Genomic DNA, 111,839 nt, shown 5'->3' on the forward strand with positions numbered 1-111,839 from the left:
CCATGACCATCGGGTGCTCGGTGCGGCGCGCCGCCGACGAGCGCAGCACGTCGCCGAGCACGACCGTCTCGCGGTCCGAGTTCGGGATCTCGATGCCGATGGCGGACTTGCCCGGGATGGGCGACAGGATCCGCACGTCCGCGCTGGCCACCGCGTACGCGATGTTGTTCGACAGCGACGTGATGCGCTCCACCTTGGTCTTCGCGCCGACCTCGACCTCGTACCGGGTGACCGTCGGCCCACGGGTGAAGCCCGTCACCTGCGCGTCGACGCCGAAGTCCTCGAAGACCTTCGTCAGCGACTCCACCACGCGGTCGTTCGCCGCGGACCGGGTCTTGTGCGGCGCGCCCTTGCCGAGCGACTCCTCGCTGGGCAGCAGGTAGACCGTGTCGCCGTCGAGCATGGGCTGCTCGGCCCGCCCCATCGGCGGCAGGTCGCTCGCGGGGGCCGGGGCGGGCTCGTCGGGAACGACGGCGGCGACGGCCTCGGTCGGCGCGGTCGCGGCAGCGCCGACCCGCTGGGTGGCCTTGCCACGCGGACCCTTCGCCGCAGCCTTGGCGGCCGCGTCCTGCTCGAGCGTGGCGGCCTTCTCGAACGCCTCGTCCCCGGCGTACTCGTCGAGCCCGTCGGCCTCGGCCGCCTCCGCGGCACGCTGCGCCTTCGTCTTGCGGGTGCGCTTCTTGCGCGGCGCCGGGTCGGTGCCGTCGTGCCGCGAGACGCCCTCGGCGAGCGCGAGCCCGTCGTCGTCCACGGCCTCGTCGGCCCGGTGGTTGCCGGTGAGGCGGTCGTACAGGCCGCGCAGCCGTTCGGGGATGCGGTGCACCGGCGTCGCCGTGACCACGAGGAGCCCGAAGAAGCCCAGGAGCAGGAACAGCGGGACGGCGACCCACTCCGTCAGCCCGGTCACGACCGGGGTCGCGGCGAGGTAGCCGATGATGCCGCCCGCGTCCTGGAGCGCCTCGAAGCCGTCGCTCGGCGCGGGTGTGCCCTCCGCGATCGCGACGAGCGCGCACACCGACACGACGACGAAGATCAGGCCGATGGCGACGCGGGAGTTCGCCTGCCCGCGCTCGGGATGCCGCATGACACGGAAGCCCAGCCACAGGAGCAGCACGGGGACGGCCACGCCGGCCAGACCCACGGTGCCGGCGACGACGGCGTGCACGACGGTGCCGAAGGTGCCGGAGATCCCCCACCACTCGCGCGCGGCCACGACCAGCGCGAGGGCGATGAGGAAGAAGGCGACGCCGTCTCGGCGGTGCTCGGGTTCCAGGTCTCTTGCTCCCTTGGTGATGCTGCGGGTCAGGCCGCCCAACCCGTGCGCGACGCCCAGGTACAGGCCGCGCACGGCCCGGACGGGCCATGACTGGCCCGACCGCGCCGGTCGCCGCGCGGGCGCCTTGCGGGCGCCGGACCCGCGGCCCGAGCCCTTGCCCGACGACCGGGTGGACGACGAGCGGCCGGACGACGAGCGGGCGGGCGCGCGCCGGGTCGGGGCGGCCACGGATGCGGTCCGCCCCGTTCGTGAGGTCCCGCGCGCGGTCCCGGTGACTCTGCGGGCGGGTGTCCGGGTCGCCATGATGCCCCCCACGGTACCCGCGCCACGGGTCACGACGCCGCAGGTCCCGGGCGCGTGTTGCCGCCCCCGCGCGGGCCCTCAGCCGGCTGTGAGGAGCCCCACGGCCAGCGTCACGACGCCCGCCGCGAGCACCACCCCTCCGACGGGCAGCAGCACGACGGCCCGGTTCGGTGCCGCACGCCCCTCCCCCACCGCCGAGAGGAAGAACCCGGCGGGCAGGAGGATCGCGGCGACCAGCACGCCGGTCGCGGCGAGCCAGCGCCAGCCGCCGGCAAGGTCCGTCGCCTCGGCGAGCACCACGCACAGCAGCCCCAGGATGACGAGGACCCCGGCGTGCGCGTGCCCCGCCCGGAAGAACGAGGTCTGGAACGGCGTGGCGGGGGCCTTCCCCGTGACCACCTTGACGAGGAACCAGCCGCCCGACTCGATGCCGACGACGGTCAGGAGGACGATGCCCGCCGTGATGCGGGCGGTGTCGGTGAGCTCGAGCACGGGGAACCTCCGGGGACGAAACGGCACGGTTTACGAACACTGTTATGAAACATCGTTCGCAAACGCGCGTCAAGAGGTCTACGCTCGCCGCATGGCCCGCCCCCGCCTGCACGACGACGCCCTGCGCACCCGCCTGCTGGAGGTCACCTCCGAGGCCCTGTCCACCGGCGGCGAGCCGGCTGTGACGGTGCGGTCCGTCGCCGCCGCGGCCGGGACCAGCGCGTCGGCGGTGTACGCGCTGTTCGGCTCGCGCGAGGAGCTGCTCGCCGCCGTCAGCGCCGAGGGCTTCCGCCGGTTCGCGGCCCACCTGGCCGCCGTCCCGCGCACCGACGACCCCCTCGCCGACCTGCGCGCCCTCGGGGTGGCGTACCGGCGCAGCGCGCTGGCCGACCCGCACTTCTACCGGACGATGTTCGACCGGGCCGTGCGCCCCGGCGCCGACGCCCCGCCCGCCGTCGAGCAGCCCACCTTCCGCGTGCTGCGGGACGCCGCCGCGCGCGTGCTCGGCGTCGCGCCCGGCGACGCCGAGCCTGTCGCCGTCGGCCTCTGGGGCCTCGTGCACGGCCTGGTGTCCCTCGAGCTGGCCGGGCTGCTGCCCGGGGACGAGGCAGCCCGGGCAGCCCGCTACGACGCCGCTGCGGGCGCCGTCGGCCCGGCCCTGCTCGCGCGCTGAGGGAGGGCGCCCGGCGTCGCCGCTCGGTCCCGCTCAGCCCGCCCGGCGCCACTCCTCGACGTCGGCCACGTGGCGCGCGGCCACCTCGGGCGCCAGGAAGGACCCGCCGAACGACGCGGCGGCGAGGTCGGCGCGCTGGTCCCGCGTGAGGTGGAACTGCGCGGTGACGGCGTCGTCGACCTCGTCGACGTAGCCGCCGAAGTACGACGGGTCGTCGGAGTTCAGGGAGACGTTCAGGCCCGCCGCGAGCATCGCCGGCAGCGGGTGCTCCGCGAGCGACGGCACGGCGCGCAGCCGCACGTTGGACAGCGGGCACACGGTGAGCGGCACCTGGTCGCGCACGAGCCGGGCGACGACGTCCGGGTCCTCGAGCGCGCGGATGCCGTGGTCGACCCGCTCCGCGCCGAGCTCGTCCAGCACCTCGGTGACGTGCCAGGCCGGGCCCTCCTCGGCGGCGTGCGCCGTGCGCCGCAGCCCGTGCGCGGCCGCCTTCGCGAACGCCGGGGCGAACGGCGCTGCCGAGAAGCCCACCTCGGTGGACGCGAGCCCCACGCCCGCGACCGGGGCGCCGAGGGCCAGGAGGTCGTCGAGCAGCGCCTCCGCCTCCGCCCCGGGCCGGTGCCGCAGGAAGGCCGCGATCAGCAGGCCGGAGACGCCGAGCTCCGTCTCGCCCTCCGCGAGGCCCTGCGTCACGCCCGCCACCACCTCCGCCAGGGGCACGCCCCGCGCGACGTGGGTCTGCAGGTCGACCATGAGCTCGGCGTGCCGCACCCCGCCCGCCGCGGCCCGCCGCAGGTACGCGAGGGTCAGGTCCGCGAAGTCCTCGGCCGTGCGGAGCACCTGCGACGTCGCGTGGTACAGGTCGAGGAAGGACTGCAGGTCCGTGAAGTCGTACGCGGCGCGCAGCGCGGCCGGGTCCGCGAACGGCAGGTCCACCCGGTTCCGCTCCGCGAGGGCGAACGCCAGGTCGGGCTCGAGGGTGCCCTCCAGGTGCAGGTGGAGCTCGGCGCGGGGCGGACGCTGCGGGGTCGCCGCGAGCGGCTGGGACGACGCCGGGGTCGAGGGGGTCGGGGTCATGCCAGGCAGCGTACGGGGCCGCGTGCGCCGGTCAGGCTGCCGGGGCGAGCCTGGCCCGCAGCCCCGCTGTGATCTCGCGCACCAGGCCGGTCCAGAGCACGGCGCCCGCCGCCACGGCCACCGTGGCGAGGCCCTCGAACACGGGGATCGTCTCCGGGTCGCGCGCGGCGAGGCCCAGGGACGAGAAGGCGGCCTGGTTCGAGGCCCACAGACCCACGAGCCAGCACGCCCACCACCAGCCGAGCCGGCTCGGCGCCCGGCCGCCCACCGCGGCGGCGCGCACGTCGCGCACCACCTGGAACGGGAACCAGAGCGAGACGACGGGGACCGCCCAGCCCAGCCAGACCCACACCGGCCCGCGCACCTGCCGGACCGTCGGGGACAGCGCCACCGCGGCGCGCCGGCACTGCTGGAGCCAGAGGCACGCGACGACGAACGTCGCGACCTGGAGCGGCAGGAGAAAGCTGCCGAGCTCGTCGTACGGCGTCGAGACGGACGACAGCGACCCGCCCGCCGCGAGCGCCGCCTCGTAGGGCTCGACCGCCTGGAAGGCGGCGGCGAGGAGCACCACCTGGATCGCGCACCAGGTCACGGCCAGGGCGACGGCCGCCGCCGCGAGGCCCGTCGGCGCGGCCGGCGCGAGAACCGGCGGGGCCCAGCCGGCCGGGGCCGAGGGTGCGCCGGCCGGCGGCGTGTACCCCGGCGGCGCGTACGCGCCGAACCGAGGCTGCGGCGGTGTCGCCGGTGCGGCCTCGGGCGGAGCCGCGGGCGGCGTGGCGCCGGACGGCGGGGCGAACGGGTCGGGCTGGGTCATGGAGACCTCCGGGACGGCGGCGGGGCCGCGCCAGCATAGTGGCGCGGCCCCGCCGCTCGTGCGCCCTGACCAGGGCGTCCGGCCCCTCAGGCCTCGACGACCACGGGCACGATCATCGGCCGGCGACGCAGGCGCCGGTTGACCCACTGCCCGATGACGCGGCGCATCACCTGCTGCAGCTGGTAGGTGTCGGTGGCGCCGCCCGCGATCGCGTTCTCGAGCGCCGCCACGACGTCGGGCTGGATCTCCTCGAAGACCGCGTTGTCCTCCGCCATGCCGCGGGCGAGGATCTGCGGGCCGGCGATCACCTTGCCGGTCGCGGTGTCGACGACCGCGAAGACGGAGACGAAGCCCTCCTCGGACAGCGTGCGGCGGTCCTTGAGCTCGTTCTCCGTGACCGCGCCCACGGTCGAGCCGTCGACGAAGACGTAGCCGCAGGGCACCGCGCCCACGACGGACGCCTTGCCGTCCACGAGGTCGACGACGACGCCGTCCTCGGCGAGGATCACGCGGTCGGCGGGCACGCCCGTGCGGACGGCGAGCGCGCCGTTCGCCACCAGGTGGCGGACCTCGCCGTGCACCGGCATGACGTTCTTCGGCTTGAGCACGTTGTAGCAGTACAGGAGCTCGCCGGCGCTCGCGTGGCCGGACACGTGCACCTTCGCGTTGCCGGAGTGCACCACGCGGGCGCCGAGGCGGGTGAGCCCGTTGATGACCCGGAACACGGAGTTCTCGTTGCCCGGGATGAGCGACGACGCGAGGATCACGGTGTCGCCGTGGCCGACCTGCACCTTGTGGTCGCCGTTCGCCATGCGGCTCAGGGCGGCCATCGGCTCGCCCTGCGACCCGGTCGACATGTAGACGATGCGGTCGTCGGGCAGGCTCGCGGCCTGCTTGAGCTCGACGAGGACGCCCGGGGGGACGTCGAGGTAGCCGAGCTCCGCGGCGATGCCCATGTTGCGCACCATCGAGCGGCCCACGAGCGCGACCTTGCGGCCGTGCGCGTGCGCGGCGTTGAGCACCTGCTGCACGCGGTGCACGTGCGAGGAGAACGACGCGACGACGATCCGCTTCTCCGCCTGGGCGAAGGCGGCGTCCAGCGCCGGGCCGATCTCGACCTCGTTGGTGACGAACCCGGGCACCTCGGCGTTGGTGGAGTCGACCATGAACAGGTCGACGCCCTTCTCACCCAGCCGGGCGAACGCGCGCAGGTCGGTGATGCGGCCGTCGAGCGGCAGCTGGTCCATCTTGAAGTCACCGGTGTGCAGCACCGTGCCCGCGCCGGTCGTGACGGCGACGGCGAGCGCGTCCGGGATCGAGTGGTTGACGGCGACGAACTCGCAGTCGAAGGGGCCGAACCGCTCGGTCTGGTCCTCCGCCACGACGCGCAGCACCGGCTTGATGCGGTGCTCCTTGAGCTTCGCCTCGACGAACGCGAGGGTGAGCCGCGAGCCGACGAGCGGGATGTCGCGGCGCAGCCGCAGCAGGTAGGGCACGGCGCCGATGTGGTCCTCGTGCCCGTGCGTGAGGACGATCGCCTCGATGTCGTCGAGACGGTCCTTGATGTAGTCGAAGTCCGGCAGGATCAGGTCCACGCCGGGCTGGTGGTCCTCGGGGAAGAGGACGCCGCAGTCGATGATCAGCAGGCGGCCCTCGTACTCGAGGACGGCCATGTTGCGGCCCACCTCGCCCAGGCCGCCGAGGGCCACGATGCGCAGCCCCTTCGACGGCAGGGCGGGGGGCAGGGGAAGTTCGGGGTGAGGGTGGCTCACGGGGCCTCCAGGCCGGTAGGTCTTACGGAAGTGTGGTGGCGCCCGCACGGACGCCGTCGTTCAGGTAGCCCGCCGTCGCGAGGGCGTCGCGCAGCCGCGCGACGTCGTCCTCGGAGGCGGCCACGTTGGGCAGGCGCAGCTCGCGGTTGTCGAGCACGCCGAGCGCCTCGAGCGCGGCCTTGGCCATCACGGCCTGCGCGCCGGCGCCGTTGAGCGCCTCGATGACAGGCACGGTGGGCAGGTAGGCCCGCAGGGCGCCGGCGGTGTCCCCGGCGTCCCAGCGGCGCACGACCTCGGCGAAGGCCCCGGCCACGACGTGCGCGGAGACGGACACGATGCCGGCGCCGCCCATGGACAGCGTCGGCAGCAGCAGGCTGTCGTCGCCCGAGTACCAGGCGAGGCCCGTCGCGGCCGCCAGCGGCGCGACGGACGACACGTCACCGGTGGCGTCCTTCGTCGCGACGACCTGCGGGTGCCGCGCGATGCGCTCGTAGGTCGACGCCGCGATCCGCACGCAGGTGCGCCCCGGGACGTCGTACAGCATCACGGGCAGCTCGGTGGCGTCGGCGACCGTCGCGAAGTGCCGGTACAGGCCCTCCTGCGACGGGCGCGAGTAGTAGGGCGAGACGACGAGCAGCCCGTGGGCGCCCGCCTCCGCCGCCTGCTCCGCCATGCGCACGGCGTGCACGGTGTCGTTGGAGCCGGCGCCCGCCAGGACGTAGGCCCGGTCGCCGACGGCGTCCACGACGGCGCGCACGAGGTCCGCCTTCTCCGGCGCGTGCGTCGTCGGCGACTCGCCGGTCGTGCCCGACAGGACGAGCCCGTCGTTACCGTCGTCCACCAGGCGCTTGGCCACCTTGACCGCCACATCCAGGTCCAGGTCGCCCGAGGGCGTCATGGGGGTCACCATCGCGGTGAGGACGGCGCCGAAAGGGCGCGCGGCGGCAGGGGCGAGCGTCATGGGGTCAACCGTACCGGGCGCGACGTCGCACCACGGACGGGACTCACCCGTCGAGCAGGCGCCCCAGCCGCGCCGCCAGGCCGTGGACGTCCGCCGTGCCGGCGTCGACCTCGACCGCGGCCGCCGTGCGGAGCACCTCGCGCAGGCCTGCCGCGTAGGCGTCCCGGGCGGCGTCGTCCAGGTCGGCGCGCTGCGCCGCACGTCCGGCAGCGCGGTCGGCCGCCACCCGACGCGCGAGCGTCGCCGGCGCGACCCGCAGGATCACGTGCACGAACCGCGCGCCGCCGTCCGCGGCGGCGAGTGCGAACCGCGCGACCTGGTCGGGCCGCGCCACGAGCTGCGGGACGACGACGTGGGCGCCGGCCCGCAGGTGCGAGCGCGCCATGTCGAGGGCGAGGCGACGGGCGGGCTCCGCCGCCAGGGCGGGGTCGCCGGAGATCAGCGTGCGCACCACGTCCACGTCGAGGACGAGCGTGCCGGGCCGGCCGGCCGCGAGCGCCCCGGCGACGGTCGACTTGCCGGCGCCCGGCAGCCCGTTGAGCAGCAGCAGCGTCACCACACCATCGCCCCGCCCGTCACCCATCCGCCGATCGTAGGGAACGTCGCGGCGAACCGGCCGCGGGCGAGGTCTGCCGTTCCCCGTGTCGAGCAGACCCTGCGCTGTGCATACTCGGGGCATGAGCTCGCTGTCCCCCGCGCTCGTCGCCCACCTGCCGACCGGCATGCTCGCCGACGGTCACTGGACCGCGGCCTCGGGCGGGCGGACGTTCGAGGTCACCGACCCCGCCACGGGCGAGGTGCTGTTCGACGTCGCCGACGCGTCCCCCGAGGACGGCCGGCGCGCGCTCGCCTCCGCCGCCGACGCGGCGGCGGCCTGGCGCGCCGTCGCGCCCCGGGAGCGGTCCGAGCTGCTGCGCGCGGTCTACGAGCGGCTCGTCGCGCGCAGCGACGCCGTCGCGTCCCTCATCACCGCCGAGTGCGGCAAGCCGCTGGCCGAGGCGCGGGCCGAGGTCGCGTACGGCGCCGACTTCCTGCGCTGGTACGCCGAGCAGGCGGTCCGGGCCGAGGGCCTGGCGCGCACCGCCCCCGCCGGCGCGAACCGGCAGCTCGTGCACCGGCGGCCGGTCGGCCCGGCGCTCCTCATCACGCCGTGGAACTTCCCCATCGCGATGGCGACGCGCAAGATCGGCCCGGCGCTCGCGGCCGGCTGCCCGGTCGTGATCAAGCCCGCCCACCAGACCCCGCTCACGACGATGCTGGTGGCGGAGGTGATCCGCTCCGAGGCGGCCGAGCGCGGGCTCCCTCCCGGCATCGTGAACGTGGTGCCGACGGCGAGCTCGGGGGACCTCGTGGCGCCGCTCCTCGCCGACGACCGCCTGCGCAAGCTGTCGTTCACCGGCTCCACCGCCGTCGGGCGCACGTTGCTGAAGCAGTCGGCCGACCAGGTGCTGCGCACGTCGATGGAGCTCGGCGGCAACGCGCCGTTCGTGGTCTTCGCCGACGCGGACCTCGACGCCGCCGTCGAGGGCGCGACGGTCGCGAAGCTCCGCAACGCCGGCCAGTCGTGCGTCGCGGCCAACCGCTTCCTCGTGCACGACTCCGTGGCCCGCGAGTTCGCGCGGCGCCTCGCCGACCGGTTCGCGGGCCTGCGCGTCGGTCGCGGCGACGTCGAGGGCGTCGACGTCGGCCCGCTCATCGACGCGAAGGCCGTGGCGAAGGTGGCCGAGCTCGTCGACGACGCCACGGGCCGCGGCGCTCAGGTGCTCACGGGCGGCGGGCGGCCCGACGGCCCCGGCACGTTCTTCGAGCCGACCGTGCTCGCCGGCGTCGACCGGGACGCCCGGGCGGTGCGTGAGGAGATCTTCGGCCCGGTGGCCCCGGTCGTCGCGTTCGGTGACGACGACGAGGCGTTCGCCCTCGCCAACGACACCGAGTACGGGCTGGCCGCGTACGCCTACACGACGTCCTTGGAGCGGGCCCTGCGCGTCGGGGCGGAGATCGACGCCGGGATGATCGGGATCAACCGCGGCATGGTCTCCGACGCGAGCGCCCCGTTCGGCGGCATGAAGCAGTCCGGCCTGGGCCGGGAGGGCGGGGAGGCCGGCCTCGAGGAGTTCCTCGAGACGGTGTACGTGGCGCTCTGAGCGTCGGGCGTTTTCCCGGCTCGGGGCGCGCCGTGATTTCCTACCGCCGTGACACGTGGACAGGGGCGCGACCCGGCGGTGCGGTCCGCCGTCCGGCAGGGGGCCAGCGTGGCCGTGGCCACCGGCCTGTACGGCATCTCGTTCGGGGCGCTGTCGGTCGTGGCCGGCGTCAGCGTGCCCCAGACCATGGCGCTGAGCCTGCTGCTCTTCTCGGGCGGGTCGCAGTTCGCCCTCATCGGGGTCGTCGCCGCGGGCGGCTCCCCCGTGGCCGCGATCGCCACGTCGACCCTGCTGGGCGTGCGCAACACGCTGTACGGCGCCGTCGTCGCGCCGCTGCTCGAGGTGCGCGGCTGGCGGCGCCTCGCTGCCGCGCAGCTCACGATCGACGAGTCGACGGCGGTGGCCGTGGGCCAACGGGAGCGCGCCGCGACGCGGGCCGGGTTCTGGGTGACCGGGATCGGCGTGTTCGTGCTGTGGAACGCGTTCACGCTGCTGGGCGCGCTCGCCGGCGACGCGCTGGGCGACCCGCGCGCCTGGGGGCTCGACGCCGCCGCCGGGGCCGCGTTCCTCGCCCTCGTGTGGCCGCGCCTCGCGGCCCGGCGCGCGCAGGTGGTCGCGGCGCTCGCCGTCGCCGTCACCGCCGCCCTGATCCCCGTCGTCCCCGCGGGCGTGCCCGTCCTGGCCGCCGCGGCCGTGGCGATCGTCGTGGGCGTGGTCGCGACGCCGGGCGCCCCGGACGGCCGTAAGGAGACCGCATGACCACCACCGTGCTGTGGGTGACCGTCCTCGCGGCCTCCCTGCTCAGCTTCGGGCTCAAGCTCGCCGGCCACCTCGTCCCCGAGCACTGGCTCGCGACCGAGCGCGTGCAGCGCACCTCGACCCTCGTCACGGTCGCGCTGCTGGTGTCGCTCGTCGTGGTGCAGACGTTCGCCGACGGGCAGGCCCTCGTCGTCGACGCCCGCGTCCCGGCGCTTGCCGTCGCCGCGATCGCCCTCGCGCTGCGGGCACCGTTCATCGTCGTGGTCCTGCTCGCCGCCGCCACCGCGGCGGGGCTGCGGGCCATCGGCTGGGGCTGACGTCCCCGGGCCGGGCGACCGGTCACTAGGGTGGCCCGATGGCACTCTTCCGCGAGACGGCCGACGTCTCGGTCCGCCCGGCGGTCCCCGGCGACGAGGACGCGGTCACGCGCGTCCAGGTGTCGGCGTGGCGCGCGACGCACGAGGTGGCGCTGGGCGACGGCGTCGTCGACGCGCTCGACACCGACACCATGCGCGAGCGGTGGGGGCGCGCGATCACCGCTCCCCCGGGCCCCGGCTTCGCCGTGCTCGTCGCCCTCGACGGGCCGGAGATCGTCGGCTTCGCGGCGGTGGGCCCCGGCCAGCTCGTGGCGCTCGAGGTGGAGCCGCGCCACCAGCGCGGCGGGCACGGCTCGCGGCTGCTGTCCGCCGCAGTCGACCGGCTCCGTACCGACGGCTCCGAGCAGGTCGTCACCTGGGTGCTCGACGACGACTCCGCGCGCGAGCGCTTCCTCTCCTCGGCCGGCCTGGGCCCGGACGGCACGTCCCGCACCCTCGCGACCGGCGTGCGCGACGTCGTCGAGCGGCGCTGGTCCGCCGCCATCTGAGGCCGACTCCCACTTTCCCTACCGTACGGTAGGTTTCTTGCTACGCTGCAGGGGTTGCCCGTCGTCGACCCCAGGAGCGCCCCCGTGACCCTCGACCAGACCGTGCCCGCCACCGTGCCCGCCACCGTGCCTACCGCGGCGGACGGTGCCCCCGAGCACCCTGCCCACCCGTTCGACGTCGAGCGCGTGCTCGCCGGGCTGACGCTCGAGGAGAAGGCCTCCCTGCTCTCCGGCGTCGACTTCTGGCACACGCAGCCGGTCGAGCGCGACGGACAGACCGTCGTCCCGTCGGTCATGGTCACCGACGGCCCGCACGGCCTGCGCAAGCAGGACGAGAACGCGGACCACCTCGGCCTCGGCAACAGCGTGCCCGCCACCTGCTTCCCCACCGCCGCCGCGCTCGGGTCCAGCTGGGACGCCGGCCTGCTGCGCCGGGTCGGCGAGGCACTCGGCCGGGAGACCCGTGCGAACGACGTCGCGGTCCTCCTCGGCCCGGGCGTGAACATCAAGCGGTCGCCGCTGTGCGGCCGCAACTTCGAGTACTTCTCCGAGGACCCGGTCGTGGCCGGCGACCTCGCGACGGCCCTGGTCCAGGGCATCCAGTCCCTCGGCGTCGGCACGTCGCTCAAGCACTTCGCCGCCAACAACCAGGAGGCCGACCGCATGCGCGTGTCGGCCGACGTCGACGAGCGCACGCTGCGGGAGATCTACCTGCCCGCCTTCGAGCGCGTCGTCACGAAGGCGCAGCCCTGGACCGTCATGTGCGCCTACAACAAGGTGAACGACGTCTACGCCTCGCAGCACGACTGGCTGCTCACCACGGTGCTGCGCGACGAGTGGGGCTTCGAGGGCCTCGTCGTGTCCGACTGGGGCGCCGTGCGCGACCGCGTCGCCGGGGTCGCCGCCGGCCTCGACCTGGAGATGCCGTCGTCCGGCGGGCGCACCGACGCCGAGGTCGTCGCCGCGGTGCGCGACGGCGAGCTCGACGAGGCCCAGGTCGACGCGGCCGCCCGCCGCGTCCTGCACCTCGTCGCCCGGTCGCTGCCGGCCGCCGGGGCGCCCGGGTCGTTCGACGTCGACGCCCATCACGCGCTCGCCCGCGAGGCCGCGGCCGCGGGCACCGTGCTGCTCAAGAACGCCCCGGTCGACGGCGCGCCCCTCCTCCCCCTGACGCCCGACGCCCTCGCGGGCGTCGCCGTCGTCGGCGAGCTCGCCCGGACCCCGCGCTACCAGGGCGCCGGGTCCTCGCAGGTCAACCCGACCCGCCTCGACGACGCGCTCACCGCGCTGGGGGCGGCCGCCGGCGCCGACCTCCCGTTCGCCCCCGGCTATTCCCTCGCCGAGGGCCCGGCCGACGACCGCTCCCCCGAGGCCCTGGTCGCCGAGGCCGTCGAGGCGGCGCGCGGGGCGCGCACCGTGCTCGTGTTCCTCGGCCTGCCCGCCGCGTACGAGTCGGAGGGCTACGACCGCGACCACCTCGACCTGCCCGCCGACCAGGTGGCGCTGCTGCGCGCCGTCGCGGCGGCGAACCCGCGGGTCGTCGTGGTGCTCGCCGGCGGCTCCGCGATCTCCGTGGCGCCGTGGCAGGACGCCGCCCCGGCGCTGCTCACCGGCTGGCTGGGCGGGCAGGCCGGCGGCTCCGCCGTCTCCGACGTGCTCACCGGCGCCGTCACGCCGTCCGGCAAGCTCACCGAGACCCTGCCGCTGCGCCTCGAGGACACCCCCGCCTTCGGGAACTTCCCGGGCGAGCTCGGGCACGTCCGCTACGGCGAGGGCGTGCTGGTGGGCTACCGCTGGTACGACGCCCGCAAGGTCGACGTCGCCTACCCGTTCGGGCACGGCCTGTCGTACACGACGTTCGCCTACGACGACGCGACGGCCGAGGCGACCGGTTCCGGCGCGGACTCCCGCGTGCGGGTCGCGGTGCGCGTCACCAACACCGGCGCCGTCGCCGGGTCCGAGGTCGTCCAGGTGTACGTCGGCGACCCGCAGGCCCAGGTGCAGCGCCCCGAGCGGGAGCTCAAGGCGTTCGCCAAGGTGCACCTCGAGCCGGGCGCGTCGCAGGTCGTGACGTTCGACCTCGACGCCCGCGACCTGTCCTACTGGCACCCCGTGCTGCGCCGCTGGGCGCTGGAGGGCGGCGAGTTCCGCATCGCCGTGGGCGCGTCGTCCCGCGACCTGCGCGCCGAGCTGGTGATCGACGTCGACGGCGAGGACGTCAGCCTCCCGCTGCACGAGCTGTCGACGCTCGGCGAGGCGCTCGAGCACCCGGTGGCCGGGCCCGTGGTGCGCGGCGCCCTCGACGGCGCGCCGGTCGACCCGGGCCTGCTGGCCATGGCCACGGACATGCCGCTCGCGGTCATCGCCGACTTCGGTCTGGCCGGCTTCGACCGCACGTCCCTCGCGCAGCTGGTCGCTTCCTCGAACCACCACTGAGACCGCGCCCGTCCCGCCGACGGTTCGGACCCCGTTCGTCATCACGTCGATAGCGAACGCGATCCGAACCGTCGCCGGTGCCGGGCGGTCAGGGGGCGGGGTCGACGACGATCAGGTCGAGGTAGGCGCGCAGGTCCGCGGCCATGTCGATCCGCTCGGCGCGGGGCCGCTCGAGCGAGTACAGCCACTGCACCTGCAGCCCGTCCATGAGCGCCACGACCGTGCGCGCGGCGACCGCCGGGTCGACGCCCTCGCGCAGCCGGCCCTCGTCCGCGTGCCGCGCGAGCTCGCCCCTGACCCGCTCGACCGTGTCCGCGTACCGCCGCGCAAAGTACTCGTGCGCCGGGTGATCGGTGGACGTGGCCTCCGCCGCCAGGCCGGAGAAGACCTCGACGACGGGCCGCCGCAGCCCGTTGCGCTGCACGAGGCGCACCAGCGCCTCGAACATCGTGCGTCCCTGCGCGACGTCGGTGTCGAAGTCCGCGAAGTCCACCGCGTCGCGGTGCTCCAGCACCGCCTCGAGCAGCGCCGCCTTGGTCGGGAAGTGGTGGAGCAGACCGGGGTGGGAGATGCCGACGCGCGCGGCGATCTCCCGCAGCGACGCCCCGTGGTACCCGACCTCCCCGAAGGCGACGATCGCCGCCTGCAGGATCTCCTCGCGCTTGGCCCGGCCCTTCGCGTACCCCCGGCGGGGCGTGGCCTCGTCCTCGATCGTCGTGTCGCTCACGTCGACCATTCTCCCCTCGATCTCCCCGCTCGTCCGACGGGGCGGTCCGCCCGCGCGTTCCCCACCAGGACTCTTGGCACCAATACCTACCATGCGGTAGCCTCACTTTCCGACCAAGCGGTAGGCATTGGTCGCCAGGCGGGTCCGACGGCGGGCCCGGCAGAGAATCAGGAGTCGTCCATGGCAGACGTTCAGGCCCCCGCACCGGCCGGCCATTCCCCCGCGTCCCCGACCCCCGTCCCGGAGGCCGGCCGCGCCGCCGCCGGCACGGGGACGGTCGTCGCCTACGTCCTCGCGTTCTTCGCGCTCTACATCGCGGTGCTCACCCCCGTGGTCAGCACGCTGGCGCTCAAGGTCGACGCCCTGTCCACGCCCGAGACCCGCGCCACCAACCTCGCGCTCGTCACCGGCGTCGGGGCGTTCTTCGCCTTCGTCGCCAACCCCGTCGCGGGCGCCCTGTCGGACCGCACGACGTCGCGGCTCGGCATGCGGCGGCCCTGGCTGCTGTGGGGCGTGCTGCTCGGCGCCGTCGGCCTCCTGCTCATCGCGTTCGCGCCGGCGATCTGGCTGGTCGTGATCGGCTGGGCGATCACGCAGGCCGCGATGAACGGCACCCAGGCCGCGCTCCAGGCGCTGCTGCCCGACCAGGTCGCCGAGCACCAGCGCGCCCGCGTCTCCAGCCTGCTCGGCATGGCGCAGCAGCTCGCGCCGCTGGTCGGCATCGCCCTCGCCTTCGGCTTCACCGCCGCCGGGGCGAACGAGATCTGGATCTTCCTCGTCCCCACGTTCCTGGCCGTCGTCGGCGTGCTCGCCCTCGTGGCCGTCCTCAAGGACCGCCACCTCGACCCGGCCGACGTCGCCCCGTTCCGCCTCGGCGCGTTCCTCAAGGGCTTCTGGGTGTCGCCGCGCCGGCACCCCGACTTCGCGTGGACCTTCCTCGGCCGCTTCCTCATGCTGTTCGGTTTCGCGCTCTACAACACCTACCAGCTGTACTTCCTCATCGACCGGTTCGGCTTCGACAACGCCACCGCGCTCAGCTGGCAGCTGCGGCTCATGGTCGTGCAGGCCGTGGTCATGGTGGTGGCCTCCCTCGTGGGCGGCGTGCTGTCCGACCGGACGGGCCGCCGCAAGGTCTTCGTCGTCGTCGCCACCCTGCTCGCCGGCGCCGGCCTGCTGACGTTCGCCCTGGTGCAGGGCCCGAGCATGCTCTACCTGGGCGCCTCGCTGTTCGGCGCCGGCCTCGGCGCCTACTTCGCCGTCGACCTCGCGCTCGTCACCGACGTGCTGCCGAACGCCGAGACCGAGGCCGCCAAGAACATGGGCGTGTTCAACATCGCCAACGCGCTGCCGCAGTCCGTGGCCCCGGCCCTCGCCCCGGCGTTCCTCGCCATCGGCGCCGGCGGCAGCAACTACACCGCCCTGTTCGCCGTCTCCGCGGTCATCGTCGCCCTCGGCGCCGTGGCCACCCTGTTCATCCGAGGAGCCCGCTGATGACCGCACGAACCGGCGCCGCCGACACGCCAGCCCCCGCCGACGCCCCGTACCGCGACGCGTCGCGCCCCGTCGCCGAGCGCGTCGACGACCTGCTCGGACGCATGACGCTCGAGGAGAAGGCCGGCCAGCTCTTCCAGACCATGATCGAGGTGGGCGAGGCCGGCGCGCTGTCCGAGGGCCCGTCCGCGATGGGCGTGCCCGCGACCACCGACATGGTCGTGAAGCGCCAGATGACGCACTTCAACGTGCTCATGGCCCCGCCGACGGCGCGCGAGTTCGCGCTCTGGCACAACCGGCTCCAGGAGCTCGCCGCGTCCACCCGCCTCGGCATCCCCGTGACGGTGTCCACCGACCCGCGGCACGCGTTCACCGACAACCCCGGCACCGCGCTGCTGTCCGGTCCGTTCTCCCAGTGGCCCGAGACCCTCGGCCTCGCCGCCACCCGCGACGAGCGCCTCGTCGAGGAGCACGCCGACGCCGCCCGTCGCGAGTACCTCGCCGTCGGCATCCGCACCGCGCTGCACCCGCAGGTCGACCTCGCCACCGAGCCCCGCTGGGCCCGCGCGAACGGCACCTTCGGCGAGGACGCCGAGCTCACCGGCCGCATGGGCGCCGCGTACGTGCGCGGCTTCCAGGCCACCGGGGACGTCGCCCGCGAGGCCGGCCTGCCCGGCACGTTCGGCGAGCGCTCCGTCTCGACGATGACCAAGCACTTCCCCGGCGGCGGCCCGCAGCAGGACGGCGAGGACCCACACTTCGCCTACGGCCGCGAGCAGGTGTACCCCGGCGGCCGGTTCGCCGAGCACCTGGAGCCCTTCAAGGCGCTGCTCTCGGCCGGCACGCGGCAGATGATGCCGTACTACGGCATGCCGGTGGACCTCGAGGCCGACCTCGGCGACGGGCCCGAGACGGTGGAGCCGGTCGGCTTCGGCTTCAACCGGCAGATCCTCACGCGCCTGCTGCGCGACGAGCTCGGCTTCGACGGGGTCGTCTGCACGGACTGGGGCCTGGTGTCCGACGCCGACATCATGGGCCAGACGTTCCCCGCCCGCGCCTGGGGCGTCGAGCACCTGGCGCCGGTCGACCGGCTCGAGAAGATCCTCGCCGCGGGCGCCGACCAGCTCGGCGGCGAGGCCTGCCCCGAGCTCGTCGTGGAGCTGGTGCGCGCGGGCCGCGTCACCGAGGCCCGGGTGGACGAGTCCGTCGCCCGCCTGCTGCGCGAGAAGTTCGAGCTCGGCCTGTTCGACGACGCCCGCTACGTCGACCCCGACGCCGCGGCGTCCGTCGTCGGGCACGCGGACCTCGTGGCCGCGGGGCGGCGCGCCCAGTCGCGGTCCGTGACCCCGCTCGCGTCCGCGGCCGACGGTGCGGCCCACCTCCCCCTGGCCCGCGGCCTGCGCGTGTTCGTGGAGGGCGCCGCCGACGTCGTCGACGGGCTCGAGGGCGCGACCCTCGTTGCCTCCCCCGGCGAGGCCGACGTCGCGCTGCTGCGCCTCAAGGCGCCGTACGAGGACCGCGGCCCCGGCTTCGAGGGCTTCTTCCACGCCGGCTCGCTGGACTTCCCCGCGGAGGTCGTCGCGCGCGTGGCGGAGGTCGCCGCCCAGGTGCCGACCGTCGTCGACGTCTACCTCGACCGGCCCGCGATCCTCGCGCCGGTGCTCGAGTCGCTGGGCGAGAGCGGGTCGCTGGTCGCGAACTTCGGGGCCTCCACGCCGGCGCTGCTCGACGCCCTCACCGGCGCCGTGCCCGCCGAGGGCCGCCTCCCGTTCGACCTGCCCCGCTCGACGGCCGCCGTCGAGGCGTCCCGCGAGGACGTGCCGTTCGACACCGCCGACCCGCTGTTCCGGTTCGGTCACGGGCTGACCCTCTGACGCGTGGCAACGGGACGCGCCGCTGGAACATCGCGGCGCGTCCCGTGCACGCATCACCAGGGCAGCACCGATGGGAGGATGAGGCAGTGACGTCTTCCTCGCCGGCCCCCGTCCGCACCGTCCGGGACGCCGCCGCAGGGATCGCCGTCCTCGGCGTCGCCAACTTCGTCGCCATCACCACCGAGGTGCTGCCGGTGGGCCTGCTGCCGCAGGCCGCGCGCGGCGTGGGCGTCACGGAGTCGACGGCGGGGCTGCTCGTCACGGTCTACGCGTTCGTCGTCGCCGCCTGCGCGGTGCCGCTCACGGTCGCGACCCGCACGCTCGCCCGCAAGCCCCTGCTCCTCGCCACGCTCGCGACCTACGCGGCGAGCAACCTGCTGGTCGCCGTCGCGCCCTCGCACGCCGTCGTGGCGGGCGCTCGGGTGCTGGGCGGGCTGGGGCACGCGGTGTTCTTCTCCGTGTCGATCGCCTACGCCGCGCGCCTGGTCAGCCCCCTGTACACCGGCCGTGCCCTCACGCTGGTCACCGCGGGCGGCACCCTCGGCTTCGTGCTCGGCGTCCCGCTGTCCACGTCCCTCGGGGCCGCCGTGGGCTGGCGCTGGTCGTTCGGGGTGCTGGCCATGGTCTGCGCCGTGACCGCCCTGCTCGTGGCCCGACTGCTCCCCTCGGTCGCGGTCGAGCCCGCCGCCCCGCGCGACGCCGCGGCAGCACGCAGGGGGCGCGCCCGGCTCGGGCTGGTCGTGGGCACCAACACGGTGCTCTTCGGCGGGCAGTACACCGTGTACACGTACATCTCGGTGCTGCTCCTGGCCGCCGGGCTGTCCGAGCCCGCCGTCGGGCCCGCGCTCCTGGTGTTCGGCGCGCTCGGCCTCGTCGGCCTGTGGGGCGCGGCCCGCTACCTCGACCGCAGCCCGCGCGCGCTGACGATCGTCGCGATGGGCGCGATCGCCCTCTCCCTGGTCGCCCTCGCCCTCGCGCTCCCGGGCACGGCCGGCGTGCTCGTGGCCGCGGGGGTCTGGCTCGCCGCCTTCGGCGCCATCCCGGCCACGTTCCAGGCCGCAGCCCTGCGCACCCAGGGCGCCACGCCCGACGTCGCCGGCGCGTTCGTCAACGCGACGTCGAACTTCGGCATCGGGCTCGGCGCGGCCGTGGGCGCGGCGGTGGTCGCCGGTCCGGGGCCGCGCGCCCTGGCGCTGACCGGGGCCGCGATCGTCGCCGTCGCGCTCGTCGCGGTGCTCGTCGCCCGCCAGGCGTTCCCCCGCGACGCGTCGTCGTAGGCGGCGCGCGTCGCCCGTTTCCGACGAGCCGTTCCCGAGCCGTCACGACGCCGTGACGCGCCCGTAGCAGCGCGGTGCGACCGTGGCGGCATGGGAATCCCCGGGGCCGCGCCGCTCGTGACCGACTACTTCGCGGCGCCCACCGACGCCGTCGCCGCCACGGTGGTGCACCAGGAGGCGGGCCCGTCCGTCCTGGCGCGGGGCTCGGGCCGGCCCCTCTTCGACACCGTGCGGCTGCCCGCGGTGGAGCCCTTCGTCATGCTGGGGCGCGTCGCGGAGGCGTTGTGCGCGCGGCCCTACGCGGAGGTCACGGCCCACCCGCGGCACGGCGCCCTCGTGGACGGTGCGGACGAGGGCCCCTGGGTGGTGGCCGTCTCGGACGAGCTCGCGGACGCCCTGGCCGCCGCGTCCCCGGACCGGCTGGCCGCCGTCGCGCGCTCGTGGCCGACGGTCACCGGCGCGGCGGTGCCCGCCGACCGGTTCGCGCCGGCCCTCGTCGCGCTCGGCGGTCTGGCCGACCGCGCCCGGCAGGTGCGCCACGGGCTCTACTGCTGGGCGCGGCTGACGCCGCTGGGCCCGCCGGCAGGCGGCCGCGTCAGGACGTCGCGGCCGGTCTGAACATCGAGGACGCCTTGCGCAGCGTCTCGCGGGCCCGACGGCGGTCGCCCGCCGCGTCGTAGGCGAACGCCAGGTGGTACCAGGCCTTCCAGTCGTCCGGGTCGCGCTCCACCGCCTCGCGGCGCTCCTCGAACGCGGCGTCGGCGGCCGCCCGGTCCACCCGGCCCCCGGGCGAGCGCGGCAGGTCGTCCACCGGCAGCTCGCCCGCGGCCGCGAGCACGTCGGCCATGTGCTGCACCCGCGTCGCCAGCCGGTACTCGCGCGCGATCAGCACGATGACGAGGAGCGGGATGACGAGCACGGCCAGGCCGATCGCGATCAGCACGGGCTCCCCGGTGCCGATCATCGAGACGCCGCGCCCGGCGATCTGCCAGATGTACAGCGCGAGCAGCGCGGTGACGGCGACCGCCCCCGCGAGCCCCCGCGGCAGCCGCCGGCGCGGCGCGTCGCTCACGACAGGTCCAGCACGTTCTCGAGGCCCACGGTCAGCCCGGGCCGGGAGACGACCTCGCGCACGGCGAGCAGCACACCGGGCATGAACGACACCCGGTCGAACGAGTCCTGCCGGATCACCAGCTGCTCGCCCACGTTGCCGAACAGGATCTCCTCGTGCGCCACGAGGCCGCGCAGCCGGACGGCGTGCACGCGCACCCCGTCGACGTCGGCCCCGCGCGCCTCGATGCCCGACTCGGTCGCGTCGGGCATCGCACCCAGGCCGGCCTCGGACCGCGCCCGCGCGACGGCCGCGGCCGTGTGCCGCGCCGTGCCCGAGGGGGCGTCCACCTTGTCGGGGTGGTGCAGCTCGATCACCTCGGCGGACTCGAAGTACCGCGCCGCCTTGGCCGCGAACGTCATCGCGAGCACGGCGGACAGCCCGAAGTTCGGCGCGATGAGCACGCCGAGCCCGTCCTCGCCCTCCCGGGCCGCGTTGACACGCTCGAGGTGCTCGACGACGCGCCCGCGCGAGGCGTCGTCCCACCCCGTGGTGCCGACGACGACGTGCGCACCCGCGTCCAGCACGGCGTGCACGTTCGCCTCCGTGGCCGCGGGCACGGTGAAGTCGATCGCGACGTCGGCGCCCGCCAGGGCGTCGGCGTCCACCGCGTCACCCGCGTCGAGGCGCGCGACGAGCTCGAGGTCCGCCGCCTCCTCGACCGCCCGGCACACGGTGGCGCCCATGCGCCCCGCCGCGCCGAGCACGGCCACCTTGAGGGTTCTGCTCATGGATCCGGTCTCCGATCTGGTAGTTCGTCAGTCGCCGAAGGGCCCCACGCGGACCACGGACCGCGGCCGCGCGGCGAGGTCGGCGGCGAGCTCGCGGACGTCCTCGGCGGTCACGGCGCGGACGCGCTCCAGCGACTCCTCGAGGCTCAGCAGCTCGCCGTACACCAGCTCGGCCTTGCCCAGCCGGCTCATCCGCGACCCGGAGTCCTCCAGGCCCAGGACGAGCCCGCCGGAGAGCTGGCCGATGCTGCGCTCCAGCTCGGCTGCGGTGATCGGCTCGCCGGCCATGCGCTCCAGCTCGGCGACGAGCAGCTCGGTGACCTGGTCGACCTTGGCGGGCGAGCAGCCCGCGTACAGGCCGAAGGTGCCGATCCCGCCGTGGCCGGAGGCGAACGAGTACGTGGTGTACGCCAGCCCGCGGCGCTCCCGCACCTCCTGGAAGAGGCGCGACGACATGCCGCCGCCCAGGACGGCGTTGAGCACGGACAGCGTGAAGCGGCGGTCGTCGGTGGCCGCGAGGCCCGTGGACCCGATGATGACGTTCGCCTGCTCCACCTGGCGTCGCACGGTGAGCTCGACGCCCTCGGTGGGGACGCCGACGGGGTCCGCGGCAGTGGGCCGCCGGTCGCGCGGGGTCGCCCCCGCGGCGAGGTCCCAGCCGCCTGTGGTCAGCGCGTCCGCGACCTGCCCGACGAGGGCGTCGTGGTCGACGCCGCCCGCGGCGGAGACCACCAGGGTCTCGGGCCGGTAGTGCCAGCGGTAGTGCTCCCAGACGGCGTCGCGCGGCACGGCGCGGATCGTGTCCGGGGTGCCGCCGATCGGCCGGCCGAGCGGGTGCGTGCCGAGCACGGCGGCGGAGAACTCCTCGTGCACGACGTCGCCGGGGTCGTCGTCGTTCATCGCGAGCTCTTCGAGGATCACGCCGCGCTCGGTCTCGAGCTCGCTCTCGTCGAGGCGCGCCGAGGTGACCATGTCGGCGATGACGTCGACCGCCATCGGCAGGTCCGCGTCGAGCACGCGCGCGTAGTAGCAGGTGTGCTCCTTGCCGGTGGCCGCGTTGGCCTCGCCGCCGACGGCGTCGAAGGCCTCGGCGATGTCCATCGCGGAGCGTCGCGGCGTGCCCTTGAACAACAGGTGCTCGAGGAAGTGCGTGGAGCCGAAGTGGCCGTCGGTCTCGTCGCGGGAGCCGACGCCGACCCAGGCGCCCACCGTGGCCGAGCGCAGGCCCGGCATCGACTCGGTGAGCACACGAACACCGCCGGGCAGGACGGTGCGACGGATCGTCGCACCGTCCTGCCCGGCGGTCAGGTCGGCACCGGGCTCGCCCGCGGGGACGAGCGGGAGGTGCCAGGACATCAGAGCGTCAGGCCTCCGCAGGGGCGTCGGCGGCGGGCTCGGCGGCCTCGTCGGCCTTCTCGTCCTCGGTCACGGCGACGAGCGAGAGCTTGCCGCGCGGGTCGATCTCACCGATCTCGACCTGGACCTTCTGGCCCACGGACAGCACGTCGTCGACGTTCTCGACGCGCTTGCCGCCCACGAGCTTGCGGATCTGGCTGATGTGCAGCAGACCGTCCTTGCCCGGCGAGAGGGAGATGAACGCGCCGAACGACGTCGTCTTGACGACGGTGCCGACGAAGCGCTCGCCCACCTCGGGGACGTGCGGGTTGGCGATCGCGTTGATCGCCGCGCGGGCGGCCTCGGCCGAGGGGCCGTCGGTGGCGCCGATGTAGACGGTGCCGTCGTCCTCGATGGAGATGTCCGCGCCCGTCTCCTCCTGGATCTGGTTGATCATCTTGCCCTTGGGCCCGATGACCTCGCCGATCTTGTCGACCGGCACCTTCACGGAGATGACGCGCGGGGCGTTCGGGGACATCTCGTCGGGCACGTCGATCGCCTCGGCGAGCACCTCGAGGATGGTCAGGCGCGCGTCGCGGGCCTGGGTCAGCGCGCCGGCCAGGACCGACGCCGGGATGCCGTCGAGCTTGGTGTCGAGCTGGATGGCCGTGACGAACTCGCTGGTGCCGGCGACCTTGAAGTCCATGTCGCCGAACGCGTCCTCCGCGCCCAGGATGTCGGTCAGGGCCGCGTAGCGGGTCTCACCGTCGACCGTGTCGGAGATGAGGCCCATCGCGATGCCCGCGACCGGCGCCTTCAGCGGCACGCCCGCGTTGAGCAGCGACAGCGTCGAGGCGCAGACGGAGCCCATCGACGTGGAGCCGTTCGACCCCAGCGCCTCGGAGACCTGGCGGATCGCGTAGGGGAACTCCTCGCGCGACGGCAGCACGGGCACGAGGGCCCGCTCGGCCAGCGCGCCGTGACCGATCTCGCGGCGCTTCGGGCTGCCGACGCGGCCCGTCTCGCCCGTGGAGAACGGCGGGAAGTTGTAGTTGTGCATGTAGCGCTTGCGCGTGACCGGCCCGAGCGAGTCGATCTGCTGCTCCATGCGCAGCATGTTCAGCGTGGTGACGCCCAGGATCTGGGTCTCGCCGCGCTCGAACAGGGCGGAGCCGTGCACGCGCGGGATGACCTCGACCTCGGCCGACAGGGTGCGGATGTCCGCGAGCCCACGACCGTCGATGCGCACACCGTCGGTGAGGACGCGCTGGCGGATGAGCTTCTTCTGCAGCGCGCGGTACGCGGCCGACAGCTCCTTCTCGCGGCCCTCGAAGCGCTCGCCGAGCGCACCGAGCAGGCCCTCCTTGAGCTCGTCGAGACGGTTCTCGCGGTCCTGCTTGTCCGCGATCGCGAGCGCGTCGCGCAGCGTCGTGGAGACCTCGTCCTCGACGGCGGCGAACGCGTCGTCCTGGTAGTCGAGGAAGACCGGGTAGTCCTTGACCTCCTTGGCCGCCTGGGCGGCGAGCGAGGCCTGCGCCTCGCAGAGGGCCTTGAGGAACGGCTTCGACGCCTCGATGCCCTGGGCGACGACCTCCTCGGTCGGCGCGGCGACACCCTCGGTCTTGATGAGCTTCCAGGCGTCGTCGGTCGCCTCGGCCTCGATCATCGCGATGGCGACGTCGTCGCCCACGATGCGGCCGGCCACGACCATGTTGAAGACGGCGCGCTCGAGGTCCGAGTACTTCGGGAACGCGACCCACTGGCCGTCGATCAGCGCGACGCGCACACCGGCGACCGGGCCGGAGAACGGCAGGCCGGAGATCTGCGTGGACGCCGACGCGGCGTTGATCGCCAGCACGTCGTAGGCGTCGTCGGGGTGGATGGCCAGGACGTCGATGACGACCTGGACCTCGTTGCGCAGGCCCTTGACGAACAGCGGGCGCAGCGGGCGGTCGATGAGGCGGCAGGCCAGGATCGCCTCGGTCGAGGGGCGACCCTCGCGGCGGAAGAACGAGCCGGGGATCTTGCCGGCGGCGTACTGCCGCTCCTCGACGTCCACCGTCAGCGGGAAGAAGTCGAACTGGTCCTTGGGGTGCTTGCCGGCCGTCGTGGCCGACAGCAGCATCGTCTCGCCGTCCAGGTACGCGGCCACCGAGCCGGCGGCCTGGCGGGCGAGGCGGCCCGTCTCGAAGCGGACGGTGCGGGTGCCGAAGCGGCCGTTGTCGATGACGGCCTCGGCGAACTGGATCTCGGGACCCTCCACGGGTGCCCTCCTTGATCTCGAGGGCGCCGCCGCGGCTCGGCGGTCTTCGATCGAGGCCCACGGAGCCGGGCCCGGCCGCGGGCCGGACGGTTCGGGAGGCCACTACCGAGGACCGGACGAGGATCCGGCGGCGCGATGGTGGTTATGACAGGGACATCACACCAGACCAGCCCGGCCCCCGCGAGGGTGACCGGGCTGGTCGGCAGAGTCAGCGGCGCAGGCCGAGGCGCTGGATCAGCGCGCGGTAGCGCTCGATGTCGACCTTCTGCAGGTAGGCCTGCAGGCGGCGGCGCTGGCCGACGAGGAGCAGCAGGCCACGACGCGAGTGGTGGTCGTGCTTGTGCTCCTTGAGGTGCTCGTTCAGGTCGTTGATGCGCTGCGTGAGGAGCGCGATCTGCACCTCGGGCGAGCCGGTGTCGCCCTCGTGAGTGGCGTACTCGGTGATGATGGACTGCTTGGTGGCAGCGTCGAGCGGCATGGCTCTCCTTCGGTGTCGTTGCGCGGTGCTCCGGGACTCGTTCACCGGGGCGCTCTGGATCCGCGGCCGTTCGTACGGCCCCACCATGCTACCAGCGCACGGCATCGCCCCCGCCCCGAGACCGGGCGGGGGCGACGTGCCGCTCGACACGTCCGTGCGCAGGTTTCGCGCGCGGGCGCTCAGGCGTCCCCGTCCTGGCCGGCGGGGCGGTCGGCCACCTGCCGGAAGGTGCCGTCGTCCATGGCGAGCACCCCCGCGAAGCGCAGCAGGTCGGAGATCGTCGTGATCATCTTCCCGCCGTCGACGCGCACGCCGTCCGCCGGCGTCCAGCCGTGGTTGACGTAGGAGTCCTCGTCCTTCTTCAGCAGGTAGACGAACGTCTCGCACAGGATCCGGCTCCCGACGTCGCCGAGGAAGTTCCCGTTGCCCTGGACCTCGGCCTCCTTGAGGACGTAGTACCACAGCGGCGTGCCGCCCAGCTCCGCGAGCGCGTCCTTGACGTCCTGGCCCGCGTCGCGCGTCAGCTGCTCGGCGCTCAGCGGCGTGGCGTGCAGCGCCCGGGCCACGGCCTCCCCCGTCGGCAGGGAGAGCCAGTAGCCCCGCAGCAGGTTGCGCTGCGCGAGCTGCTTGAGCAGCGCCTGGACGCCCGGGTCCAGGCCCGCGTCGTTGCCCTCCTTGAGCATGGTCGACAGGCCGTTCGCGAGGAACGGGTCGATCTTCGTCGCCGAACGCCTGCGGTCCGGGTCGCCCTTGTCGACGAACCGCGCCCAGTCGATCGGCCAGTTCGACGGCAGCGCGTCCCCGAAGCCGTCGGGGTTGATCGAGCCGCCGCCGGTGAACTCGAAGAGCTGGACCAGGCTCGCGAACGCCGCCTTCGGAGGTGTCGCCGGCTGGTCGCCGCGACCGAAGTTGAGGTTGAAGTCGTACCCGTTGCGCACCATCGAGTGCCCGAACCGGAATGCCGCCACCGCGAACTCGAGCGGCATCGCCACCGGCCGGCGCGGCCGGAACAGCAACGACGGCTCCACGAGCACCTCGTCGAGGACCCCGGGCTTGGTGAGCGTGCGCAGGTAGTCGTGGACGACGAGCCACTGGTAGTGCCAGCGCACCAGCTGCTGCGCACGGTCGAAGACGGCGCGGTCGTCCACCGTGAGCCACGGCTCGATCTCCCGGACCCGGTCGACGACGGCGTTGTGGAACCGGATGTGTCCCAGGTGGAACTGGGCGACGACGAGGTTCTCGTCGTTGCGGCCGTCCGGGATCTTGGCGGTCCCCGGCACCGGACGCTCCGCCGGGTCGGCCGTCAGCGCCTCGACCTCCTCGACGGTGAACCGCGGCAGGTCACGCTGCGCGTCGTCGCCCGGCGCGACCAGGTCGAACCCGGGGACCGGGTCGGTCGCCACGCGGCCGAGGGCCAGCTTCGCGGGGTCGCCGGTCGCGTACGCCGCCTCGCTGCGCGTCGTCCTGCGGCCCGGCTCGCCGGGGAACCGGGGGCCGCTGCCGTACAGGCTGTCGAGGTTGAGGAACGGGTGGCGCCCGTTGTGCAGGCTCGCGACGACGGTCTCCGGCGGGAACACCGTGAACGGGTCGCTCACGATGTCGCCCAGCACGAGGTCGCCGGCCCGCGGCGGGTCGTCGGCGGCGGGCGGGTTGTCGGGGCCGTTCGTGTTGAGCGTGATGTCGTGGTCGATGAACTGCCCCCAGTACGTGTAGACCGCAGGGATCGTCGAGTCCAGGTCCGGGTTCGGCGGACCACCGGGCTCGACCATGGCGGCGCCCAGCTTTTTCAGCGCCGCGACCATGGCCGTCACCCGCTCGTTCGAGACCGGGCCCTCGCCGGGGGCGGCGTCGTCCGCGATCGGCAGGTGCGCGGCGGGGAACCGGCCGCGCAGGTCGCGGAAGAGGTAGTCGAACGACGTCGTCGCGTTGAACCGGCCGTCGATGATGTCACGGAGCACCGCCAGCTCCGTGTCGTGCAGGAGCGGGGCCGGCGACGTCGGCGGGTGCGGGTCCGGCCGGGGGCGCGGCCTCGGCCGCACGCTCCCGCCGTGCCTGACGCTGCGCACGGTGCGGCCCACCGGCGTGGAGTTGAGATCCGGTTCCGGTGCGGGGGCTGCGTTCTCGGTGGTCTCCTGAGCCGTCATGGCTCCGCCTCTCTCGGCAGGTGCGGGCGCCGGCGCGACCGGCGCGGGGCGGGCCCCGGGCCGTCGTCGTGGAACAGGGAGGGCGGCGGCCCGGGACGGCGCGCTGCGACGCGACCACCGCCACGATCAGGGAGGACGATGGCGCGCCGCGACGGGTCCGCGGTACCACCGCGGCCCACGGACCGGGCGGCGCCCGGTCCGTCACGCCAGGAAGGAGGGTCCGCGCCCGTCCCTGTGACCGACCGCGCGCGGTTTCACCCGCTCCCGAGGTCCGGGCAGGTCAGCGCAGGAGCTCGCGCGCCTGGGCGACGTCGGCGTGCATCTGCTCGATCAGCGGCTCGATGCCGTCGAAGCGCAGCGTCGGGCGCAGGCGCTCGACCAGCTCCAGCACGACGGTCTCCCCGTACAGGTCGAGGTCGTCGCGGTCGAGCACGTACGCCTCGACGCGGCGCTCCACGCCGTCGAACGTCGGGTTGGTGCCCACGGAGATGGCGGCGGGCAGGTCGGCGTCGGGGTGGCCCGGCTCCGCCTGCGCGAGCCGGGGCCGCAGCAGGCGGCCGGCGTACACGCCGTCGGCGGGGACCATGCCCTCGGCGTGCCCGAGGTTCGCCGTCGGGAAGCCGAGCTCGCGCCCGCGCGCGTCCCCGTGCACCACGGTGCCGCGCACGCGGTGGGGCCGGCCGAGCACCTCGGCCGCCTGCGCCACGTCGCCCTCGGCGAGCAGGGCGCGCGCCGCCGACGACGACCAGCGCTCGCGCGCGCCGGCGCTGCCGGGGGCGCACTCGCCGACGTCGTCCACGGCCACGACCTCGAAGCCGTGCGTGCCGCCGAGCTCCACCATCGTGGCCAGCGTGCCGGCGTTGCCCTTGCCGAACCGGACGTCGTGCCCCACGACGACGGTGCGCGCACCGAGACCGTCGACCAGGTAGCGGGTGACGAACTCCTCCGGCGTCTGCGCGGCGAGGTCGAGCGTGTACGGGACGACGAGGACGGCGTCCAGGCCCGCACGTGCCATCAGGTCGAGCCGGTCGGAGAGCCCGGTCAGCAGCTCGGGCGCCGTCTCGGGGCGGTGCACCTGCGCGGGGTGCGGGTCGAACGTCAGCGCCACCGCGAGCCGGTCGTCGGCGTGGGCGAGCCCCACGAGGCGGGCCAGCACGGCCTGGTGGCCGCGGTGGACGCCGTCGAAGTTGCCGATCGTGACGACCGACGGGCCGAAGCCGCCGGGGACCTGGTCCAGGTCCGTGAACACCTGCACGCGTCGCGCTCCGTCTCGTCGAGGGTCGGCTGTCGGCGCCCGCACCGGGTGCCGACCGTCAAGGATAGACCGACGCCGCGACCCGATCCGCGCCCGGCGTGCTCAGGCGGGCAGCACGGCCGCAGCGGCGGCGAGGTACCGCTCGGGGTCGAAGTCGTCGAGCATCGCCCGCTGCATGAGGAACCCCTGCCCGAGGCCGAGCATCACGGGCAGCAGGAGCTCGGCGGCCGCGTCCGGGCCGTCGGGGGCGAGGTCGGGCCGCGTGGCGTACCAGGTGCGCAGCGCGCCGCGCAGGACGCCCCTGAGCGTCCCCACGACCTCCTGGACGACGTCGTGGATCACCTCGTCGACGGTGGACTCCGCCCACAGCTGCACGAGGAGGCGGCCGTCCTCGAGGTCCCGGGTCATGCCGCCCGTGAGAATGGTCAGCACCGTCAGCGGCGAGGGTGGCCCCCCGCCCGAGGCGTCCTCGATCTCCGCACCGCGCCGGGAGAGCACCTCCTCGGCGACGGCGGCGAAGAGGGCCTGCTTGCCGTCGTAGTGGCCGTAGATCGCCCCTGCCGACAGCCCCGACTCCGCGACGACGTCGGAGATGGACGTGCGCTGGTACCCCTTGGCCGTGAACGCGCGGAGCGCCGCCGCCCGGATCTGCGCGCGGCGCGCCTCGCGGTGCGCATCGGTCACTCGTGGCATCGGACCCCTTCCCGAGGGCGCTGGCGGACGGTTGACAAGTGTAGGGACCGGCGCGCACCCTTGTCATAAAGAACGAACATTCGTTTTTTTGAGATCCGCACCTCCGGGAGCCCCCATGTCGTCCACCTCGGACACCACCGCACCACCCGTCGAGCGTCCTGCGCCGCACACGCCGTGGGGCCGCGTCGTCGGCCTCGGCGTCGCGGTCGCCGCCGTCGTCGGCGTGCTCGTGCTCGCCTTCTCCTGGCCCGCCGTCACGGCCGAGCCGAAGGACCTCCCCGTGGCCGTCGCAGGCCCGTCCCAGGCCGTCGCCGGCGTGGAGGCAGCCCTCGACGAGGCGCAGCCCGGCGCCGTCGACCTCGTCCCGGTCGCCGACCGCGACGCCGCCGTCGCCGCGATCCAGGAGCGCGACGCCTACGGCGCGATCGTGCTCGGCGAGGCGCCCGAGGTGCTCACGGCCTCGGCGGCCAGCAGCGTCACGAACCAGCTCCTCACCGGGGTCGCGCCCCAGCTGCAGGCGGGTCTCGCGCAGCAGGCGGCCGCCGGCGGGGGCGACCCGGCGGCCGCGCCGACCGTCACCGTGACCGACGTCGTGGCCCTGTCCGCGGACGACCCGCGCGGCACCGGCCTGACCGCGGCGATGTTCCCCCTGCTGCTGGGCGGGATGCTCGGCGGCATCGCGATCTCCGTGCTGGTCGTGGGCGCCCTGCGCCGGGTGCTCGCCGTCGCCGTGTACGCCACGGCGGGCGGCGCCGTGCTCGTCGCCGTGCTGCAGTCGTGGTTCGGGGCGCTGCAGGGCGACTGGTGGACGAACGCGGGGGCCGCGGCGCTCGCGCTCGCGGCCGTGGCCGCGCCGATCACCGGGTTCGTGGCGCTGCTCGGCCGCGCCGGGATCGCGCTCGGCGCGGTGACGATGATGCTGGTCGCCAACCCGATCTCCGGCGCCACCATGCCGCCCGAGTTCCTGCCGTGGCACTGGGGCGACATCGGCCAGTGGTTCCCGCCCGGCGCGGGCGCCACCCTGCTGCGGGACCTGTCGTACTTCCCGTCGGCGGACGCCGCGCCCGCATGGCTCGCCCTCGGCCTCTGGGCCGCGGCGGGGGTGATCCTGTCGCTGGTCGGCCACCTGCGCACCGCGGGCGGCGTCGAGCCCGACGCCGAGGCCGCGCGCGACGAGGCGCTGGAGCGCGCCGCGCGCCACCGTGAGCCGGCGCTCCACGCCTGACGGACGCCCCCGACGGCACCGGACGGGGAGCGCTCAGCCGCCGGCCGGGGCGAGGACGAGGACGGGCTTCGCCAGCGCCTCGCCCCGGCGTCGGGTGTCCTCGAGCAGCGCGACGAGCGCGCCGTCCGGGCCCATCGCGGCGACCGTGCCGCGCTCCCCGCTCGCCGGCACCCACTGGCCGTAGCCGAGGGCGCGCGCCTCGTCGGCCGTGAGATCGCGCACCGGGAACGTCGCACGGGCCGCGTCGGCGAGCGGCAGCGTGGCGAGAACGCCGTCGGCGTCGGCCTGCGCCTCCAGCTCCTCGAGCGTCCGGGCCCCGGACAGCTCGTAGCCGCCCACCCGGGTGCGGCGCAGCGCGGTGAGGTGCCCGCCCGTCCCGAGCGCGACGCCCAGGTCGCGGGCGAGCGCCCGGACGTACGTCCCGGAGGACACGACGACCGACACGTCGACGTCGAGCACCGCCACGCCGTCGTCCGTCGCGGCGGGCCGTGCGGCGAGCACGTCGAAGCGGCTCACGGTGACCGGCCGGGCCTCGAGGACCACGTCCTCCCCCGCCCGGACGCGCGCGTAGGCGCGCTTGCCGTCCACCTTGATCGCGCTCACCGTGGTGGGCACCTGCCGGATCTCGCCCGTCAGGACCGCGACCTCGCGCGCCAGGGCGGCGTCGTCGACACCCGTGCCGACGCCGACGGCCTCGACGACCTCGCCCTCCGCGTCGTCCGTGGTCGTGGCGACGCCCAGCCGGATCGTCGCGTCATACGCCTTGTCGGCACCGACCACGTAGGTGAGCAGCTTCGTCGCCCGCCCGACGCCGACGACGAGCACGCCGGTCGCCATCGGGTCGAGCGTGCCCGCATGCCCGACCTTGCGCGTGCCCGCGAGGCGTCGGCAGCGCCCGACGACGTCGTGGCTGGTCCAGCCCGCCGGCTTGTCGACGACGAGGAAGCCGTCGGGTGCGGTCGGACGGCGGGCCGGGCGATCCCCCGTGCCGCTCACTCGCCCTCGTCGTCCTCGCGCGGCTTGCGGTACGGGTCCTCGCCCCCCGCGAACCCCTTGCCCTCGCGCAGCGCGGCGAGCTCGGCGTCCCGGCGCCGGGCCTCGAGGAGCGCGGCGTCCAGGTGCGCGGCGTTCTCCGGCATCGAGTCCAGGAAGAACTCGATGGTCGGCGTGAGCCGCACGCCCGTCTGCTTGCCGACCTCCGAGCGGATCATGCCCTTGGCGCTCTCCAGCGCCGCGGCGGTGCCCGCCCGCTCCTCGTCGGTGCCGAACACGGTGTAGAACACGGAGGCGTTCTGCAGGTCGCCGGTGACGCGCACGTCCGTCACCGTGACGAAGCCGAGGCGCGGGTCCTTGATCCGCGTGTCGAGCAGCTGCGCGACGATCTCCTTGATGCGGTCCGCGAGCTTGCGGGCACGCGGGTTCTCGGGCCTGTCGCCCTTGGGGCCGGGCATGTGTGTCTCCCTCTCTCGACGCCGACGGCGCCCCGCCCCGCCCTGCTCCTGTCGAAGCGGGGCGGGTCGGGACGCCGTCGGGCTGTACCTTGCGGCGCGACCGTCAGGCGCGCGGCTTCTCGCGCATCTCGAAGGTCTCGATGATGTCACCCTCGGTGACGTCGTTGAACGACCCCAGGCCGATACCGCACTCGAAGCCCTCGCGGACCTCGGTGACGTCGTCCTTCTCGCGACGCAGCGACTCGATCGTCAGGTCGTCCCCGACGATCTTGCCGCCCCGCAGGACGCGCGCCTTCGTGTTGCGGCGGATGGTGCCCGACCGGACGATCGAGCCCGCGATGTTGCCGAACTTCGAGGAGCGGAAGACCTGGCGGATCTCCGCCGTGCCCAGCTGGGCCTCCTCGTACTCCGGCTTGAGCATCCCCTTCAGGGCCGCCTCGACGTCGTCGATCGCCTGGTAGATGACCGAGTAGAACTTGACCTCGACGCCCTCGCGGTCCGCGAGGTCCTCGACGCGCTCGCCGAACTTCACGTTGAAGCCGATGATCACCGCGTTGTCGACCGTGGCCAGGTTGACGTCGTTCTGCGTGATGGCGCCGACGCCGCGGTGGATGACGCGGAGCTGCACCTCCTCGCCGACGTCGATCTTGAGCAGCGCGTCCTCCAAGGCCTCGACGGCACCGGAGACATCGCCCTTGAGGACCAGGTTGAGCGTCTCGACCTTGCCCTGCTCGACGGCCTTCGTGAAGTCCTCGAGGCTGATCCGCTTGCGACGCTTGGCCAGGAGCGCGGCACGCTCGGCGGCCTCGCGCTTCTCGGCGATCTGACGGGCGGTGCGCTCGTCCGGCGCCACCAGGAAAGTGTCGCCGGCGCTCGGCACCGACGCCAGACCGAGCACCAGGACCGGCCGGGCCGGGCCCGCCTCGGTCACGGCTTCGCCGTGCTCGTCGAACATGGCGCGCACGCGGCCGTGGGCCGTGCCCGCGACGATCGCGTCACCGACGTGCAGGGTGCCCGACTGGACGAGGACGGTCGCGACGGCGCCGCGGCCCTTGTCGAGGTTGGCCTCGATGGCCACGCCTCGGGCGTCCTTGTCCGGGTTCGCCCGCAGGTCCAGCGAGGCGTCCGCCGTGAGCAGCACGGCCTCGAGGAGCTGGTCGATGCCCTGGTTCTGCTTCGCGGAGACGTCGACGAACATGGTGTCGCCGCCGTACTCCTCGGCCACCAGGTTGTACTCGGTGAGCTGCTGGCGGATCTTGTCGGGGTTCGCCCCCTCCTTGTCCACCTTGTTCACCGCGACCACGATCGGCACGTTGGCCGCCTGGGCGTGGTTCAGCGCCTCCACCGTCTGCGGCATGACGCCGTCGTCGGCGGCGACCACGAGGATCGCGATGTCCGTCACCTGGGCACCACGGGCACGCATGGCGGTGAACGCCTCGTGACCCGGGGTGTCGATGAAGGTGATCGGGCGCTCGACGCCCTCGTGCTCACGACGCACCTGGTAGGCACCGATGTGCTGGGTGATGCCGCCGGCCTCGCCGGAGACGACGTCGGTCTGACGGATCGCGTCGAGAAGACGCGTCTTGCCGTGGTCGACGTGACCCATGACCGTGACGACGGGCGGACGCGGCATGAGCTCCTCGTCCGACTCGCCCTCGAGCTCTGCGTCGAGGTCGATGTCGAAGGCCCCGAGCAGCTCGCGGTCCTCCTCCTCGGCCGACACCATCTCGATGACGTAGCCGAGCTCGGAGGCCAGCGTGCCGAACGTGTCCTCGTCGAGCGACTGCGTCGCGGTCGCCATCTCACCGAGGTGGAACAGCACCGTGACCAGGCTGGCGGGGTTCGCGTCGATCTTGTCCGCGAAGTCGTTCAGCGACGAGCCGTGGCGCAGGCGGACGACGGTCGAGCCGTTGCCGCGGGGCACCTGCACGCCGCCGAGCGACGGCGCCTGCATCTGCTCGAACTCCTGCCGCTTCGCGCGCTTCGACTTGCGCCCGCGGACGGGACGCCCGCCGGCGCGACCGAACGCACCCTGCGTGGAGCCACGACCGGCGCCACCGCGACCGCCGGGGCGACCGCCGAAGCCGCCGCCACCGCCGGGACGGAAACCGCCGCCGCCACCGCCGCCGGGGCCGCCACCGCGGCCGCCGCCACGACCGCCGCCCGCAGGCGCCGGACGCTCGCCGGGACGCGGCATCGAGGTCTTGCCCGGCATCATGCCGGGGTTCGGGCGCGGGCCGCCGGGGCGGGGCGCCGCCGGACGCGGGCCGCCGGGGCGGGGACCGCCCGGACGGGGACCGCCCGGACGCTCGCCGGAACGCTCGGGCGCGGCCTCACCGCGGTCCGGGCGCTGGCCGGGGCGCGGCATGCCCTGGCTGGACGCGAACGGGTTGTTGCCCGGACGCGGGCCACCGGAGCCACCGGCGCCGCCGGGGCGCTGCCCCTGGCGCGGCATGCCCTGGCTGGACGCGAACGGGTTGTTGCCCGGACGCGGGGCACGACCGCCCTTGCCGCCGTCGCGGGAACCGTCACGACCGCCGTCGCGCGGCTCGCGCGCGGCGGGTGCGGGCTTCGGGGCCGCGGGACGCGGACCCGGGGTCGGTGCGCCGGGACGGCCGGCGGGCTTCGCCGGGGCCTCCGGCGCCGCCGCGGCGGGGGTCGCGGCCGCTGCCGGGGCGGCGGGCGCCTCGGCCTCGGGCGCGGGGGCCGGCTTCTGCGCGGCGGGCTTGGGGGCGGGCTTCGCGGGGGCGGGCTTCTGCTCGGCGCGCGGCGCCGCAGCCTTCGGCTCGGCGGCCTTGGCCGGCGCCCCGGAGGACGCGGGAGCCGCGTCCTTGTACTTGTCGCGCATCGCCCGCTCGACCGGTGCCTCGAGCGTCGAGGACGCCGAACGGACGAACTCGCCCGCCGACTTCAGGTCGGCGAGCAGGGTCTTGCTCTCCACCCCGAGCTGCTTGGCCAGCTCGTGAACGCGGATCTTCGCCACAACTCTCCTGTCTCGGCCCTCCTGCGAGACAGGGAGGACCGTCGTTAGTACCGAGTACTCATCGCACGGAACTCATCGGGTGCCCATCGGCTTCTGACCCGCTTCCTTGTCGACTTCAATGGGTGCGGCCGAGCGTGCTCGGTCGCGACGGTCCGGCCGCCGGATGGCGGTGCGGACCGGAGGGACTCAACGGTCTCGCTGCTCCAGATAGTCCCGGACGCCGGAGAGGTCGATCCGGTCCGTGACACGCAGGGCGCGCGGCACGGCCCGGCGACGCTCGGCGAGCGCCAGGCAGGCGGGCGTCGGATGGATCCAGGCGCCACGCCCCGGCAGGCACCCCCGCACGTCGACCGCGAGGACTCCCTCGCGTCCCGACGGCTCGAGCACCAGCCGCAGAAGAGCGGACCGCTGGTCACGCTCCCTGCACCCGACGCACGTCCGTACCGGGCCGGAGCCTTCCGGCGAGGTACGTGGGGAGGTCGAGAGCGGGGCGCGTGGCCCGGTCCCCGACAGTCTAGCGCGACGACCCACGTGCCGTGACCGGCCTCAGCCCTCGGCCCCGCGGCTGGCCGCGGCGCCACCTGCGTCGTCGCCCTCGGCGTCGCCCCCGGCGGGAGCCGCCTCGTCCGACCGGATGTCGATCCGCCACCCCGTCAGCTTCGCGGCGAGACGGGCGTTCTGCCCCTCCTTGCCGATCGCGAGCGACAGCTGGTAGTCCGGCACGACGGCCCGCGCGGCCTTCGCCTCGGCGTCGACCACCGTGACCGAGGTCACACGGGCCGGGGAGAGCGCGTTGGCCACGAAGCGGGCCGGGTCGTCGCTGTGGTCGACGATGTCGATCTTCTCCCCGTGCAGCTCCGCCATGACGGCGCGCACGCGCGCACCCATCGGGCCGATGCAGGCGCCCTTGGCGTTCAGGCCGGACACCTTGGAGCGGACGGCGACCTTGGAGCGGTGCCCCGCCTCGCGGGCGATCGCCGTGATCTCGACGGCGCCGTCCGCGATCTCCGGGACCTCGAGCTCGAAGAGCTTGCGCACGAGGCCCGGGTGCGTGCGGCTCAGCACCACCTGGGCGCCCTTCATGCCGCGGGACACCTCGACCACGTAGGCGCGCAGCCGCTCGCCGTGCACGTACTCCTCGGTGGGCACCTGCTCGTGCGGCGGCAGCACCGCCTCCGTGCCGCCGACGTCCACGAGGACGACGCGCGGGTCGCGGCCCTGCTGGATGACGCCGGCGAGGACCTCGCCCTCCTTGCCGCGGAACATGCCGAGCACCTGGTCGTCCTCGGCGTCGCGCAGCCGCTGCACGATGACCTGCCGAGCCGTCGCGGTGGCGATGCGGCCGAAGTCGGCCGGCGTGTCGTCGAACTCGGGCCCCAGCTCGATCGTGGGGCGAGCCTCCGGGTCCTCGGGGTCGGGGGTGCGGATCTCCTCGCGCGCCCAGACGGCGACGTGCCCCGACTTGCGGTCCACCTCGACGCGGGCCCGCGGGTAGGCGTCGGGCGTGCGGTGGTAGGCCGACAGCAGCGCCTGCTCGATCGCTTCCACGAGGACGTCGAGGCTGATGTCCCGCTCCCGCTCCAGCAGCCGAAGCGTGCTCATGTCGATGTCCATCGTCAGGCCTCCTCGTGACGGGCAGCGCCCGTGGTGTCGTCCCGGGCGGCGCCCGTGTCCGTGTCTGTCTCCGGGTCCGCCTCGTCCGGCGCCTCGTCCAGGCGCTTCAGCTCGACCTCGATCTTGCCCTGGCGCACGTCGGCGACCGGCACCCGCGTGCCGTCCTCCAGCACCAGCACGGCGTCGTCGCCGGTGTCGCTCGTCCGCCCCTCGACCTCCACCAGCCGGCCCGACGTCGTGCCGCCGGCACGGAGCCGGAGCACGACGAGCCGCCCGCGGGCGCGCCGGAAGTGGCGCGGCTCCGTCAGGGGCCGCGAGGTGCCGGGCGTCGAGATCTCGAGGGTGTACGCCCCGGGGACGACGTCGTCGGCATCCAGCGCCGCGGAGATCGCGCGCGAGACGTCGCCGAGGCGGTCGGAGTCGAGGCTTCCCCGCACGTCCTCGGGGAGGTCCACGGTGACGCGCACGACCGACTTCGCGCCGGCCTGCGTCACGACCACGTCCTCGAGGTACAGGCCCGCGGCGTCGACCGCCGGGGTGACGACCCGCCGCACCGCCTCGGCCTTCGCCCCGCCCGCCGTCGTGCGGCCGTGCTGCGCTGCCATCCCTGCCTCCCGTGGGTCACGTCGTGGACTGCCGTGTGCTCCCGCGCCGGGACGTCCCGCGGCCGGTGTGTCGTTGTGTGCAGCGACCAGCGTAACGAACGACGGGCCCGCCCCGCGCCGTGCGGCGCCTCCGCCGGGCGGAGGAACGTCACACGGACCGGGTCGCGCGCGTGGCATCATCGGCCTCGATGGAACCTCAGCCCGCCCCCGACCGGCCCGCCGACGACGCGACGGGCCGGACAGACGCGGCCCCGCCCGTCGGGCGGCGGCGGCGCCTGGTCGCCACCGCCGGGGCGCTGCTCGCCGTCGGGCTGCTGTCCGGCTGCGGGGTGCGGCTGGAGGCGCCGCCCGCGGGCGAGCCCGTGCCCGACAGCCTCGAGCTGGTCCGCCGCACCGCCGTCTCGGACGCCCTCCGGGTCGCCGACGGCGCCGAGGCCGCGCTCGAGGAGGTGCCCATTTCGCGCAAGCGCGTGGTCGCCGAGCTCACGCGCATCGTCGCGGACTCCCGCGAGCAGGCCGAGGCGCTGGGCGGCGAGTACGACTCCGGCCTCGCCACCGGCGCACCCACGGACACCCGGTCCTCCGCCTGGGACAAGGCGGCCCCGGCCGACGTCGTGCAGGCGCTCGACGACGCCGCCGCCCGGTCGCGGACCGCGGCCGGGACCACCGGCGACGGGCCGCTGGCCCGCCTGCTGGCGTCGATCGGCGCGGCGCAGACCGTCTCCGGCGGGCGCCTCGCGGCGCTGGTCGACGTCGCCGGGCCCGACGTCGTGCCGCCGCGCGTGCCGACGGTGACGACCGCCGAGCAGGACGGCGACGAGGACGGCGACGAGGACGAGCCCTCCCCCGACGCCCCGACGGAGGGCGCCACCGCCGGGCAGGACGACGCAGGGGACGACGCGGGGGACGACGCCGACGACCCGGACGGCTCGCAGGACGAGGGCACGGTGCCCGAGGGGCTCACGCCCGAGGACCTGAGCACGCTCGTCGTGTCGGAGGACGCGACCCGGTACGCGCTGCAGCTGCGCGCGGCGATCGGTTCCGGCGAGACGCGCGAGCGGCTGCTCGAGCGGGTCGGCGTGCACGGGCAGCGCGCGGACGGGTGGGCCGCGGTGGCGGGGACGCAGGCCACGGAGGACGACCCGCGCCGCGCCGCCTACACCGTGCCGCGGGTCGCGGACCAGGCGGACGAGGCGCTGGTGATCGACCTGGAGAACGACCTCGCCACCGACTACGCGACACTCGTGGGCACGACGGCGGCCGGCACGCGCGCGGTGCTCGTGGACCTGCTCGTCGACTCCGCCGTGGCCCTGGACGACTGGGGTGCCGAGCCCGAGCCGTTCCCCGGCCTGCCGGAGCAGGCCGAGGACGACGCGGCCGCCTGACCTCCCGGGCTCAGTCCGCCAGCAGGGCGGCCACGCGCTCGGTCACGACCCGCGCGGCGTCGGCCACCGGCACCTGCTCCGACGCGCCGGCGCGGGGGCGCACCTCCACCAGGCCGTCCGCCAGGCCGCGGCCGACGACGACGATCAGCGGCACGCCGAAGAGCTCCGCGTCGGCGAACTTCACGCCGGGCGACACCTTGGGGCGGTCGTCGTAGATCACCTCGACGCCCGCGTCGACGAGCTCGGTGGCGAGCTTCTCGGCGGCGTCGAACACCTCGGTGCCCTTGCCGGTCGCGACGACGTGCACGTGCGCGGGCGCGACGTGCGCCGGCCACGCGAGGCCCTTGTCGTCGTGGTTGACCTCCGCGAGCGCCGCGAGGGCCCGCGTCACACCGATGCCGTAGGAGCCCATCGTGACGGTGACGGCCTTGCCGTTGACGTCGAGCACCTTGAGGTCGAGCGCCTCGGCGTACTTGCGGCCGAGCTGGAAGATGTGGCCGATCTCGATGCCGCGCGCGAGCTCGAGGGGCCCGGAGCCGTCGGGAGCAGGGTCGCCGGCACGCACCTCGGCGGCCTCGATGGTGCCGTCCGCGGTGAAGTCGCGGCCCGCCACCAGGTCGAAGACGTGCCGGCCGGGGGCGTCTGCGCCGGTGATCCACCGGGTGCCGGGGACCACGCGCGGGTCGAGCAGGTAGCGGATCGCCGACGTCGTCGCACCGTTCTCGGCCTCGACCTGCGGTCCCTGCGGGCCCAGCGCGCCGGGGCCGATGTAGCCCTTGACGAGCTCGGGGTGCGCGGCGAAGTCCGCCTCGGTGGCCGGCTCGGCCTCGGCCGGGGTGAGCGACGCCTCGAGACGCTTGACGTCGACCTCGCGGTCGCCGGGGAGCCCCACGACGAGCAGCTCGCGCCGCCCGTCCGGGTGGGTGACGGCGAGCACGACGTTCTTCAGGGTGTCCGCGGCGGTCCAGGCGCGGTCGGGGCGCGGGTGCTTCTCGTTCGCGCACGCGACCAGCGACTCGATGGTCGGGGTGTCGGGGGTGTCCTCGACGTGCGCGGCGGGCGCGTCGTCGTACGGCAGCGCGTCGGGCACGGGCGTGACCACGGCCTCGACGTTGGCCGCGTAGCCACCCGCGGAACGCACGAAGGTGTCCTCGCCGATCGGCGACGGGGACAGGAACTCCTCGGAGCGGGAGCCGCCCATCGCGCCCGACGTCGCGGAGACGATGACGTAGTCGAGGCCGAGCCGGTCGAAGATGCGCTGGTAGGCGCCGCGCTGACGCTCGTACGCCGCGGCGAGGCCCTCGTCGTCGACGTCGAAGGAGTAGGCGTCCTTCATGATGAACTCGCGCCCGCGGATGAGGCCCGCGCGGGGGCGCGCCTCGTCGCGGTACTTCGTCTGGATCTGGTACAGCGCGAGGGGCAGGTCCTTGTACGACGAGTACAGGTCCTTCACCAGGAGGGTGAACATCTCCTCGTGCGTGGGCGCGAGGAGGTAGTCGGTCTCCTTACGGTCCTGCAGCCGGAAGAGGTTGGGGCCGTACTCGGTCCAGCGGCCGGTCGCCTCGTAGGGCTCCCGCGGCAGCAGGGCCGGGAAGTGCACCTCCTGGGCGCCGATGGCGTCCATCTCCTCGCGGACGACGGCCTCGATCTTCGCGAGCACGCGCAGGCCGAGCGGCAGCCAGGAGTAGATGCCGGGGGCCGCGCGGCGGATGTAGCCGGCGCGGACCAGCAGCCGGTGGCTCGCGACCTCGGCGTCGGCCGGGTCCTCGCGCAGGGTGCGGACGAAGAGCTGGGACAGGCGGAGCAGGTCGCCCTGGGGCGCGCGGGCGGACACGATCGACATGGGGGCCAGCCTAGCGGCGCCGCGCGCCTGTCCCCGCCGCTCTCCCCGCCGCTCTCCCGGCCGCTCCCCCGGCCGCACGGACCCCTGGCGGTCTCCCGCCTCCCCAGGCTCCTCCCCTGGTCCGCGTCGGCCCCGGCTGGCAGCATGGCGGCATGCCCGAGCTTCCCGAGGTGCAGGCGATGGCGGAGTTCCTCGACGCTCGTACGTCCGGCCACCGCGTCGCCGCCGCCGACGTCGCGGCCATCGCCGCGCTCAAGACGTTCGACCCGCCGGTGACGGCGCTCGTCGGGCAGGAGGTCCGCGGCGTCGAACGCCACGGCAAGTGGCTCGATCTCACGGCCGGCCCGGACGGCGAGGAGCTCCACCTGCTCTTCCACCTCTCCCGCGGCGGGTGGGTGCGCTGGTCGGACCAGGCCCCCACGACGCCCGTGCGCCCGCGGATGGGCGGCTCGTCGCGCGGGGCGGCGCTGGCCCTGCGGGTGCGGCTCGACGACGGCGCCGGGTTCGACCTCACCGAGGCGGGCACCCGCAAGCGCCTGGCGGTGCACGTGGTGCGCGACCCGCAGGAGGTGGAGCAGGTCGCGACTCTCGGCGTCGACCCGCTCTCGGACGAGTTCACGGCAGAGGCCCTCGGCGCGCTCATGCAGGAGAAGAACCAGCAGGTCAAGGGCCTGCTGCGCGACCAGCGCGCGATCGCCGGGATCGGCAACGCCTACTCCGACGAGATCCTGCACGTCGCGAAGGTCTCGCCTTTCAAGCTCACCCGGTCGTTCACCGCGGACGAGGTCGCGGCGCTGCACGACGCCGTCGTGACCACCCTGCACGACGCCGTCGCGGCGTCGTCGGGCAAGCCGGCCAAGGAGCTCAAGGACGCCAAGCGCGCCGGGATGCGCGTGCACGGCCGCACGGGCGAGGCGTGCCCCGTCTGCGGCGACGTGGTGCGCGAGGTGAGCTTCGCGGACCGCTCGCTGCAGTACTGCGCCACCTGCCAGACCGGCGGACAGGTGCTCGCCGACCGGCGGATGTCGAGGCTGCTGAAGTAGCCGGTCAGCCCGCCGCGACGGCGTCGCGCGAGGCGACGAAGGCGTCGACGCACGCGCGGACCTGTTCCGGCGTGTGGGCCGCGGAGAGCTGCACCCGGATGCGCGCCTCGCCGCGTGGCACGACCGGGAAGCTGAAGGCCGTGACGTACACGCCGCGCTCCCCCATCGCCGCCGCCACCTTCGCCGCGAGCACGGCGTCGCCGAACATCACCGGCACGATCGGGTGCTCGCCGGGCAGCAGGTCGAAGCCCGCCTCGGTCATGAGGCGGCGGAACTGGGCGGCATTCTCGGTCAGGCGGGCGCGCAGGTCCCCCGACCCCTCCACGAGGTCGAGCGCCGTGAGGGTGCCCGCCACGATCGTCGGCGCCAGCGTGTTCGAGAACAGGTACGGGCGGGCGCGCTGGCGCAGCAGGTCGACGATCTCCTGGTGCGCCGCGACGTAGCCGCCGGACGCCCCGCCGAGGGCCTTGCCGAACGTGCCGGTGAGGATGTCCACGCGGTCGGCGACGCCGAGCAGCTCGGGCGTGCCCCTCCCGTGGTCGCCCATGAAGCCCACGGCGTGCGAGTCGTCCACCAGGACGAGCGCGGAGTACCGGTCGGCGAGGTCGCAGATCTCGCGCAGCGGCGCGAGGTAGCCGTCCATCGAGAACACGCCGTCGGTGACGATCACGACGTGGCGGGCGCCGCCGTCGCGGGCGGCGCGGAGCTGGTCCTCCAGGTCGCCCATGTCCCGGTTGCGGTAGCGGAACCGGGACGCCTTCGACAGCCGGATGCCGTCGATGAGCGACGCGTGGTTGAGCGCGTCCGACACGATGGCGTCGTCCGCGCCGAACAGCGTCTCGAACACGCCGCCGTTGGCGTCGAAGCACGACGAGAACAGGATCGAGTCGTCGGTGCCGAGGAACCCCGCCAGCCGCTGCTCGAGGGTGCGGTGCTGGTCCTGCGTGCCGCAGATGAACCGCACGCTGGCCAGCCCGTAGCCCCACGTGTCGAGGGCGTCGTGGGCCGCCGCGACGAGGCGCGGGTCGTCGGCCAGCCCGAGGTAGTTGTTGGCGCAGAAGTTCAGCAGCTCGGCGCCGTCGGCGCGGATCCGCGCGCCCTGCGGGCCCGCGATGCCGCGCTCGTGCTTGGTGAGGCCGGCGCTCTCGATCGCCTCGAGCTCGCCCGCCAGGTGCTCCCGGAACGTCCCGTACATCGCTACGCCTTCCCCTCGTCGCCCTGTGCACCGTCCTGCGCGTCGGACCAGTCGGTCCAGTCGAGCACGACCTTGCCGCCGTGCGCCGACGCCGCGGCCTCGAAGCCCTCGCGCCACCGGCTCGCGGGGAGCCGGTCGGTGACGACCGACGCGATCGCCGCGCGCAGCGTCGCGCTGGTGCGCAGCATCGCGTCCATCGCCTGCCACGTCTCGAACATCTCCCGGCCGTAGATGCCCTTGAGGGTGAGCATGTGCGTCACGACCGTGCCCCAGTCGACGGCGATCGGCCCCGACGGCAGGCCGAGCATCGCGATCCGCCCGCCGTGGTTCATGTTCGCGATCATCTCGGGCAGCGCGCTCGGGGCGCCGCTCATCTCGAAGCCGATGTCGAAGCCCTCGCGCAGGCCGAGCTCGCGCTGCGCGTCGGCGACCCGTGCCGTGCGGACGTCGAGCGCGGCGTCCGCGCCCATGGTCCTCGCCATCTCGAGCCGCGCCGGGCTGACGTCGGTGCCCACGACCAGGTGGGCGCCGGCGTGCCGGGCGACGGCGATCGCCATGAGGCCGATGGGCCCGCAGCCCGAGACGAGCACGTCCTCCCCGATCACCGGGAACGCGAGCGCCGTGTGCACCGCGTTGCCGAGCGGGTCGAAGATCGCCGCGACGTCCAGGTCCACCTCGGCGTGGTGCACCCACACGTTAGTGGCGGGCAGCACGACGTACTCCGCGAACGCCCCGTCGCGGTGCAGGCCCAGGCCCTGGGTGCGGATGCACATCTGGCGCCGCCCGGCACGGCAGTTGCGGCACGTGCCGCACACGATGTGGCCCTCGCCCGACACGAGGTCGCCCACCGCGACGTCGTGCACCATCTCCCCGACCTCGACGACCTCGCCGACGAACTCGTGGCCCGGCACCAGCGGCGCCGCGATCGTCGAGGCGGCCCAGTCGTCCCAGCGGTCGATGTGCAGGTCGGTGCCGCAGATGCCGGTGCGCAGCACGCGGATCTTCACGTCCCCGGGGCCGGCCTCCGGCTCCGGTCGTTCCACCAGCTCCAGGCCCGGGCCGGGCCCCGGCTTGTACAGCGCCCTCATCGGGCGCCCGCCGGCGCTCCGGACATCCGTGCACCCCACGTCGCATGCGTCGTCACGCCGCGTACCATCTCACGATCCGGACGGATCCGGTAACCGTCGCGCACCTCGACCCGGCCCCGTCAGAACAGCACCGTCGTGAAGGTGCCGACCTGCTCGAAGCCCACCCGGCGGTAGGTGGCGAGCGCCGGGGCGTTGAACGCGTTGACGTACAGGGAGACCACGGGCGCGACCTCGCGGCGGGTCGTGACGACGACGGCGGCCATGCCGGGCGCCGCCAGGCCGCGGCCGCGGCGCAGCGGGTCCACCCAGACCCCCTGCACCTGCGCCACCCCGCCGGCCACCGCCCCCAGCTCGGCCTTGAAGGCGACGAGCGGCCCTTGCCCTGCGCTCCGGCCGGAGTCCGGCCCCGGCGGCTCCATGCGCACGAAGGACCGGCCCTCGGCCACGAGCGAGCGCACGCGCAGGGCGTACGCGCTGCCGGGCGACGCGGCCGGCGCGTACCCGACCTCCTCCGCGAACATGCGGACGCAGGCGGGCAGGACGGCGTCCACCTCGGCGAGGGTCGAGCGCCGCACCGCCGGGTCGGGCTCCACGTCCGGGTCGCGGGCGATCGCGAGGGACGGCTGGTCCGCACGCACCTCGCGGGCCGGGGGCCAGCGCGGCGCGAGGAGGTCCCACAGCGCGAGCGCGGCCACCCGGTCCCCCACGATCGACGAGGAGCGCCGGCCCTGGGCGCGGGCGGTCGCGGCGAACGCCGCGATCGCGTCGTCCGCGTCCCGGCCCGCGAGGTCCGGGGCCAGCACGGGCACCAGGTTGGCCCCGGACCAGCAGACCGCGACCAGCGGCCCGGTCGCGGGGAAGCCCCACGCCTGGCCGCCCGCGGCGGCGAAGCCCGCCGCCGCCGCGACGTCGAGCCGCGTCGCCGCGAGCACGGAGGTCACCGGGTCGCGGGCCAGCAGGGCGCGCGCCTCGGCGAGGTCCTCCTGACCGAGGACGCGGGCCCGGGGGCGGCGCGCGTCGAGGCCGCGCGCGTCACCGCGCGCCCGCACCGCCGGTCGCCAGCCGCCCATCACGCCCCCTTCGCCGTCGTGGGCCCCTCCCGCCATCGTCCCCGATGCCGCCCCTCGGTGCGGCCCTCAGGCCGAACCGTCAGCCGACCGTGACCTCCGGGGCCCCGGCCTGGGCCTCGTTCTCGGGGGCGGGCATCGTCTCGGCGATGCGCATCGCCTCCTCGATGAGGGTCTCGACGATCATCGCCTCCGGGACGGTCTTGATGACCTCGCCCTTGACGAAGATCTGGCCCTTGCCGTTGCCGGACGCGACGCCCAGGTCCGCCTCCCGGGCCTCGCCCGGACCGTTGACGACGCAGCCCATGACGGCGACGCGCAGCGGCACCGTCATGCCCTCCAGGCCCGCGGTGACCTTCTCCGCGAGCGTGTAGACGTCCACCTGGGCGCGGCCGCACGACGGGCACGAGACGATCTCGAGCTTGCGCGGGCGCAGGTTGAGCGCCTGCAGGATCTGCGTGCCGACCTTGACCTCCTCGACCGGCGGCGCGGACAGCGACACCCGGATCGTGTCGCCGATGCCCTGGCTCAGCAGCGCCCCGAACGCGGTGGCCGACTTGATCGTGCCCTGGAACGCCGGGCCCGCCTCGGTGACGCCGAGGTGCAGCGGCCAGTCGCCACGCTGCGCGAGGAGCTCGTAGGCGCGCACCATGACGACCGGGTCGTTGTGCTTGACGGAGATCTTGAAGTCGTGGAAGCCGTGCTCCTCGAACAGCGAGGCCTCCCACACGGCGGACTCCACGAGGGCCTCCGCGGTGGGCTTCCCGTACTTCTCCAGGAGCCGCTTGTCGAGCGAGCCGGCGTTGACGCCGATCCGCAGCGAGACCCCGGCGTCGGAGGCGGCCTTCGCGATCTCCTTGACCTGGTCGTCGAACTTCCGGATGTTGCCCGGGTTCACGCGCACGGCCGCGCAGCCGGCGTCGATCGCGGCGAACACGTACTTGGGCTGGAAGTGGATGTCCGCGATGACGGGGATCTGCGACTTCTTCGCGATGGCGGGCAGCGCGTCGGCGTCGTCGATGGTCGGCACGGCCACGCGCACGATGTCGCAGCCCGCGGCCGTCAGCTCGGCGATCTGCTGCAGCGTCGCGTTGATGTCGGTGGTCGGGGTCGTCGTCATCGACTGGATGCTGATCGGCGCGTCCCCGCCGACGGCCACCTTGCCCACCTGGATCTTGCGGGACTTGCGGCGCGGGGCGAGCGTGGGCGCGGGCGGGGCAGGCATGCCGAGATTGATCGCAGTCACGGTGCCAGTATCGCGCCTGCAGGCGGGTGCTACGCACGCGGGCACCGCACCGGCACGGAATCCCCGCGCGTCGTCACGCACGACCTTCACGCAGGGCGGACGACTCCGAGCCCCGGCTACCCGAAGAGCCGGACCGGGTCGACCACGTCGGCGACGATGAGCAGCGCACCCGTGCCCACCAGGACGACGAACATCACGTACGCGACCGGCATCATGCGCGCGACGTCTGCCGGCCGTGGTCGAGGCAGGCCCCGCACGCGCGCGACCGTGCGCTTACCGCCCTCGTAGAGCGCGTTCACCACGTGCCCCCCGTCCAGCGGGAGCAGCGGGATGAGGTTGAACATGAACAGCGCGACGTTCAGCGACGCCAGGATGCTCAGCACGATCGAGAGGGTCGACAGCAGCGGCCCGTCGAGGGCGATCGCGTCGACGATGACCCGGCTCACCCCGACCGGGCCCATCGGCCCGTCGGCGGCGCGCGGCTCGTCGGTGAACGTCTGGACGGCGACCTCGCCGACCCGCGCCGGGAGGGTGACGATCAGCTGGGCCGTGCCCGACACCTGCTGCCAGACCGCCTCCGGCACGGTGGACAGCGGCAGCGGCACGTACTCCTGCGTGGGGGTCACCCCGAGGAACCCGGCCGTCTCGGTCACCGGCTCGCCGTCGGCCCCGACCTCGGGCGCGCCGCTCTCGTCCGTGACGGGGACCTGGCGCTCCGAGGTCGTCACGGTGAGCGGCACCTGGGCCCCGTCGCGCACCACGACCACCGGGACCTCCTGGTCCGGGGAGTCGGCGATCGCGCCCGAGAGCTGCTCCCACGACGTCACGGCCGCGCCGTCCCACTCGACGATCTCGTCGCCGGGCTGCAGCCCGGCCTCGGCTGCGGGCGACGGCGCGGCGCCGTCGCCGCACACGGCCGCGCCGTCCGCCGTCGTCGAGGTGGGGGTGCACTCGCTCACGGCGCCGACGGTGGTCGTGATGGTCTGGGCACCGATGCCCACCAGCACGACGAACGTCAGCACCACCGCGATGAGCAGGTTCATCACGGGCCCGCCGAGCATCACCACCAGCTTCTTGGGCGTGGACAGCTCGTAGAACGCCCGGTGCTCCTCGCCGGGCCGGATCTCGCTCACCGAGGCGTCGCGCGCGTCCGCGACCACCTGCCCGAAGAAGCTCTCGCGGCGGCGCGTCCCGGCGGGGGCGGGCGGCAGCATGCCGACCATCCGCACGTAGCCGCCCAGCGGGATCGCCTTGACCCCGTACTCGGTCTCTCCCTTGGTGCGCGACCAGAGGGTGGGCCCGAAGCCCACCATGTACTGGCTGACGCGCACCCCGAACTTCTTGGCGGGCACCATGTGCCCCACCTCGTGCAGGCCGATGGAGACGGCGAGGCCCACGAGCATCACCGCGATGCCGATCACCCAGGCGAGTAGCTGGTCCACGGCACCGAGCCTAGGTCACGGCGGGCCGCCCGCCGGACGCCGATCGGCGACGCGCGTGGAGGGTTCGTCAGGAGCGCGCGAGGATCTCGTCGGCGCGCGCCCGCGCCCAGCGCTCGACACCCTCGACGGCGTCGAGGGTGACGTCGGCGGCGGCGACGCCGTCGTGCTCGGCCAGCACCCGCTCCACGGTCTCGACGATGTCGAGGAATCCGATGCGCCCGGCGAGGAAGGCCGCGACGCCCTGCTCGTTCGCGGCGTTGTAGACCGCGGGGTGCGTGGCGGACGCCGCGACGGCCGCGCGGGCCAGCCCGACGGCGGGGAACGTCGCCTCGTCGAGGGGCTCGAACGTCCACGACGCCACCCGGCTCCAGTCGCACGGCGGCGAGACGACGTCGAGGCGCTCGGGCCAGGACAGCCCGAGCGCGATGGGCAGCCGCATGTCGGGCGGGGAGGCCTGCGCGAGCGTGGAGCCGTCGTGGAACTCCACCATCGAGTGCACGACGGACTGCGGGTGCACCACCACGGTGATGTCCTCCGCCGGCACGTCGAACAGCAGGTGCGCCTCGATGAGCTCGAGGCCTTTGTTCATCAGCGAGGCGGAGTTCACCGTCACCACGGGCCCCATGGCCCAGGTGGGGTGGGCGAGCGCCTCGTCGACCGTGACCTTCTTGATGTCGTCGCGGCTGCGGCCGCGGAACGGCCCGCCGGAGGCGGTGAGGACCAGCCGTCGCACCTCGTCGCGCGCGCCCCCGCGCAGCGCCTGCGCGATCGCCGAGTGCTCGGAGTCCACCGGCACGATCTGCCCGGGCGCGGCCGCTGCCTTGACCAGCGAGCCACCCACCACGAGCGACTCCTTGTTGGCCAGCGCCAGCGTCGAGCCGCCCGCGAGCGCCGCGAGCGTGGGCCGCAGCCCGACCGACCCGGTGATGCCGTTGAGGACGACGTCGCTGCCGCGCCCCGCGAGCTCGGTCGCGGCCTCCGGGCCGGCCAGCACCTCGACGTCGGCCGCCCCGGCGCCCAGGCGGGCGGACAGCGCGGCGCGCAGGTCGTCCGCGCGGGCGGCGTCCGCGACGGCGACGGCGCGCGCCCCCACGGCTGCCGCCTGCTCGGCGAGCAGTCCGACGTCGGACCCGCCGGCGCTGAGCGCCTCGACCCGGAACCTCCCGGGGTGGGCGCGCACGACGTCGATCGCCTGCGTGCCGATCGAGCCGGTGGAGCCGAGGAGGGTGACGGTCCGGGTGCGCTGGTCGGGGGTGTGCTCGGGCATGGCGCTCATCATTCCAGGCGCGGACGGGGTCCCGCCGACACGTCGTCCGCGCCGCGGCCGATCCCGCGACACACCGCGGGACCACGCGGAATTCACCCGTTGCGGTGCTTGACTTCCGGGCAGCGCCTCCTCGCGCCCGGTCGCGGCCGGGTGTGACGCCGGTTACGTTCGCATACATGCGTACTTATCGCGTGATAGTCGGCAAGCGCGCCATGGGCATCGTCGCCGGGGTCGCCGCGCTGGTCACCGGGGCGGTCGTCGGGCTGGCGGCTCCCGCCGCCGCGGACGGCGACGGCGAGACGCACCGCATCTTCGCGACCCGCGAGGGGCTGGTGGGCAAGCACACCGCGAACGGGCACAAGATCGAGAAGCGGGACCACTTCGTGGCCCTTCCCTCGCGGCGCGCCCTGTCCGCGGACGGCGACGGCGCTTTCTCCGTCCGGGTCTGCCGCGCCGACAGCACCCGGTGCGAGTACGCGCCGGTGTGGGACGTCGGCCCGTGGAACACCACCGACGACTACTGGAGCGCCACCCGGCACGCCGCCCGCGACCTGCCGAGGGGCACCCCGCAGGCCTCCGCGGCCTACCGCCTCGGCCATCACGGCGGCAAGGACCTGTTCGGGCGCACGGTGACCAACCCCGCCGGCATCGACCTCGCCGACGGCACCTACTGGGACGGGCTGGGCCTGCGCTCCAACGCCTGGATCGACGTGACCTACCTGTGGCAGGGGTCCGCGCGCGCCGGGGTCGTCTCGGCTGACGGCGGCACCCTCAACGTCCGCACCGGCCCCGGTACCGGCTACCGGTGGACCGGCGCCGCCGCCCACGCCGCACGCGTGCCGCTGCTGTGCAGCGCGCGCGGGCAGACTGTCACGGGCACCCGCGGCACGACGAACCTCTGGTACCGCATCGGGCCGAGCAACTGGGTGTCGGACGCGTACCTCGACACGGGCAGCGGCCGAGCCCTCGCGCCCGCCTGCTGACCGGCGCTCGCGCCCAGGGCGGGCCTCGCGATCAGCCGGCGGCCGTCACGGTCGCCGCACGCGCCGGCGCCGGCGTCGACCAGGCGCGCGCCCCGGCACCGAGCGCGACGGCGGTGGTCGCGACCACCACGGCCGCGGGGACGGGGAGGGCGCCGACGCCGCCGCCCGCCACGACCCAGGAGGCCAGAGCCGCCCCGACCGCGATCCCTCCGTTGAACACGACCGGGATCAGCGCCGACGACGTCGCCCGCCGCTCAGGGCCGCCGAGGCGCAGGATCAACGTCTGCGCGAGGGGCGGCAGCGCTCCCGAGGACACGCCCCACAGGACGACGACGGCCACGCCGACGACGGGATGCACCTCGACGGCCGCGAGCCCGAGCAGGGCGAGGGCGGTCCCCCCGGCAGCGAGCGCGAGCACGGGCGCCGTCCGCGTCCCGTAGCGGCCGGCCAGCACCACGCCCAGGGCCGACGCCAGGCCGAACACCAGGAGCATCGTGCTCACCCCGCCCGGCAGCACGTCGGCCGGCACCTCGACGATCCGCGTGACGTACGTGTAGGCGCCGTAGTGCCCCACCAGCAGCACGCCGACGATCGCCGTGACCGCGATCATCGGCCCGGGCCCCGCGGCGGGCGCGGGGCCGGCGGCGTCGGTGCCCGCGCCATGGCCCTGCCGTGTCGCGGCGACGGCGGGCGCCCGTGCGACGACGAGCCGCACGAGCACCGCGACCACCAGCGCGAGCAGCGCCAGACCGGCGAACGCCGCCCGCCAGCCGACCGCCCTGGTGACGAGACTGGCGAGCGGGGTGCCGAGCACCATGCCGAGGGTGGCGCCGCCGAGCACCACGGCGATCGAGCGGGCGAGCAGCCGGTCGGGCACGAGGTCGGCGACGTGCGCGTTGGCCGACGCCCACAGGAGGCCCACGGCGGCCGCGCCGACGACCCGCGCCCCCACGGCGACGCCGTAGGTCGGCGCCAGGGCGGTGGCGAGGGAGGACGCGGCGAGCACGTCGAGCGCGACGGCGATCACGCTGCGCCGGTCCCTGCCGGCGACGAGGCGCACGAGCGGGAAGCTCGCCACGACCACGGCGGCGGCCCACACGGACACGAGCAGCCCCGTGCGCGACTCGTCCACCCCGAGCCCCGAGCTCATCTGGGGCAGCACGGCGGTCGGGAGCATCTCGGCGGTGACCATCGAGAACGTGGCCGTACCGAGGATCAGCAGGGAGGGCCACGGGAGTCGTCCGGACGGGGCGGAGGAAGATCCTGGTGTCGTCATGCGACCGACGCTAAAGTTTGACATTGATGTCAATGTCAAGTGTGACCCCTGTCACTCCCGTCACTTCTGGAGGTCCCGAGATGAAGATCGGCGAGCTCGCCCGGCGCGCGGGAGTGGCACCGCGCCTCGTGCGCTACTACGAGCAGCAGGGCCTGCTCGTGGCGGACCGCGCGGCGAACGGGTACCGCACCTACTCCGACGACGACGTCGAGCGCGTGTCCAGGGTCGCGGGCATGGTGCGCGCGGGGATCCCCACGCGACTGATCAAGGTGCTGCTCGACATGGAGACGACGAGCCGGTCCGAGGCCCCGACGTGCCCGCGCACCGTCGCGGAGATGCTCGCGGCCGAGCTCGTCGGGATCGAGGACAAGATCGCCTGCCTCAGCCGCAGCAGGGACACGATCCGCGACGTCCTGACCCGCACCGAGCAGGCCGCCCTGATATCGGAGGGCGCGGCCGCTCGCTGACGCGACGAGGGCCGCCGACGTGTCGTCGGCGGCCCTCGTCAGGTTCCGCGGGCGCGGGAGGCGGTCCGGGTCACTCGACCCCGAGCAGCACCTCGATGGCGCGGGCGAAGAAGCGGTCCACGGGACCCTCCGCGTAGCCGTCCGACCCCTTGGCCCGGCCGAACGTCGCCGAGCGGATCTCGCCGGAGGTCAGCGGCTCCTGCCGGTCGAAGTACGCGACGAGGCGGTCGCACAGCGCGTCGACGTCGTCGGGGTCGTAGCCCGTCTCGCCGCGCTCGGCCGGCGCGAACTTCTCGCCGTCGGGCCGCCCCAGGCGCCCGTACATCGTGCGGGCGCGGTCGGCGAGGGCGGCCATCCAGGCCTCCTGGCCGTGCGCCGCGACGTACTCGGCGCGCTGCCGCGCGATGAACGCCGCCTCGAGCCGGTCCAGCGCCGCGTCGACCTCGTGCGTGTCGTAGCCGCCGCGCACCAGGTCGAACGTCGACACCTGGATGTCGGCGTGCGACAGGGGCTCCGCGGTGCGGCCCTCGTACGCCTGCCGGGCGTGGTCGAAGAAGTCCTCGACCTCGTCCCGCTCGTACCCGGTGCGCATCGCGGACACCGTGCTGAACAGTGCGCTCACTCGTCCTCCTCGGCAGCCAGCTGCCCGCAGGCGCCGTCGATGTCGCTCCCGCGGGTGTCACGGATCGTGGTGGGGATGCCGTGCCCGCGCAAGCGTGCCACAAACTCGTCCTCGACGGCACGCTCGCTCGCGGTCCAGATCGAGCCGGGCGTGGGGTTGAGCGGGATGGGGTTGACGTGCACCCACCCGCGGCCCCGGGCGTTGAGCTTCTCGCCCAGGAGGTCGGCGCGCCAGCCGTGGTCGTTCATGTCCTTGATGAGCGCGTACTCGATCGACACGCGCCGGCCCGTCACCTCGAAGTAGCGCCGCGCGGCGTCGAGCGCCTCGTCCACGCTCCACCGGGTGTTGATCGGCACCAGCTCGCTGCGCAGGTCGTCGTCCGGCGCGTGCAGGCTGAGGGCGAGCGTCACCGGGATCTCGAGCTTGGTGAGCTTCTCGATCGCGGGCACGAGCCCCACGGTCGAGACGGTGATGTTGCGCGCCGACATCCCGAAGCCCTCGGGCTGCGGCGCGACCAGCGCGCGCACCGTCTCGAAGACGGCCTTCGGGTTCGCCAGCGGCTCGCCCATGCCCATGAACACGAGGTTGTTGAGCCGCGTGGGCCCGCCGGGGATCTCGCCCTCGGCGAGCGAGCGGTTCGCGGCGCGCACCTGCTCGAGGATCTCCGCCGTCGACAGGTTGCGCGTGAGGCCCAGCTGGCCCGTAGCGCAGAACGGGCACGCCATGCCGCAGCCGGCCTGCGACGACACGCACAGCGTGGTGCGGTGCGGGTAGCGCATGAGCACCGACTCGACCTTGGCGTCGTCGAAGAGGTGCCAGAGCGTCTTGACGGTGGTGCCGCCGTCGGCCTCGAGGCGCCGGGTGGGGCGGATGAGCTGCGGGAACATCGTCGTCGCGATGGCCTCGCGGGTCTTCGCCGGCAGGTCGGTCATCTGCTCGGGGTCGGACGTGTAGTGCTGGAAGTAGTGCGTCGCGAGCTGCTTGGCCCGGAACGGCTTCTCCCCCATCTCCTGCATCGACGCGACGCGCTCGGCCGGCGTCAGGTCCGCGAAGTGCTTCGGCGGCTTGCCCCGGCGGCGCGGCGCCATCTGCAGGGGCATCGGCGCGGTCTCGTCGCCCGGCCGGACCGCGGGGATCCCGAGGTCGGTGCCGGACGTCGCAGCGCGGGCGGAGGTGGGGGGCATGACGGTTCCTTACAGGGCGGTCGCCGGCGCCATCGTGAGCACGAGGTACACGAACGGGGCGGTGACGACCAGGGAGTCGAGTCGGTCCAGCACGCCCCCGTGACCGGGGAGCAGCGAACCCATGTCCTTCAATTCTAGGTCCCGCTTGATGAGCGACTCGGCGAGGTCGCCCACGGTGGCGGTGATCGCGGTGAGGACCCCGAGCACGATGCCGAGCACCGGGCTCGCGTCGAGGGCCAGGACCGCGCCCGCGACGCCCACGGCCGTGGCCAGGACGAGCGAGCCCGCCAGGCCCTCCCAGGTCTTCTTCGGGCTCACCGTGGGCGCCAGCGGGTGGCGGCCCATCGTCACGCCCGCGATGTACCCGCCCGTGTCGTTCGCCACGGCCAGGAGGATGAACAACGCCACGCGCAGCTCGCCGTCCGGCTGCGCGAGCAGCAGGAGGACGAAGCCGGCGAGGAACGGCACGTACGTGGCCGCGAACACCGCGGCCGCGCAGTCGCGCAGGGCCTGCGGCCCCGGGCCGTCCAGCACCCGCCAGACGACGACGGCGCCGACGGTCAGCACGTACGCGACGAGCAGCGCCTCCGGCCCGGCGGCGTACGCCGAGACCACCATGCCGGCGCCGCCCACGAGCAGCGGCAGCATCGGCAGGTGGATGTCGCGCCGCGCGAACGCCTGCCGCAGCTCCCAGAGCGCGGCGCCGACCGCGACCGCGGCCACGGCGACGAACGGCTCCGGCCGGAACCACAGGGACGCCGCGACGCCGACGAGCAGCAGGACGCCGACCGTGATGGCCACGGGCAGGTTGCGGCCGGCGCGTGACGACGTCGGGCCGGCCGCCCCGCCGGTGGCCGGATCGAGCGGGGACGCGTCCTCGCCCGGTTCGAGGGGATGGGTCACCATCAGACCTCGAGCAGCTCGCTCTCCTTGCCGGCGAGGAGCACGTCGATCGCGTCGACGTGCTTCTTCGTCAGCGACTCGAGCTCCTTCTCGGCCCGGGTGACCTCGTCCTCGCCGGCCTCGCCGTCCTTGACGATGCGGTCCAGCTCCTCCTTGGCCTTGCGCCGCACGTTGCGCACGGAGATGCGGGCGTCCTCCGCCTTCGTCTTGGCCATCTTCACGTAGTCGCGGCGACGCTCCTCCGTGAGGGCGGGCATGACGATACGGATCGCGTTGCCGTCGTTCGACGGGTTGACGCCCAGGTCGGACTCGCGCAGCGACTTCTCGATGGTCGTCATCGAGCCCTTGTCGAACGGGGTGATGAGCACCGTGCGCGCGTCCGGGATGTTGAACGACGCGAGCTGCTGCAGCGGCGTCGGGGCGCCGTAGTAGTCCACGGTGATCTTCGAGAACATGCCCGAGTTGGCGCGGCCCGTGCGGATGCCCGCGAACTCCTCCTTGGCGACCTCGATCGCCCTGTCCATCTTCTCCTCGGCCTCGAGGAGGGTGTCGTCGATCACCGGTGCTCCATTCTCGTCGGGTGCTGCGTGATGCTGCGTCGTGCTACGTGGTGGGGTCGTGCTGCTGGTGCACGTCAGTGGGTCGTGACCAGCGTGCCAATCTTCTCGCCCAGCAGCGCGCGGGTCACGTTACCCGGCTCCTCCAGGCCGAAGACACGCATCCGCACGTCGTTGTCCCGGCACAGGGACAGGGCCGTGGCATCCATCACGTTGAGGCCGCGCACCAGGGCGTCGGTGTAGGTCAGGTGCTCGAGCCGCTCGGCGTCCGGGTTCGTGCGCGGGTCGGCCGAGTACACCGCGTCGACGCCGTTCTTGCCCATGAGGACCTCGTCGCAGTGCGTCTCCAGCGCGCGCTGGACCGAGACCGTGTCGGTGGAGAAGTACGGCATGCCGGCGCCGGCGCCGAAGATCACGACACGCCCCTTCTCCAGGTGCCGGATGGCACGCAGCGGGATGTACGGCTCCGCGACCTGCCCCATGGTGATCGCGGTCTGCACGCGGGTCGTGACACCGTCCTGCTCCAGGAAGTCCTGCAGGGCGAGGCAGTTCATCACCGTGCCGAGCATGCCCATGTAGTCGGCGCGGGCCCGGTCCAGGCCGGCGCGGGAGAGCTCGGCGCCGCGGAAGAAGTTCCCGCCGCCCGAGACGATCGCGACCTGCACGCCCTGGCGGACGGCGTCGCCGATCTCCTGGGCGATGCGCCGCACGACGTCGGTCGCGAGGCCCACGCTGCCGCCGCCGAAGGTCTCGCCGGAGAGCTTGAGGAGAACCCGGCGTGCGGGCGCCGGCTCCTCGGCGGTGGGGGTCGGCTCGGTCTGGTTGGTCTCGGTCACGTGCGGTCACCGTCGCTCTCTGGTCTGTTCCGCATGCCCTCGGGGGCATGTTTCCGCGTCGCCCGGGTGTCGCGCGCGACGGGCCCGGGGTTTCGGGCGCCGCGCGCCCGGTGGTTCGGTGGTCGCCCTCCGCGCATCCTGGCACCGGACGGCGGCTCCCGCCGGGTCAGCGGGCCGGCGTGGGCGGGTACGCGAAGGCCCGACCGCACCGCGCACGGTGCGGCCGGGCCTGGGCGCAGGTGGACGTCAGCTGCCGACGCGGAAGCGGACGAAGCCCAGCAGGTTGCCACCGGTGGTGGCGACGTGCTTGGCGACCGTCGTCTTCGTGTCCTTGGCCAGCGGCTGGTCCACGAGCACGGCGTCCTTGAAGAACCCGTTGAGGCGACCCTCGACGATCTTCGGCAGCGCGGCCTCGGGCTTGCCCTCGGCGATCGAGACCTCGCGCGCGATCTCGCGCTCCTTCTCGACGACGTCCGTGGGGACGTCCTCGCGGGACAGGTACTTCGGGGCGAGCGCGGCGATGTGCTGCGCGACGTCCTTCGCGACCGGCTCGGCCGCGTCGTCGGTGGCGACGAGCACGCCGATCGACGGCGGCAGGTCCTTGGCCGTCTTGTGCAGGTACGTCGTCACCTTGGGGGCCTCGAGACGGGCCACGCGGCGCAGCACGACCTTCTCCCCCATCGTGGCGCCCTGGGCGGCGATGGTGTCGGCGACGGTGCCCTCGCCGGCCGGGGCGGCGAGGCCGGACTCGGCGTCGGTCGCACCCGCGGCGGAGACCGCCTCGAGGACCGTCTCGGCGAGCGCGATGAACTTCTCGTTCTTGACGACGAAGTCCGTCTCGGCGTCGAGCTCGATCATCGTGGCCACCTGGCCGGCGGCGGAGTCGGCGACCTTGACGGCCACGAGGCCCTCGGTGGTCGCGTTGCCCTCGCGCTTGGCGGCGCGGGCCAGGCCCTTCTTGCGGATGATCTCGATGGCCTGCTCGGCGTTGCCGTCGGCCTCGTCGAGCGCCTTCTTGACGTCGAGCATGCCGGCACCGGTGCGCTCGCGCAGCGCCTTGATGTCAGCGGCGGTGTAGTTCGCCATGGATGTCCTCCGTGCTGGTTCGAGGTCCGCCCGGCCCCGGTCGGGGCGCCGGGCGGAGTGGGACGTGCGGCGGTCCGCGGGCCGGTCACCCGAGGGTGACCGGCCCGCGAGGACTCACTCGGACTTCTCGGCGGCCTGCTCGCCCTCGGCGGCAGGCGTCTCCTCGGCGGCGGGGGCCTCCTCGGCAGCCGGGGCGGCCTCGGTCGCCTCGGCGGCCGGCGCCTCCTCGGCGGCGGGGGCCTCGGCCTGGGCGGCCTCGGCACCGGCCAGGAGCTCGCGCTCCCACTCGGCCAGCGGCTCGGCCTCGGCGGTCTGGTCGGCCTCGCCCTTCTTGCCGGAGTGGCGCTGCAGCAGGCCCTCGGCCGCCGCGTCGGCGATCACGCGGGTGAGCAGCGTGACGGAGCGGATCGCGTCGTCGTTGCCCGGGATGGCGTAGTCGACGTCGTCGGGGTCGCAGTTGGTGTCGAGGATGGCGACGACGGGGATGCCCAGCTTCTTCGCCTCGTTGACGGCCAGGTGCTCCTTGTTCGTGTCCACGATCCAGACCGCCGAGGGGGTCTTGGCCATGTCACGGATGCCGCCCAGGGTGCGCGCGAGCTTGTCCTTCTCGCGGCGCAGGACGAGGAGCTCCTTCTTCGTCAGCGCCGAGCCGGCGACGTCGTCGAAGTCGATCTCCTCGAGCTCCTTGAGGCGCTGGAGGCGCTTGTGCACGGTGGTGAAGTTGGTGAGCATGCCACCGAGCCAGCGGTGGTTCACGTACGGCATGCCGACGCGGGCGGCCTGCTCGGCCACGGGCTCCTGCGCCTGCTTCTTGGTGCCGACGAACAGGATGCTGCCGCCGTGGGCGACGGTCTCCTTGACGAACTCGTAGGCGCGGTCGATGTACGACAGCGACTGCTGGAGGTCGACGATGTAGATGCCGTTGCGCTCCGTGAAGATGAATCGCTTCATCTTCGGGTTCCAACGGCGGGTCTGGTGCCCGAAGTGGACACCGCTCTCGAGGAGCTGGCGCATGGTCACGACGGCCATGACACGTCCTTTCGCCGCGTGCGCCGGATCCTCCGGGCGGCACGCGCGTCAGGCGACCGGGCTGCTGGGAGCAGGTCTCCGGTCGCGGTACTCGGTTCGTCGGTGACGGGCATCTGGCCCGGCACCCCTGGCGTCACGCCGGGCCGGCACCGTTCCCGGGGACCCGGGCACGGACCGCTGCCGACGCGGCCGCGCCCTGCACCCGGCGGACCGGGACGCGGGGCGCGTACGTGACGCGCGATGTCGACCGGCTGTCTCCGCTCCCCCGGTCCGGTGGGCCCGCCGGACGTCGAGGACGGCCCACGGGTTCCACCAGGATGGTTCGGGGAGGCGAGGCGCAAGCCGATCGCGGCAGCAAGTCTACCCGACGGTTCCGGGCGCCTCCGCCCAGCGGCCGCCCGCTGCGCCGCGACGTTCCCGCGGTCTCGTCGGACGACGCCCCCGCGCGACGTCAGCGCCGCGAGCCTGCCCCCAGGAGGTGCCCGCCCAGAGGCCGTCCACAGGTGCCGCGACCGAGGACGATACGGCCCCGCGGCCCCGCCAGCCTGGTCCCGTGAACCTCCGCACCCCGACCCACCGGACGCCCGAACGACGCGGGCCGGGAGCCCTTCGCGCCCCCGCCGGTCATGCGCCCGCCCGACCCTCCGACGAGCCCGCCGACAGGTCGTCGGGCAGGTCTCCGGGCACGCCGTCCGGCGGCTCGTCAGGCCGGCCGACAGGCGGCTCGTCGGGCAGGCCGTCCGGCGAGTCATCAGGCTGGCCGGCCGGGTGCGCCCGTCTCGTCCCATGGTGGGGCGCGCGGCTCGTCGCATGGCTCGTCGTGACGGCCATCGTGGGACTGACCGGCGCCGCACCGCTCACGGGTGCGGCGGCGGTCCCGCCGCCCGAGGGCGACGGGTGGGTCCGTCCCGTACCCGGTGACGTCGTGCACCCGTTCGACCCACCCGTCGGGCAGTGGGGTGCGGGTCACCGCGGCGTGGACCTCGCCGCCGCGACCGGCGAGAAGGTGCGGGCACCGGCCGCAGGCGTGGTGTCGTTCTCCGGGCAGGTCGCGGGCAAGCCTGTCGTGGTCGTGGCGCACGCCGGCGGCCTGCGCTCCACGTTCGAGCCCGTCACCGCCGACGTCCGGCGTGGCGACGCGGTGGGCGCCGGCGACCCCGTGGGCGGCCTCGCCGCCGCACCGGGGCACTGCGCGCCTGCCGCGTGCCTGCACTGGGGCGTGCTGCGCGGCGACGTCTACCTCGACCCTCTCGCGATGCTCGGCCAGGCACCGCCGATCGTGCTGCTGCCCGGAGGCCCCTGACACGGCCGCTGCGAACCGGGCCCGACGGACGGGACGGCAGGGCCCGTGGCCCTCAGGCGCGCGGGAACGCCTGCACGAACACCTGGCGCAGCCGCTCGTCGTCCACGTGGGTGTACCGCTGCGTGGTGCCGAGGTCGGAGTGCCCGAGCACCTCCTGCACGGACCGCAGGTCGGAGCCGCCCTGCAGCAGGTGCGTCGCCGCGGAGTGTCGCAGGGCGTGCGGGGCGACGTCGTCCACGCCCGCACGCGCCGCGAGCTGGTGCACCGCGTCGCGGACCTGCCGCTGACCCCAGCGGCCGCCGCGTGCGCCCAGGAGGAGCGCGGCGCCGGAGGCCGGCTGGACCAGCGCGGGCCTGCCCAGCGCGAGCCACTCGGACACCGCGCGCGCCGCCGGGACCCCGAACGGCACCACGCGCTCCTTGCCACCCTTGCCGAGCACCCGCACGAGCCGCTCGGTGAGGTCGACGGCGGGCACGTCGACCTGCACCAGCTCGCCGACGCGGATACCGCTGCCGTACAGGAGCTCCGCGGCCGCCCAGGCGCGCAGCGCCGCGGGCCGATCGTCCGGCTCGGCGGTGTGCGCCACGTCGCGTGCGGTGTCGAGCAGCGCCGCGGCCGCGTCCGCGCTCAGCACCGTGGGCAGGGTCCGCGACACCTTCGGGCTCGCCAGCCGCGCGGTCGGGTCCGCCTGGACCAGGCCGACGCGGTACGCCCACCGCAGGAACGTCCGCGCGGCGGCGCCCCGGCGCGCGATGGTCGCCCGTGCCAGGCCTCGCTCGGACTGTGCGGCGAGCCACCCGCGCAGCACCCCCACGTCCACCCCCGGCAGACCGTCGACGCCGTGCCGCACCGCGTAGCGCAGCAGCGAGCCGACGTCGGCGCGGTACGCCCGTCGCGTGTGCGCCGAGTGCCCGCGCTGGACCTCGAGATGCTCGTCGAAACGCGCCAGCGCGTCGGCGAGCGGCGCCGGCAGCGGCGGCAGGTCCGGATCGGTGTCCATCCAGGTCAGTGTGCCCCTGGGCCGTCACCGGGCGGGTGAGGCGGCGCGCGTGTCGAGGTCGTTCACGGACCTCCGCCCTGCAAGGTCGTCCGAGCAAGGTCGCCCCAGCAAGGTCGCCCCAGCAAGGTCGCCCCAGCACGACCGGCCGTCGCCTCCTCCCTCCCGACACCCGCGAGCCCTCGGCCAGCAGGACGAGCACCGACTCGCTTCGCCTCCGGGCTCGTGCCACCCGCCGGGCACCGCCCCGCAGGACGAGCACCGCCCGGCCCGCCACCTCATCCGCCCGACGTCCCCCGGCTCGCACGCCCGGCGTCGCGACGGACCCGCCGCCACCGCCCGGCCTCCTGGGCGGCGAGGCCGTGCAGCTCCAGCGCGCCGAGCCCGGCGAGGAGCTCGCCCGGCGCGAGCCCTGCCGTGCGCGCCAGCGCGTCCAGGCCTGCGGACGCACGCGCGGGCAGCGCGTCCCACACCTGACGGGCACGGTCGCCGAGGGCCTCGACCTCCGCGGGGACCCCGCGCCGCGAGACCGCGCGTGCGGCGCGTCCCGGCGCCGGCACCTCGTGCGCGTCCCGCTCCGGCGGTTCGTCGGCGCCGTACGGACCGGCGAGCTCGGCCACCTCGGCGGCGTCCGTCACGCAGACCGCGGACCCGTCGCGCAGGAGCACGTGGCAACCCGTCGAGGTGCCCGCGGTCACCGGGCCGGGGACGGCTCCGAGCGGACGCAGCAGTCGTGCCGCGTGACGCGCGGTCGACAGTGCCCCGGAGCGCCACGCCGCCTCCACCACGACCGTCGCGCACGACATCGCGGCGATGATCCGGTTGCGGGCGAGGAAGCGCTGCTTGAACGGCGCGGACCCCGGCGGCACCTCGCTCACGACCGCCCCCGCGCCGTCGGCCAGGCGCCGCAGAAGGTCCTGGTTCCCCGGCGGGTAGAACCGGTCCACGCCCCCGGCGAGCACCGCCACCGTGGCCGCCCCGCCCGCCACGGCGCCGCGATGGGCGGCAGCGTCGATCCCGTACGCCCCGCCGGACACGACCGTGAAGCCGCGGTCCGCCACCCCCGCTGCGAGGTCCGTCGCCACGTGGTCCCCGTAGGCGCTGGACGCCCGCGCCCCGACGAGCGCCACCGACCGCTCTGCCAGCGCCGCGAGGTCCGGTTCGCCCCGCACCCACAGCGCGAACGGCTCCTCGACCCCGAGCGCGGCGAGCCCGGACGGCCAGCGCGGGTCCCCCGGCACCAGGAGGGTTCCGCCGAACCGCTCGAGGACCCGCAGCTCCCGTCGCGGGTCGAGGCGGTCGAGCCGCGGCGCCCACCGGGCCACCGCCTCCATCAGCCGGTCCGCAGCGACCGTGCTGCCCAGCGGCTCGACCGCCGACCCGCACAGGGCGCGGGCGGGGTCGCGGACGGCGTCGACGACCCACTCGAGGGCCTCCGCCGCGCCGAGGTGCGCGACGAGGGCGCCGGCCACCGCGTCGGCCGGCTCCGCCACCCTGCTCCAGGCGGCGCGGGCGAGCACCGGGTCGTCGACCGCGAAGGGAAGACCGCCGGCGCCCTCGGGGCGCACCGCACCCGCGTCCGGCACCACGACCGGCTCACGCATGGCTCCCCCTCGTGCGCATCGTCACGGCCGTGGAGACGTCCTCCGCCGTCGGCGCGGAGCGCCCCGCCAGGTCGGCGCGCGTCCACGCGATCCGCAGCACGCGGTCCGCGCCGCGCAGGCTCAGCACGCCACGGTCGACCATCTGCTCGATCGGGCGCAGCACGCCCGGGTCCTTCGACCGGTCCCGCAGCCACCGGCCGGGGACCTCCGCGTTCGTGGTCCAGGGCGTCCCCGCCAGCCGCTCGCGCGCCGCGGCGCGCGCCTGCGCGACGCGGGCCGCGACCGCCGCCGACGACTCCCCCTCCGCCCGGGCGGTCCGATCCGCCCGGGTCACCGGCAGGACCTCCACCTGCAGGTCGACCCGGTCGAGCAGCGGCCCCGACAGGCGGCCGAAGTACCGCCGCTTCGCCATGGGTGTGCAGGAGCAGTCCAGCCCCTTGTTCACCGACGCCATCCCGCACGGGCACGGGTTCGCCGCCAGGACCAGCTGGAACCGCGCCGGGTAGCGTGCCGCTCCCCCGGACCGGTGCAGCACCAGCTCCCCCTGCTCCAGCGGTTGCCGCAGCGTCTCCAGCACCCGGGACGGGAACTCGGGCGCCTCGTCGAGCAGCAGCACCCCCCGGTGGGCGCGGGAGACCGCCCCGGGCCGGGCCAGGCCGCTGCCCCCACCGACGATGGCGGCCGGGGTGGCCGTGTGGTGCGGGTCCTCGAACGGCGGCCGGGTCAGCAGGCCGTTCCCGGGGTCGAACGTCCCGGCCACCGAGTGCACGGAGGTCACCTCGACGGCCTCCGACGGCGTGAGGTCCGGCAGGATGCCCGGCAGGCGGGCGGCGAGCATGGTCTTGCCCGCGCCCGGCGGCCCGACCAGGAGCAGGTGGTGCCCGCCCGCGGCCGCCACCTCCAGCGCCATCCGGGCCTGCACCTGTCCCACCACGTCCGCGAGGTCCCCCGCCGACCGGCGCGACACGGGCTGCCGTGCCGCCCGGACCGGGTCCAGCACCGGAGGGTCCGCGAGCTCGCCGCCGTGGAGCAGCACCACCTCGGCGAGGCACGACGCGGCATGCACGCGCGCCCCGGGGACCAGGCGTGCCTCCGCCGCGTCGCCGGTCGCCACCACGACGTCGGGGCAGCCGGCCTCGACGGCCGCGGCAACCGCCGGCAGCACCCCGCGCACGGGCTGGAGGCGGCCGTCCAGACCGAGCTCGGCCAGGTGCACCACCCGGTCCAGGCCGGCCCGGGGCACGGCGCCGTCGCCCGCCAGCACCGCGACGGCGATCGCGACGTCGAACGAGGAGCCGGACTTGCGCAGCGAGGCGGGCGACAGGTTGACGGTGATCTTGCGGTGCGGCCACTTGATGCCGGTGGAGAGCACCGCGGCCCGCACCCGCTCGCGCGACTCGTTCAGGGCCGTGTCCGGCAGCCCCACCAGCGTGAACCCGGGTACCGACGCCGCGAGCTGCGCCTGCACCTCCACGACGTGCCCGGTCAGCCCGGTGAGGGCGACGGCCGCCGTCGTGCCGAGCCCCATCAGAGCACCCCCACGAGGTGCTCCACCTGCGCGGCGCCTGCCCGCGGGAGCACCACGGCCACGACGTCCACCCGGATCTCTCGGCAGCGCACGCCCCGGTGCTCCGCCAGCCACTGCCCCGTGAGGCGCCGCACGCGGGACAGCTTCGCGGGCGTCACCGCCTCCGCCGGGTGGCCGAACGCCGTACCGCGCCGGGTCTTCACCTCGATCGCGACGAGCACGTCGCCGTCCCGCGCGACGAGGTCGAGCTCGCCGCCCGTGCCGCGCCAGTTGCGCTCCAGGACCTCCAGGCCCTGCGCCTCGACGTGGCGTGCCGCCACCCGTTCCCCGTACCGCCCGACGGCGTCCTTCGCCCGCATCGAACCACCTCCGCGGGAAGCCTGACGGGCCCGCGGGGCGGCGACGCACGCACGGACCGTCGCCTGTGGACGGAGGCGTTGCGGGTGGCGCTGTGGACGACCTCCGCGGCTACGGGCGTCGTCACCCGTCCGGAGGATCGCTCCGGAGGGGATCGGGCGCTACAGCGCGAGCTCGGCCTTCGCGAGCTCCTCCACGTTGACGTCCTTGAACGTCACGACGCGCACGGACTTCACGAACCGCGCGGAGCGGTAGACGTCCCACACCCAGGCGTCGGCCAGGCGGAGCTCGAAGTAGACCTCGCCGGCGGCGGACCGCACCTGCAGGTCCACCTGGTTGGCGAGGTAGAACCGTCGTTCCGTCTCCACGACGTACGAGAACAGGCCCACCACGTCGCGGTACTCGCGGTACAGCGCGAGCTCCATCTCGGTCTCGTAGTTCTCGAGGTCTTCGGCGCTCACGGGGCCATCCTCCCATCGGGCGTCACGTCGGCGAGACGGACGTCGAGCGTCCCCACGGGCGTGCCCGCCGGCACGCCCTCCGCGCCGGCAGGGCCACCGCCGTCGTCGGCCAGAGCCCGGAGGTTCCACGACCGCCGGTGCTGCGGCGTCGGCCCGAGCCGGCGCAACGCGTCCAGGTGGGCGGGCGCCGAGTAGCCCTTGTTCTGGTCCCACGCGAACGCCGGGTACTGGCGCGCCAGCCGCACGAGCAGGCCGTCGCGCTCCACCTTGGCGAGCACGCTGGCAGCCGCGACCGAGGAGCACTGGAGGTCGGCCTTGACGAGCGTGCGCACCCCGGGCTCGGGGGCTCCCGGCCCGAGGGGGTCGAGCGCCGCGGCCTCGAAGAGGTCGACGTCGCCGCGGCTCAGCCAGTCGTGCGAGCCGTCGAGCAGCACCACGTCCACGTCACCGCAGGTCCGGCGGACCTGCGCGAGGGCCCGCCGTCCGGCGAGCCGCAGCGCGGCCACGATCCCGTGCGCGTCGATCTCTGCCGGTCCAGCGTGGCCCACGGCCCACGCGACTCCCCAGCGTTGCAGCTGCGGCACCATCGCGACGCGCGCCGCGGGGGTGAGGAGCTTCGAGTCGGTCAGCCCCTGCGGGGCCGTCCGCGTCGCGGCGTCCACGACGACGACGCCCACGCTCACGGGCCCGGCCAGCGCGCCTCGGCCCACCTCGTCCATCCCGGCGACCAGGCGCGCCCCACCCGTGAGCAGCGCGCGCTCCTGGCGCAGCGTCGGGCTCTTCCGCTTGCCCGCGCCGGACGACGTGCCGTTCGCGGCGCGGCGGCGTGGCGGCGTGGGCCGGCGCACCGTCTCCGTGCCCGGGGTCACCCGGACGGGCGGCTGCTCCGTCTCCCGCACCGCGTCCTGCCGGGTGTCCCCCACCGCGCCCGGCTCGACGCCCCGCTCGACGAGCGAGGTCACGGCTCCGGGACCTTCGCGAAGACGTCGCCCGGGTTGCGCAGGAGGGTCGCGTCGCCCAGCGGCCACACGGTGGCGAACGCCGACCCGACGACGTTGTCCATCGGCACGAACCCACCGCCGGGCTTGCCGGTGTTGTAGCGCGAGTCCTGCGAGTTCTGCCGGTTGTCGCCCATGACGAACAGCATGCCGTCGGGCACGACGGTGTCGAAGGGGTCCTGGCTCGGCACGGAGCCCGGCTTGATGTACGACTCCTCGTCGATCGGCTGGCCGTTGACGCTGACGCGACCCTGGTCGTCACAGCAGGTCACGTGGTCGCCCGGTGTCCCGATGACGCGCTTGATGAGGTGGTCCCCGGTCTCCTGCGGCAGCAGGCCCACGAACGTCAGCACGTTCGTCACCGCCTGCCCCGCGGGGGTCCGCTCCGGCGGCTCGTACGGCGGCAACCAGCCGCCCGGGTCCTTGAACACGACGATGTCGCCGCGGTTGACGTCGAACACGTCCGGCACCATGCGCGAGACCATGACGCGGTCGCCGATCTCGAGCGTGTCCTCCATCGACCCGCTGGGGATGTAGAACGCCTGCACCAGGAACGTCTTGATCAGCCAGGACAGCACCAGAGCGCTGACCACGATGATCGCGGTCTCGCGCAGGACCCCGAGCCCGCGGCTCGGCGCGCGCCCTTCGGCGGGGGCGGGACGGCCGGCCCCGACCACGGCGTCGAAGCCCTCGACCCCGCCGCCGCTGCCCGCGGGGTCGTCGGGTCGGGGCTCGCGCGCACTGGGCCGGTCTGTCACGGGATCGGAGTCTGCCACGCTCTCACTCTTTCACTCGCCACCGTCCACGGCGAAACCGCGACGGGCACCCAGTGGTCGGGCTCCGACGACGACCCGGGAACGACGACGGACGGGCGGCCCTGCCCACGGCAGGACCGCCCGTCCGGGGAGCGCGCGTCAGCGTGTCGCGACGCGGTCGATCACTTCGCCGGCGTCGTCTCGCGCTTCTCGCGGATCTTCGCCTTCTTGCCGCGCAGGTTGCGCAGGTAGTACAGCTTCGCCCGGCGGACGACGCCGCGGGAGACGACCTCGATCGAGTCGATGGTCGGGGCGTGCAGGGGGAACGTGCGCTCCACGCCGACGCCGAAGCTGATCTTGCGGACGGTGAACGTCTCACGGACGCCGCCGCCCTGGCGCGCGATGACGATGCCCTGGAACGCCTGGACGCGCGAGCGGTTGCCCTCGACGACCTTGACGTTGACCTTGACGGTGTCGCCGGCGCGGAAGTCCGGGACGTCGGAGCGCAGCGAGGCTGCGTCGACGGAGTCGAGCGTGTGCATGGTTGTCTCCCCGCCCTGCCACAGGTCAGGTGCAAGATCCTGGCGCGCCCGCAGGCGCGCGGTGTCTGACGTAACGGTGGTGCGTCGGCTCCTCGACCGGGCGGGCTGACCAGCAGCCGCCGTGACCTCCCCTGTGGCAGAGGCCGGGTCGGCGAACACACCAGCGACCTATTCTGCCATACGACCCGGCGGGTCCCCCGCCGCGGGCTCCCCCGCCGGGCGGAGGCGTCCGTCACGCACCTCCCAGCCCAGGCCGGCGAGGACGGCCCGGTCGGCCTTGTCGAGCGCGGCCGGGTCGAGCGCGGCCACCATGTCGGGGCGACGCTCGACGGTCCGCTCCAGCGCACGATCGCGGCGCCAGCGCTCGATCCGCGCATGGTGCCCGGACAGGAGCACCTCGGGCACCTCGTGGTCCTCCCACTCCGGCGGCTTCGTGTACACCGGGTACTCCAGCAGGCCGGCCGCGCCGTGCGACTCCTCCACCAGCGAGTGCGGGTTGCCCACGACGCCGGGCAGCAGCCGCCCGAACGCCTCGATCATGACGAGCGCGGCCACCTCGCCGCCGTTGAGGACGTAGTCGCCGATGGACAGCTCGCTGACCCGGTGGCCGGCGGCACGCGTGCGCTCGGCGACACGCGCGTCGATGCCCTCGTACCGCCCGCAGGCGATGACCACGTGCTCCTCGGCGGCCAGCGCCTCCGCGTGCCGCTGCGTGAAGACGTCGCCCGACGGCGTGGGCACGACCAGGTGCCCGCCGCCGCCCGCCGGCAGGACGTCGTCGAGCGCCCGCCCCCAGACGTCCGGGCGCATGACCATGCCCGCTCCCCCGCCGAACGGGGTGTCGTCGACCGTGCGGTGCCGGTCGGTGGTCCAGTCCCGCAGGTCGTGCACCCGCAGGTCGAGCAGGCCGGCCTTGCGCGCCTTGCCGACCAGCGACAGGTCCAGCGCGGCGAGGTAGTCGGGAAAGATCGAGACGACGTCGACGCGCACGTCAGCCCTCGCCCTGCGCGTCGTCCGCCCGGTCGACGACGGCGGACGCAGCGTCCCGGGCGAGCAGCCCGCCCGGCGGCGTCAGCACCACGCGCCCGCCGGCGACGTCGACCACCGGCACGATGGCGCGGACGAACGGGACGAGCGTCCGCTCGCCGCCGGGCTCCCGCACGACGAGCGCGTCGTGCGCGGGCAGGTGCTCGAGACCGGTCACCTCGCCGACCACGGTCCCGTCCTCCAGCTCGGCGCGCAGGCCCTGGAGCTCGTGCGGGTACCAGGCGTCCTCCTCGTCGGAGGCGTCGGCCTCGACGACGAGCTCGACGCCGCGCAGCGCCTCGGCCGCGGTACGGTCGGCCACCTCCGCGAAGGACACGAGCCAGCGGCCCTGGTGCACCCGCGCGGCCGTCACCGTCAGCGGCCCGGCCTCGGCCGGCTCGGTCGTGAGGGTGATCCCCACCGCGAGCCGGTCCTCGGGGGTGTCGGTGCGCAGGTCGAGCCCGACCTCGCCCTTGAGCCCGTGCGCCCGCCCGACGCGCGCCACCACCAGCTGCATGACCACTCCTGTCTCGAACTGTCTCGTGGGCTGTCTCGCGGGTCCCGCGACCGCCCGGTCCCAGCATGCACCGCCGCAGACGACGAGGCCCGGCCCCACGGTGTGGGACCGGGCCTCGTCAGAGCTGTGGCAGCGGGTGCGGCTCGCTCAGCGCCGGTCGACGTCCACGACGTCGACCCGCACGGGGCCGTCCGTCGCGAGCGCGCCGACCACCGTGCGCAGCGCCTTCGCCGTCCGTCCGCCCCGGCCGATCACGCGGCCGAGGTCGTCGGGGTGCACCCGCACCTCGAGCAGGTCGCCCCGGCGCTGCGTCCGCGCGGCCACCCGGACGTCGTCCGGGTTGTCCACGATGCCGCGCACCAGGTGCTCGAGGGCCTCGGCGAGCATCAGGCCTCGGCCTCAGCCTCGGTGGCCTCGGCCGCCGGCTCCTCGGCCTTCTTCTCGGCAGCCTTCGCCTTGGCCTTCTCGGCCTCGGCGGCGACGGCCTCGACCGCGGCGGCGCTGTCGGCCTTCGCGGCCTTGGTCTTGAGGGTGCCCTCGGCGCCCGGAAGACCCTTGAACTTCTGCCAGTCACCGGTGATCTTGAGCAGCGCGGCGACCTGCTCGGTCGGCTGCGCGCCGACGCCGAGCCAGTACTGCGCCCGCTCGGACTTGATCTCGATGAACGACGGCTCCTCGGTCGGGTGGTACTTCCCGATCTCCTCGATGACGCGCCCGTCGCGCTTGGAGCGCGAGTCGGCCACGACGACGCGGTAGTACGGGGCCCGGATCTTGCCGAGGCGCTTCAGACGAATCTTGACGGCCACTGTGGTGGTGTCTCCTGGTTCTGGTGGGGCGACCTCACGCGCCGCCGGGTGGGGTCCTGGCGATGTCCGGAGGTCAGGAACGCGACCTGCGCAGGAGAGAGGGGCCTGGGCACGCCGAGTACCCGGACATTGTGCCAGACCGAGTGGGCCCGCTCCAACCTCGGGTGACGCACCTCTCGCCCGCGCGGCCCGGCGCGTCGGCCCGCTTCAGCCCCGGACGACCTGCCCGCGCAGCACGACGGCGGTCGGGTGCCGCAGCACCTCGATGTCCTCGCGCGGGTCGGCGGGATACACCACCAGGTCGGCGCTCGATCCCTCGACGAGCGCGCCGAAGCCCAGCAGCTCGCGCGCCCGCCAGGTGGCCATCGCCACGACGTCGGCGGCGGGGATGCCGGCCGCGACCAGCTCGGCGCACTCGTCAACGACCCGCCCGTGCCCGAGGGTGCCCCCGGCGTCCGTGCCGACGAGCAGCCGGACGCCCGCCTCGTGCAGCGCGCGCACGTGCTCGTACCGGCGGGCGTGCATGCGCCGCATCCGCGCCGCGTGCACGGGGTACTTGTCCTCCGCCTGCCGGGCGATCTCCTCGAAGCGGGCCACCTGGAGCAGCGTGGGCGTCACGGGGATGCCGCGCGCCGCGACCTCGTCCACGAGCGCCCCCACGACGCCGGTGCCGTGCTCGATGCCGTCCACGCCCGCGGCGAGCAGGTCCGGCACGACCTCCTCGGAGAAGGCGTGCACCGTGACGCGCGCCGCCTCCGCGTGCGCGGCGCCGACCGCCTCGGTGAGCACGTCGCGCGGCCACAGCGGGCCGAGGTCGCCCGCCTCGCGGTCGATCCAGTCCCCGACGAGCTTGACCCAGCCGTCGGCGGCGCGCGCCTGGGTGCGCACGGCGTCGGGGAGCGCTCCCACGTCGTCGAGCTCGAGGCCGAAGTTCCGCAGGTACCGCTTGGGGCGGGCCAGGTGCCGGCCGGCCCGCACGAGGCGGGGCAGGTCCGGACGCTCCTGCACCCACGAGGTGTCGACCGGCGAGCCCGCGTCGCGCACGAGCAGGACGCCGGAGTCACGGTCGGTGATCGCCTGCGCCTCCGCCGTCTCCTGGTCGACGGCGCCGTCGGGGCCGAGGCCCACGTGGCAGTGCACGTCCACCAGGCCGGGCAGCACCCAGCCCTCGAGCTCGCGGGTGGCGCTGCCCTGCGGCGACGGACGGGTGAGGCTCACCCGACCGTCGCGCACCCACATCTCGCCGACGTCGCGATCGTGGCCCAGCAGGACGTGGCCGGTGAGGTGCAGCGGGACGTGCGGGGCAGACATGGTCGAAGGTTACCGATTCGGCGGTCCGAGCCGCGGACGCCGGTCCGTGCGACTCAGCGTCCGCCGAGCAGCTTGTCGAATCCGTCCGGGAGCTGGAGCTTCGAGAGGTCCTGCTCGGACGGCTCCCCGCCGCCCACCCCGAACGCGGAACCCGGCGCCGACGGCTTCGCGGCGGGGCCGCCGAGGGCGCGCTGCATGGCCTCGCGCTCCTGCTGCGCCCGCTTTGCCGGGTTGCCCGACTTGCCCTTGACCTTCTTCGACGGCGCCTGCTTGCCGCGCGCCTTCTTGCCCCCGCCGGGCATCCCCGGCATCCCGGGGACCCCCGGCATGCCAGGCATCCCGCCGCCCTTGCTCATCTGGCGCATCATCTTCTGCGCCTGACCGAACCGTTCGAGCAGCTGGTTGACGGCGGTCGTCGTCTGGCCGGAGCCGCGGGCGATGCGGGCGCGGCGCGAGCCGTTGATGATCTTGGGGTTGTCGCGCTCGGCGGGCGTCATCGACTGGATGAGGGCCTGGACGCGGTCGACCTCGCGCTCGTCGAAGTTCTCGAGCTGCTCGCGCATCTGTCCCATGCCCGGCATCATCCCGAGCATCTTCTTCATGGAGCCGAGCTTCTTCATCTGCTGCATCTGCACCAGGAAGTCGGACAGCGTGAAGTCCTCGCCCTTCTCCACCTTGGCCGCCATCTTGGCGGCCTCCTCCGCGTCGAAGGCCTTCTCGGCCTGCTCGATGAGGGTGAGCACGTCGCCCATGTCGAGGATGCGCGACGCCATGCGGTCGGGGTGGAAGACCTCGAAGTCGGTGAGCTTCTCACCGGTCGAGGCGAACATGATCGGACGGCCCGTGACCGTGGCCACCGAGAGGGCGGCGCCGCCGCGCGCGTCGCCGTCGAGCTTGGACAGGACGACGCCGGTGAAGTCGACGCCCTCCTCGAAGGCCTTCGCCGTGGCGACGGCGTCCTGGCCGATCATCGCGTCGATGACGAACAGGACCTCGTCGGGCGACGTGGCGTCGCGGATGTCGGAGGCCTGCTGCATGAGCACCTGGTCGACGCCCAGGCGGCCCGCGGTGTCGACGATGACGACGTCGTGCTGCTTGGCCTTCGCCTCGGCGACACCGTCGCGGGCCACGCCCACCGGGTCACCGATGACGACGTCGGTCTCGGCGCCCTGGTTGCCCGGGTGCGGCGCGTAGACCGGCACGCCGGCGCGCTCGGCGACGACGGACAGCTGGGTCACCGCGTTGGGGCGCTGGAGGTCGGCGGCGACCAGCAGCGGGGTGTGGCCCTGCTCCTTGAGCGCCAGCGCGAGCTTGCCGGCCAGCGTGGTCTTGCCGGCACCCTGGAGGCCGGCGAGCATGATGACGGTCGGCGGCGTCTTGGAGAGCTGCAGCGGGCGGGTCTGGCCGCCGAGGATCGCCACGAGCTCGTCGTTGACGATCTTCACGACCTGCTGCGCCGGGTTCAGCGCACCCGAGACCTCGGCCGACAGCGCGCGCTCGCGCACCGCGGCCGTGAACTCGCGCACCACGGGCACCGCGACGTCGGCGTCGAGGAGCGCCCGGCGGATCTCGCGCACGGTCGCGTCGATGTCCGCCTCGGAGAGCCGGCCCCGCCCGCGCAGGTTCTTGAACGTCGCGGTGAGCCGGTCCGACAGGGAGTTGAACACCAGGCAGGTCCTTAGGAGAGGTCGTCGTGGGGTGCGGCCACCTAGCCTACCGTCCGACGGCGAGCGCCCGGCGGGCCCGCCCGGTGAGGTCGTCCACGAGGCTCGCACGCCACGCCGTCCACCCCGCCGGGCCCAGCGACGACGCGTCCGCCTCCGTCACCACCCGCACGGTCTCGAGCAGGTCGCCGCGGTGCTCGAGCGCGTCGAGGAGCTCCGCCACGGTGGCCGGGTCCTCCAGGTCCGCGGTCGTCGCCAGCCGCGCCAGGGTGAGGTGGTGGCGCACGACGACGCCGACGTCGCGCGCGACGTCGTCGCCGAACCCCGTCCGGCGCACGATGTCCGGGGCGATCCGCGCGCCCTCCACGGAGTGGTCGGCGTCGACGGCGCCGCGCCGCTTGCCGATGTCGTGCAGCAGGGCGCCGAGCAGGAGCTGCTCGGCCGGCGCGGCCGGGACGCCCGCGCCGGCGGCGACCTGGCGGCGCACCCGGGCGGCGCGGGCCGCCGTCTCCACCAGGTGCCGGTCCACGGTGTGCCGGTGCACCGCGGCCCGCTGCGGGCGGTTGCGCACGGCGGCCCACTCGGGGATCCACGTCGTGACGACGCCCGCCAGGTCGAGCGCCTCCCAGACGGGCACCTGGGCCGGCCCGGCACCCAGCAGGGTGAGCAGGGCGGTGCGTGCCGCCGGCGGCCACGGCGCGGGCGGTGGCGGCGACTCCGCGAGGGACTGGACGGTCACGGGCGAGAGCACGAGGCCGGTGCGGGCCGCCGTGGCCGCCGCGCGCAACGGCAGCAGCGGGTCGTCGGCGGGCTGCGCGCCCACGGCCAGCACCAGCTCGCCGTCGTGCTCCACGAGGCCGTCGCCGACCGACCGCAGCCGCGGGGCGGACCGGCGCCCCCGGACCATGACGGGTCTGCGCACGGCCGGCCGCTGCAGGGCCTGCCGGGCGCGGCGCACCGTGGAGTCCAGGGCGTAGGAGATCTCGCGGCCCGCCTCCGCCAGGCTGGCCAGCAGCTCGTCGGGGTCGTCGTGCCCGCAGCGTGCGGCCACCTCGTCCAGGTCGGCGAGCAGGAGCTTCGTGGAACGCCGCCGCGTCACGACGTGCACCGCGTCGCGCACGTCCAGCAGGTGCGCGTACGCCCGGTCCACCCGTCCGTGCGGGCGGTCGGTGAGCCACGTGGCCGCGAGCGCCGAGAGCAGGACGGCGTCGCGGATGCCGCCCCGCGACTCCTTGAGGTCGGGCTCGATCAGGTAGGCCAGCTCGCCCGCGCGCTCGGCCCGCTCGCGCGCGCTGTGCAGCAGCTCGGGCAGCCGGCGGCGCGACGCCGAGCGCCAGTCGGTGAGGATCGCGGACGCCGCACGGTGCACGACGACGGCGTCCCCCGCCACGGGCCGCACGTCCAGCCAGCCGACCGCAGCAGGAAGGTCGGTGGAGGCGAGGCGCCGGGTCTGGCTCAGCGAGCGCACCGCGTGGTCGACGTCGACGCCGGAGTCCCACAGCGGGTACCAGAGCGCGTCGGCGACGCGGGCGAGCTCGTCGGGCTTGTGCGTGCGGCCGTCGTGCACGAGGACGAGGTCGAGGTCGGACAGCGGGCCGAGCTCCCCGCGCCCCAGGCTGCCGACGGCGGCGAGCGCGATGCCCGCCGGGTCCACGTCCGCCGTGGCGGCCTCGAACAGGGGGGTGAGCCGGTCGGTGACGAGCTGCTGCAGCGTCGTGCGGCGCGCGATCCCCGACCGGCCGGGACCGGTGAGGCCGTCGGCGGCGGCGAGCAGGTCGGCGCGCAGCGCGCCGACGCCGCCGGTCGTGCCGCCGGCGACCGCGGGGCTGGGCGCAGAGGGGCTTGGCGCAGAGGAGCTTGGCGCGGCGGGGCGGGGCTCGGTGGGGCCGGTGTCGAGGCGCGAGCCCCGCACCCCGGCGTCCGGGGTGCGGGGCTCGGTCGCGCCCGGCTGGTCGTCCGGGAGCACGGTCAGCGCCTCCTAGAGGGCCGCGTCGCCGTGCTCGCCGGTGCGCACGCGCACCACGTCGTCGAGCGTCGTGGTCCACACCTTGCCGTCCCCGATCCGTCCCGTCTGGGCGGCCTTGACGACGACGTCCACGACGGTGGGCGCGTCCTCGTCCGCGACGAGGACCTCCACGCGGACCTTGGGGACCAGGTCGACCGTGTACTCGGCGCCGCGGTAGACCTCGGTGTGGCCCTTCTGGCGGCCGTAGCCGCTGGCCTCGCTGACCGTCATGCCGCGGATGCCCGCGGCCTCGAGGGCCGACTTGACGTCGTCCAGGCGGTGGGGCTGGACGACTCCGGTGACGAGCTTCATGCGCGAATCTCCTTAGCGACGGAACCCTGCTGGATCGTCTCGTACGCGGTCTCGCTGTGCACCGCCAGGTCGATGCCCGCGACCTCGGCCTCCTCGGAGACCCGCCAGCCCATGACCGCCTTCAGCGCGATCGCGATGAGGTACGTGATGATGCCGGAGAAGGCGATCGCGACGACGGCGATGATCGCCTGGACCGCGAGCTGGTTCAGGCCGCCGCCGTAGAACAGGCCCGTCTCGGTGGCGAGGAAGCCGATGGAGACCGTGCCCCAGAGGCCGGAGACGAGGTGCACGCCGACGACGTCGAGCGAGTCGTCGTAGCCGAGCTTGTACTTGAGCCCCACCGCGTAGGCGGACAGGACGCCGGCGATCGCGCCGACGGCGATCGAGCCCACGGGGCTCACCGACCCGGCGGCGGGGGTGATCGCGACGAGACCCGCCACGACGCCCGACGCGGCGCCGAGCGACGTCGCCGAGCCGTCGCGCAACTTCTCCACCACGAGCCAGCCGATCACCGCGGCCGAGGTCGCGACCGTGGTGTTCACCCAGGCGAGGCCGGCGAAGCCGTCGGCCGTGAAGGCCGAGCCGCCGTTGAAGCCGAACCAGCCGAACCACAGCAGCGCGGCGCCCAGCATGACGAGCGGCAGGTTGTGCGGCCGCATCGGCTCGGAGCCGAAGCCCTTGCGCTTGCCGACCACGAGGGCGAGGACCAGCGCGGCCACACCGGCGTTGATGTGCACCACGGTGCCGCCGGCGAAGTCGATCGGGGCCGCGATCCCGCCGAACGGGCCGTCCGCGGACAGCAGGCCGCCGCCCCAGACCATGTGCGCCATCGGGAAGTAGCAGAGCGTCACCCACACGGCCACGAAGACCATCCAGGTGCCGAACTTGGCACGGTCGGCGATCGCGCCGGAGATCAGGGCGACGGTGATGATCGCGAACGTGGCCTGGAAGCCGACGCCCACGATGCCCGGGACGCCGAAGTCGTCGATGAGGAACTCACCGTTCGCGTCATAGATCGCGCCGGAGAGCCCGAACTGGTCGAACGGGTTGCCGACGATCCCGCCGAGGTCCGCGCCGTAGGACATCGACCAGCCCCACAGCACGTAGACGACGCCGACGACGGCGATCGCGCCGAACGACATCATCATCATGTTCAGCACGGACTTGCCGCGCACCATCCCGCCGTAGAAGAGCGCGAGTCCAGGGGTCATCAGGAGCACGAGAGATGCCGACATCAGCATCCACGCGGTTGCTCCGGTGTCCAGCTCCATGAGTTGTTCCTCCCTCACCAGCCGGGCGGCCGGGTCGGGCACTACCGTGGTCGGGCGGAGTTTCGCCTGGAGTGTTCTGGTGTTTCGTGGGTGTGACAAGGCCCCGTCACGCGTGAACTTTGCGTGACGGGGCCTGTCTGCGGGCTCGTCGACCGGTCAGCCGAGCAGGCCGTCCACGAACTGCTCCGGGTCGAAGGGCGCCAGGTCGTCGGGGCCCTCGCCCAGCCCGACGAGCTTGACCGGCACGCCGAGCTCGCGCTGGACGGCGACGACGATGCCGCCGCGCGCGGTGCCGTCGAGCTTGGTGAGCACGATGCCGGTGACGCCCGCGACCTCGCCGAACACGCGGGCCTGGTTGAGGCCGTTCTGCCCGGTCGTGGCGTCGAGCACGAGCAGCACCTCGGCCAGCGGGGCCTCGCGGGTGATGACGCGGGTGATCTTGCCCAGCTCGTCCATCAGCCCGGCCTTGTTCTGCAGCCGGCCGGCGGTGTCGACGAGGACGACGTCCGTGCCCTCGGCCTTGCCGCGCCGCACCGCGTCGAACGCGACGGCGGCGGGGTCGGCGCCGTCGCGGTCCGAGCGCACCGTCTCCACGCCCACGCGGGCGCCCCAGGTCTGCAGCTGGTCGGCGGCCGCCGCGCGGAACGTGTCGGCCGCGCCGAGCACCACCGACCGGTCCTCGGCGACCAGGACGCGGGCGAGCTTGCCGACCGTCGTCGTCTTGCCCGTGCCGTTGACCCCCACGACCAGCACCACGGCGGGCAGGCGTGCGCCGTCGTCGCCGACCGGACCCGTCGTGGCGACCTCGCGGTCGAGCGACGGGTCGACGACCTTGAGCAGCTCCTCGCGCAGCAGGTCGCGCACGGTCTTCGGGTCGCGCACGCCGAGCACGCGCACGCGGGTGCGCAGGGCGTCGAGCAGCTCCTCGGCCGGGCCGGCGCCGATGTCGGCGAGCAGCAGCGTCTCCTCGAGCTCGTCCCAGTCGTCCTCGGTGAGGTGGTCGCGGGACAGCACGCTCAGCAGGCGCGCGCCCAACGGCGACCCGGACCGGGCCAGGCGGTCGCGCAGGCGGATGAGGCGGCCGGCCACCGGCTCCGGCGTCTCGAGTGCGGGGGGCGCCGGTTCGACAGCGGTCTCGGGCGGCGCGACGGTCGTCGTGCCCGCGCCCTGCTCGACGTCCTGCTCGACGTCCTGCTCGATGTCCTGGTCGACGTGCTCGTCGACGAGGTGGTCGGTGCGACGACGGCGCGTCCGCGGGACGAGCAGTGCGGCGCCGCCGCCGACCACGACGACGACACCGAGGAGGATCCAGAGCCAGAGCTGATCAGTCACGCGCACAGTCTCCCAGAACGGGGCGACGGCGCCGCTCGCGGGAGCCCCGGCGGGGCGGGGTCACTCCGGCTTGCGGACGCTCCCCACGTGCCACGAGCTGCGGGCCTGCAGGCGGGCCCGGTGCAGCGCCTCGGTGAGCTCCTCCGGGTCGACGTACCCCGGGGCGTCCTCGATAGTCGCGGCGAAGAACTCGTCCATGCCGGTCTCGACCGGGGCAGGGGGCGCGACGCGCTTGCGGCGCAGCCCGGACCGGAAGTCGCGGAGGAATCGACCGAGACCGGGGGCCTCGTCGTCCTGACCCTCACGACGCTCCATGACGTTGGCCACGAGGAACACCACCGCGGCGAGCACGAGGGACCCGAGGACCCAGAGGACGAACGTGAGCATGGCGCTATTCTCCCCGCGCATCGACGGTCTCGCGCATCCGCTGGGAGATGACGGTGGTCACACCGTCGCCGCGCATGGTCACGCCGTACAGCGCGTCCGCGACCTCCATCGTGCGCTTCTGGTGGGTGATGACGATGAGCTGGGAGTCCTCCTGCAGCTCGCGGAAGATCTCGAGCAGGCGGCCGAGGTTCACGTCGTCGAGCGCGGCCTCGACCTCGTCCATCACGTAGAACGGGCTGGGGCGCGCCTTGAAGATCGACACGAGGAACGCGACAGCCGTGAGCGACCGCTCCCCGCCGGACAGCAGCGACAGCCGCTTGACCTTCTTGCCCGCCGGGCGCGCCTCGACCTCGATGCCCGTGGTGAGAAGATCACCCGGGTCGGTGAGCACCAGACGCCCCTCGCCGCCCGGGAAGAGGCGGCCGAAGACCCGCTCGAACTGCTCCGCGGTGTCGCGGAACGCCTCCGCGAAGACCTGCTGCACCCGCTCGTCGATCTCCTCGACGATGTGCAGCAGGTCCTGGCGCGACTTCTTGAGGTCCGCCAGCTGCTCCGTGAGGAACTGGTGCCGTTCCTCCAGGGCTGCGAACTCCTCCAGCGCGAGCGGGTTGACCGCGCCGATACGCGCGAGCGCGCGCTCCGCCGTCGCGAGCCGCTTCTCCTGCTCCGCGCGCACGTACGGCACCGGTTCGGGGTCGGGGTCCTCCTCGGTGGCGTCCGCGGGGCGCGCCACGGGCACGTCGCGGTGCGGGCCGAACTCCTCGACCAGGACGTCGGGGTCGCTGCCCAGCTCGTCCACCGCCCGGGCCTGCAGCTGCTCGAGCCGCGCCACCTGCTGGGCGCGCGCCACCTCGTCGCGGTGCGCGACGTCGGTGAGGTCGCGCAGCTCGCCCGCGAGCCGGTCCGCGTCGGTGCGGACGGTCTCGAGCTCCTGCTGCCGCGCGGCGCGCTCCTCGTCGGCGGCCGCGCGCTCGGCCTGTGCGCGCTCGATCGAGCGGGCGAGGGCGGCGAGGGCCGTGCCGGCGTCGTCGCGCACCGCGGCCGCCGTCCGCGCCTCGGCCGCGCGCTGCACGGCCCGCCGCTCCGCCTTCTCCCGCGCGGCGCGCTCCTGCGCCGCGGCCCGCGCGAGGCCCTGCGCGCGGCCGGCGACGGCTCGCGCCCGCTCCTCGCTGGTGCGCAGCTCCAGGCGCGCCTCGGTCTCCGCCGCGCGCGCCGCGGTGGCGGCCTCCTGCGCCGCCTCGCGCGCGGTCTGCGCCTCGGCCACCTGCTCCTGGGACTGCGTCGGCTCGGCCTCCGCGACCTCCAGGCGCCGGGTCAGCTCCGTGAGCTCCGCCGCGTCGGCCTCCCGCCGCTCGGCCGCCTGCGTCAGCGTCTTGCGGTGCCGCTCGGCCTCCGCGAGCGCGGAGCGGTGCGCCGCGCCCAGCGTGCCGAGCTGCTCCGCCACGGCGGCGAGCGCCGCGTCCGACTCGTGCAGCTGCGCGAGGGTGTCGTCGTGGGCGGCCTGCGCCGCCTCCAGCCGTTCGCGCGCCCCGACCAGCTCGAAGCGGCAGCGCTCGCCGCGCGCGGCGGCGTCGCCCAGCCCCTCCTTGGCCTCGTCGAGCGCGGACGTCAGGTGCAGCACGCTCGGCGCGGCCGCGGAGCCGCCCCAGGCCCGCCCCGCACCCAGCAGGTCGCCGGCCCGCGTCACGGCGACGACCCCGGGCGCCTTCTGGACCAGTGCGCGCGCCTGGGCCAGGTCGTCCACCACGACGACGTCGCGCAGCAGCGTGCGCAGCGGGGCGGCCGCGGGTCCCGCCACGGTGACGACGTCGGGCGCCCGGCGCGCGCCGTCGGGCAGATCTGCGGGGACCGGGGACTCCCCCGACGCGCCGTCGGCGGTGCGGCCGTCCGTGCCACCCACGACGAGGCCGGCGCGGCCGGCGTCGTCGTCGCGCAGGCGACGCAGCGCGTCGACGGCCGCGTCGAGATCGCGCACGGCGACGGCGTCGGCGACCGGGCCGAGCGCCGCCGTCACCGCGTCCTCGTAGCCGGGCTCGACGCCGAGCAGTGCGGCGACCGAGCCGAGCACGCCGGGCGCGGCGTCCGCGAGCAGGGCTCCCGCGCCGTCCTTGCGGTCGAGGCTGAGCTCGAGCGCCTCGACGCGCGCGCTCCACGTGGCGCGGTCGCGCTCGGCCTCGGCCGCCCGGGCCTCGAGGTCCTGCACCGCCGCCTGCGCCTCGGCGAGCGTCGTCGTCGCCTCCTCGTGCCGGGCGTCCAGGTCCTCCTCGCCCTCCTCGGCGCCCACGACCTGCACCTCGAGCGCCCCGAACTCGCGCGCGGCCTCCTCGGCGCGCCGCTCCGCCTCGGCCACGACCTCGCGCACGCGCTCGAGCTCCGCGTCACCCGCCTCGACGCGGCTGCGCCGCGCGGCCACCTGCCCGGAGAGCCGGGCGAGCCCCTCGCGGCGGTCGGCCGCGCCGCGGTGCAGGGTCGCGAGCTCGCGCTCCGCGGCGTCCGCGGCCTTCTCCGCGTCCGTGCGCGCGGCGACCGCGGACTCGAGCGCGGCGCGCGTGAGCTCGACCTCGCGGGTCAGCTCCGCCTCGGTGGCACGCGCCCGCTCGGCCTGGGCCTCCAGGTCGGCGGGGTCCTGGCCGCGGTGCTCCGGCTCTGCCGCCCCCAGCAGGCGCACGCGCTCGTCGGCCAGGGTCGCGAGGCCGCGCAGCCGCTCGCGCAGCGCGCCGAGGGCGTGGAAGGCGTCGGCCGCGCGCCCGGCGTCCGCGACGGCGGCGGAGGCCGCGACCTCCAGGCGCGCCAGGTGCTCGCGGGCCCGCTCCAAGCCCTGCTCCGTCTCGTGCTGACGCTCGCGCAGCGCCGCCTCGTCCGCCCGCTCCTGGGCCATCTGGGCGGTGAGCTGGGCCAGGTCGTCGGCGAGGAGGCGCGCCTTCGCGTCACGCAGGTCCGCCTGGACGGTGCGAGCCTTGCGCGCCGCCTCGGCCTGCCGTCCGAGCGGTCCGAGCTGGCGGCGCAGCTCCGCGGTCAGGTCCGTGAGGCGGGCGAGGTTGCCCTGCATGGCCTCCAGCTTGCGGAGCGCCTTCTCCTTGCGCTTGCGGTGCTTGAGGACGCCCGCGGCCTCCTCGATGAAGCCGCGCCGGTCGTCGGGGGTGGCCCGCAGCACGGCGTCGAGCTGCCCCTGCCCCACCACGACGTGCATCTCGCGGCCGATGCCGGAGTCGCTCAGCAGCTCCTGGATGTCCAGCAGGCGGCAGGAGCTGCCGTTGATCGCATACTCCGACCCGCCGCTGCGGAACAGCGTGCGGGTGATCGTCACCTCGGTGTAGTCGATCGGCAGCGCGCCGTCGGTGTTGTCGATCGTGAGGGACACCTCGGCGCGGCCGAGCGGCGGGCGGCCGGCGGTGCCGGCGGTGCCGGCGAAGATGACGTCCTCCATCTTGCCGCCGCGCAGCGACTTGGCGCCCTGCTCCCCCATCACCCACGACAGCGCGTCGACCACGTTCGACTTGCCCGAGCCGTTCGGCCCGACGACGCACGTGATGCCCGGCTCGAGGCTCAGCGTCGTCGCCGAGGCGAACGACTTGAAGCCGCGGAGCGTGAGCGTCTTGAGGTGCACCCGGCGAGCCTAACCGCCGGATCCCGCCGATCCGCGGAACTACGCCGGTCCCGCCCGTCCCGCGCGGCCCTGGAACCGATCGAGCGTGCTGACTTGATCCTCAAACCCGAGGTTTGAGGATCAAGTCAGCACGCTCGATGCTCCCGGCGGGTGCCGGTGGTGTCAGAGGCCCGGGAACCAGAGGCCGATCTCGCGGGCCGCGGACTCGGGCGAGTCGGAGCCGTGCACCAGGTTCTGCTGGACCTTGAGGCCCCAGTCGCGGCCCAGGTCGCCGCGGATGGTGCCGGGGGCGGCCTCGGTGGGGTTGGTCGCGCCCGCCAGCGAGCGGAACCCCGGGATGACGCCCTGGCCCTCGGCGACGACGGCGAGCGTCGGGCCGGAGAGCATGAAGTCGACGAGCGGCTGGTAGAACGGCTTGCCCTCGTGCTCCGCGTAGTGCGCGGCGAGGAGCTCGGTCGTGGCCTGCTTCAGCTCGACGGCGACGAGCGTGTAGCCCTTCGCCTCGATGCGCCGCAGCACCTCGCCGGACAGGCCGCGGCGGACCCCGTCGGGCTTGACGAGCACCAGGGTGCGCTCGATGGCGGGCTCGGCGGGCAGGGTCGTGTCTGCGACGTCGGTCATGGCGGAAAGCCTATCGGCGACGTGGACTCCTTCGACCAAGGGATCCGTACTGCCACGGCGTGAATGACGACACAGGTCCCGTGCTCGAAGGCTCCGACGCTGCCCCCAGTCGTCACGCGTCCACAGGGAGGCGACCCGCGCACGAGGAGGTCGCCGCGTCGTGGTCGAGTGCGGCCATGCGCCCGCTCTCCCCTCCACCGCCCCGAGTCCTCGACGTCGCGCACGAGCAGGACGGTCTGATCACGACGGCCCAGTGCGAGGCGAGCGGAATGACCCGGAACCGCATGTCACGCCTGGCCCTGCAGGGTCGCTGGATCCGGGTGGCGCCGGGCGTCTACGACACGGACCCGGTGCCGGTCGACGACCGTGAGCGCCCCGACCTCTTCGACCATCGGCGGCGCTGGTTCGCGTGGCGGGCCCTCCTCGCCCTCGGACCGAACGCGATGCCCGTCGGCCAGGCGGCGCTCGTCTTCCACGGGGTCCGAGGCCTGCCCGTGCGGATCACGCCCGAGGCAAGCCTTCCTGGCGGGGCACGTCTCCCGTCCGACGTCGCCGTGGTGAGGCAGTACGACCCGACGACACCGACCGTGGCGATCTCGGGGCGACGCGTCCCCACCCTGCTCCATGCCCTCGCGCAGGCCATCCCCACCCTCGATCGACGGCATGCCGTGGCGGTGCTCGACGACGTCGTGCACCGAGGCCTCATCACGCGGGCACAGGTGGAAACGGCCCACGACCTCGCCCGCGGACGCCGCGGCGTGGAGCGGACGCACGGCTGGTGGCGGCTGGTCGACGGCCGCGCCGAGTCACCGCTCGAGACCGCGGTGCGCCTTGAGTGCACCGACGCCGGCGTTCCTCCGGACGACCTGCAGCGCGTGCTGGTCGACCGGCGGGGCACGTTCCTCGGGCGCGGCGACATGGTGTGGCACCTACCGGACGGACGGTGGTTCTGGCTCGAGGCCGACGGGGCGGAGGTGCACGCCGCGCCCGCAGCGCTGTACGACGACCGCCGTCGGCAGAACACCCTCGTGGCCGAGGGTGGCGTCGTGATGCAGCGGGTCACGGGCAGGGACCTGCGTGTCCCCGGCGATCTCGGGCGGCAGGTCGCGGCACAGCTGCACCGCCTCGGCTGGATACCGGGCCAGCGGCTCCCATCGACGACCAAGAGCCCCCTTCGACCACGGGATCCGTCCCGCCAAGACGGTGCTTAGCGGTACGGATTCCGTGCTCGAAGGGGGCTTAGGTCGACGTGGGGTCAGGTCAGAGGTTCGGTGCCGTCTCCGGGTGCTCGGCGTCGTACTGGGCACGCTCGCGGTCGATGCGGCCGCCCAGACGCAGCGAGACGACCCACATCGCGACGAACACCACGCCGACGACGAACATCATCGGCAGCAGCAGGCCCATCGCCAGCACCGGCACCTGCACGACCGTCCCCGCGTAGTACCCCATCGGCGTCCCGACCATGCGGGACATCACCAGGAGCACCACGAACAGCACGCCGATCACGAGCCACAGGGCGAGCGGCGAGTCGATCACCAGGGGGCCGCGCTCGTAGCCGGTGTTCCGCAGCCCGTAGAGGGCGACGCCGGCGAACAGCACCACGAACGCCTCCAGCTGCAGCATCATCGACGTGAACTGCACCTTGGCTGGCTTGCGGGGCTTGATGCGGTCCCCCGGGCGGGGACGGTCGTCCTTCTTGCTCACGACCCCACGATATCCGCGCGCTCGCGGGTGCCGGGACCGTCGTCGGACACGACGTCGGACGCGACGGCGTCCACCGGCACCTCGTCGAGCGCCCCGGCCTTGGCCGGGTCCGAGACCGCCTCGCCGCGCGCCACCATGCCGGCGACGTCGGACAGCTTGATCACGGGCAGGAAGAACGCCAGCACGAGGCCGACGAGCACCAGCGGTACGAGGTACCAGAACGACGGCGCGAGGGCATCGGCGTAGGCGTCGATGATGCCCGACTTGAGCGGCTCGGGCAGCGACTGGACCACGCCCGGCGTGAGGCTCGCCTCCCCCGCCCCGCCGGCGCCGGCGGGCGCCCCCGCGAAGACCTCGGTGAGATTGTCGGTGAGGCGGGTGGTGAAGATCGTCGTGAACAGGGCGGAGCCCACGGCCGCGCCGATCTCGCGGAAGAAGTTGTTCGAGCTCGTGGCCGTGCCCAGCTCGTGCGGGTCGACGGCGTTCTGCACCGCCAGCACGACGGTCTGCATCACGAGGCCCATGCCGGCGCCGAGCGTGAAGATCATCGCGCCGAAGGTCCACATCGACATGTCGCCGGTGAGGCCGGTCAGCCAGACCATCGCCAGGGCGACCACGATCAGGCCGGCCACCGGGTAGGCCTTGTACTTCCCCGTCTTGGAGATCGCGATACCGGAGACGATGGAGGTGAGCATCATGCCGGCCATCATCGGGAGCATCAGCCAGCCCGACTCGGTGACGCCGGCGCCCGTGGACATCTGCAGGAACGTCGGGATCATCGCCATCGCGGAGAACATGCCCATGCCCAGCACGAGCCCGATCATCGTCGTGATGGTGAACGTGCGGTTCTTGAACAGCCGCAGCGGGATCAGCGGCTCGGCCACGCGCGTCTCGACGAGGATGAACGCGGCCACCGCCGCGAGCGTCAGCACGAGGAGGCCGGACAGGCGCCAGTCGGTCCAGTCGTAGCCGGACGACGACAGGGACTCCCAGCTGGTGACGAGCACGATGCCGGTGGTCGCGACCGCCATCGTGACGATGCCGCCCCAGTCGACGGGACGCGACGAGCGGTGCGAGGGCAGCTTGAGCGCGAACCAGGCGACGACGAACGCCGCGACGCCGACGGGCAGGTTGATCCAGAAGGTCCAGCGCCAGCCGGGGCCCTCGGTGAGCCAGCCGCCCAGGAGCGGGCCGAGGACGGCCGAGATGCCGAAGAGGGCGCCGAGCGGGCCCATGTACTTGCCGCGCTCGGAGGCGGGCACGATGTCGGCGATGATCGACTGCGACAGGATCATCAGCCCGCCGCCGCCGAGGCCCTGGAGGGCGCGCCACAGGACGAGCTCGATCATGTTCTGCGACAGCGCGGCGCCCACGGACGCGAGCGTGAACAGCCCGATCGCGACGAGGAACGGCCAGCGCCGGCCCATCAGGTCGCCGAACTTGCCGTACAGGGGCATGCCGATGGCGACGGCCAGGATGTAGGCCGTGACGACCCATCCCTGGTGCTCGACACCGTTGAGCTCGCCGACGATCGTGGGCATCGCGGTGCCGACGATCGTCTGGTCGAGGGAGGACAGGAACATCGACGCCATCAGGGCGCCGAAGATCAGCCAGACGGTGCGCTGCGTCAGGACGACGACGGGCTTGTCCGGCGCGGCAGCAGGGGCACTGCTCATGGGACACCTCGGATCGGTGGCGCGCAGGGGCGCCGGGGTAGTGACGGGGGCTGGGATGCTCGGAGGAGGGCGTGCGGGCGGAGTGCCCGACGCTCAGGAGGTGAGGACGGCGGCGAGCTGGCCGACGACGTGCGGCACGTGGTCGCCGACGTCGCCCTCGTGGCCGGTGCGTGCCCAGTCGTCCATCGCCGCCCGCGTGACGACGAAGACGACCATGGCGCACATCTCGGGGTCGGCCGGCAGGGGTGCCGCCTCGTGCCGCCGCTCGAACAGCGCGACGACCTGGGTCTTGTGCCGCTCGAACCACGCGAAGTGCCGCCCGAGCAGGCGGGGTTCGAGCTGCAGGATCTCCATCACCTGCTCGCCCTGGTGCTTGCCGGGGCCGGCGAACGCGGCGAGCAACGACCGGACGAGCACCTCGAGGTCCGCCACCAGACGCCCGGTGGGGCCCCCGGCCGCGAACGCCTCACGGGTCTCGGCGCTCAGCTCGAACGAGCCCTGACCGAGCACCGCGTCGTCCTTCGACTCGAAGTAGTTGAAGAACGTGCGGGGCGAGATCTGGGCCGCCTCGGCGATCTCCTCCACGGTCACGGCGTCCAGGCCGCGCTCGAGCACGAGGCGCTGGGCGGCGTCGACGATCGCGTCCGTGCGTGCGCGCTTCTTGCGCTCACGCAGTCCGAGGTCGCCGGCGGGAGGAGTCACCGGACAATCATGCACCCACTGCAATATTGCACCAGGTGCAATTTCCTGTGAGCGTGGTCACACCTCGCCGAACCCGCCCTCGATCAGCCCGACGACGGTGGCCACGGCGTCGCGCGCGTCCGCCCCGTGCGCGGACACCTCGACCTCGGTGCCCGCGGCGGTGCCGAGCGCCATGAGCTGCAGCACGCTCGTCGCGTCCACGCCCTGCAGGGTGACCGGCCCGCCGAACGCCGCCGCGGCCCGCGCCACCACCGCCGCCGGGCGGGCGTGCAGGCCCAGCGGGTTGCGGACCACGACCCGCGCCGAGACCGTCTCGCCGCCCGCGGCCCCGGCGGCCGCCGGTGCCGCGCCGGGAGCCGGAGCAGCGGGTGCGCCCGCCGCCTCGGCGGCGACGAGGACCGCATCCAGGCCGGCGCCCTGCTGCGCCGCCACCGCCGCGGCGACCGCGCCCTCGACGAACGGCGCGTCGGCGAGACGCACCCGGCCGGCCAGATCGTCGTCGAGCTCGAGCGCCGTCTCGACCGTCAGCACGGCGGACCCCAGGTCGGCCAGCACGACGACGCCGTCGACGCGCGGCAGCGCGCGCCCGAGGGCGTCCTGCACGACCTCCAGCGACGTGCCCAGACCGCCCTCGCCGTCGCCCGCCCCGCTCTCCAGGACGACGTCCGGCGCCATCTCGCGGGCCAGCTCGACCGCCCCCTCGGCGAGCCGCGCCGAGTGGGAGACCAGCAGCAGCCCGACGCTCACTCCCCGACCGCCTCCGCCTCGCCGGCCGTGGCATCGGCCGTGGCATCGGCCGTGGCATCGGTCGTGGCATTGAGCGCCGCGTCGAGCGCCGCACGCAGCACCAGCGCCGTCGAACGGGCGCCCGGGTCCTCGTGGCCGGCGCTCCGCTCCCCCAGGTAGGACGCGCGGCCCTTGGTCGCCACGAGCGGGATGGTGCCTGTCGCGCCGGCGTCGGCCGCGTCGGCGGCCGCCCGCAGCACCTCGACCGGCTCCTGGCCGGCGTCCGCGGCGGCGGTGGCCGCGTCGACGGCGGGGGCGAGGGCGTCGACCATCGTCTTCTCCCCCACCTGCGCCTTGCCCCGCGACGTCACGCCCTCGAGCGCGGCGTCGAGCAGGACGACGACGCCGGACCCGTCGACGCTGGGGCGGGCCGACCGTTTCGCCGCCCGCAGGAACGCCGTCCCGTACAGCGGGCCGGAGGCGCCGCCGACCTTCGACATCAGGGTGGTCGCGACGAGCATCAGCACGTCGCCCACCTCCGCGCGCTCCGCCGCGCCCGGATCGTCCAGCTTGGCGAGCACGGCCTGGAACCCGCGGTGCAGGTTCTCCCCGTGGTCGCCGTCCCCGATCTGCCGGTCGAGCTCCGTGAGCTCGTCCTTCGACCCCGCCACGACGTCGGCGGTGCGCCGCACCCAACGCTCCGCCCATGCCACGTCGAGCCCCATGACCGCACGCCTCCTCGCCTCGGGGCGCCCCGCGGCGCCCGTCACCAGTGCAACGCCGCCGTGCGCACCGGCGCGTCCCACAGCTCCCGCAGCTCGTCGTCCAGCCGCAGCACCGTGATCGACGCGCCCTGCATCTCCAGCGACGTCACGTAGTTGCCCACGAGCGACCGGGAGACGGTGACACCGCGCTCCTCGAGCAGCCCGCGCGCTCGACCATAGACGACGTAGAGCTCGGACAGCGGGGTGCCGCCCATGCCGTTGACGAACAGCAGCACGTCGTCGCCGTCGGCCAGGCGGAGGTCGTCGGCGACCGGGTCGAGGAGGCTGCGCGTGATCTCGGTGGCGCCCGCGAAGGGGATGCGGTGCCGGCCGGGTTCGCCGTGGATGCCGATGCCGATCTCGACCTCGTCGTCGGGCAGGTCGAAGGACGGCTTGCCGACGTGCGGCACCGTGCACGCCGTGAGCGCGACGCCCATGCTGCGCACGTTCGCCACCACCCGTCCGGCGATCTCGGTGACGGCGCCCAGGTCGTCGCCGCGCGCCGCGGCCGCGCCCGCGATCTTCTCCACGCAGACCGTGCCCGCGACGCCGCGGCGGCCCGCGGTGTACAGGGAGTCCTCGACGGCGACGTCGTCGTTGACGAGGATCGTCGCCACCTGCGACCCCTCCGCCTCGACGAGCTCCACGGCGGTCTCGAAGTTGAGCACGTCGCCCGTGTAGTTCTTCACGATCGCGACGACGCCGGCGCCCGTGTCCGCGCCCAGGATCGCCGGGACGATCTGGTCCGGTGTGGGCGACGTGAACACCGCGCCCGGCACGGCGGCGTCGAGCATCCCGTCGCCGACGAACCCGGCGTGCAGCGGCTCGTGCCCGGAGCCGCCGCCGCTGACCAGTCCGACCTTGCCGGGGACGGGCCCGCCGGCACGGGAGACGTACACGGGCTCGTCGTGCACGTCGACCAGGTCGGCGTGGGCGAGCCCGAATCCCGCGAGCGAGTCGGTCACCGCGTCCGCGGGGTCGTCGAGCAGCTTCTTCATGTCGTGCCTCCTCGCCTGGCACCGCCGTGCACCGCGGCGGCCTGCCTCCCCATCCAACACCCGGGTCGCACGCCACGCAGCACCCCCAGGGGGTGTCGAGCGGGTGATCGTGCGCGCGCCCTCCCGACGTCCCGGAGGGCCCGTCAGCCGCGGCCGAGCAGGATCCGGGCGTCGGCGACCGTGATGACCGAGCCGGTGACGAGCACGCCGCGGCCGGTGCCGACGCCCACCTGGTCGCCGCTCTCGGCGAGGTCGGCCGCCACCTGCAGCGCCTCGTCGAGGCGCGCGGTGGTGCGCACCCGGTCCTCGCCGAAGATCTCCTGCGCCACCTCCAGCAGGTCCTCGGGGTCGGCGGAGCGCGCCGAGGAGTTCTTGGTGAGCACCACCTCGGTGAGCGCCGGCTCGAGGGTCGCGAGCAGCCCCTCGGCGTCCTTGTCGGCCATCACCGCGACGACGCCGACCAGGCGGGGCAGGTCGAACTCCTCGTCGAGCGCGTCCACGAGCGCCTGCGCGCCGTGCGGGTTGTGCGCCGCGTCCACCAGCACGGTCGGGCTGGAGCGCACCACCTCGAGCCGTCCCGGCACGACGACGTCGGCGAACGCCGTCTCCACCACCCCGCCGTCGAGCGCCCGGCCGCCGAGCAGCGCCTCCACGGCGGCGAGCGCGAGGAGCGCGTTGTGCGCCTGGTACGCGCCGTGCAACGGCACCAGCACCTCGGTGTAGAGGCCGGCGGGGGTGCGCAGGTCGACGAGCTGCCCGCCGACGGCGACGCGGCGGCCGGCGACCTCGAGCTCCACGCCCTCGCGCAGCAGGTGCGCCGACACCTCCGCGGCGCGCTCGCGCAGGATCTCGTCGACCACGACCTCCTGCTCCGCGCTGACGACGGTCGCGCGCTCCTTGACGATCCCCGACTTCTCGGTCGCGATCTCCGCGAGCGTGGAGCCCAGCCAGCGCTCGTGGTCGATGCCGACCGGGGTCAGCACGGCGACCTCGCCGTCGATCACGTTGGTCGAGTCCCAGCGGCCGCCCATGCCGACCTCCACCACCGCGACGTCCACCGGGGCGTCCGCGAAGGCGGCGATCGCCATCACCGTAAGGACCTCGAAGAAGCTGAGGCGGGGGCCGCCCGCCTCCTGCGACTCGCGATCGACCACGCCGATGTACGGCGCGACGTCCTCGAACACCTCGACGAACCGGGCGGCGCTCAGCGGCTCACCGTCCACCTGGATGCGCTCGGTGACGCTCGTGAGGTGGGGCGAGGTGAACAGGCCGGTGCGCAGCCCGTGCTCGCGCACCAGGCGCTCCGTCATCCGCGCCGTCGACGACTTGCCGTTGGTCCCGGTGAGGTGGATCGCGCGGAACGCGTGCTGCGGGTCTCCGAGGAGCTCGAGGACGCGCCGCACGCGGTCGAGCGTGGGGTCGATGTCGTGCTCCGGCGCCCGCGACATGATCTCCGCGTAGACCTCGCGCAGCGACTCCTGTGCCACGGCGTCCTCCGCCGCCGCGCGGGCGGCCTGGCGCTCGGCGGCACGGGCCTTGCGCACGGCGGACGAGGACTTCTTGTCAGGCTCGGCGTTCACGTGCCGAGGTTACGCGACGGGGTCCGGCCGGACACCACGCGGTAGTGCCTCCCGCGGCGCGAGCACCACGACAGGGGTCTCGCCGGCCCGGTGCGCGGCGAACCGGTCGATCTCGCCCCAGCCCTGGTGCCTGCCGACGAGCGCCCACAGCCGGTCGCGCTCGGCCCCCTCCGCCGCCGCCCCGTGGACCGCCCGCAGGCCGTCGACGGTGTCCACGACGGCGTCCGGGTGCGCGCGCAGGTTGAGCCACCACGCCGGCGGCGGGTCGCCCCAGCCGTTCATCGCCAGGGTCACGTACCGGCCGTCGTCCTCGACGTACCCGAGGATGACGGCGCGCTCCTCGCCGCTGCGACGCCCGACGACGCGCAGCCGCAGCATGCCGAACTTGCCGCCCGGGGTGGGGCGGCGCAGGGGCCACCGGCCGCCGCTGATGCGGTAGCCGGCGCGCTGGACCGCCCACGCCGAGCGGACGAACCAGCGCGGCGGGACGAAGGGGCGCTTCTCGGGGGCGGGTGTCGCGGCCATGCGAACTCCTCGCAGGGGTCGGCGCCGACGCGCCGGGGAGCACCAGGGTAGTCGGCCGCACGGGGGCCGCCCAGGCCCGAGCGTCTCTGTCGGTCAGGATTCCGGGGGTGAATCCTGACCGACAGAGACGCTCGGCTGGCGGGGTCAGCGCTTCGCGACCCGGACGACGCGCTCGCCGTCGCCCGCCGTCACGGCGAGGTCGACCGCGAGGGTCTCGCGGGCGATGAGCTCGCGGTGCGCCTCCACCGCGGCGACGTGCTCGGCGGGGACGTCGAGCTCCAGCGCGATGCGGTCGCTCACCTCCAGGCCGGCGGCCTTGCGCGCGTCCTGCACGTCGCGGACGACGTCGCGGGCGTAGCCCTCGGCGCGCAGCGCGTCGTCCAGCGCGAGGTCCAGGACGACGAACCCGCCGCCGGGCAGCACGGACGCGGCGACGTGCTCGCCGGCCGCGTCGCCCACCACGGTCGTGAGCTCGTACTCGGGCGCCAGCAGCGGCTCGTCCCCGGCGTCCGTCGTGACGACGACGGTGCCGTCGTCCTCCCGGCGCCAGGCGCCCGCCTTCGCCGCCTTGATGACCGCCTGCACGCCGCGCCCCAGGCGCGGGCCGGCGGCCCGGGCGTTGACCGCGAGCCGCTCGGTGATGCCGAACCGCTCGGACGCGTCGGCGTCCGCCTCGACGAGGTCGACCGCCTTGACGTTGAGCTCCGACGTCAGCAGTCCCACGTAGTCCGCGAGCGCGGCCGGGTCCGGCACGGCGACCGTGAGACGGGCCAGCGGCTGGCGCACGCGCAGCTGGTTCGCCTTGCGCAGCGCGAGCGCGCTGGACACGACGGCGCGCACCTCGTCCATCGCGGCGACGAGCTCGTCGTCGCGCACGAGGGCGGGGTCCACGACGACGTCCCCGCCGTCGGCCACCGCCGGCCAGTCCGTGAGGTGCACGGAGCGGCCGCCGGTGAGCCCACGCCAGACCTCCTCGGAGAGCAGCGGCGCCAGCGGCGCCATGACGCGGGTCAGCGTCTCGAGCGCCGTGTACAGCGTGTCGAAGGCGTCGTCGTCCTCGGCCCAGAACCGGTCGCGCTGGGTGCGCACGTACCAGTTGGTCAGGACGTCGAGGTGCTCGCGCACGGACTCGCAGGCGCCGGAGATGTCGTAGGCGTCGAGCTGCGAGGTGACCTTCGCGACGAGGTCGTGGGTGCGCGCCAGCAGGTACCGGTCGAGGGCGGGCAGGCCGGGGACGCGCTCTGCGGTGACGAGCTTGGCGGTGTACCCCTGCCCGTCCGCCGCGCTGTTCGCGTACAGGGTGAAGAAGTAGTACGTGCTCCACAGCGGCAGCAGCACCTGCCGCACCGCGTCGCGGATGCCCTCCTCCGTGACGACGAGGTTGCCGCCGCGCAGGATCGGGCTGGCCATGAGGAACCAGCGCATCGCGTCGGAGCCGTCACGGTCGAAGACCTCGGAGACGTCCGGGTAGTTGCGCAGCGACTTGCTCATCTTGCGCCCGTCGGAGCCCAGCACGATGCCGTGCGAGACGGCGGTGCGGAACGCCGGCCGGTCGAACAGCGCCGTGGCGAGCACGTGCAGCAGGTAGAACCAGCCGCGGGTCTGGCCGATGTACTCGACGATGAAGTCGCCCGGGTAGTGGTGCTCGAACCAGTCCGCGTTCTCGAACGGGTAGTGCACCTGCGCGTACGGCATGGAGCCGGAGTCCATCCACACGTCCATGACGTCCTCGACGCGGCGCATCGTGGACTTCCCCGTCGGGTCGTCGGGGTTGGGGCGGGTCAGCTCGTCGACGAACGGGCGGTGCAGGTCCGGCTCGCCGTCGGGGCCGAGCGGCAGGCGGCCGAAGTCGCGCTCGATCTCCGCCAGCGAGCCGTACACGTCGAGGCGCGGGTACGCGGGGTCGTCGCTCTTCCACACCGGCACCGGGGAGCCCCAGAAGCGGTTGCGGCTCAGGGACCAGTCGCGGGCGTTCGCGAGCCACTTGCCGAACTGGCCGTCCTTGATGTGCTCCGGCGTCCAGGAGATCTCCTGGTTGAGCTCCACCATCCGGTCCTTGAACTTCGTCACCTCGACGAACCACGACGAGACGCCCATGTACATCAGCGGCTGCCGGCAGCGCCAGCAGTGCGGGTAGGAGTGGGCGTACGACTCGCGGCGCAGCAGCACCGTGCCGGCGGTGACGGACCCGGCGTCGACCTCCCCGCGGGTGCGTGCCTTGAGGTGGTCGATGATCGGCAGGTTCGCGTCGAAGACCTGCAGCCCGGCGTACTCGTCGACCGGGTGCGTGAACTTGCCGTCCGCGCCCACGGGCATGACGGAGGCGACGCCCTCGCGGTCGCAGACGACCTTGTCGTCCTCGCCGAACGCGCCGGCGCTGTGCACCAGGCCGGTGCCGTCCGTCGTCGTGACGAAGTCCGCCTCGACCACGCGGTGCGCGCGCTCACGGCCCTCGTAGTAGGAGAACGGCGGCACGTAGGAGGTCTGCAGCAGCTCGCGGCCGGTGAGGCGCCCGACGACGCGCGGGGCGTCCTCGCCCTCGTCCGTGAGCTCGCGGGCGTACGCGTCCACGCGGGCCGCGGCGAGCACGTACCGCTGCGGCGTGCCCGTGAACGACGACTCGACGACGGCGTAGTCGATGTCCTCGCCGACCATGACGAGCAGGTTGGAGGGCAGCGTCCACGGCGTGGTGGTCCAGACGAGGAGCTTGTCCCCGGGGCGCACGACGTCCTGCCCGGCCGGCACGGTCGCGACGTCGAAGCCGACGGTCACGGCCGGGTCCTGGCGCGTCTGGTAGACGTCGTCGTCCATGCGCAGCTCGTGGTTGGACAGCGGCGTCTGGTCGTTCCAGCAGTACGGCAGCACGCGGAAGTCCTCGTACACGAGGCCCGCGTCGTAGAGCTTCTTGAAGCCCCACAGCACCGACTCCATGTAGGTGACGTTGAGCGTCTTGTAGTCGTGGTCGAAGTCGACCCAGCGCGCCTGGCGGGTGACGTAGTCGCGCCACTCGGACGTGTACTTCAGCACCGACGAGCGGCAGGCGGCGTTGAACTTCTCGATGCCGAGCTCGAGGATCTCGTCCTTGGTCTTGATGCCGAGCTGGCTCATCGCCTCGAGCTCGGCGGGCAGGCCGTGCGTGTCCCAGCCGAACCGGCGCTCCACGTGCTTGCCGCGCATCGTCTGGTAGCGCGGGACGACGTCCTTGGCGTACCCGGTGAGCAGGTGGCCGTAGTGGGGCAGGCCGTTGGCGAACGGCGGACCGTCGTAGAAGACGAACTCGTTGCTGCCGTTCTCCCCGGCCGGGTTCTTCGCGACGGACGCGCGGAACGTGTCGTCGGCGGCCCAGAAGTCCAGGACCTCGCGCTCGATCGCCGGCAGGTCCGGGGACGCCGGGACGCCGGCGATGCCGAAGGCGGCGCCCTGCTGGGGCTGGTCGGACGAACGGTGCTGCGGATAGGCCATGGGTGGGCTCCTGTGCGAACGAGCTGGTTGGTGGTACGGGTCGACGTCGCTGCTGCCGTGCGAGGACGACGCCCCCGCCCCGAAGGACGCGGGTACCGCGGTACCACCCCGCTTGCGGACGCCGATCGCGCTGGCGCCCGCCGCTCGTTCACGGCTGTGACGGGCCTACCCGTCCGGTTCTACTAAGAGTGGGACCACTCGGTTCTTCCGGAGGCTCACCGGTGATGGCCGGGTCGATGCCTGTACGTCCATGGTATCCAGCCGCGCAAGCCCGAGCGTCATTACGGTGAGGGTGTCCCCGGCCCTGACAGAAGCGGGAGCAAGCAGACCCATGACGACGGCAGCCGATCACGACAGCTACATCGCCGCAGCGCCTGAGCCCTTTCAGCCCTCGCTGAAGCATCTGCGCGCGCTCCTGGCGAGCGCCCTTCCCGACGCGGAGGAGATAGTGGCCTACGACATGCCGGGCTTCAGGATCGGCGGCTCGGTCGTCGCGAGCTATGCCGCCTTCAGCAGGCAGTGCGGTCTCTACCTCCTTCCCCGCGCCGTCGCCGCGCACGCCGGCGAGATCGCGGCCGTGGGCCTCAAGGCGACCAAGACCGGCATCACCTTCACGCCGCGCAAGCCGATCCCGGACGACCTCGTCGAGCGGCTGGCGCTGGCGTCACGAGCGGAAGCACGGCCCTGACGCCGCGAGCCGCATCCGGTGCGGTGCTCTGACCCGTCACGGCCCACGGCGAAAATCCCGGGCGGCGTCGCTGCAGTTCCGGGCAGGCTGGCCGGTATGGACGAGGTGGAGGTCGTCGTAGCCCACAGCCAGCGCGCGACGCTGCGCGTGGGCGACGTGTTCCTGAAGGTCGACGGCGACCCAGGGCACGCCGAGCGCGAGGCGCGGGCGATGGCCCTGGCGCCGGTCCCGACCCCGGAGGTCCTGTGGCGCGAGCCGCCCGTCCTCGCGCTCGCCGCCGTGCCGGGCGAGGCCCTCGGCGTCCTGGGCGAGCCGTCACCCCGGTCGCCGGCGGCGTGGGCGGCGGCAGGTGCGGCCGTCCGGCGGCTGCACGACGCGCCGCTGCCGCCGTGGCCGGGACGCAGCCTCGACGACGTGGCGGCCGAGCTCGACCGCGAGTGCGCGTGGCTGCTCGCCCACGACGTCGTGCCCGCCGAGGTGGTCCGGAAGAACCGTGCGATCGCCGAGGCCGCGCTACGGCCGTGGACGGCGGCGTTCGTCCACGGCGACCTGCAGCTCACGCACGTCTTCGTGGACGGCGACAAGGTCACCGGCGTCATCGACTGGTCCGAGGCCGCCCCCGGCGACGCCATGTTCGACCTGGCCATCCTGACGCTCGGGCACGAGGAGCACCTGGACGACGTGCTCGCCGGCTATGGCCCGGGCGCCGACCGGGCCGTCATCCGCGCGTGGTGGTCGCTGCGCAGCCTGACGGCGTCGCGCTGGCTGATCGAGCACGGCTTCGACCCGGACGCACCGGGAGCCGAGCTCGACGTGCTCCGAGCCAGGATGCGGGAGTCTTAGCAGCATGGACGTCGAACGCCCCCAGGTGGTGTGCCTGTGCGGCTCGCTGCGATTCCGCGACCTGTTCGAGGCGGAGCGACGTCGGCTGACGGCCCAGGGGGTGATCGTGCTCGGCCCCGAGGCGATCGACGACGAGCTGACGCCCATCAGGCGCGAGGCTCTGGGCGAGCTGCACCTCCGTCGGATCGACCTGGCGGACGAGGTCCGGGTGGTGAGCGTCGGCGGCTACGTCGGCACCTCGACGCGCCGCGAGATCGGGTACGCCCGGGCGCGGGGCACGGCCATCAGCTCGGTGGAGCCGATCCTCGGGCTGTGACCCCGCCTCACGCGGGGGCGTCGGCCGCCATCGCCTCGAGCGCGGCGAAGGGCGCGGGGCTCGCGAACGGTCCGCGCAGGGACGGCTCGTACGCGGCGAGCGGCCGCGCCTGGAAGAACCCCGCCAGCGCGGGGTCGTCCGGCTCGACGCCCAGCTCGGGAGCAGGCACGAACCCGAAACGGGAGTAGTAGGCCGGGTCGCCGACGAGCACCACGAGCGGCTCCCCCCACGCATCGGCGGCGCCGAGCACCGTGTGCACCAGCGCGGACCCGACGCCGCTGCCCTGGTGCTCGGGATGCACGCTCAGCGGCCCGAGCACGAGCGCGGGCGCGTCGCCCACGCGGGCCCGCGTGCACACCACGTGCCCGACGACGTCGTCCCCCGTGCCGTCCCCCGCGCAGGCCACGAACGCGAGCTCCGGGATCCAGCACGGGTCCGCCCGCAGGAGGCCGACGAGCGTCGCCTCGCCGGGCGCGCCGTCCGGTTCGACGGGCGGCGCCGAGTACGGCGCGCCCGCGAAGGCGGCGGCGGTGACGGCCCGGACTGCGGCGACGTCGGACGGGAGCTCTCGCCGGATCAGCATGCGCCGATGGTGGCACCGGCCCGCCGTCGCCGTCTCCGGTTTTCCCGCGTCCGCCGCGGCGGACGTCACGGTCTACAGTCCCTCGCATGCGCCGCGGACCGATCGTCGCCCTCGCCGGGGCCTCCGTGCTCGCCGCCGCGCTGGCCTGGAGCGAGTGGCTGAACCGGCGCTGGTCGCGCTCCCTCGTGGCCGACGCCGCCGGCCCGACGCAGGCCGTCGTCGTCCTGGGGTTCCGCAACCCCGGTGCTGCGGCGAACGTCGTCAACCGCTGGCGGGTGCGCGCGGCGCTGCGGTCGATCGACCCGTCGGCACGCGCGCGGCTCGTGCTCAGCGGGGGCGTGACGACGACGTCCGGCAGATCCGAGGCCCGGGTCCTGGCCGACCACGCCGTCGGCGTGCTGGGCTACGACGGTCCGGTCGTGCTCGAGGAGGAGAGCCGGACGACGTGGGAGAACGTCGCCCGGGTGCTCCCGCTGGTCGAGGACGCCGACCGCATCACGTTCGTGTCCCAGCCGGCGCACGCGCTGAAGGCGCGCGTGTACGTCGCGCGCCAGCGCCCCGACCTGGTCGGTCGCCTGACGCGCGGCGCCGACCACCGCTGGGGCGAGTGGCTGCCGCTCAAGCCGGCCCTCGCCGCGTACGGGCTGTGGACGCTGCGGGGCGTCCGCCGCGACCTGCGCCGGCGGTGACGCCGCGCCGTCCGGCTCGTATCGTGACGCCGTGACCGTCCTCCAGGCGCTGCTCGCCTTCGCGCTCGTCGCGGGCCTCCTGACCCTTGTCCCCGGCCTCGACACGGCGCTCGTGCTGCGCAGCACCGTGACCCGCTCGCGCTCGCACGGCTTCGCCGCGCTGGGCGGCATCCAGGTCGGCACCCTCGTGTGGGGCGCCGCCGCCGCGGGCGGCGCGGCGGCGCTGCTCGCCGCCAGCCAGACCGCGTACCGCGTGCTCACCCTGGCGGGCGCGGCGTACATGGTGTGGATGGGGGCGTCGATGCTCTGGCGCTCCTTCCGCGAGCCGCGCGACGGCGCCGCCGAGGTGGACGCGCCGCTGCCGACGGGCGGCCGCTGGCGCGACTTCGGCCTGGGGCTCAGCACCAACCTCATGAACCCGAAGGTCGGCGTCTTCTACGTCGCGGCCATCCCCCAGTTCGTGCCCGACGGCGTCAACCCGCTGCTCATGGGGCTGCTGCTCGCCCTGGTGCACTGCGTGCTCGGGACGGCCTGGCTGTCGCTCGTCGTCCTCGGGGCGGGCTGGTTCGGGCCCTGGCTGCGCCGCTCCGGCGCCGTGCGGTGGGTCGACCGTGTCACCGGCGGGGTGCTCATGCTGTTCGGCGCGCGCCTTGCGGCGACCGCGCGGGTCTGAGGAACCCCGGCCGTCAGGTGATCGTCAGCTCGATGGTGTGCCAGCCGGTGGCGCCGTCGGGCGCGGGCGGCGCCTCCGCCTCGACCTGGAGGTTCCCGTCGGCGTCCGTCGCGCGCACGGCGACGAGGTGGTCGCCCGGCGTCGCGTCCCAGTCCAGGCGCCACTGGCGCCACGTGTCCGGACCGACGGTGTCGGCGAGGTCGGCCTCGACCCAGTCGCCGTCGTCCACCCGTACCTGGACGCGCTCGATGCCGGTGTGCTGCGCCCACGCGACGCCCGCGAGCGTCACCGCGCCGGCGGGCAGGTCGTCCCCCGGGCGCGGGACGTCGATGCGCGAGGACAGCTTGATCGGCCCCAGCGCCGACCAGCCGCGCGGCGTCCAGTAGCCCTGCTCGTCGGCGAACCGGGTGACCTTGAGCTCGGTGACCCACTTGGTGGCCGACACGTACCCGTACAGCCCGGGCACCACGAGGCGGGCGGGGAAGCCGTGCTCGGTGGGCAGCGGCTCGCCGTTCATCCCGACGGCGACGAGACAGTCGCGATCCTCCTCCTGCAGCACCTCCAGCGGCGTGCCCGCGGTGAAGCCGTCGGTGCTGCGGGAGAGCACCATGTCCGCGCCGCCCTGCGGCCTGGCCCGCTTCAGCAGCTCGCGCACGGGATAGCCGAGCCACAGCGCGTTGCCGATCAGGTCGCCGCCCACCTCGTTGGAGACGCACGCCAGGGTGACGTGATGCTCCTCGAGCGGGAGGGCGAGCAGGTCGTCCCAGGTGATCGTGAACGGCTCGTCCACGAGGCCGGTCACGGTGAGCGACCAGTCGTCGGGGTCCACCTGCGGCACGACCAGGGCCGTGTCGATGCGGTAGAACTCCGGGTTCGGCGTGACGTAGGGGGCGGCGCCCTCGACGCCGAGATCCGCGCCCGCGGGCACCGCGGGCGCGGTCGTCGCGGCCCGCGGCAGGCGGACCGCCTCGCGCGCCGCCGTCACCGCGCGGCCTCCGGCGGAGACCAGCCGCGAGACGCCGAGCACGACGACGGCGCCCGCCGCGGTGACGCCGGTCCACTGCAGGAAGCGGCGCCGGTCGATCGCGTACCGCCAGTCGGCGCCGGGCCGCTCGTCCTCGGCGAACCACTCCTCCACGCGGCGCAGCAACGCACTGAGCAGGGCGATCGCGGCCACCACCCCGAGCAGGCTCGGCAGCGCACACGCGAGGTTCGCCCCGGGGCGACCCGCGGCCACGACGGCCGCCACCACGCCCACGGCGCCGAGCAGGACGGCGCCCCACGGTGGGCGCCGTCGCTCGAGGAGGCCCGCGAGCGCCGCGCCCGCGAGGGAGACCACGCCCATCGTCGCGAGCAGCACGGCCTTGTCCGCCGTGCCGAACCACGACACCGCGAGGTCCTTCAGCCAGCCCGGGACGCCGTCGACCACCGCGCCGCCGACCGCCACGACCGGGCTCGACGCCGGGTCGACGAACGCCGCGACCAGCTCCGCCACGGCCAGCCCGGCCGCCGTCGCGACCACCCCGGCGAGCGCCGACCACCACCCGTCCCGCGGCCTCGGCTCGGGCGGGACCACCGACTCGAGGTCCCGCCCGACGGGGTCCGACGGGTCCCGCCCCGTCGGCGATGCGCTGCTCATGCCCTCAGCGTCCCACTCGACGGCCCCGCGCCGGCGGGAGGTGACGAGACCGTAAGGAACCTGGCGACCCGACCGGTCCCCGGGCCCGCCCGTGTCGCTCGAGACTCACGGGCGTGCCACGCCGTCCGGCGGCACGGGCGGGCCGGGGTCGGGCCATCCGCCCAGGTGCCCGAGCCACGCGACCGCGAGCCACGACCCCTCGACGCGGAGCTCCGTCCCGGGCCCCTCGAGCACGGCGGTGCAGCGCGTCTCGAGCGTCCACGGCCCATCCTCGTCCGGCGCGGCGTTCAGCGACCGGAGCGCCAGGGGCGAGCGGTCCAGCTCGACGTCGGCCGCCTCGCCGGGCAGCTCGACCCACGTCCGCGACCGCGCGGCCCACAGGCGCGCGCCCTCCGTGCCGGCGGGGAGCCAGGCGGCGGTCCCGCCGACGACGACGCACGGCAGCTCGGCGACGGGCTCGGCGGGGTCGCGCGGCACCCGCGGCGGCTCGTCGCCGAGGCTCGACACGTCGCCCGCCGGCGCGTTCCCGTTCGCGATCGACAGCGCGAGGTCGACGGCGGCCCGCACGAGGCCGGTCGCCGCGCCGGCGCTCTCCCGCACCCCGCGGCGCTGCCGTTTCGGCCGCCGCCACGAGATGGCGTCCTGGACCCGGGGAGTCGTCATGCCGTCGAAGGCTAGCGCCACCGACCGCCGTCACGCCCCCGCGGGAGCAGGCTCCGGCCGGGGCACGTGCGCGAACACCGACTGACCGAGCCAGCGCGGCACCCGGCGCCGCGCGCCCTCGGGCCCCTCGAGCACGACGTCGCGGGTGCGCAGCGCGCTCGCCCAGGTCACGTCGCCCCGCCAGAGCCGGGTGAGGGTGCGCAGCGGAGTCGTCACCACCACCGCCGTGTCGAAGCCGGGGTCGTCGTCGCACGCCTCGACCTGCCCGTCGCGTACGACGATCCACCACCGGGACACCCGCGGGGCCACGTCGGTGAGCACGATCGCCAGGACGGTGCGCTCGCGGGGCCAGGCGTCGACGTCGATCGTGCGGCGCATGTCCCACAGCAGCAGGTGCGGGTCGAGGTCGGCCTCCCCGAGCCCGCCGACCCAGCGCGTGCCCCAGGCCCCGAGCGCCTCGACGAGCGGCCGCAGCTCCTCGCCCGCGGGGGTGAGGAGGTAGCGGACGTGCCCCTCGGCGCCGGCACGTCGCACGATCCCCGCGCGCTCCAGCGTCCGCAGCCGCTTGGACAGCAGCGTGGGCGACATCTTCGGGTTGCCGCGCCGCAGCTCGTTGAACCGGGTGCTGCCGAGCAGCAGCTCCCGCACGACGAGCAGCGTCCACCGCTCGTCGAGCACCTCCATCGCCTTCGCGACGGGGCAGAACTGGCCGTAGCCCGCCATCCCCCCAGTGAACGCCCGCCGGGCGGCACGCCGCCAGTACAGATCCAGGACTTCGCCCGGTCCAGATCCGGCACTGGACCGGCGCCGGCGCTCGGCGGAACGTGAAGGGGTCAGCAGATCCCGCAGGAACGAAGGAGTTCTCATGAGCGTCACCGATCCCCGGACCGTCCCCGTCGAGCTGCTCGAGACGGTCCGGACCAAGCACCGCGCCGTCTGGGAGTCGGGCGACTACCCCGCGGTCGCGGACCAGGTCATCCCCTCGCTGGGGGCCGTCCTCGTGGAGGCGTGCGACGTCGGGCCCGGCGACCGGGTGCTGGACGTCGCGGCCGGCTCCGGCAACGCGTCGATCCCCGCCGCGCTGGCGGGCGCCGACGTCGTCGCCTCCGACCTCTCCCCCGAGCTGCTCGAGGCGGGACGCCGGCGCGCCGCGGACCAGGGCGCCACGCTGCGGTGGGAGCCGGCCGACGCGCACGCGCTCCCGTTCGAGGACGGGGCGTTCGACGTGACCCTGTCGTGCGTGGGGGTGATGTTCGCGCCGTTCCACCAGCTCGCGGCGAGCGAGCTGGCCCGCGTGACCCGGACCGGGGGCACGATCGGGAACGTCGCCTGGACGCCGACCGGGTTCATCGGCGAGATGTTCGCGACCCTCAAGCCGTACGCGCCCCCGCCCCCGCCCGGCGCGCTCCCGCCGCCGCTGTGGGGCACCGAGGAGCACGTGCTCGCGCTCCTCGGCGACCGCGTCACCGACGTCCGGGCGGAGGTGCGCGGGCTCGTCGTCGACCGGTTCGCCGACGGCGCCGCGTTCCGCGACTTCTTCAAGGCCACGTACGGCCCGACGATCGCGACCTATCGGCACCTCGGGGACGACGACGCGCGCGCCGCGGAGCTCGACGACGCCCTCGCCGCGCTCGGCGACCGGCACCTGCGCGACGACGGCACGATGGTCTGGGACTACCTGCTGGTGCGCGCGACGCGGGCGTGAGCCCGCGCCCTGAGGAGGTGGTGACGGACGCGGTCGAGCTCCGCGGCCGTCACGCCGTGCGCGCGCGGGTAGCCTGCCGGCTCCTCTGTGGTCCGGTGATGCCGCGTCACGGACGGAGGCAACCACACGTCGTCGGCGGTGCGTACTAGGCTCGACGGCGGATCACGGGCACGACTCTGGCCCGTCGGCGCGACCCGGGCTGTGGGCCGCGGTTCCACCGGCGCGAGATGGCGCGCCGTCGGACGACATCACCGACGACGACCCCTGGAGCTTTCGCGTGCCCCGCCTCCCTCGTACCGCCGCGCCCGGCGTTGCCCTGCTCGCCCTGTCCCTCGTCGCCCTCGCGGGCTGCGCGCAGGACCCCGCCGACGCCGCGTCCTCGGCCGCCCCGACGGGCGGTGACGCCGGGGGCACCGCCTACCCCCTGACGATCGACAACTGCGGCGTCGAGACCACGGTCGACGCCGCGCCGCAGCGCGTCGTGACCATCAAGTCGAGCACCACGGAGATGCTGCTCGCGCTCGGCCTCGGCGACCGCATCGTCGGCTCCGCGTTCCTCGACGGCCCCGTGCCGGACTCGCTGGCCGACGCCGCCGCGGACGTGCCGGCCGTCGCCGAGCCCCTGGCCGAGCAGGTGCCGGGTGCGGAAGCCGTGCTCGGCCTGGAGCCCGACCTCGTCTACGCCGGCTGGGAGTCCAACCTCACCGCCGACGGCGCGGGCGACCGCGCCACGCTGGCGAAGCTCGGCGTCGCGACCTACGTCTCCCCCGCCGCCTGCAAGGCCCCGGAGTACATGCCCGACCCGCTGACCTTCGACGACGTCTTCGCCGAGATCGAAGAGGTCGGCGAGGTCTTCGACGCCGCCGACGCCGCCGACGACCTGGTCGCGACGCAGAAGGACGCGCTCGCGTCCGTCACCCCTGACGACCGGGGCCTCACCGCGCTCTGGTACTCCTCGGGCGACGACATCCCCTACGTCGGGGCCGGCATCGGGGCGCCGCAGATGATCATGGACGCCGTCGGGCTGGAGAATGTCGCGGCCGACGTGCACGACACCTGGACGTCGTTCTCGTGGGAGCAGGCGATCGAGGCGGACCCGGACGTCATCGTGCTCGTCGACGCGACCTGGAACAGCGCGGAGCAGAAGATCGAGCGGCTCGAGTCGAACCCTGCCACCGCGCGCATGACCGCCGTGCGGGAGGGCCGCTACCTCACCGTGCCGTTCCCCGCGTCGGAGGCCGGCGTGCGCAACGTCGACGCCGTCGTCGACCTGTCCGCGCAGCTCGACGGGCTGGACGGGCTCGCGCCGTGACGACGACGGTCGGGAGACGGGCACCGTCGGTCGAGCACCCCGCGACGACCGCAGCGACGACAGGTCGCCGCGGCGCCGCCTGGTGGCTGCCGGCGTCCGTGGTGGTGCTGGTCGCGACCGTCCTGGTGACGGTGACGGTCGGGCCGGCCGACCTGTCGGTCGCGGACGTGTGGCGCTCGATCGCGACGCACGTGGGGCTCGGCGGCGCTCTGGGTCTCGAGCCGCTCGACGCGCTGCCCGACGGCATGGTCTGGGAGCTGCGGCTGCCGCGCGTGCTCACCGCCGCGGCGGTCGGGGCCGGGCTCGCGGTGTGCGGTGTCGTCATGCAGTCGCTCACGCGGAACCCGCTCGCGGACCCCTACCTGCTCGGGCTGTCGTCCGGCGCGTCGCTGGGCGCGGTGCTGGTGCTCGTCGCCGGCCTGACCGTGCTGCTGCCGGTCGCGGCGTTCGGCGGGGCGGTCGCGGCGCTCGCCGCCGCCCTCGGGCTCGCCGGGGCGATCGGCACGATCACGCCGACCCGCACGGTGCTGGCCGGGCTGGCGGTGAGCCAGCTCGCCGCGGCCGCGACGAGCTTCGTCATCTTCTGGTCGGCGACCGGTGACTCCTACCGCGAGATCCTGTCGTGGCTCATGGGGTCGGTGGCGGGGGCGACGTGGACATCGGTCGCGATCACGGGCGTCGCCGTGCTGGTGCTGGGCACCCTGCTCGCCTCGACCGGCTCGATCCTCGACGCGTTCACCTTCGGGGACACGGCCGCCGCCACGCTCGGCGTGCCCGTCGCGCGGGTGCGGTGGCTGCTGCTGGTGGGCGTCGCGCTGCTCACCGGCGCGCTGGTCTCCCAGAGCGGGTCGATCGGGTTCGTCGGGCTGATCCTGCCGCACGCCGTGCGGCTGCTGACCGGCGCGCGGCACCGGCTGCTGCTGCCGCTGTCCGCGCTGTGCGGGGCGTCGTTCCTGGTGTGGGCGGACACCCTGGCGCGCACCGTCTTCGCCCCGCACGAGGTGCCTGTCGGCATCGTCACCGCCGCGATCGGCGCGCCGGTGTTCGCCCTGCTGCTGTGGCGCGGACGGAGGATCGCATGACCACCGAGACCCGCGCCGAGGCGCGCACCGACGCCCCCGCCAGGGGCGCCTCGAGGCGGGCCGCCGACGGCCTCGACGCCGCCCGCGTCTCCTGGTCGACGGGCGGTCGGCTGATCCTCGACGGCGTGGACGTCACCGCCCCCGCGGGCGCGGTGACCGGGCTGCTCGGCCCCAACGGGTCGGGCAAGTCGACGCTGCTGCGCGTTCTCGCCGGGGTGCAGGCGCCCTCGGAGGGCGGAACGGACTCCCGTGCCCGCGTCGTCTTCGCGGGCGCCGACCTGCTCGCACTGCCGCGGCGCCGTCGCGCTCGGACGCTCGCGCTCGTCGAGCAGGAGGCGTCCACCGACCTGCCCGTCACCGTGCTCGACGCCGTCCTGCTCGGCCGCATCCCGCACCGCTCCCTGCTGGCCGGGGACTCCGCCGACGACCGCGCCGCCGCCCGCCGCGCCCTCGACGCCGTCGGGGCGCTGCTCCTCGCGGACCGCGAGGTCACGACCCTCTCCGGCGGCGAGCGCCAGCGCGTGCACATGGCGCGCGCCCTCGCCCAGGGGCCCGCGCTCATCCTGCTGGACGAGCCGACCAACCACCTCGACATCGCCGCCCAGCTCGACGCGCTGCGCGTCCTGCGGGAGCTCGCCGACCACGGCGTCACCGTGCTCGCAGCCCTGCACGACCTGCAGCTCGCCGCCCAGCACTGCGACCACCTGGTGCTGCTGTCCGGCGGCCGCGTCGTGGCGGCCGGCGACGTGCGCGACGTGCTCGTGCCCGACGTCCTCGACCCCGTCTACGGCGTGCGCACCGAGGTGCTCACCCACCCGCGCACCGGTCGCCCGGTGCTGACGTTCGCCCCGGCCGGCTGATCCACTGGGTCAACCCCGCGGCCGCCGCCCCAGCTCGATGGCCGGGCAGCGGTCCATCACCATGTCGAGGCCGGCGGCGCGCACGCGGGCGGCGGCATCCTCGTCGATGACGTCGAGCTGGAACCAGACCGCCTTGGCACCGACGGCGATCGCCTCGTCGGCGACGGCCCCGGCGAGCTCGGAGCGGACGAAGACGTCCACGACGTCGACCGGGAACGGGATGTCCGCGAGGCTCGCGTAGCCCTGCTCGCCGTGCACGGTCTCGGCGCTCGGGTGCACGGGCACGATCCGCTTGCCCGTGCGCTGCAGCACTCGGGCGACGCCGTACGCGGCGCGGTCGGTGTTCGTGGACAGGCCGACGACGGCCCAGGTGGTGGTCTCGTCGAGGACGCGGTCGATGGTGGCCTCGACGTCGGCGGTGGTCTCGGTGGCCTCTGGCGTGCTCATGCCTCGTGCAACCGGCACCTCGATCGGCCTGTTCCAGTCCCGCGGGTCCCTGATCCTCATGCGAGTACCTCCTGTCGGTACGGTCGTCCGAGCGGTCACCTCGCGGTCATGCCTGCGCCAGCGCCACGCCCGCGAGCGCGCACGACGCGGCGCACGCGACGGTCCGGACGTGGTTGAGCCGGCTCCAGGGCCGGTCGAACGCGGCCCACCCGGCGGCGTCGCGGTGCGCCATGATCGCGTTGTTCAGCGGCACGTTGCCCGCCGCCGTCACCCCGAGCATGCCCACGACCACCAGCACGGTGCTCGCCAGGACCAGCCACGCGCCGTCGTACCCGCCGACGAGGCCGACCACCGCCGAGCCCGCCGGCACGACCACGGCCGCGCCGAACAGGGTCATGAACGGGGGCCGGACGGCGTCCTCGTTGATCGCTGCGATCGCGGCGGCCGCGGCCGCCGGGTCGAGCCTGCGCAGCCCCGGCATGACGAAGGTCGAGAACGCCGCGAACACCCCGCCCGCGAGGCCGGTGACCAGCACGGTCAGCACGAGGAGCACGTCCCAGAGGTCCATGGGCCCATCCAACCAGCGGAACCTCCGCTCGCGCAGCAGGATGGACCGCATGCCCGCACCGCCCGCCGTCGTCGCGGCCACCAAGCGATTCAACCCGTACGCCCTCAAGGTCAGCTCGCGGGTCCCGCCGTGGGTCACCCTGCACCACGTGGGCCGCAAGAGCGGCCGCGAGTACCACACGCCCGTGGTCGCGTTCGCCGCCCGGGCTCCCATCGACACCCGGGTCGCGCAACCCGGTGACCCGGTCGAGATCGGCGAGTACCGCGACATCCTCGTGCTCACGCCGCTGCCCTGGGGCGCGGACGTCGACTGGTGCCGCAACGTGCGCGCCGCGGGCTCGTACCGCCTCACCCGCAAGGGGATCGACTACCGCGCGGACCGGCTGCGCGTCGTCGACGCTGACGACGCCCGCGGGATGCTGGGTGGCTTCGTCGGCGCGGCGTCGGGCCTGATCGGCATCGAGTCCTTCCTCGTCGGGCGGCTGAGCCGCTGGCCGGTCAGCGCGCCAGGGCGCGGCTGAAGAACTCGACGGCGTCGGCCGCCATCTCGGCCTGCAGCGCGGGGTCGCCGCCGTCGATGAAGGAATAGTGCTCCGCGTCGGCGCCCAGTTCCCTCGCGTCCACACCGCGGATCCCCGCCGCGTACACCTTCGCGTCCGTCTCGAAGGGCACGGACCGGTCGGCGCCGCCCCAGCGGACCGCGGCCGGGCGGGTCACCGCGGCGAGGCTGCCGGGGTCGATGAAGGCGCCCAGCGGGCACAGCAGGTAGCCCGCCGCGACCCGGTCGTCGCGGAACGAGCCCGCGGCCGTCTCAGCCCAGGCGGCGCGCTCCGCGTCGGAGTGCCTCGCCCACAGCTGCTCGGCGACGTCCGGCAGCTCGGGCACCGGCGGCGCCGGGACCTGGCCGGACACCAGGGCCGCGTAGGACGGCCCGTCGAGGCGCGCGCCGAGCAGCGCCCCGACGGTGTACCCCCCGATCGAGAACCCGGCGGCGCCGACAGGCCCGCGGGGCTCGAGGACGTCGAGCACCCGGGACAGGTCGAGGGCACGGTCCCACCAGCGGACGAATGCCGCCGCGACGTAGGGCTCGACGAAGGTGTTGCCGTGATGGTCGACGGCGGCCACGGAGCACCCGGCGGCCACCAGGGCGTCGATGAGGACCTGGAGGTTCTCCGCCGCCCCGCCCGTGCCGTGGGAGACGAGCACGAGGGGTGCCGACGGGTCGTCGGCGCGCCACAGGTGGGTGCGGACCGGTCGCGGGCCGTCCCCGCCGTACGCGGGGCGGGTGGGGTCGGCGAGCTCGAGGACCTCGGCGTGCACGGGACTCCTTCGTTCGCGCGGGGCGTGGGCACAGTGTGCCACCCCCTGTCCGTGCTGGTCAGGCGTCTGTGACGCCGAGCGCTCCCGTCAGGACCCGGGGCAGCAGGCGCCCCAGCAGGTCCTGGTCGCCCGACGCGGGGGTCGACGTCGTGATCGCGCGCGCGAGGTGGGGGTGCTCCCCCGCCACGACCACCGACCGGAGGTACTCCTCCTGCGCCGACCGCCACTCCTCGGTGGAGCGGCCTGCTGCGAGCTCGGTCCTGGCCACCGTCGCGACGAGCCCGATCGTCAACGCCACGGCCTCGAGCTTGACCTGGCCGGGCGCGTCCACCGGTTCCAGCGCGGCGAGCGCCCGCTCGAGGAGCACCACGCCGTGCGGCGACATGGGCGGCTGCCCCTGCAGCACGTCCACCGTCCAGGGATGCTCCCGGCAGACGGCGTCCAGCGCGCGGGCGAGCGCGAGGACGTCGGCCCGCCAGGCGCCGGTGAGGAGCGGGTACCGGAGGTCGGCGAGCACCGCGTCGAGCATGAGCTGGACGAGCTCGTCGCGGCTGTCGACGTAGCGGTACAGCGCGGTGGCACCGGCGCCGATCACGCCCGCGACCTTGCGCATCGAGACCGCCTCGAGCCCCCCGGCGTCGGCCAGCCCGACCGCGGCCGCCGCGATCCCGGCACGGTCGTGTCCCGGCGCCGGTCCGCGCCCCGCCCGTTCGCTCCGCAACCAGATGCTGCGGGGCCGCTCGCTCTCTGCGTACATCGCTCGCAGTATAGTGATCGCCCTACCGCGAACACCGTTCACAGAGGACTCGAGGACCCCGATGGCTCCCACGACCCGCTTCACCTCCCACGACGACGTCACGATCGCGTACGAGACGTTCGGCGATCTCGCCACCGGCGAGCCGCTGCTGCTGGTCCAGGGACTGGACTTCCAGATGGTGTGGTGGCCCGACGCGCTCTGCGAGCTGTTGGTCGACTCGGGGTTCGCCGTCGTCCGGTTCGACCACCGCGACGCCGGCCTCTCCACGCACTTCGCCTCGTCCCGGCGGCAGAGCCCGTGGCGCGCCCTGCTCGGCAGGACGGCCCCCGCCTACACGGGCGACGACATGCTCGACGACATCGAGGCCGTGCTCGATGCGGCCGGCTGGCCGTCGGCCCATGTGCTCGGGATCTCCATGGGCGCCGGCCTGGCCCAGGCGACGGCGCTGCTGCGCCCGGCACGGGTCCGCTCGCTGACCAGCTGCGCGGGCCTGCCGGTCACCACCCCCGCGTGGCGCAGGCTGACCTACGTCCGGTTCGGCGTCTTCCGCCGCATGGCCCGGCTCGGCGATCCGACGACGCGCGACGAGGCGATCGCCGTCCTGGTGGAGATCTGGCGGGCGCTCTCGTCCCCCGCACACCCCTTCCCCGAGAAGTGGGCCCGCGAGGTCGCGGCGGTGAGCCACGACCGCGCGGCGCGCGATCCACGCACCGCCCCGCGGCAGCTCGCGGCGACCGCCAGGCTGGCGCTGCCGCCGCTGTCGTCGATCCGCGTCCCGACCCTCGTCGTCGCCGGCGAGGACGATCCGCTGATCAAGGCGTCCGGCGCACGCGACACCGCGCGGCAGATCCCTGGCGCCACGCTCCGCACCTACCCGGAGATGGGCCACACGCTCCCGGAGCACGTCTGGCCGGCGGTCGTCGGGGAGCTGCGGGAGCTGGCGGACCGGGCGAGGGCTTCGGCGTAGGGGAACCCCCCGGGCGGCAGCGACACGGCCAGGGTCGCTTTCAGGGGCCTCCCCGTTCTGTGACGGTCGTCACCCCTCGTACGTTCGACGGCATGATCGAGGCACAGGGTCTGTCCAAGAGCTTCGGGAACACGACCGCCGTCGACCGCGTCACCTTCTCGGTGCGCCCCGGCGTCGTCACCGGCTTCCTCGGCCCCAACGGGGCGGGCAAGTCCACCACCATGCGCATGATCATGGGACTCGACCGGCCTTCCGCGGGCTCCGTCACCGTCAACGGCCGCCCCTACGCGCGGCTCCGCTCGCCCCTCACCGAGGTCGGCGCGCTGCTCGAGGCGCGCGCCGTCCACCCGGGCCGGACGGCCAGGGCGCACCTGCGCGCCCTGGCCGCGACGCACGGCATCCCCGACCGGCGCGTCGACGAGGCCATCGAGCTGACCGGCCTGACCTCGGTGGCTCGCAAGCGGGTCGGCGGGTTCTCGCTCGGCATGGGTCAGCGCCTCGGCATCGCGTCGGCCCTGCTGGGCGACCCACGCACGCTCATCCTCGACGAGCCGGTCAACGGCCTCGACCCCGACGGCGTGCTGTGGGTGCGGCGGCTCGCGAGGAGCCTCGCGGCCGAGGGCCGCACCGTCTTCCTGTCGAGCCACCTCATGAGCGAGATGGCGCTCACCGCCGACCACGTCATCGTCATCGGGCGCGGCCGCATCCTCGCGGACGCGCCGGTCAGCGACGTCGTCGAGGCGGCGTCGCGGCGCGCGGTCACCGTCCGCACCCCGGGCCCGGCGACGCTGCGCCCCGCGCTGGAGCGCGCGGGCGCCGCCGTCGCGGTGCCCGACGTCGCCCACGAGGGATCGCTGGAGGTCACGGGCCTGGACGCCGCGGCGATCGGCGAGATCGCCCTCACCGCGGGCGTCGCCCTGCACGAGCTGACCCCGGTCGCCTCGACCCTCGAGGACGCGTACCTGGAGCTCACGGCGGACGCCGTCGAGTACCGCACCGACGACCCCTCCGACCAGCTGGCGACCGCCGGCACGACGACCACGGGAGACCCGCGATGAGTGCCACCACCCTCGACGTCGCCCTGGCGGAGCCGACATCCGGCGACGCCCGCGTGACCTTCCCCCGCGTGCTGCGCTCGGAGCGACTCAAGCTGTGGTCGCTGCGCTCGACCTGGTGGGGCGTCGTCCTGACGGTCCTGCTCATGGCAGGTTTCGCGGTGCTCATGGCCGAGACCCTCGGGTCGGCCGCCACCTCGCCCGACATGCAGCAGACGATGAGCGCCGACCCCCGGCTCGCGGCGCCGACGGCGACCACCGCGGTGACGTTCGGGTACGGGTTCGCCCAGCTGAGCGTGGCGGTGCTCGCCGTCCTGACCATCACCGGCGAGCACTCCACCGGCATGATCCGCGCGACCTTCGCCGCCGTCCCCCGCCGCCTGACGGTGCTCGGCGCCAAGCTTCTCGTCGTCGCGGTGACGACGGCGCTCCTGGCGGTGGTCGGGCTGGGCGCGGCAGCGCTCGCGACGGCGTCCTCCCTGTCGGCCGACGGCCTCGCGCTGGACCTCTCCGACGGCGAGCAGCTGCGGTCCCTGGGCGGCACGGTCGCCTACCTGGTCACGGTCGCCGCGTTCTCCCTGGGGATCGGTGCCCTGTGGCGGAGCACCGCGGCCGGGATCGCCACCACCATCGGCGTGCTCACCGTGCTCCCGCTCGCCTTCCAGGCGCTGGCCGGCTCCGCCGCCTGGGCGCAGGACGTGTACGCGTACCTCCCGACCGTGGCAGGCGAGCGGGTCATCGCCACCGGCCCCACGCCGGACGGCCTCCTGTCGCCGGGCGCCGGGTTCGCCGTGCTGGCCGGGTACGCCGTCGCCGTCCTCGCGGCGGCCGCCGTCGCCGTCCGGCGCCGGGACGCGTGACTGCCGCGCCCTGAGCTCGGTGGGCGAGGCAGGATGGACCCCATGACCGCACAGCTCTGGATCACCGGCGACCCCGAGACGGACGCGCTGCTGAGCGACGACCTGTTCGCGCTGCTCGTGGGCATGCTGCTCGACCAGCAGTACCCCATGGAGCACGCGTTCGCGGGGCCGCGCAAGATCCGCGACCGCCTGGGCAGCATCGACCCGCACGCCGTGGCGGACGCCGACCCGGACGAGTTCGTCGCCCTCGCCACCACTCCCCCGGCGATCCACCGGTACGGGCGGTCGATGGCCGGCCGCGTGCAGGCGCTGGCGCGGGCGATCGTCGACGACTACGACGGCGACGTCGCGAAGCTCTGGACGACGCCCGGTGCCGAGGGGCCCGCCACCGGCGCGGAGGTGCTGGCCCGCCTGCGGGCGCTGCCCGGCTTCGGCGACCAGAAGGCGAAGATCTTCCTCGCCCTGCTCGGCAAGCAGCGCGGCGTCCGGCCGGCCGGCTGGCAGGAGGCGGCGGGGCACTACGGCGACGAGGGCTCGCGCCGCTCGATCGCGGACGTCACCAGCGCCGAGTCGCTCGCCGAGGTGCGCACCTTCAAGAAGGCGCAGAAGGCGGCGGCGAAGGCGGCCAAGCAGGGCTGATGCCCCGCTCGGCCGTCGGGCCGCCGGCTCAGCGGCCGTGGTGCCCGTGCGAGAGCGGCACCGTCCACACCTCCCCGTCGAGGGTGACGACGTACGCCGTGCGGCCCACGATCTCGAAGGACGTGGGCCGGTCGAGGCCCGTCGCCACCGCTCGCAGGACGCCGTGCCGCCCGGCCTTCATCACCTGGCCGGTGTCCGGGTCGGCGGGCGACCCCTCGGGGTTGCCCGGGGTGAAGTGGCCCTGCGCGAGCGCGTACAGCCCGCCCCGGCCCTTCTCGACGTCGACCAGCAGCCGCCCGCCGGAGGCGACCTCACGAGTTCCCGGCCGCCACGGGGTGAAGGCGACGACCTTGCCGTCCCGCGGCAGGTGCGGCACCGGACCCGCCTCGGCCACGAGGACGGTCCGGCCGACGGTCTCCAGACCGGTCGGCACGACGTTGCCGAACGCGCGGACCTGCGTGATCGAGCCGTCCGGCGTCACGTACAGCACGCGGTTGTGGTGGCCGTCGGTGACGAGGAAGCCCCTGCGGTACGGCTCCATGGCGTACTGCAGGCCGGACGGCACGAAGTAGTCGGTCTCCGGCGGGTGGGCGATCGACCAGGCGCCGATGTCGGCGACGGGTCGCGGGACGCCGTCCCGGCCGACCCGGTACAGACCCGAGACCTGCGGGTCCGCGAGCGACACGAGGACGTAGGCGGTGCGACCGCGGAACGCGACGTCGAGGGCGCCGCCAGGCGTCCCCGGCTGCTGCACGGGCAGCCCCGAGACGAAGGTCGAGGCGGCGCCGGTGCGTCGGTCGACCCGGGAGACCTCGCCGCAGACCGGCTCGGTGACGTAGAGGGCCCCGTCGGGGCCGATGGTGGAGCCTGCGCCCCCGGACAGCCCGGCGGTCAGGAGCGACGGGTCGGCGTGGTGACGGGCGTGGTGGTGTGCGTGATGGTCGTGGTGCGACGGGGTCGCGGCAGCCGACACGACCGTGGTCGCGGCGAGCATGGTGGACAGCAGGACGGCGATGATGCGTGGGGTGCGCATGGGGACCCCTCCCGAGGTGTGCGTCGTTGCACGGACGGTCGGGCTCTGCGCGGTGGCCGGGTCGGGACGTGGCGCTCCCCTCGCCACCCCCGACGCTACGCCCGGAGCCCTCCGCCGTCACGGGCCGTTCGCCCCGGCGACCACCCGGCGGCGCGCAGCCTGTCGAGCGCGGCGTCGTGCGGCAGGGCGTGCCTGGTCCCGCGGTGGCCGACGACGGTCGTGGCGGTGAACACCGACGCGAGCAGCGCCTCC

At 74.6% G+C, this 111,839-nt stretch carries 108 protein-coding genes (2 of these 108 cut by a window edge); 31 read left to right on the forward strand and 77 right to left on the reverse strand.

Features of this window, described 5'->3' with window-relative positions:
• A protein-coding gene (locus tag ABZ493_RS04600) for a DNA translocase FtsK 4TM domain-containing protein (RefSeq protein ID WP_430581001.1) crosses the window boundary here: on the reverse strand, positions 1-1,579 show its 5' portion. The gene continues 1,226 nt to the left of window position 1, outside the view; the window shows 1,579 of its 2,805 coding nt (coding positions 1-1,579); the start codon lies at positions 1,577-1,579; the stop codon falls past the left edge of the window.
• Positions 1,580-1,657: 78 nt separating this feature from the next.
• Complete coding sequence (locus tag ABZ493_RS04605; protein WP_430581002.1) at positions 1,658-2,071, reverse strand: hypothetical protein; 414 nt, start codon at positions 2,069-2,071, stop codon at positions 1,658-1,660.
• A gap of 91 nt (positions 2,072-2,162) precedes the next feature.
• Between ABZ493_RS04605 and ABZ493_RS04610 the strand changes: the two genes are divergently transcribed.
• Positions 2,163-2,744, forward strand: a complete 582-nt coding sequence (locus ABZ493_RS04610; RefSeq protein ID WP_430581003.1) for a TetR/AcrR family transcriptional regulator — start codon at positions 2,163-2,165, stop codon at positions 2,742-2,744.
• Between the two features lie 33 nt (positions 2,745-2,777).
• On the opposite strand, the gene add is transcribed toward ABZ493_RS04610, so the two are convergent.
• From add to ABZ493_RS04635, 5 genes are all read right to left on the reverse strand, one after another.
• On the reverse strand, positions 2,778-3,821 hold the full coding sequence (add, locus tag ABZ493_RS04615) for an adenosine deaminase (protein ID WP_430581004.1): 1,044 nt from the start codon (positions 3,819-3,821) through the stop codon (positions 2,778-2,780).
• Between the two features lie 31 nt (positions 3,822-3,852).
• Positions 3,853-4,635, reverse strand: coding sequence for a DUF4328 domain-containing protein (locus tag ABZ493_RS04620; protein ID WP_430581005.1), 783 nt, complete (start codon positions 4,633-4,635; stop codon positions 3,853-3,855).
• Positions 4,636-4,721: 86 nt separating this feature from the next.
• A complete protein-coding gene (locus tag ABZ493_RS04625) occupies positions 4,722-6,407 on the reverse strand; it encodes a ribonuclease J (protein WP_430581006.1) in 1,686 nt (561 codons plus the stop codon).
• A 22-nt stretch (positions 6,408-6,429) separates the two neighbouring features.
• Positions 6,430-7,368: a 4-hydroxy-tetrahydrodipicolinate synthase gene (gene dapA / locus ABZ493_RS04630; protein ID WP_430581007.1), complete on the reverse strand. Its 939-nt coding sequence runs from the start codon at positions 7,366-7,368 to the stop codon at positions 6,430-6,432.
• A 43-nt stretch (positions 7,369-7,411) separates the two neighbouring features.
• Positions 7,412-7,951, reverse strand: coding sequence for an ATP-binding protein (locus tag ABZ493_RS04635; protein ID WP_430581008.1), 540 nt, complete (start codon positions 7,949-7,951; stop codon positions 7,412-7,414).
• A 94-nt stretch (positions 7,952-8,045) separates the two neighbouring features.
• On the opposite strand from ABZ493_RS04635, the gene ABZ493_RS04640 reads away from it, so the two are divergent.
• The 5 genes from ABZ493_RS04640 (at position 8,046) to ABZ493_RS04660 (ending at position 13,572) form a co-directional block, all read left to right on the forward strand.
• On the forward strand, positions 8,046-9,512 hold the full coding sequence (locus ABZ493_RS04640) for an NAD-dependent succinate-semialdehyde dehydrogenase (protein ID WP_430581009.1): 1,467 nt from the start codon (positions 8,046-8,048) through the stop codon (positions 9,510-9,512).
• Between the two features lie 48 nt (positions 9,513-9,560).
• Positions 9,561-10,271 carry an AzlC family ABC transporter permease gene (locus ABZ493_RS04645; RefSeq protein ID WP_430581010.1) on the forward strand — a complete coding sequence of 237 codons (711 nt, stop codon included), beginning with the start codon at positions 9,561-9,563 and terminating at the stop codon, positions 10,269-10,271.
• Complete coding sequence (locus ABZ493_RS04650) at positions 10,268-10,588, forward strand: AzlD domain-containing protein (protein WP_430581011.1); 321 nt, start codon at positions 10,268-10,270, stop codon at positions 10,586-10,588. Before ABZ493_RS04645 ends, ABZ493_RS04650 begins: the two co-directional genes overlap by 4 nt.
• A gap of 38 nt (positions 10,589-10,626) precedes the next feature.
• Positions 10,627-11,136 (forward strand): GNAT family N-acetyltransferase, encoded by a 510-nt coding sequence (locus tag ABZ493_RS04655; RefSeq protein WP_430581012.1) that lies wholly within the window; start codon positions 10,627-10,629, stop codon positions 11,134-11,136.
• Positions 11,137-11,322: 186 nt separating this feature from the next.
• Entirely contained in the window at positions 11,323-13,572 is a 2,250-nt protein-coding gene (locus tag ABZ493_RS04660; protein ID WP_430581132.1) for a glycoside hydrolase family 3 C-terminal domain-containing protein, read from the forward strand.
• An 88-nt stretch (positions 13,573-13,660) separates the two neighbouring features.
• Here the strand turns inward: ABZ493_RS04660 and ABZ493_RS04665 are convergent, their stop codons facing one another.
• Positions 13,661-14,299: a TetR/AcrR family transcriptional regulator gene (locus ABZ493_RS04665; RefSeq protein WP_430581013.1), complete on the reverse strand. Its 639-nt coding sequence runs from the start codon at positions 14,297-14,299 to the stop codon at positions 13,661-13,663.
• A gap of 180 nt (positions 14,300-14,479) precedes the next feature.
• Here ABZ493_RS04665 and ABZ493_RS04670 point away from each other — a divergent pair, with 180 nt between their 5' ends.
• The 4 genes from ABZ493_RS04670 (at position 14,480) to ABZ493_RS04685 (ending at position 19,559) form a co-directional block, all read left to right on the forward strand.
• On the forward strand, positions 14,480-15,790 hold the full coding sequence (locus ABZ493_RS04670) for an MFS transporter (RefSeq protein WP_430581014.1): 1,311 nt from the start codon (positions 14,480-14,482) through the stop codon (positions 15,788-15,790).
• On the forward strand, positions 15,790-17,664 hold the full coding sequence (locus tag ABZ493_RS04675) for a glycoside hydrolase family 3 N-terminal domain-containing protein (protein ID WP_430581015.1): 1,875 nt from the start codon (positions 15,790-15,792) through the stop codon (positions 17,662-17,664). Before ABZ493_RS04670 ends, ABZ493_RS04675 begins: the two co-directional genes overlap by 1 nt.
• Before the next feature lie 86 nt (positions 17,665-17,750).
• Entirely contained in the window at positions 17,751-18,941 is a 1,191-nt protein-coding gene (locus ABZ493_RS04680) for an MFS transporter (RefSeq protein WP_430581016.1), read from the forward strand.
• Between the two features lie 90 nt (positions 18,942-19,031).
• On the forward strand, positions 19,032-19,559 hold the full coding sequence (locus ABZ493_RS04685; protein ID WP_430581017.1) for a hypothetical protein: 528 nt from the start codon (positions 19,032-19,034) through the stop codon (positions 19,557-19,559).
• Here ABZ493_RS04685 and ABZ493_RS04690 read toward each other — a convergent pair.
• From ABZ493_RS04690 to ABZ493_RS04725, 8 genes are all read right to left on the reverse strand, one after another.
• A complete protein-coding gene (locus ABZ493_RS04690; RefSeq protein WP_430581018.1) occupies positions 19,537-20,013 on the reverse strand; it encodes a tetratricopeptide repeat protein in 477 nt (158 codons plus the stop codon). The two genes, ABZ493_RS04685 and ABZ493_RS04690, sit on opposite strands and share 23 nt — an antisense overlap.
• On the reverse strand, positions 20,010-20,783 hold the full coding sequence (gene dapB, locus ABZ493_RS04695) for a 4-hydroxy-tetrahydrodipicolinate reductase (RefSeq protein ID WP_430581019.1): 774 nt from the start codon (positions 20,781-20,783) through the stop codon (positions 20,010-20,012). Before dapB ends, ABZ493_RS04690 begins: the two co-directional genes overlap by 4 nt.
• A 27-nt stretch (positions 20,784-20,810) precedes the next feature.
• Positions 20,811-22,139, reverse strand: a complete 1,329-nt coding sequence (locus ABZ493_RS04700) for a pitrilysin family protein (RefSeq protein WP_430581020.1) — start codon at positions 22,137-22,139, stop codon at positions 20,811-20,813.
• Positions 22,140-22,146: 7 nt separating this feature from the next.
• Positions 22,147-24,381, reverse strand: a complete 2,235-nt coding sequence (locus ABZ493_RS04705; protein WP_430581021.1) for a polyribonucleotide nucleotidyltransferase — start codon at positions 24,379-24,381, stop codon at positions 22,147-22,149.
• Between the two features lie 208 nt (positions 24,382-24,589).
• A complete protein-coding gene (gene rpsO / locus ABZ493_RS04710) occupies positions 24,590-24,859 on the reverse strand; it encodes a 30S ribosomal protein S15 (protein ID WP_429728443.1) in 270 nt (89 codons plus the stop codon).
• 179 nt (positions 24,860-25,038) lie between these two features.
• Entirely contained in the window at positions 25,039-27,003 is a 1,965-nt protein-coding gene (locus ABZ493_RS04715; RefSeq protein WP_430581022.1) for a heme peroxidase family protein, read from the reverse strand.
• 280 nt (positions 27,004-27,283) lie between these two features.
• Entirely contained in the window at positions 27,284-28,258 is a 975-nt protein-coding gene (locus ABZ493_RS04720; protein WP_430581023.1) for a bifunctional riboflavin kinase/FAD synthetase, read from the reverse strand.
• Between the two features lie 102 nt (positions 28,259-28,360).
• Complete coding sequence (locus ABZ493_RS04725; RefSeq protein ID WP_430581024.1) at positions 28,361-28,942, reverse strand: TetR/AcrR family transcriptional regulator; 582 nt, start codon at positions 28,940-28,942, stop codon at positions 28,361-28,363.
• A gap of 124 nt (positions 28,943-29,066) precedes the next feature.
• Here ABZ493_RS04725 and ABZ493_RS04730 point away from each other — a divergent pair, with 124 nt between their 5' ends.
• A complete protein-coding gene (locus ABZ493_RS04730) occupies positions 29,067-30,176 on the forward strand; it encodes a hypothetical protein (RefSeq protein ID WP_430581025.1) in 1,110 nt (369 codons plus the stop codon).
• Between the two features lie 33 nt (positions 30,177-30,209).
• On the opposite strand, the gene truB is transcribed toward ABZ493_RS04730, so the two are convergent.
• The 6 genes from truB to rimP all read right to left on the reverse strand — a co-directional run bounded on the left by truB (position 30,210) and on the right by rimP (position 36,829).
• Positions 30,210-31,172: a tRNA pseudouridine(55) synthase TruB gene (truB, locus tag ABZ493_RS04735; protein WP_430581026.1), complete on the reverse strand. Its 963-nt coding sequence runs from the start codon at positions 31,170-31,172 to the stop codon at positions 30,210-30,212.
• A complete protein-coding gene (rbfA, locus tag ABZ493_RS04740) occupies positions 31,169-31,627 on the reverse strand; it encodes a 30S ribosome-binding factor RbfA (protein WP_430581027.1) in 459 nt (152 codons plus the stop codon). Before rbfA ends, truB begins: the two co-directional genes overlap by 4 nt.
• 103 nt (positions 31,628-31,730) lie before the next feature.
• Positions 31,731-34,610, reverse strand: coding sequence for a translation initiation factor IF-2 (gene infB, locus ABZ493_RS04745; RefSeq protein WP_430581028.1), 2,880 nt, complete (start codon positions 34,608-34,610; stop codon positions 31,731-31,733).
• 186 nt (positions 34,611-34,796) lie between these two features.
• Positions 34,797-35,141, reverse strand: a complete 345-nt coding sequence (locus ABZ493_RS04750; RefSeq protein ID WP_430581029.1) for a YlxR family protein — start codon at positions 35,139-35,141, stop codon at positions 34,797-34,799.
• A 15-nt stretch (positions 35,142-35,156) separates the two neighbouring features.
• Positions 35,157-36,224, reverse strand: coding sequence for a transcription termination factor NusA (gene nusA / locus ABZ493_RS04755; RefSeq protein WP_430581030.1), 1,068 nt, complete (start codon positions 36,222-36,224; stop codon positions 35,157-35,159).
• Positions 36,225-36,226: 2 nt separating this feature from the next.
• Positions 36,227-36,829 (reverse strand): ribosome maturation factor RimP, encoded by a 603-nt coding sequence (gene rimP, locus ABZ493_RS04760; RefSeq protein WP_430581031.1) that lies wholly within the window; start codon positions 36,827-36,829, stop codon positions 36,227-36,229.
• 188 nt (positions 36,830-37,017) lie between these two features.
• Between rimP and ABZ493_RS04765 the strand changes: the two genes are divergently transcribed.
• Positions 37,018-38,214 carry a DUF4439 domain-containing protein gene (locus tag ABZ493_RS04765; protein ID WP_430581032.1) on the forward strand — a complete coding sequence of 399 codons (1,197 nt, stop codon included), beginning with the start codon at positions 37,018-37,020 and terminating at the stop codon, positions 38,212-38,214.
• Positions 38,215-38,224: 10 nt separating this feature from the next.
• Here ABZ493_RS04765 and ABZ493_RS04770 read toward each other — a convergent pair whose 3' ends face one another.
• Complete coding sequence (locus ABZ493_RS04770; RefSeq protein ID WP_430581033.1) at positions 38,225-40,057, reverse strand: proline--tRNA ligase; 1,833 nt, start codon at positions 40,055-40,057, stop codon at positions 38,225-38,227.
• 152 nt (positions 40,058-40,209) lie between these two features.
• Here ABZ493_RS04770 and ABZ493_RS04775 point away from each other — a divergent pair, with 152 nt between their 5' ends.
• Entirely contained in the window at positions 40,210-41,100 is an 891-nt protein-coding gene (locus ABZ493_RS04775; protein ID WP_430581034.1) for a DNA-formamidopyrimidine glycosylase family protein, read from the forward strand.
• A 4-nt stretch (positions 41,101-41,104) separates the two neighbouring features.
• On the opposite strand, the gene ABZ493_RS04780 is transcribed toward ABZ493_RS04775, so the two are convergent.
• The 6 genes from ABZ493_RS04780 to dxr form a co-directional block, all read right to left on the reverse strand.
• Positions 41,105-42,295: a glycine C-acetyltransferase gene (locus ABZ493_RS04780; protein WP_430581035.1), complete on the reverse strand. Its 1,191-nt coding sequence runs from the start codon at positions 42,293-42,295 to the stop codon at positions 41,105-41,107.
• 2 nt (positions 42,296-42,297) lie between these two features.
• Positions 42,298-43,383: an L-threonine 3-dehydrogenase gene (tdh, locus tag ABZ493_RS04785; protein WP_430581036.1), complete on the reverse strand. Its 1,086-nt coding sequence runs from the start codon at positions 43,381-43,383 to the stop codon at positions 42,298-42,300.
• A gap of 119 nt (positions 43,384-43,502) precedes the next feature.
• Entirely contained in the window at positions 43,503-44,453 is a 951-nt protein-coding gene (locus ABZ493_RS04790; protein WP_430581037.1) for a GNAT family N-acetyltransferase, read from the reverse strand.
• A gap of 79 nt (positions 44,454-44,532) precedes the next feature.
• A complete protein-coding gene (ispG, locus tag ABZ493_RS04795; protein WP_430581133.1) occupies positions 44,533-45,675 on the reverse strand; it encodes a flavodoxin-dependent (E)-4-hydroxy-3-methylbut-2-enyl-diphosphate synthase in 1,143 nt (380 codons plus the stop codon).
• A gap of 137 nt (positions 45,676-45,812) precedes the next feature.
• Entirely contained in the window at positions 45,813-47,138 is a 1,326-nt protein-coding gene (locus tag ABZ493_RS04800) for a site-2 protease family protein (RefSeq protein ID WP_430581038.1), read from the reverse strand.
• A 67-nt stretch (positions 47,139-47,205) separates the two neighbouring features.
• Positions 47,206-48,405: a 1-deoxy-D-xylulose-5-phosphate reductoisomerase gene (dxr, locus tag ABZ493_RS04805; protein ID WP_430581039.1), complete on the reverse strand. Its 1,200-nt coding sequence runs from the start codon at positions 48,403-48,405 to the stop codon at positions 47,206-47,208.
• Between the two features lie 176 nt (positions 48,406-48,581).
• Here dxr and ABZ493_RS04810 point away from each other — a divergent pair, with 176 nt between their 5' ends.
• Positions 48,582-49,388, forward strand: a complete 807-nt coding sequence (locus ABZ493_RS04810; protein WP_430581040.1) for a hypothetical protein — start codon at positions 48,582-48,584, stop codon at positions 49,386-49,388.
• A 31-nt stretch (positions 49,389-49,419) separates the two neighbouring features.
• Here the strand turns inward: ABZ493_RS04810 and ABZ493_RS04815 are convergent, their stop codons facing one another.
• A complete protein-coding gene (locus ABZ493_RS04815; RefSeq protein WP_430581041.1) occupies positions 49,420-50,664 on the reverse strand; it encodes an MFS transporter in 1,245 nt (414 codons plus the stop codon).
• An 80-nt stretch (positions 50,665-50,744) separates the two neighbouring features.
• Between ABZ493_RS04815 and ABZ493_RS04820 the strand changes: the two genes are divergently transcribed.
• Positions 50,745-51,131 (forward strand): MerR family transcriptional regulator, encoded by a 387-nt coding sequence (locus tag ABZ493_RS04820; protein ID WP_430581042.1) that lies wholly within the window; start codon positions 50,745-50,747, stop codon positions 51,129-51,131.
• A 70-nt stretch (positions 51,132-51,201) separates the two neighbouring features.
• Here the strand turns inward: ABZ493_RS04820 and ABZ493_RS04825 are convergent, their stop codons facing one another.
• The 7 genes from ABZ493_RS04825 to rpsB all read right to left on the reverse strand — a co-directional run bounded on the left by ABZ493_RS04825 (position 51,202) and on the right by rpsB (position 57,348).
• Complete coding sequence (locus tag ABZ493_RS04825) at positions 51,202-51,753, reverse strand: DivIVA domain-containing protein (RefSeq protein WP_430581043.1); 552 nt, start codon at positions 51,751-51,753, stop codon at positions 51,202-51,204.
• Positions 51,750-52,853 (reverse strand): 23S rRNA (adenine(2503)-C(2))-methyltransferase RlmN, encoded by a 1,104-nt coding sequence (gene rlmN / locus ABZ493_RS04830; RefSeq protein ID WP_430581134.1) that lies wholly within the window; start codon positions 52,851-52,853, stop codon positions 51,750-51,752. The genes ABZ493_RS04825 and rlmN overlap by 4 nt, the downstream gene beginning before the upstream one ends.
• Before the next feature lie 93 nt (positions 52,854-52,946).
• Positions 52,947-53,744 carry a phosphatidate cytidylyltransferase gene (locus tag ABZ493_RS04835; protein WP_430581135.1) on the reverse strand — a complete coding sequence of 266 codons (798 nt, stop codon included), beginning with the start codon at positions 53,742-53,744 and terminating at the stop codon, positions 52,947-52,949.
• Between the two features lie 98 nt (positions 53,745-53,842).
• Entirely contained in the window at positions 53,843-54,400 is a 558-nt protein-coding gene (gene frr, locus ABZ493_RS04840) for a ribosome recycling factor (RefSeq protein ID WP_430581044.1), read from the reverse strand.
• Between the two features lie 74 nt (positions 54,401-54,474).
• Positions 54,475-55,233, reverse strand: coding sequence for a UMP kinase (gene pyrH, locus ABZ493_RS04845; RefSeq protein ID WP_430581045.1), 759 nt, complete (start codon positions 55,231-55,233; stop codon positions 54,475-54,477).
• 246 nt (positions 55,234-55,479) lie between these two features.
• A complete protein-coding gene (gene tsf / locus ABZ493_RS04850; protein ID WP_430581046.1) occupies positions 55,480-56,319 on the reverse strand; it encodes a translation elongation factor Ts in 840 nt (279 codons plus the stop codon).
• A gap of 114 nt (positions 56,320-56,433) precedes the next feature.
• Positions 56,434-57,348, reverse strand: a complete 915-nt coding sequence (rpsB, locus tag ABZ493_RS04855) for a 30S ribosomal protein S2 (RefSeq protein ID WP_430581047.1) — start codon at positions 57,346-57,348, stop codon at positions 56,434-56,436.
• 820 nt (positions 57,349-58,168) lie between these two features.
• On the opposite strand from rpsB, the gene ABZ493_RS04860 reads away from it, so the two are divergent.
• Complete coding sequence (locus ABZ493_RS04860; protein WP_430581048.1) at positions 58,169-58,651, forward strand: M23 family metallopeptidase; 483 nt, start codon at positions 58,169-58,171, stop codon at positions 58,649-58,651.
• 52 nt (positions 58,652-58,703) lie between these two features.
• Here the strand turns inward: ABZ493_RS04860 and ABZ493_RS04865 are convergent, their stop codons facing one another.
• The 21 genes from ABZ493_RS04865 to ndk all read right to left on the reverse strand — a co-directional run bounded on the left by ABZ493_RS04865 (position 58,704) and on the right by ndk (position 80,752).
• On the reverse strand, positions 58,704-59,651 hold the full coding sequence (locus tag ABZ493_RS04865) for a tyrosine recombinase XerC (RefSeq protein WP_430581049.1): 948 nt from the start codon (positions 59,649-59,651) through the stop codon (positions 58,704-58,706).
• A 275-nt stretch (positions 59,652-59,926) separates the two neighbouring features.
• A complete protein-coding gene (gene dprA / locus ABZ493_RS04870) occupies positions 59,927-61,252 on the reverse strand; it encodes a DNA-processing protein DprA (RefSeq protein ID WP_430581050.1) in 1,326 nt (441 codons plus the stop codon).
• Entirely contained in the window at positions 61,245-62,780 is a 1,536-nt protein-coding gene (locus tag ABZ493_RS04875) for a YifB family Mg chelatase-like AAA ATPase (protein ID WP_430581051.1), read from the reverse strand. The genes dprA and ABZ493_RS04875 overlap by 8 nt, the downstream gene beginning before the upstream one ends.
• Positions 62,780-63,139 (reverse strand): YraN family protein, encoded by a 360-nt coding sequence (locus tag ABZ493_RS04880; protein WP_430581052.1) that lies wholly within the window; start codon positions 63,137-63,139, stop codon positions 62,780-62,782. The genes ABZ493_RS04875 and ABZ493_RS04880 overlap by 1 nt, the downstream gene beginning before the upstream one ends.
• A 159-nt stretch (positions 63,140-63,298) precedes the next feature.
• Positions 63,299-63,598: a DUF2469 domain-containing protein gene (locus ABZ493_RS04885; protein ID WP_013838354.1), complete on the reverse strand. Its 300-nt coding sequence runs from the start codon at positions 63,596-63,598 to the stop codon at positions 63,299-63,301.
• Positions 63,595-64,368, reverse strand: coding sequence for a ribonuclease HII (locus tag ABZ493_RS04890; RefSeq protein ID WP_430581136.1), 774 nt, complete (start codon positions 64,366-64,368; stop codon positions 63,595-63,597). Before ABZ493_RS04890 ends, ABZ493_RS04885 begins: the two co-directional genes overlap by 4 nt.
• Before the next feature lie 188 nt (positions 64,369-64,556).
• The gene (gene lepB, locus ABZ493_RS04895; protein ID WP_430581053.1) at positions 64,557-65,354 is read right to left on the reverse strand and encodes a signal peptidase I; all 798 of its coding nucleotides are present in this window, start codon (positions 65,352-65,354) and stop codon (positions 64,557-64,559) included.
• 179 nt (positions 65,355-65,533) lie between these two features.
• Positions 65,534-65,893: a 50S ribosomal protein L19 gene (rplS, locus tag ABZ493_RS04900; RefSeq protein ID WP_430581054.1), complete on the reverse strand. Its 360-nt coding sequence runs from the start codon at positions 65,891-65,893 to the stop codon at positions 65,534-65,536.
• 168 nt (positions 65,894-66,061) lie between these two features.
• The gene (gene trmD / locus ABZ493_RS04905) at positions 66,062-66,883 is read right to left on the reverse strand and encodes a tRNA (guanosine(37)-N1)-methyltransferase TrmD (protein ID WP_430581055.1); all 822 of its coding nucleotides are present in this window, start codon (positions 66,881-66,883) and stop codon (positions 66,062-66,064) included.
• Between the two features lies 1 nt (position 66,884).
• Complete coding sequence (gene rimM, locus ABZ493_RS04910; RefSeq protein ID WP_430581056.1) at positions 66,885-67,436, reverse strand: ribosome maturation factor RimM; 552 nt, start codon at positions 67,434-67,436, stop codon at positions 66,885-66,887.
• A gap of 147 nt (positions 67,437-67,583) precedes the next feature.
• Positions 67,584-67,823, reverse strand: a complete 240-nt coding sequence (locus ABZ493_RS04915; RefSeq protein WP_380245361.1) for an RNA-binding protein — start codon at positions 67,821-67,823, stop codon at positions 67,584-67,586.
• Positions 67,823-68,242 carry a 30S ribosomal protein S16 gene (gene rpsP / locus ABZ493_RS04920; RefSeq protein WP_430581057.1) on the reverse strand — a complete coding sequence of 140 codons (420 nt, stop codon included), beginning with the start codon at positions 68,240-68,242 and terminating at the stop codon, positions 67,823-67,825. The genes ABZ493_RS04915 and rpsP overlap by 1 nt, the downstream gene beginning before the upstream one ends.
• 207 nt (positions 68,243-68,449) lie before the next feature.
• Complete coding sequence (locus ABZ493_RS04925) at positions 68,450-69,553, reverse strand: amidohydrolase family protein (RefSeq protein ID WP_430581058.1); 1,104 nt, start codon at positions 69,551-69,553, stop codon at positions 68,450-68,452.
• Between the two features lie 53 nt (positions 69,554-69,606).
• On the reverse strand, positions 69,607-71,220 hold the full coding sequence (gene ffh, locus ABZ493_RS04930) for a signal recognition particle protein (RefSeq protein WP_430581059.1): 1,614 nt from the start codon (positions 71,218-71,220) through the stop codon (positions 69,607-69,609).
• Positions 71,221-71,266: 46 nt separating this feature from the next.
• The gene (locus ABZ493_RS04935; protein WP_430581060.1) at positions 71,267-73,183 is read right to left on the reverse strand and encodes an HD domain-containing protein; all 1,917 of its coding nucleotides are present in this window, start codon (positions 73,181-73,183) and stop codon (positions 71,267-71,269) included.
• 12 nt (positions 73,184-73,195) lie between these two features.
• Positions 73,196-73,534, reverse strand: coding sequence for a P-II family nitrogen regulator (locus ABZ493_RS04940; RefSeq protein WP_430549879.1), 339 nt, complete (start codon positions 73,532-73,534; stop codon positions 73,196-73,198).
• Complete coding sequence (locus tag ABZ493_RS04945) at positions 73,531-74,805, reverse strand: ammonium transporter (protein ID WP_430581061.1); 1,275 nt, start codon at positions 74,803-74,805, stop codon at positions 73,531-73,533. The genes ABZ493_RS04940 and ABZ493_RS04945 overlap by 4 nt, the downstream gene beginning before the upstream one ends.
• A 156-nt stretch (positions 74,806-74,961) precedes the next feature.
• On the reverse strand, positions 74,962-76,137 hold the full coding sequence (gene ftsY / locus ABZ493_RS04950) for a signal recognition particle-docking protein FtsY (RefSeq protein ID WP_430581062.1): 1,176 nt from the start codon (positions 76,135-76,137) through the stop codon (positions 74,962-74,964).
• A gap of 60 nt (positions 76,138-76,197) precedes the next feature.
• A complete protein-coding gene (locus ABZ493_RS04955) occupies positions 76,198-76,524 on the reverse strand; it encodes a hypothetical protein (protein WP_430581063.1) in 327 nt (108 codons plus the stop codon).
• A gap of 4 nt (positions 76,525-76,528) precedes the next feature.
• Positions 76,529-80,131 carry a chromosome segregation protein SMC gene (smc, locus tag ABZ493_RS04960; protein WP_430581064.1) on the reverse strand — a complete coding sequence of 1,201 codons (3,603 nt, stop codon included), beginning with the start codon at positions 80,129-80,131 and terminating at the stop codon, positions 76,529-76,531.
• A gap of 162 nt (positions 80,132-80,293) precedes the next feature.
• Entirely contained in the window at positions 80,294-80,752 is a 459-nt protein-coding gene (gene ndk / locus ABZ493_RS04965; protein ID WP_430573183.1) for a nucleoside-diphosphate kinase, read from the reverse strand.
• A 176-nt stretch (positions 80,753-80,928) separates the two neighbouring features.
• Between ndk and ABZ493_RS04970 the strand changes: the two genes are divergently transcribed.
• On the forward strand, positions 80,929-81,963 hold the full coding sequence (locus ABZ493_RS04970) for a type IV toxin-antitoxin system AbiEi family antitoxin domain-containing protein (protein ID WP_430581065.1): 1,035 nt from the start codon (positions 80,929-80,931) through the stop codon (positions 81,961-81,963).
• A gap of 49 nt (positions 81,964-82,012) precedes the next feature.
• On the opposite strand, the gene ABZ493_RS04975 is transcribed toward ABZ493_RS04970, so the two are convergent.
• The 9 genes from ABZ493_RS04975 to ileS form a co-directional block, all read right to left on the reverse strand.
• On the reverse strand, positions 82,013-82,456 hold the full coding sequence (locus tag ABZ493_RS04975; protein ID WP_430547119.1) for a DUF4233 domain-containing protein: 444 nt from the start codon (positions 82,454-82,456) through the stop codon (positions 82,013-82,015).
• Positions 82,453-84,132: an MDR family MFS transporter gene (locus ABZ493_RS04980; RefSeq protein WP_430581066.1), complete on the reverse strand. Its 1,680-nt coding sequence runs from the start codon at positions 84,130-84,132 to the stop codon at positions 82,453-82,455. The genes ABZ493_RS04975 and ABZ493_RS04980 overlap by 4 nt, the downstream gene beginning before the upstream one ends.
• Positions 84,133-84,225: 93 nt before the next feature.
• The gene (locus tag ABZ493_RS04985; RefSeq protein ID WP_430581067.1) at positions 84,226-84,834 is read right to left on the reverse strand and encodes a TetR/AcrR family transcriptional regulator; all 609 of its coding nucleotides are present in this window, start codon (positions 84,832-84,834) and stop codon (positions 84,226-84,228) included.
• Positions 84,835-84,891: 57 nt separating this feature from the next.
• A complete protein-coding gene (dhaM, locus tag ABZ493_RS04990; RefSeq protein ID WP_430581068.1) occupies positions 84,892-85,581 on the reverse strand; it encodes a dihydroxyacetone kinase phosphoryl donor subunit DhaM in 690 nt (229 codons plus the stop codon).
• Complete coding sequence (dhaL, locus tag ABZ493_RS04995; RefSeq protein ID WP_430581069.1) at positions 85,578-86,285, reverse strand: dihydroxyacetone kinase subunit DhaL; 708 nt, start codon at positions 86,283-86,285, stop codon at positions 85,578-85,580. The genes dhaM and dhaL overlap by 4 nt, the downstream gene beginning before the upstream one ends.
• A gap of 41 nt (positions 86,286-86,326) precedes the next feature.
• Entirely contained in the window at positions 86,327-87,322 is a 996-nt protein-coding gene (gene dhaK, locus ABZ493_RS05000) for a dihydroxyacetone kinase subunit DhaK (protein WP_430581070.1), read from the reverse strand.
• A gap of 143 nt (positions 87,323-87,465) precedes the next feature.
• Complete coding sequence (locus tag ABZ493_RS05005) at positions 87,466-88,809, reverse strand: folylpolyglutamate synthase/dihydrofolate synthase family protein (protein WP_430581137.1); 1,344 nt, start codon at positions 88,807-88,809, stop codon at positions 87,466-87,468.
• A 102-nt stretch (positions 88,810-88,911) separates the two neighbouring features.
• A complete protein-coding gene (locus ABZ493_RS05010) occupies positions 88,912-89,427 on the reverse strand; it encodes a nitroreductase/quinone reductase family protein (protein ID WP_430581071.1) in 516 nt (171 codons plus the stop codon).
• A gap of 144 nt (positions 89,428-89,571) precedes the next feature.
• Positions 89,572-92,889 carry an isoleucine--tRNA ligase gene (ileS, locus tag ABZ493_RS05015; protein WP_430581072.1) on the reverse strand — a complete coding sequence of 1,106 codons (3,318 nt, stop codon included), beginning with the start codon at positions 92,887-92,889 and terminating at the stop codon, positions 89,572-89,574.
• 331 nt (positions 92,890-93,220) lie between these two features.
• On the opposite strand from ileS, the gene ABZ493_RS05020 reads away from it, so the two are divergent.
• The 3 genes from ABZ493_RS05020 (at position 93,221) to ABZ493_RS05030 (ending at position 94,736) form a co-directional block, all read left to right on the forward strand.
• Positions 93,221-93,577: a DUF1801 domain-containing protein gene (locus ABZ493_RS05020; protein WP_430581073.1), complete on the forward strand. Its 357-nt coding sequence runs from the start codon at positions 93,221-93,223 to the stop codon at positions 93,575-93,577.
• Between the two features lie 96 nt (positions 93,578-93,673).
• Positions 93,674-94,420 carry an aminoglycoside phosphotransferase family protein gene (locus ABZ493_RS05025; protein WP_430581074.1) on the forward strand — a complete coding sequence of 249 codons (747 nt, stop codon included), beginning with the start codon at positions 93,674-93,676 and terminating at the stop codon, positions 94,418-94,420.
• 4 nt (positions 94,421-94,424) lie between these two features.
• Positions 94,425-94,736 carry a hypothetical protein gene (locus ABZ493_RS05030; RefSeq protein WP_430581075.1) on the forward strand — a complete coding sequence of 104 codons (312 nt, stop codon included), beginning with the start codon at positions 94,425-94,427 and terminating at the stop codon, positions 94,734-94,736.
• 7 nt (positions 94,737-94,743) lie between these two features.
• Here ABZ493_RS05030 and ABZ493_RS05035 read toward each other — a convergent pair whose 3' ends face one another.
• A complete protein-coding gene (locus ABZ493_RS05035) occupies positions 94,744-95,319 on the reverse strand; it encodes an N-acetyltransferase (protein WP_430581076.1) in 576 nt (191 codons plus the stop codon).
• An 86-nt stretch (positions 95,320-95,405) separates the two neighbouring features.
• Between ABZ493_RS05035 and ABZ493_RS05040 the strand changes: the two genes are divergently transcribed.
• On the forward strand, positions 95,406-96,008 hold the full coding sequence (locus tag ABZ493_RS05040; protein ID WP_430581077.1) for a YdcF family protein: 603 nt from the start codon (positions 95,406-95,408) through the stop codon (positions 96,006-96,008).
• Between the two features lie 31 nt (positions 96,009-96,039).
• Entirely contained in the window at positions 96,040-96,681 is a 642-nt protein-coding gene (locus tag ABZ493_RS05045) for a LysE family translocator (RefSeq protein WP_430581078.1), read from the forward strand.
• A gap of 13 nt (positions 96,682-96,694) precedes the next feature.
• Here ABZ493_RS05045 and ABZ493_RS05050 read toward each other — a convergent pair whose 3' ends face one another.
• From ABZ493_RS05050 to ABZ493_RS05060, 3 genes are all read right to left on the reverse strand, one after another.
• Complete coding sequence (locus tag ABZ493_RS05050) at positions 96,695-98,320, reverse strand: molybdopterin-dependent oxidoreductase (RefSeq protein WP_430581079.1); 1,626 nt, start codon at positions 98,318-98,320, stop codon at positions 96,695-96,697.
• Between the two features lie 105 nt (positions 98,321-98,425).
• Positions 98,426-98,983, reverse strand: a complete 558-nt coding sequence (locus ABZ493_RS05055; protein ID WP_430581080.1) for a hypothetical protein — start codon at positions 98,981-98,983, stop codon at positions 98,426-98,428.
• Positions 98,984-99,013: 30 nt separating this feature from the next.
• Positions 99,014-99,706: a helix-turn-helix domain-containing protein gene (locus ABZ493_RS05060; protein WP_430581081.1), complete on the reverse strand. Its 693-nt coding sequence runs from the start codon at positions 99,704-99,706 to the stop codon at positions 99,014-99,016.
• Positions 99,707-99,848: 142 nt separating this feature from the next.
• On the opposite strand from ABZ493_RS05060, the gene ABZ493_RS05065 reads away from it, so the two are divergent.
• The 4 genes from ABZ493_RS05065 (at position 99,849) to ABZ493_RS05080 (ending at position 103,942) form a co-directional block, all read left to right on the forward strand.
• The gene (locus tag ABZ493_RS05065) at positions 99,849-100,688 is read left to right on the forward strand and encodes a methyltransferase domain-containing protein (RefSeq protein WP_430581082.1); all 840 of its coding nucleotides are present in this window, start codon (positions 99,849-99,851) and stop codon (positions 100,686-100,688) included.
• A 277-nt stretch (positions 100,689-100,965) separates the two neighbouring features.
• Positions 100,966-102,000 (forward strand): putative F420-0 ABC transporter substrate-binding protein, encoded by a 1,035-nt coding sequence (locus ABZ493_RS05070; protein WP_430581083.1) that lies wholly within the window; start codon positions 100,966-100,968, stop codon positions 101,998-102,000.
• Between the two features lie 86 nt (positions 102,001-102,086).
• Complete coding sequence (locus ABZ493_RS05075) at positions 102,087-103,082, forward strand: putative F420-0 ABC transporter permease subunit (protein WP_430581138.1); 996 nt, start codon at positions 102,087-102,089, stop codon at positions 103,080-103,082.
• Complete coding sequence (locus ABZ493_RS05080) at positions 103,079-103,942, forward strand: putative F420-0 ABC transporter ATP-binding protein (RefSeq protein ID WP_430581084.1); 864 nt, start codon at positions 103,079-103,081, stop codon at positions 103,940-103,942. The genes ABZ493_RS05075 and ABZ493_RS05080 overlap by 4 nt, the downstream gene beginning before the upstream one ends.
• 9 nt (positions 103,943-103,951) lie before the next feature.
• Here ABZ493_RS05080 and ABZ493_RS05085 read toward each other — a convergent pair whose 3' ends face one another.
• A complete protein-coding gene (locus ABZ493_RS05085) occupies positions 103,952-104,389 on the reverse strand; it encodes a CoA-binding protein (RefSeq protein WP_430581085.1) in 438 nt (145 codons plus the stop codon).
• A gap of 106 nt (positions 104,390-104,495) precedes the next feature.
• Positions 104,496-105,008, reverse strand: coding sequence for an anthrone oxygenase family protein (locus tag ABZ493_RS05090; protein ID WP_430581086.1), 513 nt, complete (start codon positions 105,006-105,008; stop codon positions 104,496-104,498).
• Between ABZ493_RS05090 and ABZ493_RS05095 the strand changes: the two genes are divergently transcribed.
• On the forward strand, positions 105,007-105,477 hold the full coding sequence (locus ABZ493_RS05095; protein ID WP_430581087.1) for a hypothetical protein: 471 nt from the start codon (positions 105,007-105,009) through the stop codon (positions 105,475-105,477). The two genes, ABZ493_RS05090 and ABZ493_RS05095, sit on opposite strands and share 2 nt — an antisense overlap.
• Here the strand turns inward: ABZ493_RS05095 and ABZ493_RS05100 are convergent.
• Complete coding sequence (locus tag ABZ493_RS05100) at positions 105,455-106,276, reverse strand: hypothetical protein (protein WP_430581088.1); 822 nt, start codon at positions 106,274-106,276, stop codon at positions 105,455-105,457. The two genes, ABZ493_RS05095 and ABZ493_RS05100, sit on opposite strands and share 23 nt — an antisense overlap.
• A 58-nt stretch (positions 106,277-106,334) precedes the next feature.
• Entirely contained in the window at positions 106,335-107,033 is a 699-nt protein-coding gene (locus ABZ493_RS05105) for a TetR/AcrR family transcriptional regulator C-terminal domain-containing protein (RefSeq protein ID WP_430581089.1), read from the reverse strand.
• Between the two features lie 61 nt (positions 107,034-107,094).
• Between ABZ493_RS05105 and ABZ493_RS05110 the strand changes: the two genes are divergently transcribed.
• The 4 genes from ABZ493_RS05110 (at position 107,095) to ABZ493_RS05125 (ending at position 110,554) form a co-directional block, all read left to right on the forward strand.
• Positions 107,095-108,000 carry an alpha/beta hydrolase gene (locus tag ABZ493_RS05110; RefSeq protein ID WP_430581090.1) on the forward strand — a complete coding sequence of 302 codons (906 nt, stop codon included), beginning with the start codon at positions 107,095-107,097 and terminating at the stop codon, positions 107,998-108,000.
• 92 nt (positions 108,001-108,092) lie between these two features.
• Positions 108,093-109,058 (forward strand): ATP-binding cassette domain-containing protein, encoded by a 966-nt coding sequence (locus ABZ493_RS05115; RefSeq protein ID WP_430581091.1) that lies wholly within the window; start codon positions 108,093-108,095, stop codon positions 109,056-109,058.
• The gene (locus ABZ493_RS05120) at positions 109,055-109,915 is read left to right on the forward strand and encodes an ABC transporter permease (RefSeq protein ID WP_430581092.1); all 861 of its coding nucleotides are present in this window, start codon (positions 109,055-109,057) and stop codon (positions 109,913-109,915) included. Before ABZ493_RS05115 ends, ABZ493_RS05120 begins: the two co-directional genes overlap by 4 nt.
• 42 nt (positions 109,916-109,957) lie before the next feature.
• A complete protein-coding gene (locus ABZ493_RS05125) occupies positions 109,958-110,554 on the forward strand; it encodes an HhH-GPD-type base excision DNA repair protein (protein ID WP_430581093.1) in 597 nt (198 codons plus the stop codon).
• Positions 110,555-110,582: 28 nt separating this feature from the next.
• On the opposite strand, the gene ABZ493_RS05130 is transcribed toward ABZ493_RS05125, so the two are convergent.
• Together ABZ493_RS05130 and ABZ493_RS05135 are read right to left on the reverse strand one after the other, a co-directional pair.
• Positions 110,583-111,587 carry a ScyD/ScyE family protein gene (locus ABZ493_RS05130; RefSeq protein WP_430581094.1) on the reverse strand — a complete coding sequence of 335 codons (1,005 nt, stop codon included), beginning with the start codon at positions 111,585-111,587 and terminating at the stop codon, positions 110,583-110,585.
• Positions 111,588-111,682: 95 nt separating this feature from the next.
• Positions 111,683-111,839, reverse strand: partial view of a P1 family peptidase gene (locus ABZ493_RS05135; RefSeq protein WP_430581095.1) — the final stretch only. Its footprint extends 986 nt past the window's final position; the window shows 157 of its 1,143 coding nt (coding positions 987-1,143); the start codon falls outside the window, past its right edge; its stop codon occupies positions 111,683-111,685.

Origin of the sequence: Isoptericola sp. NPDC019482 (genome assembly GCF_040632295.1) — a bacterium.
In the GTDB taxonomy this organism is placed as follows: Bacteria; Actinomycetota; Actinomycetes; order Actinomycetales; family Cellulomonadaceae; genus Isoptericola.

What these genes read in the sequence shown, in the direction of transcription:
- ABZ493_RS04610 (WP_430581003.1), top strand. Translation starts at nt 2,163, where the DNA reads ATGGCCCGCCCCCGCCTGCACGACGACGCCCTGCGCACCCGCCTGCTG.
- add (WP_430581004.1), bottom strand. Translation starts at nt 3,821, where the DNA reads ATGACCCCGACCCCCTCGACCCCGGCGTCGTCCCAGCCGCTCGCGGCG.
- ABZ493_RS04620 (WP_430581005.1), bottom strand. Translation starts at nt 4,635, where the DNA reads ATGACCCAGCCCGACCCGTTCGCCCCGCCGTCCGGCGCCACGCCGCCC.
- dapA (WP_430581007.1), bottom strand. Translation starts at nt 7,368, where the DNA reads ATGACGCTCGCCCCTGCCGCCGCGCGCCCTTTCGGCGCCGTCCTCACC.
- ABZ493_RS04635 (WP_430581008.1), bottom strand. Translation starts at nt 7,951, where the DNA reads ATGGGTGACGGGCGGGGCGATGGTGTGGTGACGCTGCTGCTGCTCAAC.
- ABZ493_RS04640 (WP_430581009.1), top strand. Translation starts at nt 8,046, where the DNA reads ATGAGCTCGCTGTCCCCCGCGCTCGTCGCCCACCTGCCGACCGGCATG.
- ABZ493_RS04650 (WP_430581011.1), top strand. Translation starts at nt 10,268, where the DNA reads ATGACCACCACCGTGCTGTGGGTGACCGTCCTCGCGGCCTCCCTGCTC.
- ABZ493_RS04655 (WP_430581012.1), top strand. Translation starts at nt 10,627, where the DNA reads ATGGCACTCTTCCGCGAGACGGCCGACGTCTCGGTCCGCCCGGCGGTC.
- ABZ493_RS04670 (WP_430581014.1), top strand. Translation starts at nt 14,480, where the DNA reads ATGGCAGACGTTCAGGCCCCCGCACCGGCCGGCCATTCCCCCGCGTCC.
- ABZ493_RS04675 (WP_430581015.1), top strand. Translation starts at nt 15,790, where the DNA reads ATGACCGCACGAACCGGCGCCGCCGACACGCCAGCCCCCGCCGACGCC.
- ABZ493_RS04685 (WP_430581017.1), top strand. Translation starts at nt 19,032, where the DNA reads ATGGGAATCCCCGGGGCCGCGCCGCTCGTGACCGACTACTTCGCGGCG.
- dapB (WP_430581019.1), bottom strand. Translation starts at nt 20,783, where the DNA reads ATGAGCAGAACCCTCAAGGTGGCCGTGCTCGGCGCGGCGGGGCGCATG.
- ABZ493_RS04700 (WP_430581020.1), bottom strand. Translation starts at nt 22,139, where the DNA reads ATGTCCTGGCACCTCCCGCTCGTCCCCGCGGGCGAGCCCGGTGCCGAC.
- rpsO (WP_429728443.1), bottom strand. Translation starts at nt 24,859, where the DNA reads ATGCCGCTCGACGCTGCCACCAAGCAGTCCATCATCACCGAGTACGCC.
- ABZ493_RS04715 (WP_430581022.1), bottom strand. Translation starts at nt 27,003, where the DNA reads ATGACGGCTCAGGAGACCACCGAGAACGCAGCCCCCGCACCGGAACCG.
- ABZ493_RS04730 (WP_430581025.1), top strand. Translation starts at nt 29,067, where the DNA reads ATGTCGTCCACCTCGGACACCACCGCACCACCCGTCGAGCGTCCTGCG.
- rbfA (WP_430581027.1), bottom strand. Translation starts at nt 31,627, where the DNA reads ATGCCCGGCCCCAAGGGCGACAGGCCCGAGAACCCGCGTGCCCGCAAG.
- nusA (WP_430581030.1), bottom strand. Translation starts at nt 36,224, where the DNA reads ATGGACATCGACATGAGCACGCTTCGGCTGCTGGAGCGGGAGCGGGAC.
- rimP (WP_430581031.1), bottom strand. Translation starts at nt 36,829, where the DNA reads ATGGCAGCGCAGCACGGCCGCACGACGGCGGGCGGGGCGAAGGCCGAG.
- ABZ493_RS04765 (WP_430581032.1), top strand. Translation starts at nt 37,018, where the DNA reads ATGGAACCTCAGCCCGCCCCCGACCGGCCCGCCGACGACGCGACGGGC.
- ABZ493_RS04770 (WP_430581033.1), bottom strand. Translation starts at nt 40,057, where the DNA reads ATGTCGATCGTGTCCGCCCGCGCGCCCCAGGGCGACCTGCTCCGCCTG.
- ABZ493_RS04775 (WP_430581034.1), top strand. Translation starts at nt 40,210, where the DNA reads ATGCCCGAGCTTCCCGAGGTGCAGGCGATGGCGGAGTTCCTCGACGCT.
- ABZ493_RS04780 (WP_430581035.1), bottom strand. Translation starts at nt 42,295, where the DNA reads ATGTACGGGACGTTCCGGGAGCACCTGGCGGGCGAGCTCGAGGCGATC.
- tdh (WP_430581036.1), bottom strand. Translation starts at nt 43,383, where the DNA reads ATGAGGGCGCTGTACAAGCCGGGGCCCGGCCCGGGCCTGGAGCTGGTG.
- ABZ493_RS04790 (WP_430581037.1), bottom strand. Translation starts at nt 44,453, where the DNA reads ATGGGCGGCTGGCGACCGGCGGTGCGGGCGCGCGGTGACGCGCGCGGC.
- ispG (WP_430581133.1), bottom strand. Translation starts at nt 45,675, where the DNA reads ATGCCTGCCCCGCCCGCGCCCACGCTCGCCCCGCGCCGCAAGTCCCGC.
- dxr (WP_430581039.1), bottom strand. Translation starts at nt 48,405, where the DNA reads ATGCCCGAGCACACCCCCGACCAGCGCACCCGGACCGTCACCCTCCTC.
- ABZ493_RS04810 (WP_430581040.1), top strand. Translation starts at nt 48,582, where the DNA reads ATGCGTACTTATCGCGTGATAGTCGGCAAGCGCGCCATGGGCATCGTC.
- ABZ493_RS04815 (WP_430581041.1), bottom strand. Translation starts at nt 50,664, where the DNA reads ATGACGACACCAGGATCTTCCTCCGCCCCGTCCGGACGACTCCCGTGG.
- ABZ493_RS04820 (WP_430581042.1), top strand. Translation starts at nt 50,745, where the DNA reads ATGAAGATCGGCGAGCTCGCCCGGCGCGCGGGAGTGGCACCGCGCCTC.
- rlmN (WP_430581134.1), bottom strand. Translation starts at nt 52,853, where the DNA reads ATGCCCCTGCAGATGGCGCCGCGCCGCCGGGGCAAGCCGCCGAAGCAC.
- tsf (WP_430581046.1), bottom strand. Translation starts at nt 56,319, where the DNA reads ATGGCGAACTACACCGCCGCTGACATCAAGGCGCTGCGCGAGCGCACC.
- rpsB (WP_430581047.1), bottom strand. Translation starts at nt 57,348, where the DNA reads ATGGCCGTCGTGACCATGCGCCAGCTCCTCGAGAGCGGTGTCCACTTC.
- ABZ493_RS04865 (WP_430581049.1), bottom strand. Translation starts at nt 59,651, where the DNA reads ATGGACACCGATCCGGACCTGCCGCCGCTGCCGGCGCCGCTCGCCGAC.
- dprA (WP_430581050.1), bottom strand. Translation starts at nt 61,252, where the DNA reads ATGCGTGAGCCGGTCGTGGTGCCGGACGCGGGTGCGGTGCGCCCCGAG.
- ABZ493_RS04875 (WP_430581051.1), bottom strand. Translation starts at nt 62,780, where the DNA reads ATGGGGCTCGGCACGACGGCGGCCGTCGCCCTCACCGGGCTGACCGGG.
- ABZ493_RS04880 (WP_430581052.1), bottom strand. Translation starts at nt 63,139, where the DNA reads ATGCGGGCGAAGGACGCCGTCGGGCGGTACGGGGAACGGGTGGCGGCA.
- rplS (WP_430581054.1), bottom strand. Translation starts at nt 65,893, where the DNA reads ATGCACACGCTCGACTCCGTCGACGCAGCCTCGCTGCGCTCCGACGTC.
- rimM (WP_430581056.1), bottom strand. Translation starts at nt 67,436, where the DNA reads ATGCAGCTGGTGGTGGCGCGCGTCGGGCGGGCGCACGGGCTCAAGGGC.
- ABZ493_RS04915 (WP_380245361.1), bottom strand. Translation starts at nt 67,823, where the DNA reads ATGCTCGCCGAGGCCCTCGAGCACCTGGTGCGCGGCATCGTGGACAAC.
- ABZ493_RS04925 (WP_430581058.1), bottom strand. Translation starts at nt 69,553, where the DNA reads ATGTCTGCCCCGCACGTCCCGCTGCACCTCACCGGCCACGTCCTGCTG.
- ABZ493_RS04940 (WP_430549879.1), bottom strand. Translation starts at nt 73,534, where the DNA reads ATGAAGCTCGTCACCGGAGTCGTCCAGCCCCACCGCCTGGACGACGTC.
- ABZ493_RS04945 (WP_430581061.1), bottom strand. Translation starts at nt 74,805, where the DNA reads ATGGAGCTGGACACCGGAGCAACCGCGTGGATGCTGATGTCGGCATCT.
- ABZ493_RS04955 (WP_430581063.1), bottom strand. Translation starts at nt 76,524, where the DNA reads ATGCTCACGTTCGTCCTCTGGGTCCTCGGGTCCCTCGTGCTCGCCGCG.
- ndk (WP_430573183.1), bottom strand. Translation starts at nt 80,752, where the DNA reads ATGACCGACGTCGCAGACACGACCCTGCCCGCCGAGCCCGCCATCGAG.
- ABZ493_RS04970 (WP_430581065.1), top strand. Translation starts at nt 80,929, where the DNA reads ATGCGCCCGCTCTCCCCTCCACCGCCCCGAGTCCTCGACGTCGCGCAC.
- ABZ493_RS04980 (WP_430581066.1), bottom strand. Translation starts at nt 84,132, where the DNA reads ATGAGCAGTGCCCCTGCTGCCGCGCCGGACAAGCCCGTCGTCGTCCTG.
- dhaL (WP_430581069.1), bottom strand. Translation starts at nt 86,285, where the DNA reads ATGGGGCTCGACGTGGCATGGGCGGAGCGTTGGGTGCGGCGCACCGCC.
- dhaK (WP_430581070.1), bottom strand. Translation starts at nt 87,322, where the DNA reads ATGAAGAAGCTGCTCGACGACCCCGCGGACGCGGTGACCGACTCGCTC.
- ABZ493_RS05010 (WP_430581071.1), bottom strand. Translation starts at nt 89,427, where the DNA reads ATGGCCGCGACACCCGCCCCCGAGAAGCGCCCCTTCGTCCCGCCGCGC.
- ileS (WP_430581072.1), bottom strand. Translation starts at nt 92,889, where the DNA reads ATGGCCTATCCGCAGCACCGTTCGTCCGACCAGCCCCAGCAGGGCGCC.
- ABZ493_RS05020 (WP_430581073.1), top strand. Translation starts at nt 93,221, where the DNA reads ATGACGACGGCAGCCGATCACGACAGCTACATCGCCGCAGCGCCTGAG.
- ABZ493_RS05025 (WP_430581074.1), top strand. Translation starts at nt 93,674, where the DNA reads ATGGACGAGGTGGAGGTCGTCGTAGCCCACAGCCAGCGCGCGACGCTG.
- ABZ493_RS05030 (WP_430581075.1), top strand. Translation starts at nt 94,425, where the DNA reads ATGGACGTCGAACGCCCCCAGGTGGTGTGCCTGTGCGGCTCGCTGCGA.
- ABZ493_RS05035 (WP_430581076.1), bottom strand. Translation starts at nt 95,319, where the DNA reads ATGCTGATCCGGCGAGAGCTCCCGTCCGACGTCGCCGCAGTCCGGGCC.
- ABZ493_RS05040 (WP_430581077.1), top strand. Translation starts at nt 95,406, where the DNA reads ATGCGCCGCGGACCGATCGTCGCCCTCGCCGGGGCCTCCGTGCTCGCC.
- ABZ493_RS05050 (WP_430581079.1), bottom strand. Translation starts at nt 98,320, where the DNA reads ATGAGCAGCGCATCGCCGACGGGGCGGGACCCGTCGGACCCCGTCGGG.
- ABZ493_RS05055 (WP_430581080.1), bottom strand. Translation starts at nt 98,983, where the DNA reads ATGACGACTCCCCGGGTCCAGGACGCCATCTCGTGGCGGCGGCCGAAA.
- ABZ493_RS05060 (WP_430581081.1), bottom strand. Translation starts at nt 99,706, where the DNA reads ATGGCGGGCTACGGCCAGTTCTGCCCCGTCGCGAAGGCGATGGAGGTG.
- ABZ493_RS05065 (WP_430581082.1), top strand. Translation starts at nt 99,849, where the DNA reads ATGAGCGTCACCGATCCCCGGACCGTCCCCGTCGAGCTGCTCGAGACG.
- ABZ493_RS05080 (WP_430581084.1), top strand. Translation starts at nt 103,079, where the DNA reads ATGACCACCGAGACCCGCGCCGAGGCGCGCACCGACGCCCCCGCCAGG.
- ABZ493_RS05085 (WP_430581085.1), bottom strand. Translation starts at nt 104,389, where the DNA reads ATGAGCACGCCAGAGGCCACCGAGACCACCGCCGACGTCGAGGCCACC.
- ABZ493_RS05095 (WP_430581087.1), top strand. Translation starts at nt 105,007, where the DNA reads ATGCCCGCACCGCCCGCCGTCGTCGCGGCCACCAAGCGATTCAACCCG.
- ABZ493_RS05090 (WP_430581086.1), bottom strand. Translation starts at nt 105,008, where the DNA reads ATGCGGTCCATCCTGCTGCGCGAGCGGAGGTTCCGCTGGTTGGATGGG.
- ABZ493_RS05105 (WP_430581089.1), bottom strand. Translation starts at nt 107,033, where the DNA reads ATGTACGCAGAGAGCGAGCGGCCCCGCAGCATCTGGTTGCGGAGCGAA.
- ABZ493_RS05110 (WP_430581090.1), top strand. Translation starts at nt 107,095, where the DNA reads ATGGCTCCCACGACCCGCTTCACCTCCCACGACGACGTCACGATCGCG.
- ABZ493_RS05115 (WP_430581091.1), top strand. Translation starts at nt 108,093, where the DNA reads ATGATCGAGGCACAGGGTCTGTCCAAGAGCTTCGGGAACACGACCGCC.
- ABZ493_RS05120 (WP_430581092.1), top strand. Translation starts at nt 109,055, where the DNA reads ATGAGTGCCACCACCCTCGACGTCGCCCTGGCGGAGCCGACATCCGGC.
- ABZ493_RS05125 (WP_430581093.1), top strand. Translation starts at nt 109,958, where the DNA reads ATGACCGCACAGCTCTGGATCACCGGCGACCCCGAGACGGACGCGCTG.
- ABZ493_RS05130 (WP_430581094.1), bottom strand. Translation starts at nt 111,587, where the DNA reads ATGCGCACCCCACGCATCATCGCCGTCCTGCTGTCCACCATGCTCGCC.